The 111,000-nt window shown below is 62.0% G+C and carries 93 protein-coding genes; 57 read left to right on the forward strand and 36 right to left on the reverse strand.

The features are described from left to right. Positions 1 to 282: acylphosphatase (locus P0D71_RS26440; RefSeq protein WP_408482866.1), on the reverse strand; the 282-nt coding region annotated here is incomplete at its 3' end. 223 nt (positions 283 to 505) lie between these two features. Here P0D71_RS26440 and hpnA point away from each other — a divergent pair. Next, entirely contained in the window at positions 506 to 1,516 is a 1,011-nt protein-coding gene (gene hpnA, locus P0D71_RS26445; protein ID WP_091805410.1) for a hopanoid-associated sugar epimerase, read from the forward strand. Positions 1,517 to 1,652: 136 nt separating this feature from the next. Then, positions 1,653 to 2,195: a hypothetical protein gene (locus P0D71_RS26450; RefSeq protein ID WP_091805407.1), complete on the forward strand. Its 543-nt coding sequence runs from the start codon at positions 1,653 to 1,655 to the stop codon at positions 2,193 to 2,195. Between the two features lie 61 nt (positions 2,196 to 2,256). On the opposite strand, the gene P0D71_RS26455 is transcribed toward P0D71_RS26450, so the two are convergent. Together P0D71_RS26455 and hpnC are read right to left on the reverse strand one after the other, a co-directional pair. Further along, the gene (locus P0D71_RS26455; RefSeq protein WP_408187331.1) at positions 2,257 to 3,429 is read right to left on the reverse strand and encodes a glycosyltransferase; all 1,173 of its coding nucleotides are present in this window, start codon (positions 3,427 to 3,429) and stop codon (positions 2,257 to 2,259) included. Then, entirely contained in the window at positions 3,429 to 4,295 is an 867-nt protein-coding gene (gene hpnC / locus P0D71_RS26460) for a squalene synthase HpnC (protein WP_408482868.1), read from the reverse strand. Before hpnC ends, P0D71_RS26455 begins: the two co-directional genes overlap by 1 nt. 341 nt (positions 4,296 to 4,636) lie before the next feature. On the opposite strand from hpnC, the gene ispH reads away from it, so the two are divergent. Both ispH and hpnH read left to right on the forward strand, forming a co-directional pair. Then, positions 4,637 to 5,581, forward strand: a complete 945-nt coding sequence (gene ispH / locus P0D71_RS26465) for a 4-hydroxy-3-methylbut-2-enyl diphosphate reductase (RefSeq protein WP_091805398.1) — start codon at positions 4,637 to 4,639, stop codon at positions 5,579 to 5,581. A gap of 10 nt (positions 5,582 to 5,591) precedes the next feature. After that, positions 5,592 to 6,746: an adenosyl-hopene transferase HpnH gene (gene hpnH / locus P0D71_RS26470; RefSeq protein ID WP_091805395.1), complete on the forward strand. Its 1,155-nt coding sequence runs from the start codon at positions 5,592 to 5,594 to the stop codon at positions 6,744 to 6,746. 149 nt (positions 6,747 to 6,895) lie between these two features. Here the strand turns inward: hpnH and P0D71_RS26475 are convergent, their stop codons facing one another. Continuing rightward, complete coding sequence (locus tag P0D71_RS26475) at positions 6,896 to 7,501, reverse strand: MlaC/ttg2D family ABC transporter substrate-binding protein (protein WP_408187333.1); 606 nt, start codon at positions 7,499 to 7,501, stop codon at positions 6,896 to 6,898. A 212-nt stretch (positions 7,502 to 7,713) separates the two neighbouring features. On the opposite strand from P0D71_RS26475, the gene hpnN reads away from it, so the two are divergent. Together hpnN and P0D71_RS26485 are read left to right on the forward strand one after the other, a co-directional pair. Then, positions 7,714 to 10,329, forward strand: coding sequence for a hopanoid transporter HpnN (gene hpnN, locus P0D71_RS26480; protein WP_408482870.1), 2,616 nt, complete (start codon positions 7,714 to 7,716; stop codon positions 10,327 to 10,329). A 2-nt stretch (positions 10,330 to 10,331) separates the two neighbouring features. Then, positions 10,332 to 11,360 (forward strand): MlaA family lipoprotein, encoded by a 1,029-nt coding sequence (locus P0D71_RS26485; RefSeq protein ID WP_408482872.1) that lies wholly within the window; start codon positions 10,332 to 10,334, stop codon positions 11,358 to 11,360. Between the two features lie 70 nt (positions 11,361 to 11,430). Here the strand turns inward: P0D71_RS26485 and P0D71_RS26490 are convergent, their stop codons facing one another. From P0D71_RS26490 to P0D71_RS26520, 7 genes are all read right to left on the reverse strand, one after another. Continuing rightward, positions 11,431 to 12,162 (reverse strand): phosphorylase, encoded by a 732-nt coding sequence (locus tag P0D71_RS26490; protein ID WP_408352269.1) that lies wholly within the window; start codon positions 12,160 to 12,162, stop codon positions 11,431 to 11,433. A gap of 3 nt (positions 12,163 to 12,165) precedes the next feature. Continuing rightward, positions 12,166 to 14,196, reverse strand: coding sequence for a squalene--hopene cyclase (shc, locus tag P0D71_RS26495; RefSeq protein ID WP_408482874.1), 2,031 nt, complete (start codon positions 14,194 to 14,196; stop codon positions 12,166 to 12,168). Beyond that, positions 14,193 to 15,461, reverse strand: a complete 1,269-nt coding sequence (gene hpnE, locus P0D71_RS26500; protein WP_408294704.1) for a hydroxysqualene dehydroxylase HpnE — start codon at positions 15,459 to 15,461, stop codon at positions 14,193 to 14,195. Before hpnE ends, shc begins: the two co-directional genes overlap by 4 nt. A gap of 4 nt (positions 15,462 to 15,465) precedes the next feature. Further along, positions 15,466 to 16,314, reverse strand: coding sequence for a presqualene diphosphate synthase HpnD (gene hpnD / locus P0D71_RS26505; protein WP_408482964.1), 849 nt, complete (start codon positions 16,312 to 16,314; stop codon positions 15,466 to 15,468). Between the two features lie 264 nt (positions 16,315 to 16,578). Beyond that, complete coding sequence (locus P0D71_RS26510) at positions 16,579 to 17,517, reverse strand: sensor domain-containing diguanylate cyclase (RefSeq protein WP_091805372.1); 939 nt, start codon at positions 17,515 to 17,517, stop codon at positions 16,579 to 16,581. Further along, positions 17,514 to 18,137: a chemotaxis protein CheC gene (locus tag P0D71_RS26515; RefSeq protein ID WP_091805369.1), complete on the reverse strand. Its 624-nt coding sequence runs from the start codon at positions 18,135 to 18,137 to the stop codon at positions 17,514 to 17,516. Before P0D71_RS26515 ends, P0D71_RS26510 begins: the two co-directional genes overlap by 4 nt. Then, positions 18,130 to 18,498, reverse strand: a complete 369-nt coding sequence (locus P0D71_RS26520) for a response regulator (protein WP_408187339.1) — start codon at positions 18,496 to 18,498, stop codon at positions 18,130 to 18,132. Before P0D71_RS26520 ends, P0D71_RS26515 begins: the two co-directional genes overlap by 8 nt. Positions 18,499 to 19,206: 708 nt before the next feature. Between P0D71_RS26520 and P0D71_RS26525 the strand changes: the two genes are divergently transcribed. Next, positions 19,207 to 21,498, forward strand: coding sequence for a hybrid sensor histidine kinase/response regulator family protein (locus tag P0D71_RS26525; RefSeq protein ID WP_408482877.1), 2,292 nt, complete (start codon positions 19,207 to 19,209; stop codon positions 21,496 to 21,498). A 226-nt stretch (positions 21,499 to 21,724) separates the two neighbouring features. Continuing rightward, positions 21,725 to 22,735 (forward strand): hypothetical protein, encoded by a 1,011-nt coding sequence (locus P0D71_RS26530; RefSeq protein WP_408482879.1) that lies wholly within the window; start codon positions 21,725 to 21,727, stop codon positions 22,733 to 22,735. A gap of 97 nt (positions 22,736 to 22,832) precedes the next feature. On the opposite strand, the gene P0D71_RS26535 is transcribed toward P0D71_RS26530, so the two are convergent. Further along, positions 22,833 to 23,387, reverse strand: a complete 555-nt coding sequence (locus P0D71_RS26535) for an NADPH-dependent FMN reductase (RefSeq protein WP_408482881.1) — start codon at positions 23,385 to 23,387, stop codon at positions 22,833 to 22,835. A 366-nt stretch (positions 23,388 to 23,753) separates the two neighbouring features. Between P0D71_RS26535 and P0D71_RS26540 the strand changes: the two genes are divergently transcribed. Beyond that, the gene (locus P0D71_RS26540; RefSeq protein ID WP_091805358.1) at positions 23,754 to 23,960 is read left to right on the forward strand and encodes a hypothetical protein; all 207 of its coding nucleotides are present in this window, start codon (positions 23,754 to 23,756) and stop codon (positions 23,958 to 23,960) included. 168 nt (positions 23,961 to 24,128) lie between these two features. Here P0D71_RS26540 and P0D71_RS26545 read toward each other — a convergent pair whose 3' ends face one another. The 5 genes from P0D71_RS26545 to P0D71_RS26565 form a co-directional block, all read right to left on the reverse strand. Further along, on the reverse strand, positions 24,129 to 24,398 hold the full coding sequence (locus P0D71_RS26545; protein WP_408482883.1) for a DUF6723 family protein: 270 nt from the start codon (positions 24,396 to 24,398) through the stop codon (positions 24,129 to 24,131). A gap of 11 nt (positions 24,399 to 24,409) precedes the next feature. Beyond that, a complete protein-coding gene (locus P0D71_RS26550) occupies positions 24,410 to 24,694 on the reverse strand; it encodes a hypothetical protein (protein WP_091805353.1) in 285 nt (94 codons plus the stop codon). A gap of 455 nt (positions 24,695 to 25,149) precedes the next feature. Further along, positions 25,150 to 25,281 (reverse strand): hypothetical protein, encoded by a 132-nt coding sequence (locus P0D71_RS26555; protein ID WP_408187342.1) that lies wholly within the window; start codon positions 25,279 to 25,281, stop codon positions 25,150 to 25,152. Positions 25,282 to 25,583: 302 nt separating this feature from the next. After that, on the reverse strand, positions 25,584 to 25,874 hold the full coding sequence (locus P0D71_RS26560) for a DUF1272 domain-containing protein (protein ID WP_408187343.1): 291 nt from the start codon (positions 25,872 to 25,874) through the stop codon (positions 25,584 to 25,586). Between the two features lie 134 nt (positions 25,875 to 26,008). Continuing rightward, positions 26,009 to 27,385 (reverse strand): GntT/GntP/DsdX family permease, encoded by a 1,377-nt coding sequence (locus tag P0D71_RS26565; RefSeq protein WP_408482885.1) that lies wholly within the window; start codon positions 27,383 to 27,385, stop codon positions 26,009 to 26,011. Between the two features lie 229 nt (positions 27,386 to 27,614). Here P0D71_RS26565 and P0D71_RS26570 point away from each other — a divergent pair, with 229 nt between their 5' ends. Continuing rightward, positions 27,615 to 28,601 carry a sulfonate ABC transporter substrate-binding protein gene (locus tag P0D71_RS26570; RefSeq protein ID WP_408482887.1) on the forward strand — a complete coding sequence of 329 codons (987 nt, stop codon included), beginning with the start codon at positions 27,615 to 27,617 and terminating at the stop codon, positions 28,599 to 28,601. A 36-nt stretch (positions 28,602 to 28,637) separates the two neighbouring features. Here the strand turns inward: P0D71_RS26570 and arsC are convergent, their stop codons facing one another. Beyond that, complete coding sequence (arsC, locus tag P0D71_RS26575; protein WP_408482889.1) at positions 28,638 to 28,997, reverse strand: arsenate reductase (glutaredoxin); 360 nt, start codon at positions 28,995 to 28,997, stop codon at positions 28,638 to 28,640. A 1,174-nt stretch (positions 28,998 to 30,171) separates the two neighbouring features. Between arsC and parA the strand changes: the two genes are divergently transcribed. Further along, positions 30,172 to 30,834, forward strand: coding sequence for a ParA family partition ATPase (gene parA / locus P0D71_RS26580; protein WP_007178644.1), 663 nt, complete (start codon positions 30,172 to 30,174; stop codon positions 30,832 to 30,834). Positions 30,835 to 30,859: 25 nt separating this feature from the next. Continuing rightward, positions 30,860 to 31,918 (forward strand): ParB/RepB/Spo0J family partition protein, encoded by a 1,059-nt coding sequence (locus P0D71_RS26585; RefSeq protein WP_408294679.1) that lies wholly within the window; start codon positions 30,860 to 30,862, stop codon positions 31,916 to 31,918. Positions 31,919 to 31,975: 57 nt separating this feature from the next. On the opposite strand, the gene P0D71_RS26590 is transcribed toward P0D71_RS26585, so the two are convergent. Beyond that, the gene (locus tag P0D71_RS26590) at positions 31,976 to 33,325 is read right to left on the reverse strand and encodes a replication initiation protein (protein ID WP_408188033.1); all 1,350 of its coding nucleotides are present in this window, start codon (positions 33,323 to 33,325) and stop codon (positions 31,976 to 31,978) included. A gap of 2,090 nt (positions 33,326 to 35,415) precedes the next feature. On the opposite strand from P0D71_RS26590, the gene P0D71_RS26595 reads away from it, so the two are divergent. Beyond that, positions 35,416 to 36,621 (forward strand): DNA-binding protein, encoded by a 1,206-nt coding sequence (locus tag P0D71_RS26595; protein WP_408482891.1) that lies wholly within the window; start codon positions 35,416 to 35,418, stop codon positions 36,619 to 36,621. Between the two features lie 71 nt (positions 36,622 to 36,692). On the opposite strand, the gene P0D71_RS26600 is transcribed toward P0D71_RS26595, so the two are convergent. From P0D71_RS26600 to P0D71_RS26610, 3 genes are all read right to left on the reverse strand, one after another. Further along, on the reverse strand, positions 36,693 to 37,775 hold the full coding sequence (locus tag P0D71_RS26600) for a tyrosine-type recombinase/integrase (RefSeq protein WP_408482893.1): 1,083 nt from the start codon (positions 37,773 to 37,775) through the stop codon (positions 36,693 to 36,695). Positions 37,776 to 37,834: 59 nt separating this feature from the next. Continuing rightward, the gene (locus tag P0D71_RS26605; RefSeq protein ID WP_091805320.1) at positions 37,835 to 38,233 is read right to left on the reverse strand and encodes a DUF2471 family protein; all 399 of its coding nucleotides are present in this window, start codon (positions 38,231 to 38,233) and stop codon (positions 37,835 to 37,837) included. Positions 38,234 to 38,346: 113 nt separating this feature from the next. Continuing rightward, entirely contained in the window at positions 38,347 to 38,985 is a 639-nt protein-coding gene (locus P0D71_RS26610; protein ID WP_408352293.1) for a helix-turn-helix domain-containing protein, read from the reverse strand. 149 nt (positions 38,986 to 39,134) lie between these two features. Here P0D71_RS26610 and P0D71_RS26615 point away from each other — a divergent pair, with 149 nt between their 5' ends. Both P0D71_RS26615 and tdh read left to right on the forward strand, forming a co-directional pair. Continuing rightward, positions 39,135 to 40,334: a glycine C-acetyltransferase gene (locus P0D71_RS26615; protein ID WP_091805315.1), complete on the forward strand. Its 1,200-nt coding sequence runs from the start codon at positions 39,135 to 39,137 to the stop codon at positions 40,332 to 40,334. A gap of 13 nt (positions 40,335 to 40,347) precedes the next feature. Then, positions 40,348 to 41,379 carry an L-threonine 3-dehydrogenase gene (tdh, locus tag P0D71_RS26620; RefSeq protein WP_408187654.1) on the forward strand — a complete coding sequence of 344 codons (1,032 nt, stop codon included), beginning with the start codon at positions 40,348 to 40,350 and terminating at the stop codon, positions 41,377 to 41,379. 75 nt (positions 41,380 to 41,454) lie between these two features. Here the strand turns inward: tdh and P0D71_RS26625 are convergent, their stop codons facing one another. Next, a complete protein-coding gene (locus P0D71_RS26625) occupies positions 41,455 to 42,105 on the reverse strand; it encodes a YceI family protein (RefSeq protein ID WP_091805309.1) in 651 nt (216 codons plus the stop codon). A gap of 108 nt (positions 42,106 to 42,213) precedes the next feature. On the opposite strand from P0D71_RS26625, the gene P0D71_RS26630 reads away from it, so the two are divergent. From P0D71_RS26630 to P0D71_RS26690, 13 genes are all read left to right on the forward strand, one after another. After that, a complete protein-coding gene (locus P0D71_RS26630) occupies positions 42,214 to 42,879 on the forward strand; it encodes a TetR/AcrR family transcriptional regulator (protein WP_408482896.1) in 666 nt (221 codons plus the stop codon). A 13-nt stretch (positions 42,880 to 42,892) separates the two neighbouring features. After that, on the forward strand, positions 42,893 to 43,372 hold the full coding sequence (locus tag P0D71_RS26635; protein WP_408294662.1) for a nuclear transport factor 2 family protein: 480 nt from the start codon (positions 42,893 to 42,895) through the stop codon (positions 43,370 to 43,372). Positions 43,373 to 43,583: 211 nt separating this feature from the next. After that, on the forward strand, positions 43,584 to 44,102 hold the full coding sequence (locus P0D71_RS26640) for a hypothetical protein (RefSeq protein WP_408482898.1): 519 nt from the start codon (positions 43,584 to 43,586) through the stop codon (positions 44,100 to 44,102). Positions 44,103 to 44,704: 602 nt separating this feature from the next. Continuing rightward, the gene (locus tag P0D71_RS26645; RefSeq protein ID WP_408482900.1) at positions 44,705 to 48,055 is read left to right on the forward strand and encodes an enterotoxin A family protein; all 3,351 of its coding nucleotides are present in this window, start codon (positions 44,705 to 44,707) and stop codon (positions 48,053 to 48,055) included. A 491-nt stretch (positions 48,056 to 48,546) separates the two neighbouring features. Further along, positions 48,547 to 49,068, forward strand: coding sequence for a MarR family winged helix-turn-helix transcriptional regulator (locus P0D71_RS26650; protein ID WP_408482902.1), 522 nt, complete (start codon positions 48,547 to 48,549; stop codon positions 49,066 to 49,068). A gap of 24 nt (positions 49,069 to 49,092) precedes the next feature. Further along, positions 49,093 to 49,500: a DUF1398 domain-containing protein gene (locus P0D71_RS26655; protein WP_091805289.1), complete on the forward strand. Its 408-nt coding sequence runs from the start codon at positions 49,093 to 49,095 to the stop codon at positions 49,498 to 49,500. Beyond that, positions 49,497 to 50,192, forward strand: a complete 696-nt coding sequence (locus P0D71_RS26660; RefSeq protein WP_408482904.1) for a DNA alkylation repair protein — start codon at positions 49,497 to 49,499, stop codon at positions 50,190 to 50,192. Before P0D71_RS26655 ends, P0D71_RS26660 begins: the two co-directional genes overlap by 4 nt. Positions 50,193 to 50,439: 247 nt before the next feature. Next, complete coding sequence (locus P0D71_RS26665) at positions 50,440 to 52,830, forward strand: HAMP domain-containing protein (RefSeq protein ID WP_408482906.1); 2,391 nt, start codon at positions 50,440 to 50,442, stop codon at positions 52,828 to 52,830. Between the two features lie 44 nt (positions 52,831 to 52,874). Then, positions 52,875 to 53,609 carry a methyl-accepting chemotaxis protein gene (locus P0D71_RS26670; RefSeq protein ID WP_408482908.1) on the forward strand — a complete coding sequence of 245 codons (735 nt, stop codon included), beginning with the start codon at positions 52,875 to 52,877 and terminating at the stop codon, positions 53,607 to 53,609. Continuing rightward, positions 53,606 to 54,148 carry a hypothetical protein gene (locus P0D71_RS26675; protein WP_408482910.1) on the forward strand — a complete coding sequence of 181 codons (543 nt, stop codon included), beginning with the start codon at positions 53,606 to 53,608 and terminating at the stop codon, positions 54,146 to 54,148. Before P0D71_RS26670 ends, P0D71_RS26675 begins: the two co-directional genes overlap by 4 nt. A 37-nt stretch (positions 54,149 to 54,185) precedes the next feature. Continuing rightward, the gene (locus tag P0D71_RS26680; protein WP_408482912.1) at positions 54,186 to 55,157 is read left to right on the forward strand and encodes a chemotaxis protein CheX; all 972 of its coding nucleotides are present in this window, start codon (positions 54,186 to 54,188) and stop codon (positions 55,155 to 55,157) included. A gap of 20 nt (positions 55,158 to 55,177) precedes the next feature. Next, positions 55,178 to 55,543, forward strand: coding sequence for a response regulator (locus tag P0D71_RS26685; RefSeq protein WP_007178665.1), 366 nt, complete (start codon positions 55,178 to 55,180; stop codon positions 55,541 to 55,543). 855 nt (positions 55,544 to 56,398) lie between these two features. After that, entirely contained in the window at positions 56,399 to 57,145 is a 747-nt protein-coding gene (locus P0D71_RS26690) for a winged helix-turn-helix domain-containing protein (protein ID WP_408482914.1), read from the forward strand. Positions 57,146 to 57,246: 101 nt separating this feature from the next. Here the strand turns inward: P0D71_RS26690 and P0D71_RS26695 are convergent, their stop codons facing one another. Together P0D71_RS26695 and P0D71_RS26700 are read right to left on the reverse strand one after the other, a co-directional pair. After that, entirely contained in the window at positions 57,247 to 58,005 is a 759-nt protein-coding gene (locus P0D71_RS26695; RefSeq protein ID WP_408482916.1) for an SDR family oxidoreductase, read from the reverse strand. 116 nt (positions 58,006 to 58,121) lie between these two features. After that, positions 58,122 to 59,081: a GlxA family transcriptional regulator gene (locus P0D71_RS26700; protein WP_091805267.1), complete on the reverse strand. Its 960-nt coding sequence runs from the start codon at positions 59,079 to 59,081 to the stop codon at positions 58,122 to 58,124. 239 nt (positions 59,082 to 59,320) lie between these two features. On the opposite strand from P0D71_RS26700, the gene P0D71_RS26705 reads away from it, so the two are divergent. Next, on the forward strand, positions 59,321 to 59,959 hold the full coding sequence (locus P0D71_RS26705) for an HD domain-containing protein (protein ID WP_408188026.1): 639 nt from the start codon (positions 59,321 to 59,323) through the stop codon (positions 59,957 to 59,959). A gap of 48 nt (positions 59,960 to 60,007) precedes the next feature. Here the strand turns inward: P0D71_RS26705 and P0D71_RS26710 are convergent, their stop codons facing one another. Continuing rightward, positions 60,008 to 61,594 (reverse strand): Na+/H+ antiporter, encoded by a 1,587-nt coding sequence (locus P0D71_RS26710; protein ID WP_091805261.1) that lies wholly within the window; start codon positions 61,592 to 61,594, stop codon positions 60,008 to 60,010. Between the two features lie 700 nt (positions 61,595 to 62,294). Between P0D71_RS26710 and P0D71_RS26715 the strand changes: the two genes are divergently transcribed. Next, positions 62,295 to 64,649: a DUF6531 domain-containing protein gene (locus P0D71_RS26715; RefSeq protein ID WP_408482919.1), complete on the forward strand. Its 2,355-nt coding sequence runs from the start codon at positions 62,295 to 62,297 to the stop codon at positions 64,647 to 64,649. Next, entirely contained in the window at positions 64,649 to 64,909 is a 261-nt protein-coding gene (locus P0D71_RS26720) for a hypothetical protein (protein ID WP_408185032.1), read from the forward strand. The genes P0D71_RS26715 and P0D71_RS26720 overlap by 1 nt, the downstream gene beginning before the upstream one ends. A 405-nt stretch (positions 64,910 to 65,314) precedes the next feature. Here P0D71_RS26720 and P0D71_RS26725 read toward each other — a convergent pair whose 3' ends face one another. After that, positions 65,315 to 66,037 carry a GntR family transcriptional regulator gene (locus P0D71_RS26725; protein WP_408482921.1) on the reverse strand — a complete coding sequence of 241 codons (723 nt, stop codon included), beginning with the start codon at positions 66,035 to 66,037 and terminating at the stop codon, positions 65,315 to 65,317. Positions 66,038 to 66,198: 161 nt separating this feature from the next. On the opposite strand from P0D71_RS26725, the gene P0D71_RS26730 reads away from it, so the two are divergent. The 4 genes from P0D71_RS26730 to P0D71_RS26745 all read left to right on the forward strand — a co-directional run bounded on the left by P0D71_RS26730 (position 66,199) and on the right by P0D71_RS26745 (position 72,728). Further along, entirely contained in the window at positions 66,199 to 67,419 is a 1,221-nt protein-coding gene (locus tag P0D71_RS26730; RefSeq protein WP_408482923.1) for a pyridoxal-phosphate-dependent aminotransferase family protein, read from the forward strand. Positions 67,420 to 67,599: 180 nt separating this feature from the next. Beyond that, positions 67,600 to 68,886, forward strand: coding sequence for an MFS transporter (locus P0D71_RS26735; RefSeq protein ID WP_091805248.1), 1,287 nt, complete (start codon positions 67,600 to 67,602; stop codon positions 68,884 to 68,886). A gap of 39 nt (positions 68,887 to 68,925) precedes the next feature. Next, positions 68,926 to 69,675 (forward strand): 2-keto-4-pentenoate hydratase, encoded by a 750-nt coding sequence (locus P0D71_RS26740; protein ID WP_408482925.1) that lies wholly within the window; start codon positions 68,926 to 68,928, stop codon positions 69,673 to 69,675. Between the two features lie 32 nt (positions 69,676 to 69,707). After that, a complete protein-coding gene (locus P0D71_RS26745) occupies positions 69,708 to 72,728 on the forward strand; it encodes an FAD-binding and (Fe-S)-binding domain-containing protein (protein ID WP_408482927.1) in 3,021 nt (1,006 codons plus the stop codon). 35 nt (positions 72,729 to 72,763) lie between these two features. Here P0D71_RS26745 and P0D71_RS26750 read toward each other — a convergent pair whose 3' ends face one another. Then, positions 72,764 to 73,681, reverse strand: a complete 918-nt coding sequence (locus P0D71_RS26750; protein ID WP_408185091.1) for a helix-turn-helix domain-containing protein — start codon at positions 73,679 to 73,681, stop codon at positions 72,764 to 72,766. 157 nt (positions 73,682 to 73,838) lie between these two features. On the opposite strand from P0D71_RS26750, the gene P0D71_RS26755 reads away from it, so the two are divergent. The 7 genes from P0D71_RS26755 to P0D71_RS26785 all read left to right on the forward strand — a co-directional run bounded on the left by P0D71_RS26755 (position 73,839) and on the right by P0D71_RS26785 (position 80,128). Further along, positions 73,839 to 74,738, forward strand: coding sequence for a DMT family transporter (locus P0D71_RS26755; protein WP_091805236.1), 900 nt, complete (start codon positions 73,839 to 73,841; stop codon positions 74,736 to 74,738). A 620-nt stretch (positions 74,739 to 75,358) separates the two neighbouring features. Continuing rightward, on the forward strand, positions 75,359 to 76,075 hold the full coding sequence (locus tag P0D71_RS26760; RefSeq protein ID WP_091805232.1) for an ABC transporter permease: 717 nt from the start codon (positions 75,359 to 75,361) through the stop codon (positions 76,073 to 76,075). Then, positions 76,072 to 76,968, forward strand: coding sequence for a glycine betaine ABC transporter substrate-binding protein (locus P0D71_RS26765; protein WP_408482930.1), 897 nt, complete (start codon positions 76,072 to 76,074; stop codon positions 76,966 to 76,968). The genes P0D71_RS26760 and P0D71_RS26765 overlap by 4 nt, the downstream gene beginning before the upstream one ends. A gap of 15 nt (positions 76,969 to 76,983) precedes the next feature. Beyond that, a complete protein-coding gene (locus P0D71_RS26770; protein ID WP_121320045.1) occupies positions 76,984 to 77,637 on the forward strand; it encodes an ABC transporter permease in 654 nt (217 codons plus the stop codon). Further along, positions 77,634 to 78,842 carry an osmoprotectant ABC transporter ATP-binding protein OsmV gene (locus tag P0D71_RS26775; RefSeq protein ID WP_091805223.1) on the forward strand — a complete coding sequence of 403 codons (1,209 nt, stop codon included), beginning with the start codon at positions 77,634 to 77,636 and terminating at the stop codon, positions 78,840 to 78,842. Before P0D71_RS26770 ends, P0D71_RS26775 begins: the two co-directional genes overlap by 4 nt. Positions 78,843 to 79,044: 202 nt before the next feature. Continuing rightward, positions 79,045 to 79,302, forward strand: a complete 258-nt coding sequence (locus tag P0D71_RS26780) for a hypothetical protein (protein WP_091809029.1) — start codon at positions 79,045 to 79,047, stop codon at positions 79,300 to 79,302. 226 nt (positions 79,303 to 79,528) lie between these two features. Then, positions 79,529 to 80,128: a LysE family translocator gene (locus P0D71_RS26785; protein WP_408294606.1), complete on the forward strand. Its 600-nt coding sequence runs from the start codon at positions 79,529 to 79,531 to the stop codon at positions 80,126 to 80,128. A gap of 20 nt (positions 80,129 to 80,148) precedes the next feature. Here P0D71_RS26785 and P0D71_RS26790 read toward each other — a convergent pair whose 3' ends face one another. From P0D71_RS26790 to P0D71_RS26815, 6 genes are all read right to left on the reverse strand, one after another. Continuing rightward, positions 80,149 to 81,402 carry a winged helix-turn-helix domain-containing protein gene (locus tag P0D71_RS26790; protein ID WP_408482932.1) on the reverse strand — a complete coding sequence of 418 codons (1,254 nt, stop codon included), beginning with the start codon at positions 81,400 to 81,402 and terminating at the stop codon, positions 80,149 to 80,151. Between the two features lie 97 nt (positions 81,403 to 81,499). After that, the gene (locus tag P0D71_RS26795) at positions 81,500 to 81,778 is read right to left on the reverse strand and encodes a hypothetical protein (RefSeq protein WP_408294600.1); all 279 of its coding nucleotides are present in this window, start codon (positions 81,776 to 81,778) and stop codon (positions 81,500 to 81,502) included. 169 nt (positions 81,779 to 81,947) lie between these two features. Then, positions 81,948 to 83,681, reverse strand: a complete 1,734-nt coding sequence (locus P0D71_RS26800) for an FAD-dependent oxidoreductase (RefSeq protein ID WP_408482934.1) — start codon at positions 83,679 to 83,681, stop codon at positions 81,948 to 81,950. A 90-nt stretch (positions 83,682 to 83,771) separates the two neighbouring features. Continuing rightward, on the reverse strand, positions 83,772 to 84,764 hold the full coding sequence (locus P0D71_RS26805; RefSeq protein WP_091805204.1) for a DedA family protein/thiosulfate sulfurtransferase GlpE: 993 nt from the start codon (positions 84,762 to 84,764) through the stop codon (positions 83,772 to 83,774). A 339-nt stretch (positions 84,765 to 85,103) separates the two neighbouring features. Continuing rightward, complete coding sequence (locus P0D71_RS26810) at positions 85,104 to 85,355, reverse strand: hypothetical protein (protein WP_007178686.1); 252 nt, start codon at positions 85,353 to 85,355, stop codon at positions 85,104 to 85,106. 549 nt (positions 85,356 to 85,904) lie between these two features. Further along, positions 85,905 to 87,608 carry a methyl-accepting chemotaxis protein gene (locus tag P0D71_RS26815; protein WP_408482936.1) on the reverse strand — a complete coding sequence of 568 codons (1,704 nt, stop codon included), beginning with the start codon at positions 87,606 to 87,608 and terminating at the stop codon, positions 85,905 to 85,907. Between the two features lie 301 nt (positions 87,609 to 87,909). On the opposite strand from P0D71_RS26815, the gene P0D71_RS26820 reads away from it, so the two are divergent. After that, entirely contained in the window at positions 87,910 to 91,431 is a 3,522-nt protein-coding gene (locus P0D71_RS26820) for an ATP-binding protein (RefSeq protein ID WP_408482939.1), read from the forward strand. A gap of 22 nt (positions 91,432 to 91,453) precedes the next feature. Here P0D71_RS26820 and P0D71_RS26825 read toward each other — a convergent pair whose 3' ends face one another. Continuing rightward, positions 91,454 to 91,855: a RidA family protein gene (locus tag P0D71_RS26825; protein WP_091805194.1), complete on the reverse strand. Its 402-nt coding sequence runs from the start codon at positions 91,853 to 91,855 to the stop codon at positions 91,454 to 91,456. 103 nt (positions 91,856 to 91,958) lie between these two features. Further along, on the reverse strand, positions 91,959 to 93,359 hold the full coding sequence (locus P0D71_RS26830) for a GntP family permease (RefSeq protein ID WP_091805191.1): 1,401 nt from the start codon (positions 93,357 to 93,359) through the stop codon (positions 91,959 to 91,961). A 311-nt stretch (positions 93,360 to 93,670) separates the two neighbouring features. Between P0D71_RS26830 and P0D71_RS26835 the strand changes: the two genes are divergently transcribed. The 14 genes from P0D71_RS26835 (at position 93,671) to P0D71_RS26900 (ending at position 110,990) form a co-directional block, all read left to right on the forward strand. After that, positions 93,671 to 95,146: a sigma-54 interaction domain-containing protein gene (locus P0D71_RS26835; RefSeq protein ID WP_408482941.1), complete on the forward strand. Its 1,476-nt coding sequence runs from the start codon at positions 93,671 to 93,673 to the stop codon at positions 95,144 to 95,146. An 87-nt stretch (positions 95,147 to 95,233) separates the two neighbouring features. After that, positions 95,234 to 95,494, forward strand: coding sequence for a hypothetical protein (locus tag P0D71_RS26840; protein ID WP_408482943.1), 261 nt, complete (start codon positions 95,234 to 95,236; stop codon positions 95,492 to 95,494). 499 nt (positions 95,495 to 95,993) lie between these two features. Continuing rightward, positions 95,994 to 96,197, forward strand: a complete 204-nt coding sequence (locus tag P0D71_RS26845; RefSeq protein WP_007178697.1) for a hypothetical protein — start codon at positions 95,994 to 95,996, stop codon at positions 96,195 to 96,197. A 241-nt stretch (positions 96,198 to 96,438) separates the two neighbouring features. Then, positions 96,439 to 97,638 (forward strand): serine hydrolase domain-containing protein, encoded by a 1,200-nt coding sequence (locus tag P0D71_RS26850; protein WP_408482945.1) that lies wholly within the window; start codon positions 96,439 to 96,441, stop codon positions 97,636 to 97,638. 138 nt (positions 97,639 to 97,776) lie between these two features. Then, positions 97,777 to 98,067 (forward strand): H-NS histone family protein, encoded by a 291-nt coding sequence (locus P0D71_RS26855; protein WP_091805180.1) that lies wholly within the window; start codon positions 97,777 to 97,779, stop codon positions 98,065 to 98,067. Between the two features lie 604 nt (positions 98,068 to 98,671). Next, the gene (fae, locus tag P0D71_RS26860; protein WP_408482948.1) at positions 98,672 to 99,196 is read left to right on the forward strand and encodes a formaldehyde-activating enzyme; all 525 of its coding nucleotides are present in this window, start codon (positions 98,672 to 98,674) and stop codon (positions 99,194 to 99,196) included. Positions 99,197 to 99,279: 83 nt separating this feature from the next. Continuing rightward, entirely contained in the window at positions 99,280 to 100,317 is a 1,038-nt protein-coding gene (locus tag P0D71_RS26865; protein WP_408482950.1) for an aldo/keto reductase, read from the forward strand. After that, the gene (locus P0D71_RS26870) at positions 100,314 to 101,753 is read left to right on the forward strand and encodes an NAD-dependent succinate-semialdehyde dehydrogenase (protein WP_408482952.1); all 1,440 of its coding nucleotides are present in this window, start codon (positions 100,314 to 100,316) and stop codon (positions 101,751 to 101,753) included. The genes P0D71_RS26865 and P0D71_RS26870 overlap by 4 nt, the downstream gene beginning before the upstream one ends. 118 nt (positions 101,754 to 101,871) lie before the next feature. Next, positions 101,872 to 103,254: an MFS transporter gene (locus tag P0D71_RS26875; protein WP_408482954.1), complete on the forward strand. Its 1,383-nt coding sequence runs from the start codon at positions 101,872 to 101,874 to the stop codon at positions 103,252 to 103,254. Between the two features lie 418 nt (positions 103,255 to 103,672). After that, positions 103,673 to 104,233 (forward strand): fimbrial protein, encoded by a 561-nt coding sequence (locus P0D71_RS26880; RefSeq protein WP_408482956.1) that lies wholly within the window; start codon positions 103,673 to 103,675, stop codon positions 104,231 to 104,233. Positions 104,234 to 104,510: 277 nt separating this feature from the next. Further along, a complete protein-coding gene (locus P0D71_RS26885; RefSeq protein ID WP_408482958.1) occupies positions 104,511 to 105,068 on the forward strand; it encodes a fimbrial protein in 558 nt (185 codons plus the stop codon). A 74-nt stretch (positions 105,069 to 105,142) separates the two neighbouring features. Then, positions 105,143 to 105,886, forward strand: coding sequence for a fimbria/pilus periplasmic chaperone (locus P0D71_RS26890; RefSeq protein WP_408482960.1), 744 nt, complete (start codon positions 105,143 to 105,145; stop codon positions 105,884 to 105,886). A gap of 184 nt (positions 105,887 to 106,070) precedes the next feature. Then, positions 106,071 to 108,653, forward strand: a complete 2,583-nt coding sequence (locus P0D71_RS26895; protein WP_408482962.1) for a fimbria/pilus outer membrane usher protein — start codon at positions 106,071 to 106,073, stop codon at positions 108,651 to 108,653. Positions 108,654 to 109,388: 735 nt separating this feature from the next. Next, entirely contained in the window at positions 109,389 to 110,990 is a 1,602-nt protein-coding gene (locus tag P0D71_RS26900) for a peptide chain release factor 3 (protein WP_091805156.1), read from the forward strand. Positions 110,991 to 111,000: the final 10 nt, after the last annotated feature.

Raw genomic sequence — 111,000 nt, forward strand, 5'->3', positions numbered from 1 at the left:
GAAACGCTCGTAGCGCTTTTCGGTGGAGCGTTCTTCACCGCTCACCTCGGTCACGCGCGCCGCCGGCGGCCCGTGACGCAGCCACGACAACATGCGGTCGACCTGGTTGGCCGAGCCCTGCAACATGGCTTCGACGGAACCGTCGTCGAGATTCGCCACCCATCCTTTGATTCCAAGCGCGTGGGCCTGCCGCACGGTCGCGTGGCGAAAACCGACGCCCTGCACGGTGCCGCGTACGCGCACATAGTAAGTTTCGATCCGCTGATCCAGATCCGGGGCCATGCCGTCTTCTCCTCTGTCAACCGGAGTGAGCGCTTCAGCTCCCATGCAAAGCACTGACTCCGATCCGATGCACACATTCTTTCAAGCCGGCATTCTAGTCGCGTCGCGGCGAGCTTGCTCGGCAATGCGCGCGTCCCGCCGACCCGTTTGAGGCCGTTCGCGCGACATGCAACACGCGCGCCACGTACAATCCGTCGACTGTCACGCAGGAAATGGAAACAGAATGACCGAACAGAATCGCGATCTCGTGCTCGTGACCGGCGCCTCCGGCTTCGTTGGCTCGTCGGTGGCGCGCATCGCGCAACAGAAAGGTTTCAAGGTGCGCGTGCTGGTGCGCGCGACCAGTCCGCGTCAGAACGTCGAGTCGCTGGACGCGGAAATCGTGGTGGGCGACATGCGCGACGAAGCGTCGATGCGCAACGCACTGCGCGGCGTGCGCTATCTGCTGCATGTGGCCGCCGACTATCGCCTATGGGCGCCGGACCCGAGCGAGATCGAGCGCTCGAACCTGGAAGGCACCGAGGCGACCATGCGCGCGGCGCTGAAGGAAGGTGTCGAGCGGATTGTCTACACGAGCAGTGTGGCGACGCTGAAAGTGACCAGTTCCGGCCAGTCCGCCGATGAAACCTCGCCGCTCAAAGCCGACCAGGCTATCGGCGTCTACAAGCGCAGCAAGGTGCTCGCCGAACGCGCGGTGGAACGAATGATCGCCGAAGACGGTTTGCCCGCGGTGATCGTCAATCCGTCCACGCCGATCGGTCCGCGCGACGTCAAACCGACGCCGACCGGACGCATCATCGTGGAAGCGGCGCTCGGCAAGATTCCCGCGTTCGTCGACACAGGACTTAACCTCGTCCACGTGGACGATGTCGCGGCCGGCCATTTCCTCGCGCTCGAACGCGGCAAGATCGGCGAGCGCTATATTCTCGGCGGCGAAAATCTGCCCCTTCAACAGATGCTCGCGGATATCGCGGCGCTGACCGGCCGCAAGGCGCCGACGCTCAGCCTGCCGCGCTGGCCGCTTTATCCGCTGGCCATGGGCGCGGAGGCAGTCGCCAAGATCACGAAACGCGAACCGTTCGTGACCGTCGACGGCTTGAAAATGTCGAAGAACAAGATGTATTTCACATCGGCGAAAGCGGAGCGCGAACTCGGCTACCGTGCCCGGCCCTATCGCGAGGGTCTGAGCGATGCCCTCGACTGGTTCCGGCAAGCCGGCTATCTGAAGGCCTGAGTGTGCCTGAACACGCGGCGCGCACCGGACGATCCGGCGCGGCCGCAAGCATTTTGTTACAACGTCACCGTGTTAGCGAAAGGTAAAAGCCTACGCGCAGCAGGTAAAATCGTGGGTCTTACCAGAGAAACCTCGCATGAATCTTCACGAACAGCTCGGCGCGCTGGAAGTGGGCGTCGATCAGCTCATTCAGGCTGTCGTGGCCCCGCAGGCCGAAAACATCCCCGAGACACCCGCAGACACCACTGCGCCGCAGGCGCCGGTGGAGCAGGTCGCGTCCGAATCCAGGGCTGAAGCGGTTGCGGCCGACACTGAGGCGGCCGTAGTCGAAGACAAGGCGCCGGCCCCGCAGGTTCAGCCCACGCTCGAAATCAATCGCCCCGCGCAGAACGAGATCACCATGACGATCGGCGGCCAGACGGTCGCGCTGCGCGCGGAGCAGATCGGCCAACTGATCGAAGAGTTGTCGAACGCGCGTGCTTCAATGACGCCGGAACCGCCGCCGGGTATTCCGCCGGGCTGGCGCTTCGTGTCCACGAAGAATCCGGTCATGGCAGTGCAGAAGCAGTCGAACGGCGACCGTCTGCTGGTCATGCGCCATACCGGGCACGGCTGGGTTCCGTTCACGTTTTCGCCGGACATGGTGATTCAGCTCTACATGATGCTTACCAAAGGCTGATGCAAAAAAAGCGGCGCCCGAGAGCGCCGCTTTTGCATTCCACCTGCGTCTGACCGCTGTTTCAGCGCTCCTGCACCGGCGCCTGAACACGCGCCTTCCACTGCCCACCCTTGCCACGCCAGTAGCGCACCGCCGACGCGAACGTCGCGCCGACATAGAACAACGCGACCAGCGGCAAAAACGGCGCCCACAGCGGCGAGCGGCGATAGTAGCTGAGCATCGGCGCATAAGCGCAGCACATGGCCGCCCATGCGAGCCACGCGGGCCAGCCCGTCGGGCCGAGGACCAGTGCGGCTACCGGCGGCATCAGGTAAATGATCGTCATGCCGACCAGCGTGCCTGCCAGCAGCAACGGCGAGTAATGCAGTTGAGTGAAGGCCGTGCGCGCGATCATGTTCCAGATCTCACGCCAGTTGTCGTACGGACGCAGCGACACGCTGCGCGCCGCCACGTCCAGCCGGATCGGATGACGCCCCGTGCCGCGATGCTTGATGCGCGCGGCGAGGCTGCAGTCGTCGATCAGCTCGGCGCGGATCGACTCGATGCCGCCCGCTTCTTCCAACGCGCTCCGGCGCACCAGCATGCAGCCGCCCGCGGCCGCAGCCGTACGATTGCGCGGGTTGTTGACCCATGAGAACGGATACAGCTTGGCAAAGAAGAAGACGAAAGCGGGAATCAGCGCCTTTTCCCAGAACGAATCGCAGCGCAGGCGCACCATCAGCGAGACGAGGTCGCGCTGTTCCGCGTCAGCACGTGCGACGAGTTGCGCGACCGCGTCGGCGGGATGGCCGATGTCGGCGTCGGTAAGCAAAAGAAAGTCCGCGGGCAAGCCGAGCGTGCGCACCGCCTCGATGCCTTGCGACTGCGCCCACACCTTGCCGGACCAGCCCGGCGGCAGCGGCTTCGCGCTCAGCACGGTCAGGCGATCCGGGCACTGCAACTGCAACGCGGCCGCGCGAGCTGCATCGGCGGTGCCGTCGTTGCTGTGGTCGTCCACGACGATCACGTGGAATTCGCCCGGATAGTCCTGCTGAAGCAGGGTGGTGACCGCTTCGGCGATCACGTCGACTTCATTGCGGGCCGGCACCACGGCGGCGACCGCCGGCCACGAAGCGCGCGGCGCGATGGTGAGCGGCGCGGCGGGACGCGCGCGCCAGAAACCGCCGCGTGCGAACAGCAACACGCACCAGATCAGCAGGGAAAGACACGAAAGAAGAAACAGAACCACCGCCATTAAACATTACCCTCGATTGAACGCGCTGCCATACCGACACGCCGCGACAGCCACATCACCACAGTGCGGGCCGCGACAACGCACCAGTCAAATGTATTGAGCACCGGCGGCTCGCGAAACACGTCGTAGCCCGCCGTCTCGATTTTGTCGAGAAAGCGCAGCCCGCCATGAACGGCCCCGCATAACTCGATTCCCAGACGCCCGGGAATGCGCAACGCGAGCGGCGCGCCGCGCACCAGCATGTCCCGGACGAAACACACTTCGTGTGCCATGAGCGCCCGCCAGTCCTGATCGGCAACCCCGTTGGCGATGTGCGCCTCGCTCACGTTGAAGCGCCGCAGGTCCGCCAGCGGCAGATACACGCGGTCCTTTTTCCAGTCGGCGGAGACGTCGAGCCAGAAACTGATCAATTGCGACGCCGTGCAGATCGCGTCGGCGTCGGCGAGATTTTCCGGCGTGGCCGCGCCGATCAGATGCAGCATCAGATGCCCGAGCGGGTTCGCCGAGTGGCGGCAATAATCCAGCAGCGCGGCCCGGTCGGCGTACCGGCTGGTGTCGATGTCCTGAGCGCACGCGTGGAGCAGATCGTAGAACGGCGCGAGCGGTAGTTTATACTGCGCCACAACACCGGCCAGCTTGCCGAACAGCAGTGGATGAACCGGCGCCGCGCGCCGCTGTGCGACCGCGTCGAGACCGGCGCGGAAGTCGGCGAGACGGGCGTGCCGTTCGGCCGCGCTCCAGTCGCCTTCGTCGGCAATGTCGCCCGCCGTGCGGACCACCTGATAGATGATTCCGATAGGCGTGCGCAGCGCTTTTGGCAGCAACACGCTCGCGACCGGAATATCTTCGTATTGATCGACGTCCATCCAGCGAGCCTCGAAACCCTTTTGTAATGTGGGCGCCGGGGCGCCGCAGGACTACGTAGTTTAAGGGTTCCGTTAAACCGCTGCAGCGTGTAATGATTGCCGCATCCGCACTGGCATGGGCCGGCTTGCGGCTTCAACCGTGGGTCCGCCGCTGCGGCGGCCGCCCAACACCGGCCGGGCGCCGCCAAAGCAAAGCCGGCCTGATAGCGTTAGAATGCGCGTTTGGTTTTGCTGTACCGGCAAGCGCCGGGCTCAAGACGTCAACTAAATTAGATGATCGCGGCGATAAAGTCAGATTTACCGACTTCTTCGAACCCGCGTCAGTCGGAGTTCGCCAACTTATGCGAGTCATCCTTGCTCAACCCCGCGGCTTTTGTGCGGGCGTTGTACGTGCAATCGAGATCGTCGACCGCGCGTTACAACAACACGGCGCACCCGTGTATGTCCGCCACGAGATCGTTCACAATCGCCACGTGGTCGACAATCTGCGCCAGAAAGGCGCGCGCTTCGTCGAAGAGCTCGACGAAGTGCCGCAAGGCGCCGTGGCGATTTTCAGCGCCCACGGCGTTGCCCAAACCGTCGAGCGTGACGCCGAAGCGCGCGGTCTCGACGTGCTCGACGCAACCTGCCCGCTGGTCACCAAAGTGCATGTGCAGGGTCGCCAATATGTCGGCGCCGGCCGCACGCTGATCCTGATCGGCCACGCCGGTCATCCGGAAGTGGAAGGCACGATCGGCCAGATTCCGGGCAAAGTGCTGCTGGTGCAGAGCGAGGCCGAGGTCGAAACGCTGGACCTGCCGCTCGACACGCCGCTCGCCTATGTCACGCAAACCACGCTGTCGGTGGACGATACGCGTGGCATCATCGACGCCCTGATGAACCGTTTCTCCGACATCGTCGGTCCGGATACGCGCGACATCTGCTATGCCACCCAAAACCGCCAGGCGGCGGTGCGCGAGTTGAGCAAAGAGGTGGAGGTGCTGCTGGTGGTGGGCGCAACCAATAGTTCGAACTCGAACCGGCTGCGCGAGATCGGCAGCGAAAGCGGCGTGGCGAGTTATCTCGTCGCCGACGGTTCGGAAGTGAAGCCGGAATGGTTTGCGAACGTGCAGACCGTCGGCATCACGGCCGGTGCTTCGGCGCCGGAAGAGATGGTGAAGAACGTAATCGATGCGCTGAGCGCATTGGGGCCTGTCGATGTCACGACGATGGCGGGCCGTGAAGAGAAAGTCGAATTCAAGTTGCCATCGAAACTGATGCAACCACTCGCCGCACGCGAAGTTTAAGGAGGACCTTTTGTCTATTCCGCTGCTACAGAAAGTCCGGGTCGGCGCATACATCATGCGTCAGCATCTCTCCGGCAATAAACGCTATCCGCTCGCCCTGATGCTGGAGCCCCTGTTCCGCTGCAACCTCGCCTGCAATGGCTGCGGCAAGATCGACTATCCGGATCCCATCCTGAATCAGCGCCTGTCGCTGGAAGAATGCCTCGGCGCCGTCGACGAGTGCGGCGCACCGGTGGTGTCGATCGCAGGCGGCGAACCGCTGCTGCACAAGGAAATGCCGCAGATCGTGAAGGGCATCATCGCGCGCAAGAAGTTCGTGTACCTGTGCACGAACGCGCTGCTGATGGAAAAGAAGATGGACGACTACGAGCCGAATCCGTACTTCGTGTGGTCGGTTCACCTCGACGGCGATCAGCAGGCGCACGATCACTCGGTGTCGCAGGAAGGCGTGTACGACAAGGCTGTCGCCGCCATCAAGGAAGCAAAGCGCCGTGGTTTCCGCGTGAACATCAACTGCACGTTGTTCAACGACGCCGTGCCGGAACGGGTTGCCGCATTCTTCGACACGCTGGGCCCGATGGGCGTGGACGGTATCACTGTCTCGCCGGGTTACGCGTATGAGCGCGCGCCGGATCAGCAGCACTTCCTGAACCGCGACAAGACCAAGCAACTGTTCCGCGAGATTTTCAAGCGCGGCAACAATGGCAAGAACTGGTCGTTCAGCCAGTCGGGCATGTTCCTCGACTTCCTGGCCGGCAATCAGACGTACGAGTGCACGCCGTGGGGCAACCCGGCACGTACCGTGTTCGGCTGGCAAAAGCCGTGCTATCTGGTCGGCGAAGGTTACGTAAAGACCTTCAAGGAACTGATGGAAACCACGGAGTGGGAAAAATACGGCACGGGTAACTACGAGAAGTGCGCTGACTGCATGGTTCACTGCGGTTTCGAAGCGACCGCCGTGATGGATACGGTGGCGCATCCGCTGAAGGCGCTGAAGGTCAGCCTGCGCGGACCGAAGACGTCGGGCGCTTTCACGAAGGATATTCCTCTGGATAAGCAACGTCCGGCCGAGTATGTCTTCTCCCGCCATGTCGAGATCAAGCTCGAAGAGATCAAGGTTTCCGGCAAGGGCAAGAAAGTGCAGACGGCTACAGCAGCACACTAAGCGGCCGGTGGCGGCAGTTTCGCGCCACCTGTGATCGCGAATTCAAAAAAAAGCGCGGTGGTTTGATAGCCACCGCGCTTTTTTTACGCCCATACCACTTGCCTTGCGCCGCTTACCTCGTGCGTCATGCCTCACGAGGCAGTCAACCGTCACCCCGCGCTGCGCGCGTTGTGCGCGGTCAGAAACTTGATCAGCCCGTCTATGCCGCCTTTGGCAATCTGATCGGCGAATTGCGTCTGGTACACCTGGATCAGCCAGGCGCCCATCATGTTGATGTCGTAGACCTTCCAGCCAGCGGGATCTTTGGTCATGCGATAGTCGATCGCGTCGTCGCCGCCATTGCTGAGCACGTGCGATTGCACAACGACGTCTTTGGCTCCCGCCGGCACGGTGATCGGCAGGAAATTGAACTTCACGTCCTGATCACGCAGTTGCGAGAGCGACGCAGCATAAGTGCGCGTGAGCAGCAGCGTAAACTGCTCGTAGAGTTGCTTCTGCTGTTCGGGCGTCGCGGTGCTCCACGCCTTGCCCACCGCGATTCGCGTGGTGCGTTGAAAGTCGGTGGCCGGCAGGAAGCGCGACTGGACGAGTTGGGTGATCTTCCCCATGTCGCCGCCGCGCGCCTGCGGGTCAGCCTTCATGGCGGCCACCGTGCCCTCGACGGCACTTTTTACCACCGCATCGGGTGCGCTTTGCGCATAGGCCGCGGTGGAGACGACGGCCGCGGCCAGAAAAGCAGACAGATAACGTTTCATACGCTCGACAGAACCTGAAAGAAGAAAGCGCCGCCGGGCTCGCGAGCACGCGGCGTAAGCAGGATAGACCAGTATACCGACATTGCGTTCCCGCCCCAAAGCACCCGCCGGGAGCCGTACTTGCTAGCGAACACGAGCCTGATCGCTCCGGCTCTGTATACTTGTGCACTTTCGTCAAAAACAACACCCGTGATAAGGCCAAGTTCGCCTACATGCTGAAGTCATCTATTGTCCGTCTCGTCGCCTATTCAGTGCGTCATCCACTGCGGATCGTCGCGGTGTCGTTCGTGCTCGCCGTTTTGAGCGGCTTCTACGTTGCTCATAACTTCAAGATCAACACGGACATCAGCCGTCTCATCGAGACCGACAAGGAATGGTCGGCGCTCGACCACGCCATGGACAAGGCCTTTCCCGATCGCGGCGAAACCGTGCTGGTGGTCGTCGAAGCGCGCGCGCCGGAATTCGCCGACGCCGCCGCGCAGGCTCTGACCGCCGCGCTCAAGGCCGATTCCAAGGAGTTCGTGGCGGTTTCGCAGCCGGCCGGCGGCGCTTTCTTCGAACATAACGGCCTGCTGTTTCCGTCAACCGACGAGGTGATGTCGACCACCTCGCAACTCGTCCAGTCGCGCCCGCTGGTCAACGCCCTCGCGCACGATCCGGGCCTGACCGGCCTCGCCGGCACGCTCACCACGAGCCTGTTGCTGCCGCTTCAGATCGGTCAGGTAAAGCTCGGCGACATGAGCCATCTGCTGACGCAAAGCGCGACCACGCTCGACCGTGTGCTGGCCGGCCAGCCGGCCGCCTTCTCGTGGCGCGCGCTGGTCGACAAGAGCGCGGCCACCGATCCGGCGCGCGCCTTCGTGGTGGTGCAACCGGTCGTGAATTACGACGCACTGGAGCCGGGCGCAACGGCGTCGAAGTCGATCCGCGACACCGCCGCCGCGCTGCACCTCGACGCGCGCTACGGCGCTACGGTTCGTCTGACCGGCGAACAGCCGCTCGCTGACGAAGAATTCGCTTCGGTCCAGGACGGCGCGGTGCTCAACGGCATCGGCACCTTTATCGTCGTGCTGATCATTTTGTGGCTGGCGCTGCGCTCGGGCCGCATGATCATCGCCGTGTTCATCACGCTGTTCGTCGGGCTTGCCATTACCGCGGCGCTCGGCCTGCTGATGGTCGGCGCGCTCAATATGATTTCGGTCGCCTTCATGGTGCTGTTCGTCGGGCTCGGCGTCGATTTCGGTGTGCAGTTCGGCGTCAAGTATCGCGAGGAACGGAATCGCGACGACCGCCTGTCCGCCGCCCTCATGCATACGTCCCACAGCATTGGCGTGCCGCTCACGCTCGCGGCGGTGGCCGTTGCGCTGAGCTTCTTCTCGTTCCTGCCGACGGCTTACCGCGGCGTGTCCGAGTTGGGCGAAATCGCGGGCGTCGGCATGTTCGTCGCGTACTTCACCAACATGACGCTGCTGCCGGCCCTGCTGAAGCTCTTCAATCCGCCGGGCGAAGCCGCTTCGCCGGGCTTCAAGCAACTCGCGCCCGTCGACGACTTCCTCGATCGCCATCGCAAGCCTGTGCTGATCGGCACGCTGATCGTCGTGATCGGCGCCACGCCGTTGCTTACGCATTTGCGCTTCGACTTCAATCCGCTTCATCTGAAGGATCCGCACACGGAGTCGATGGCGACGCTGTTGTCGCTGAAGGATTCCCCGGAAGCCGCGGTCAACAACGTGCATGTGCTGGCGCCCTCGCTCGCCGACGCCGACCGCATGGCCACGCGTCTGCGCGCGTTGCCGGAAGTGGGCCGCGTCAACACGCTCGACACCTTCGTTCCCGCCGACCAGCAGCAGAAGCTGATGCTGATTGCGAGCGCCGCGCAGCAACTGTTGCCCGCGCTGCAGCAACAGCCCGCGCAGCAGGCAACGGACGCGGTGCGCGTCGCCGCGCTCAAGCGCGCGTCGAACCAGCTCTCGCTCGCCGCCGACGATCACCCAGGCCCAGGCGCCGCCGAAGCCAAGCATCTATCGGCCACACTACAGAAGCTGGCCGCCGCCGATGCCGCCACGCGCGACCGCGCCGAAACCGCGATGTCCGGTACCCTGCGCATCGCGCTGAGCCAACTGGCCAACTTGCTGCAGCCAACTGAAATCACCCGCGAGAACCTGCCCAAGGAAATCTCCGCAGGCTGGGTATCCAAGGACGGCCGCGCGCTCGTCGACATCTCACCGAAGGTGAAGCCCGGCACCGATCCGAACGACGACGCCATGCTCGCCCGCTTCGCCCATGCGGTGAAGAAGGCGGAGCCAGGCGCGATCGGCGGGCCGATTTCGATCCTCCATTCGGCCGACACCATCATCAAGGCGTTCCTGCAGGCCGCCGCGTACGCGCTCGCGTCGATTGCGATCCTGCTGTGGATCGCACTGCGGCGCGTCAGCGACATGTTGCGCACGCTGGTGCCGCTGCTGGTCTCTGCGCTCGTGACGCTCGAACTGTGCGTGGTATTCGGCATGCCGCTGAACTTCGCGAATATCATCGCGCTGCCGCTGATGCTCGGGGTCGGCGTGGCGTTCAAGATTTACTTCGTGATGGCGTGGCGCCATGGTCAAACCAGCCTCCTGCAGTCGAGCCTGACGCACGCCGTGCTATTCAGCGCGGCGACCACGGCAACGGCATTCGGCAGCCTGTGGCTGTCGCACCATCCGGGTACATCGAGCATGGGGCGCCTGTTGGCGCTCTCGTTGTTCTGCACGTTAATCGGCGCAGTGGTTTTTCAACCCGTGCTGATGGGTAAGCCGCGCGCACGTCGCGCGAAGCAAAAAGGAATATAAGCATGAAGCTGCGTAACGCCGCGCTGGCACTCGTCGCCACCGGTTTGATTTCAGGCTGCGCCACCGGCCCCGACCGCAAACCCGGCGACCCGTTCGAACCGGTGAACCGCGCGGTATTCAGTTTCAACGATGGCCTGGACCGCTACGTCGCCGTTCCGGTGGCAAAGGGGTATCAGAAGGTGACGCCGCAGCCGTTGCGCACGGCGGTGAGCAACTTCTTCTCGAATCTGGGCGATCTGACCAACGCGGCGAACGCGCTGTTGCAGTTGAAGATCACCGACGCGACCGAGGACATCGTCCGTTTCGCGTTCAACTCGACCTTCGGTCTGGGTGGCCTGCTCGATTGGGCGACGCCTGCCGGCCTGCCCAAGCACCATCAGGATTTCGGGCTGACGCTCGGTCACTGGGGTATTCCGTCGGGCCCGTATCTGGTCCTGCCGCTGTTCGGCCCGAGCTCGGTGCGTGACAGCATGGGGCTGATCGTCGACGTGAAGTTCAACCCGCTGAACTACATGGAGCCGGCGGTGCGCAATCCGCTGTACTTGCTGCAGTTCGTGAGCGTGCGTTCCGACCTGCTGGGCGCGTCGGACCTGCTGCAACAGGCCGCGCTGGACAAGTACTCGTTCGTGCGCGACGCCTATACGCAGCAACGCCGTTCGCGTCTGCGTGGCACGAGCGACAACGGCGCGCCGCTGCCGAACTATGACGATCAGGGGGATTCCGGCGCTTCGTCGGTGCCCGCAGCCGGCGCGCCGGCGGCAGGTGCCCTGCCGAATTACGCCGATCCGGGCGACGCGGCGGAAGCGCCGAACGCAGCCTCAGGCGCCGCTACCGGCGCCCCGGCGGGCGTGCCCAACTACTCCGATCCGGGCGACACGCCTGCGAGCGGCGCAGCAGGCTCCACGCCGAGCGCACCGGCCGCCGCACCTTCCGCCGCACCCACCGGCGCTTCAGACACGGCCGCGCCGACGCCGCCCGCCGCGCCGCCGGCCGGCAGCACGCAGCCGGCGTCGGCACCGGTGACGCAATAGAGACTGGAAGTTCGGAACGGTGCCGCGATTTAGACTGACACTCGCGCGGCACCCAATTGACGGGGCTCTTTCAGGCGATCGCCATCCGCAGCGCCCCGGCCTCGCTCATCGCGCGCCGCGCCTCGACCAGGGAGATGCGCGCCGCCCGGGCATCGATGGCAACCTGGATCAGTGCGCCGAGCTGCGACGGCTGTCGCAGCAACTCCCGCAGAATCGGCGCGAGCGCCGTGCTGCCGTCATCGCGCAGGCCAGCAGTGGCCGCGGATGGCAGCGTGCGCCACGCCGGATCGACAACCGCCCGGCAAACGGCGAACGGCACGCCATGCGCGGCAGCTTTCGCGCCGGCAATATGCGACTCCATGTCCACCGCCAGCGCGCCGTTCGTGCGATGCAGCACGTCCTTGTCGCCCGCGCTCACCAAAGGCGCGGTGACGGCCGCCATGAGGCCGCGGCGCACACGCGCCGCGCGCGGCCCGGCCGCCAGCGCGGCCGCGAGCCTGTCCGCCCATGGACGATCGGTCTGGAGCCGCCCAAACGGCCCCTCGACAGCGTCCGCGACGATCAGTGCGCCCGGCTCCAGATCTGGCGCCAAACCGCCCGCCGTACCGAAACTCACAATGCCCGAACAGCCGCGCGCGACCGCCGCACTCAACGCACGCTCCAGCAGATCGGCGCGCGCCGCGTAGACGACTTCAACACCTTCGCCACGAGCGATTCGCGCCTCGAACGCCATGCCCGTCACCACGATCACCGGCAAGGGGCTGCGGCGGCCATCCGCTGACGGAGTGGTCGAAAGTGGCATCCGTTACATCCCGACCGCTACGCGCGTGAGACCGTTGCGCTTCAGATGACGGAAGCGCGCCAGCGCCCACAACGGGAAGAACTTACGGTAGCCGTGGTAACGCAGATAAAAGACGCGCGGAAAACCGGTCGCGGTGAAACGCGTTTCGTCCCACAAGCCATGCTCGCGCTGTTCTCGCTGCAAATACGCGACGCCGCGCGCCACCGCTTCGTGATTGACCTCGCCTGCCGCCATCAAGCCCATGAGAGCCCACGCGGTTTGCGAAGCCGTGCTCGGCGCGCGCTCGTAGCCGTGGTAGTCGAGCTTGTAGCTCTCACCGCCCTCGCCCCAGCCGCCGTCTTCGTTCTGGATCGACAGGAGCCATTGCGCGGCGCGCTTCATTCGCGGGTCGTCGTGCGGCATGCCGGCTGCGTTCAGCGAGCACAGCGCGGTCCACGTGCCGTAGATGTAGTTCAAGCCCCAGCGGCCATACCAGCTGCCATCCGATTCCTGCTCCTTCAACATGTAGGCGAACGCGCGCTGCGCCGGCTCGCTGCCTTGCGGCAATTCGCCGAGTTGAGCGAGCATCGACAGACAGCGGCCGGAAACGTCCGCGGTGGGCGGATCGAGCAAGGCGCCGTGATCGGAGAACGGAATGTTGTTCAGGTAGTACTGCGTGTTTTCCGGCTCGAACGCACCCCAGCCGCCGTCGCTGCTCTGCATGCCGACCACCCATTCGCGCGCCCGCGCGATGGCTTCGCGATCGACGCCGGATTGCGTAATCCCCGCCGAGCGATGCATCGCCATGACGACCACCGCCGTGTCGTCGACGTCCGGGTAATAGTCGTTGTTGTACTGGAATGCCCAACCGCCCGGCCGCACATTCGGGCGACGCGAAATCCAGTCGCCGCGCACGTCGAGAATCTGCAGCGGACGCAGCCACGCGAGCCCGCGCTCGGCGGCCTGCTCGGCATGCGCCTCGCCAGTTTCGAGCAGCGCGTGCGCCACGAGCGAGGTGTCCCAGACCGGCGACAGACACGGCTGGCAATATGCTTCGTCATCCTTGATGACGAGCAGCTTGTCGATCGATTGGCGAGCAATCGCGCGATTCGGGTGATCGGCGGGATAACCGAGCACGTCGTACATCATCACCGAGTTCGCCATGGCCGGGAAAATCGCGCCGAGCCCGTCTTCGCCGTTCAGGCGTTCATCGACGAAGGCCACCGCCTGGCGCACCGCGCGCTCGCGCGTGGTTTTCGGGAACAGGCCGTCGACCGCGCGCAGCAGCACGTCCACGCCGCTGAAGAAGCGGAACCAGCCGGCATGCTGATGCGGCGCCCGATCGCGCGGGCCGGTGTTGACCGGCGCGCCGCGGAACAACTCGTCGATGCGCACGCGGCGCGGGTTGCGCGCGACCGGCCGCTTCGCGTTGAGCACGAGCAGCGGCACGATCACGGTACGCGCCCAGTACGACACCTTCGACAGATGGAACGGGAACCACACGGGCAGCAGCATGATCTCCACGGGCATCATCGGCACGGCGCGCCACGACACCACGCCGAACAGCGCGAGCAGAATCCGCGTGAAGACGTTCACGGCTTCGGCGCCGCCATGAGCGAGAATCGCCTCGCGTGCGCGGACCATGTGCTCGGCGTCCGCCGGGTCGCCGATCATCTTCAGTGCGAAGTACGCCTTGACGCTCGCGCTGATGTCGAGCGCGCCGTCGGTAAAGAGCGGCCAGCCGCCGTCGGCCAACTGGATGCGGCGCAGATAGCGCCCGATCTTCTGCTCCAGCTCCACGTTCGGCGTTTCGCCGAGATAGTGGACCAACAGCACGTATTCGGCGGGAATCGTCGCGTCGGCTTCGAGTTCGTAGACCCAGTGGCCGTCCGGCTTTTGCGCGGCGAGAATCGCGTCAGTTGCGCGCGTGATGGCGGCGTCGAGCGAGGCGGCGTGCGCTTCGCCCGCTACGGCCGGCGTGGGCGCGTTCGGCGCCGCGTCGGCGACTTCGGACAGGACGGCGTCCAGCGGCTGGGTTTGGGATAAATCGTTCATCGGCGTTCCATCGGTTCATTCAGCAACGTATCCGCGGCCTTCTGGCCGGAGCGGATCGCGCCTTCAATCGTCGCGGGCAGGCCGGTGGCCGTCCAGTCGCCCGCGAGCATCAGGTTGTTCCAGCGAGTGCGCGTGCCGGGCCGCAGCGTTTCCTGATCCGGCAGCGCGGCGAATGTCGCGCGTTTTTCCACGACCACTTGCCAGGCCGGCATTGGTGCGGCAGGCAAATTGGCCGCCTGAGCCACTTCAGCCCAGACGGTGGCCGCGAGTGCTTCATGCGGCGTATCGAGCAGCTGCTCGGCGCCGTTGACGGTCACCGACAGGCGGCCGTCGAAAGCGAACAGCCATTCAGCCGTGCCGTTGAGCAGCCCGGTGACCAGCGGCAAACCAAACGGCGGATCGATCGCGAAATGCACGTTGACGCTCGCCGCAAAGCGCGTCGGCGCGCGCAAACCGGGTACGAGCGCGCGCGCGGTCTCCGGCGGCACCGCGAGAATCACCGCGTGCTTCGCTTCGAGCGCGATGCTTTCGCCGGCGAACTTCAGCGCTTGTACGCGGCGGTTGTCGGCGGCGAAAACCACTTCTTCCAGACGCGAGCCCAGCCGGATTGCCGCGCCGCCATGCTGCAGCAGCCGCAACGCCGGATCCACGAACGCGCTGCCGAGACCGTTGCGCGCGACCAGCGGCCGGCACGCAAGGCCACCGGCCATCACGGTCTGCCGCACCATGGCGCCGGTCAGTTCCGCCGACGCTTCGCGTGGCTCGACGTTCAGCATGGCGTGAAACAGCGGGCGCAGCAGGCGATCCCACAACGGGCCGCTGCAACGCATGGTCTGCGCGACGCTGCGCCCGGGCTTGGCGAACAGCAGCGGCACGAGCGTCAGGTAGTCACCCGGCCCGGTGTTCGGCACGCGCGCGTTCGCGTCGAAGATCCACCACGGCAAGCGTCCCGGCGAGAGGCGCACGGTCCAGCGCGCCCGCGTGGCCAGATCCACGAACGGAAACTCGGGCTGCGCCGGGCCGGCCAGTTCGTCGGCGGCGCCGATCGCCCGCGTGTAGTTGAGCGTCGCGACGTTGCCCGACAGGACCATGTGATTGCCGCTGTCGAGCGTCGCGCCTAGCTTGGAGTCGTAATACGTCCGGCAACGGCCGCCCGCCTGGGCAGCCGCTTCATGCAGCACGACGTGCGCGCCGCGCCGCTGCAGCTGCACTGCGGCGGCGAGGCCGGCAAGGCCTGCGCCGACCACATGTACGAGCTTTTGCATCAGCTCAGAAGAGCGCGTAACGCGCGACGATCCACAGCATGCGGAGCTTCGGCTTGCGGACCTTCGTGCGCGGAATGTCGAAGCCTCGCTCGAGGGTCCGTTCAAGCAGCACGCGATACACGCCCGACATGATGCGCGGCGCGCGCACCTGGTTGCGCGGCTCGCGGTCCATGATCGCGTCGGACGCGGCAAAGTGTTGCTTGGCCCGCTCGGCGAGCGTCGCGCACACGCGCGGCAGCGACGGGTCGTCGGCGATCTGCGTGGGGTTCGTCACCGCAATCCCTTCGCGCGCCAGCAATTCGTGCGGCAGATAGCAGCGGTTGATGCCGGCGTCTTCGTCGATATCGCGCAGGATGTTGGTGAGCTGAAGTGCGCGGCCCAGATGTTGCGCAAGCACTCGGCCCGGCTCTTCGTCCATCCCGAATATCCTCACCGATAGACGGCCCGCCGCACTCGCGACGCGGTCGCAATAGAGGTCGAGCGTGGCTTCATCGGGCGCGCAGATGTCGGCGGCGGCGTCCATCGCCATGCCGTCGATCATGGCGTGAAAATCTTCGCGTTGCAGATGAAACGTATGAATGTGCCGCGTCAGCGCGCGCAACGAAGCACGAGGCGCGCCGGCATAGCACGCGTCGATATCGGCACGCCAGCGCTCGAGCGCGGCGGCGCGCTCGGCGCGCGGCATGTCGCTGTCGGCGATATCGTCGACAGCGCGGCAGAAAGCGTAGACCTGATACATCGCGTCGCGCTGTGCGGCCGGCAGGATGCGCATGGCGAGATAGAACGAGCTGCCGGACGTGGCGGCAGCGGCGTCGATTTCTGTATCGTCCACGACAAGATTGGAAACAGCCAAGACGATCTCCGCTGGAGGCGCCCGCTGAAAGGCGTTCAAGAAGTTTATGCCGGCCCGCAAGGCAGGCGGCACGCGCGCGCGGACACGCGCGAAACACCCGGCTGGGAGGCCGGAAACGGCGAAAAGTATATCAATCTTTGTAAGAGGCCGCAGTGCCGCCAGCGAATACAGGGTCGGAAGCGGGCCTGAAGCCGGCAAGGCGGCGCGCCCGGCGACCTACCGTGGCGCGCCTCTGGCGAGGCGGAATAGCTCCGCCGTGCGGCGTCAGACGAAGGCCACCGACCGATTGCGCCCTTGCCGCTTGGCGCTGTAGAGCGCCGCGTCGGCTTCGTTGATGAGCACGTCGTACGAAGGCACGCCCGCACGCGCCGACGCGCCGCCGACGCTCGCCGTCACCGGCACGCTCGTGCCCTGCACTTCGACCGGCGTGTCGGCGATCGTGCAGCGGATCTTTTCCGCCACGCGCATCGCGTCGTCGAGCGGCGTGCACGGCAGCAGCAAGGCGAACTCCTCGCCGCCGAAGCGCCCGAAGGTGTCCTGCGCGCGCACTACCTCGGCGACGCGTTGCGCCATCACGCGCAAGACCGTGTCGCCGACGCCGTGGCCGAACTGGTCGTTGATCTTCTTGAAGTGGTCGAGATCGAACAGCAGCACCGACATATCGCCGCCGTAGCGCTGCCAGCGCGTGTATTCGTCGCGCAGGCGCGTTTCGAAGAACCGACGGTTGGCGATCCCCGTCAGGCCGTCGCGGTCGGCATATTCCTGCAGCTTCGCGACCGCTTCTTCGCGTTCGCGCTGCACGATGCTCACGTGCGTCACGTCGCTAATGGTCACGCACACGGCCACCACTTCGCGCTCGCGCATGAGCGGCATGAACGTGCAGTCCTGCTGCATGAAATCGACGCCCCCGGTGATTGGCCGGTCGTGGTCGAACTTGAAGAGATACGGGCGTTGCTCCCACGAGCTGAACGCAAAGCTGCCGAGCTGAAAGACGCTCTCGATCTTGCGCGCCAACCACACGCGCGGCAATTCCGGAAAATGCGTGAACAGCGATTTGCCGACCACCTGTTCCGGCAATAGTCCGCTGTGATCCTGCATGAAGCGGTTCCACATGAGCACGTTCATGTCGCGATCCAGCACGAAAATGCCGAACCCGACACGTTCGACCACCAGATCGCTCAACGAGTCCACGGGCACATTCATAGGCTCGACAGCAGCGCGTCGAGCGCTCCGTTCATGTGGCGAATGGATTCTTCGGCCATCAGCATCACGAGGTGGGCGCGAAAGCTCTGGTCCTCGAGCGCGAAGTTCACTTCGACCAGCAACGCGACCTCCCACTGCAGCACGCCCGGCTGGAAGACCGCGTCGAGCGTCATGGCTTCGCCGAGCAGGCCCGGCGCGGAGAACACCGGCGTGCGGCCGAGCTGGTCGAGAATGCACGACACGCATGCGCCGGTCAGCACATTCGCGACGTCGAACACCAGTTCTTTCTGGCTCACCGCCTCGTAGGCCGAGCGCGAGTACGGATCGCTGACGAGCGAACAGAGTTGCTCGATGCTGTCGCTGCGGCAGATCACCAACGCCTCGCCCTTGATGTCGGAGCGAAAGCCCTGGCGCACCGCGCTCACGGTATCCTCGATCCCGGTCATCTCCCGCATCGCCTGCGCCGCTTCGCCGACCGCCACCACCTTCACGCGCGGCACCGACAATTCGATGAACGCATCGAGCAGCCGGGCAAGACGTGTCGCGGCTTGGCCCATCGCCAGATTGGCGACCTCTTGCAGCGCGTCGCGCTGATCTTCGGTGAGGACTGGCTCAGACATACAACCCGTACTCCTTGAGGATAGGTAGTACCGCCTGGGGCGTCACGGGCTTGGCGATGAACGCGGCCGCGCCGAGCGCGCGCACGCGCTGCTGGGCCACCGGTTGAACATCGGCGGAGACGACGATGACGAAGGTGTTCAGATCCTCATGCTGCAATGCTTCCAGCACCTGATAACCGGTCATGTCCGGCATGGTCAGGTCGAGGAACATCACCGACGCTTTGCCTTGGCGATACAGATCGAGCGCTTCGCGCCCGTTCGATGCGTAGGACACGTCGACCTCCCAATCCGGCGGCAATGCCTTGGTGAGCACTTTGCGGGCAAGCAGCGAATCATCGGCGATCACAATAGGCAAAGGCATGGGCGGGTCGGAAAGCGGAATTAGCTCTTTCGCGTTAACGGCGAAGCGAGGTGAGTTCTTTAGCGTGACGTCTGTTGGCTAGCGGCACAGTGCGCTGAGGCTTGCTGAAGTGCGGAATGCGGGCGAACGGGTGGTGCGCCCGGCGAGGCGTAATGGACAGAACCGGTGGGCACGCATGAAAGCGTACGCGCACGGTGGACAACGGCGATGACCGGCATGTTCGAAGCCTACCCCGTAGATGAATCTGCGCGGCCTGCGTGGATGGGCTGGTCTTTGCCGCGCGCGTGACTCCGCGAACGCCTTCCGCCACGCGTGGTACGCATGGTGCGGCTGGGTGCCCCGCGGCAGATGCGTCCGAACGTAGCGGACGCATTTTTATCATGGTGCCGATTCTCGAAGTAAAACGGCGGAAAAGCAACTCGCCAATTTCACTTTCATTAAAGAGATTTTCCCATGAAATACTATTCTTGAAAATATATGTGTAGATTCTGACCGAACTCGATCGTTTTATCCTTTTGTGTACGTTTGCGCTTCTTGTTTCCTCGCTGTTTCAAAAATCAGACGATTGAGTCGTGGCTCGATGCGAAGGACGCCGACCCCGAAGCGGCCCATCCGCCGCGGTAACTTCTACCGCCGCACCGAGTCTATGCTTCTCGTATGATGCCGACTCCCGGCCTCCGCGTTCCGAAAGACCTTCGTACAATCGACATGACACAAGACCGGTTCGACCCGTCATCCGCGAGCCGCCTTCCCCCGGGACGGCAGGATGGGGCGTTATTCCCCGCCGTGCCGGAGCAGAACTTCCAGGTGCGGCGCATTACGCTGATCGCACTGCTGATCGCGGCGATCGTGCTGCCATGTCTGTATGTGGCGGCCATGGCAATCAGCGATCTGCGCACGCGCGAGGCCGAAGCCACCGACATGACCCTGCGCACGGTGCGCGTCGCGGAAGAACACGCGCTGAAAGTGTTCGACATGAATGAGACGCTCAACTCGCGCATCGTCGATCTGACCAGCGGCTTGGACGACAACGGCATTCGCGCCCGCGAAGCGGCTATTCACGAGAAATTGCGCGTGATGGGCGGCGGCTATCCGCAGGTGGCCGCCGTGTCGATTTTCGGGCGCGATGGCGCCTTGCTCGTCAGCAGCCGCTATCTTCCGTCGCCGGCCGTATCGATTGGCGAGCGCGAGGATTTCAAGGGCATTCGCGACGGCAAAAGCCTCGAACATGTCTCAAAGGTCATGACCGGGCATGTCGCCGGCGAACAGGTGTTCAACATGGGCGTCGAACGAACCGGCGCGGACGGCTCGTTCGACGGCGTGGTTTCCGTCGCGCTGCGGCCTAGCTATTTCGACGCGTTCTACCGCGAATTGCTCGGCGGCAACGGCAGCGGCAACGGCACGGCGATGACCATGAGCCTCGTGCGCGTGGATGGATCGATGCTCGCGCACTATCCACGCGCGCCGCGCGAACCTTCCGCCATGGCGTCGCAAACACCTTTAGCCGAAGCCCTCGCGCAAGGACGGCGCGCAGGCGTCGTACGCATGTACTCGAACGTCGACGGCGAAAATCTGATTCTGGCGTTCCGTCACGTTGGTTCGTATCCCGTGTACGTGGTGTGCGGGTATCGTGCTTCGGCGATCTGGGCCGCGTGGTACCGGCACCTCGGCGTGCTGATCCTGTCGATGTTCACGCCCTCCATCGCTTTATGGTGCGTGATCTGGTTGTCGCTGCGCCGGCTTGGCGCCGAGGAGCAAGCGTGGGAGCGCTGGCAGGCCGAAGCGTCGATGCGCCGCTCGATCGAGTCGACGTATCGTCAGTCGCGCAAGATGGAAGCGCTCGGCACCCTGGTCGGCAGCGTCGCGCACGATTTCAACAACCTGCTGATGATCCTCTCGGCCAACGTGCAGATTGCACGGCGACGCGGCGCCACCGGACTCGACCGCGAATTGTCGGCGATGGAACGGGCGCTCAAGAGCGGTCAGTCGCTTACCCGTCAATTGCTCGGCGTAGCGCGCAAGCAGCCGTTGAGCAACGAGACCCTGTCACTCGAACGCTGGCTGCCGGCGTGCCGCGAGTTGCTGCGCGCGTCGCTCGGCGCGAAGGTGTCGCTGGTTATCGATATCGGTGTCGAAATCTGGCCCATGTGCGTCGACGTCGCGGAACTGGAACTCGCACTCATCAACATTGCCGTGAATGCGCGCGACGCCATGCCGAGCGGCGGACGCTTCACGGTACGAGCCACCAATATCCATTTCCGTCCCGCCGATGGCTTTCCGCTCACCGGCGACTTCGTGCAGTTGTCGCTCGAAGACACCGGGGCGGGGATGGCGCCTGAGGTACTTGCGCGCGCCTTCGAGCCGCTTTTCACGACCAAGCCGAACGGCATGGGCACGGGCCTCGGCTTACCGCAGGTTTTCGCGTTCTGCGAGCGTTCCGGCGGCCTCGCCGCGATCGACAGCGCTGTCGGCGCCGGCACTTCGGTGCGGCTCTATCTGCCACGCGCCACGGCGGAACCGGATTCCGAGGTGCCACCTGAAGCCAGCGCGGAGGTCAGCGGCACACCTCAGGGCCTGCGCATTTTGCTGGTCGAGGACAACGAGGAAGTGGCCGCGGGCACCGAAGCCCTGCTGCAGATGATGGGTCATCAGGTCACGTGCGTCTTCAACGCCGACACCGCACTACGCCTGTTCGACGATGCCCACGCACGGCGAGCACGCACGGGCGAACCGCTGCCGTTCGATCTGGTGTTATCCGACATCCATATGCCGGGCACCATGAACGGCATTGATCTGGCCGAGGCGGTACTTGCATTCGACACCAAACTGCCCGTCATTCTGGTCACCGGCTATGCGGAGGAGCTCGATCGCGCGCGCCACGTCAACGTGCGGGTGCTCTCCAAGCCTTTCGATATCGGTTTACTGGAGAAACTCCTGCAAGGCATCCAGCACGATCTGACGCAAACGGGCGCCGATCCGGCAGCGCATCCGGCGCAGTAAGGCTCGCGCTGGCGGGCAATCGACCAGATTTGGCCTTTACCTGATGTTGTAAAAGCGCGGCAGCGGATGTCGCGCTTTTTTGCGTGGCCGACCGCGTGCGAGCAGGCCGCAAAGGGCGCGCGGGTCCGTCGCCTGGACCCGGCATGATCGTTGCGGCGTAACGAGGCAAGGAGGGCGGTGCGTTTGCGCGTCGTCCGTTCCGCCTCACCACGTCGGGAGACAAGCCATGCAACACACAGTGATTGGTTTATTCGACACCTATTCTCAAGCGGAAGCCGCCCGCGACACGCTTGTCCAGACCGGCTTTGCACGCGAAACCATCGAGTTGCAGGCGAATCCGGAACCCTCCGTCGGCTCCGCAACCGACGAAGTCGCTGGTTCGGGCGTGCTGGCGAATATCGAGCGCTTTCTGTCGAGCCTCTTCGCCAGTGGTCCACGCGCACCGGAGACCGCGCGCTACGCCGAGGCTGTGCGCCGCGGCGCGGTGCTGGTATGCGTCAACGCGGCAAGCGAAGCGCATGCGGATCTGGCTCGCACTACGTTCGCGAGACTGGGCGCGGCCGACATCGGCGAACGCGCGCCGGATTGGGAGACGCAGACGGAATCCGGGCGCGAGCACTCTGTCCTCGATGAACTCGGCATCGGCGCGATGACGCCGGGCACGCCGCGTACACCGAATGTGTCGACCCCAGCTGCGGGAATGGCCGACCGGCCTGCCACAACGGCCGATCCCCTGTACACCGTGCCGCCAGGCAGCACAGACGCGGAACCGTTCGTGCCTCCGCCGCTCGGCGAGCGGCCGTTAATCGATCCGGTCAACGAGCCGGTCAGGGATCCGTTGGTCGGCGACGTGGGGCGTAGCGCGGTTGCCGCTGGGTCGATGCCGGGTTCCGGCGCGGTCATGCAACCGTCTGAAGTCGTCTCGGAAGCGGGCCAACCGACCGCGGGATTAGGCGGTCAGATGCCGAACGAATATCTGGAGTATGAGGAAGATTTTCGCGCGCACTATGACGAGCAGTACGCGACCGAAAACGCCCGGTATGAAGACTACGTGCCCGCCTATCGCTACGGCGCGGAAATCGGCAGAGACGCGCGTTTTCGCGACCAGCCGTGGGACGACGTGGAGCCCGAAGCACGACGCCATTGGGAAACGACCTCGCCGGAAAGCACATGGGAGCGCTTCAAGATGGCCGTGCGTCATGGCTGGGAGCGGGTGACGGGGCATCACCAGGTGTGAACGTGGCAGCGCACGTAGCGGCAATGCGGTGCGCTGACCGCAATGCCGCCGTGTTCAGTATGATCCGATCGCTTCGATCATCAGCATCGTGATCGCGTCACGCTGCAGCGTGCAGCTTGACCCACGCAACGTAGCGGTCGACGAAAGTTTGCAAGAATTTACGCGTGCCGTCGTTCAGGATCTCGCCTTTTTCGTTGATGACAGCGGGGTCGTGCTTGATGAACACCTCGGGCTGGCCAAGCGTCGCGACATCGAGATACGCCAGCACATTGCGCAAATGCTGTTGCGCCAGCGCGGAGCCCGTCGCGCCAACCGACGTGCCGATCACCGCGCCCGGTTTATTGCCCCAGGAATTGGTGCCCCACGGACGCGACCCCCAATCGAGCGCGTTTTTCAGCACGCCTGGGATGGACCGGTTGTACTCGGGAGTGACGAATAGCAGGCCGCTGGCGGCTTCCACGCGCTGCTTCAACTGCTTGCCGGCTTCGGGATAGTCGGCGTCGTAGTCCTGGCTGTAGAGAGGCAACGAGCCGATGTCGATGAATTCAAAGGTGAAGTCGGATGGCGCGAGCGAAATCACCGCCTGCGCCAACTGCCGGTTGAACGATTCGCGGCGCAAGCTGCCGACGACGACTGCAATGTGATAGGCCATGATTCGCTTCCTTCTGGTGTGGTGCCCGTGGGCGCAAAGGGTACGAGTTGTCCATCATAGGCAAAAGCGGGGTGGGCCGCGACGGCGGACGCCAAAATGCTTGTCCATGGCTATTGGGGACGGTACAACCGCGTTTTTGCCGGTGGATAACCCAGCAACACAAAAAGTTATCCACAGATTCACTGAATAACCTTGTGGATAAGTGGTACTTTTGCCTTGTCAATCAAGCGCGCTTTCGGTCTAGGAATTTTTGAGGCAAACGACTGTTTGCTGTCGTCGCGCGAGTCTGAAACGCGCAATGTCCGGCACAAATGACCGGTAACGCACGCGGCACATGAGCGAATTTACTTTTTGGAGGGTCGAGCCATGAGTCTGAATTACGCAGGAAAGTCGCACGACGAAGCGGTAGCTGCTCGCAAGAAAGTAAAGCAGAAGGCACAGGAACAGCCGGGCGGCGAGATGGCCGTCGAGGGTACGGAAGCGGACGCCCTTCACAGCAGCGGTGAATTGTCCGAACGCGGCAAGGAAGTATGGCGGCGCGGTAGCGGGATGGACGGCGGGGGGAAGATCTAATCGCCTCCAGCCGCTGATCAGCGGTCGCCACGCGTGGCGCCGGGGCCGATGGCTCTGCCGGCTCGCTTTGCGCCGCAAATTGCCGTCGCAGAGAAATGGCGCGTCAGCGCAGTTGCAAAGCAGTAGTCAGCGCGACGTTTTAATACGGATCGATCGGGTGAAACGCAATTACTCCGGGACCGCGATGTCGCCATCCACCAGTTGCCAGCCGTAAGTCTCGGCAAACTGCTGCGCCGCGTCGGCGTCTTCGAAGAAAGGCATGTCAGCGTGCCCCTGAAATGGGTAGATCACCCGCTCGTCGCTCAAGCGGATCACTTTCAGCGTCGGCACCGTACCGCTCGAGGTACGGCGCGACGACGCCGTCACCTGATAGTTCGCGCGGCCATTAAGGGCCGGAAGAATCGCGCGCTGCGCACGCCTGGAAATCTGACTTGCCATTGGCGCGCGCATCAGAGGCCGGCAATCGACTGACCGGCAACCATGCCGTCGATGACCTGCTCCGCGTAACTGGCCGACGCAATACGCGCGTCGCCTGCCGCGCCGAACGGCGAACGGCTCGGCACGCGGAACACGCGACTGCTGGTCATCGTGTCGTCGGTGCCGCGTCGGCAGATTCGTACGGCGGCGTCGAAGCCGGAGTCGTAGTGGCGGGCACCATCGAGACCGCTAGGCTGATGCGCATAGACCAGCGGATAAATCTCAAGACCTCGGTAACTTCTGATCGTATTGCTCATGGTGCTCGTCTCCGGTGAAGGCTTTCGTCGAACAGGGCGTCTTTGCCGGGCGCAAGGCCCCGCAGATCGCGGCAGATCCACGAAACGTGATATTGATCGACGATGCACGCGAAAAACGACCGTTTCAGTCAGGCCGGGTTGACGACACCGTGGAGCTATGTAGGAGGAAGGGGACCCCATTTGATCGGGGCGCTCTGATGCGAGGCGTTTGCGACAGGGACTGCGCGGTACGCGCAGGAGAACTGCAAGCTGTTGACCTACTGTAACACGTTAGTAGGGTGAGCGTTACACGCATTTGCGCGCCGGGCCCAAGTGTTGCTTCGGAGTGCCGTGTATTGTTTGCTGGTGCTGCTGCTGCTGGTGCTGTTGCACGCTATATGGGTCCAGAGATCTCCAGACGAACAAAGGGCGCCACTGCGGGCGCCCTTTCTCGCGTGCTACGGGGTTTCGACCGATCAGTTGCCGAAAAACACGTTGCAATACGAAGCCGGTCCGTTGCACTGTGCCGGGGCGGCAGCGTGCGCTGCGCCGGAAGCGGCAGCAAACAGGGCAACGGAAGCGATCAGGACGGAAAAAATGCGTTTCATGGTACGACTCCTCTTCAGCGTTTGGTTCGCGATCAAGTGCGATCGATGGAGTGAAGAATATCGATTCAGCGTCCGCTGACAAACAGCGAAGACAGGAAGACAATTTCTTGAATAATGAAATAATCCGGAAGAATTCCGTGGTGAGTTCCACGGAAAGGTGCGCTTAGCCCGTTCGTAATCGGGCGCAGACGCCGTCGAGGAGACCGTCGGTACGGTGAAGCGCGAGAGCTGAAGCGTGGGTCGAGCGGGCGAGCGGCGGATCGCGGTTTGGGCACGGCGGGCGCGTGAGCGCGCCGCGCCGTCTAGCGCTCGCTGGGTGGTGTGTCCCGATAACGATCGAAGAAACGCGCGTGCGACGCTTCATCGATGGAAATGGGATGCGGGGTCGTACCGGCTGGATGCTTTTCGAGTTGAGCCCGGGTGCGAATCGGCCGACGCTGGAAATTGCCGCCGCAATTCGGGCACACGTTACGCAGCCTGGTGAGCGCGCACACCTCGCAGAAGGTGCACTCGTAGGTGCAGATCATGGCGTCGGATGCATGTGGCGGCAGTGACTTGCCGCATCCTTCGCAGGACGGTCTCAGTTCAAGCATGGTGGCTCCGCGTTTTCAGAAAAGCGAGGCGCGTTATGGCACCTCGCCTGCCGGCCAGTGTAAGCGGCGCCGGCAACCCGCAATGGACAGCCGGGCGTCAATTCCTGCCAATGCCGCGAAAGCCAGTTCCACCGTTACGTGAGCACCGTCCATAACGCAAACGTGAGCGCAAGCCCGACGACGGACACGATCGTCTGCAATACCGACCAGACCAGAACGGTCTGCTTCAATTGCAAGCCGAAGTATTCGCGGACCATCCAGAAACCGGCATCATTCACGTGGCAGAAGAACACCGAGCCCGCGCCGATCGCGAGCGCCATCAGCGAATTGTGCGTCGTGCTTAAACCTGCGACTACCGGCGCCACGATACCCGCCGTCGTGGTGGTGGCTACCGTCGCCGAGCCCGTCGCCTGGCGCAGCGCGACGGCGATGAGCCAGGCCAGCAGAATCAGTGGCATGTGCGCGCCGACCGCGATCTTGCCGATCGTCGTGCTGATACCGGCTACCACCAGCGCCTGCTTGAGCCCGCCGCCGGCACCGATGGTCAGCAGCAGCGCGGCAATCGGCGGCAAGCTCTTGCGCAGAATGCCGCCGACCCGGTCGCGCGCCATGCCTCGCGACCAACCTAGCGCCACCACGGCGAACAGCACGGTGAGGCCGAGCGCGACCAACGGCTCACCCAGGAAATTCAGCGTGTTGAACAGGAACGTCTCGGGTTGAAGCAGCAGCTTGGCGACCGTGCGGCCCAGCATCAACACGACCGGCAACAGGATCGTGATGAGTGAGATCGCGAAACTCGGCGGCTCGCCGGTGTCTTGCCTGCCGCTGAAGAGCTTGCCCATTTCTTCCGGCTCGGCGACATGCATCCGCTTGGATAACCAGATGCCATAGAGCGGACCCGCGAGAATCACCGCGGGAATCGCGACGATCAGGCCTAGACCGAGCGTCAGGCCGAGGTCCGCATGCAGCGCGCTCACCGCGATCAGCGGACCCGGATGCGGCGGCAGCAGCGCATGCAGCGTGGTCATGCCGGCCAGCGCCGGAATCGCGATACGCAGGATCGGCTGCTGCGAACGGCGCGCCATGACGAAGATGATCGGCACCATCATGACGAGGCCGACTTCGAAGAAAAGCGGTAAGCCGATGATCAGCGCGACGAGCGCCATCATCCACGGCAGCGTACGCGGCGTGGAGTGCTTGAGAATGGTTGAGACGAGACGGTCGGCGGCGCCGGATTCGGCCATGAGCGCTCCGAGCATGGCGCCGAGCGCAATGATGATGCCGACGTCGCCGAGCAACGCGCCGGCGCCTTTACTGAACGCGCTGGCGACGGCCTCGAGCGGCAGGCCGGCGGAAAAGCCTGCCGCGAACGTGCCGACCAGGATCGACAGAAACGGCGCGAGCTTCAGCACGCTGATGAAAACGATGATCAGTGCGAGCCCGAGCGCGCAAGAGAGGATCAATTGGGTGTCGTGTGATGACCACGGCGCGAGTGTTGTTGTCAGATGCACAGTGTCCCTTTTGGTCGAGAGAGTGACGCAGCCGCAGTTGCGCGCGGATGCCGAATTGTAGCGACGGGCGGTGGTTCAACGCAGGAAGGCGGCGAGATCGAGGTCCGGCAAACTTCGTTCGCTCGCGTGATTTGCTTATGCGAATTTATCGGTTCGTCCAGGCTTGCAGACGAATTATTGTCGGAGCCAACCGGTCCGTTTCGCGTCCGTCCTCATAACGAGCATCTTTATGTCACGTCATCCACTGCTCACGCGCCGCGCGTTTATCGCTGGTGTGGGCGCTTCGCTGGCCGCCGCCACGCTGCCCGTCGTCTCCCCATCCGTCTTTGCCGCCGATGCGCACGCCAAAGAATTCCGCATCGGCTATCAGAAAGCCGCCAATACGCTGGTATTGCTGAAGTCGCACGGCACGCTCGAAAAGCGTCTCGCGCCGCTCGGCATCACTGTCAAATGGACCGAGTTTCCTGCGGGGCCGCAGTTGCTCGAAGGACTGAATGTCGGCGCCATCGACTTCGGCTATGTCGGCGAGGCGCCGCCGGTGTTCGCACAGGCCGCCGGCGCGAACTTCGTCTACGTCGCCTATGAAATTCCGACGCCGCACGCCGAAGGCATCCTGGTGCATCAGGACGCGCCGATCAAAACGTTGGCCGATCTGAAGGGCAAGAAGATCGCCTTCAACAAGGGCTCGGATGTTCACTGGTTTCTGGTTGCGGCCTTGCAGAAAAACGGCGTGAAGTACAGCGACATTCAGCCGGTCACCCTGGCGCCCGCCGATGCCCGCGCGGCCTTCGAGCGCGGCGCGATCGATGCCTGGGCGATCTGGGATCCATTCCTCGAAGCGGCAAAGCGCCAGTCGAATGCGCGCTTGCTTGCGGATGGCGAGGGGATCGTGAGCCATCATCAGTTCTTCCTGAGCGCACGGTCGTTTGCGCAACAGAACGGCGATGTGCTCGCGATCACGATGGACGAAGTCGGTAAAGAGGGAGCGTGGGTGCGGGGACACTACAGCGAGGCCGCCGCACAGCTCGCGCCGATTCAAGGGCTCGACGCCGGCGTGATCGAAGCGGGCTTGCGGCACTACGCGCACGTCTACAAACCCGTCGATGCGAGCGTGCTCGCGGAACAACAACATATCGCTGACACGTTCAGCGAATTGCACATCATCCCGACGAAGATCGTGACTAAGGATGCCACCTTGCCTGCTAGCAAGGTATAGACAGCCGGCGTCCGCTTGCTCGCTCTTTTAGGCCATTCAGGCGAATAGCGCGGCGACGTTTTCGGGCGGGCGGCCGATCACGGCGCGCCCGTTTCGCACGACAATTGGCCGTTGCAGAAGAATGGGATGGTTCGCCAATGCTTCGTATAACTGAGTGTCGGTCAGCGAGACGTCGGAGAGGCGGAGTTCTTTGTACTCGGCTTCGGTGTCGCGGATCATGTCACGGACTGCGCAGCCTAGTTGCGCGTTGAGTTGCTTGAGCTGTTCAACATTAAGGGGATGCTTGAGGTATTCGACGATTTCCGTTGCTTCGTTTGCGTTGTTGTAGGTGGTGGTAATGAGCTCGCACGCGGCGCGCGATTTTGAGCAGCGGGGGTTGTGATAGATCGTGATCATGGGTTGGCTGGGGTAGTGGTGGCCGTCGGTCTCGCGTGCATGGAGGCGATGGCCGGGTGGGTCGGTTGTTGGGTAAGGATTTTAGCGGGCGGGGAGGTGCGCTGCCGCGAAGCATTCGTATTTGCGGGCTCGGGGGGTTATTGCACGCCTCTGATCGGCCGAAGCAGGAGGCTTTGTTCATCTCGCGTGCGAGGGATGATGAGAATGCTCGGCTGGGCTTTTACGTTGAGGGTGTTATTTTTTGGGGTTCGAGTCCAAAGCGAGTTTTTGACGCGGGCGGATTGGCGCCTAGCGCGCTGTACCGAGCTAGGTTTTTAGCGCATGGGCTACTTTTGCATGGGCCCAATCTCGTGAGCTCGCACAGAGTCGTGCACGCTTGAACACCATATAGACTGGCCTCTTTCATTCGCAAATGTCATGGGCACACGGCCTATACCAGGACGCCGTCGAATTCTGAGTGGGCGCTTTTGTTTTTGGTGGTTGGAGTTTTCGATTTATGCGCATAAAGCGCGTGTACCGGTGTTTCGAAACCATCTCTCTCGCGTCGTAGATCGATCTTTGCAGGCATGGCGCTGTTGAGCCTTCTGCAGGCGAGGCCAGGCTCTCGGCTCTCGGCTCTCGGCTCTCGGCTCTCGGCTCTCGGCTCTCGGCTCTCGGCTCTCGGCTACCGGCTGTATGCGCGAGGTCCGGAACTTCGATCGCCGTGCTGACACTTCAAAGCGTAGACACCACTCGCGCGCGCGAGTCGCCATCGGCACAGCTGCCCTGCGGCCACTTTATGCGCATAAATTTTTTTGGCCGGCATACGCGGACCTATCTGTGCGCTCACAACCAACCCAAGTCGCCCGACCATCGATGCACGCGTCGAGCAACCGCAACTCTGCGGCCACTGCCTTGCGCCGAGTTCGCTAAACGGCAAGAGCACCTCCAAGCGCGAAGTGGCTATTAGACCTAGGCCACCGCCCGTCGTTATGACCCAGCGGTATCCGCCGTGCACGCGTAGCGCCCGCAAGCATCCCGTCACTTCGGCAACGTCTGCATCGCTACGCCGCTCCTCCTTTATGCGCATAAACCTATCCCAAACGGCTAATCCTTATCGCGTTTACACAAAAACGATTGAAATACAAAATCATCCAGGTAAAATCCATCTGCGTCTAAAAAGAGGAGGTGAAGATTGGCAGCAGAAATCATCGCGGTAACTCAGCAGAAGGGTGGGGTCGGGAAGAGCACTATCGCGATGCACTTGGGCGCTGCGTTTCATGAGAAGGGCAAACGCGTTCTTGTCGTCGACGCAGACGGCCAAAACACATTGATCCACTGGGCCAGTGCATCATCCGACGGCGATACCGGCATCCCCTTTCCCGTCGTCAATCTCTCCGAAGCCGGGAGCCAGATTCATCGCGAAATCAAGAAGTTCGTGGCTGACTACGACATCATCGTCGTCGATTGCCCACCTTCTATCACTGAGAAAGTCTCCGGTGTGGTTCTGCTCGCCGCGAGCGTTGCCGTGATTCCGACATCGTCATCGCCTGCAGACTATTGGTCGAGTATTGGACTGGTGAAGCTCGTCCAGCAAGCGCAGCTCATGAATGAAGACCTGCGTGCCGTATTCCTCCTCAACAAGACCGAAGAAAAGCGGATGCTGACGCGCGAACTAAAGCGTGCGTTAGAAGAACTTGGGTTTCCGTTGCTCAAGACACAGATTCCGACTCGCGAGGCCTATAAGCAGGCCATGGCTTTAGGGCAGACAGTGCTTCAGATGAACGATCGCGGCGCCAAGCTTGCCGCCATTGAAGTACGGGCGTGCGCGAATGAGATCGCCGCTTTGCTCCCGTAAAATTTATGCGCATAAAGGACCCTGAATGAAACCCTCCCAATTCGCCAAAGGCTTTCAAGCACGTCCTGATTCGACCAGCAGCGAAAAGCGAACCGCGCTCGATCGGCTGAATGCAATCGACGGTCTGGTTAAGAATGACCCCAGGAATAGCGAAGCAGCGGCGCGCATCGGCGCGCCCGTTGCGCCGTCGCAGAGCGTTGCCGAAGTCGACGCCGTCGATGTTGCCAATGAATCCGCAGCCTACCGCGCATGGCGGATTGAGCACGGCTACCGGCCGGGACAGATCATCGAGCTGGCGCTCAAAACGATCAAGCCTAGCCCGTTCAATCCGCGGCATTTCTATCTGAAGTCGTCGATTGCCGAACTCGCTGTCAACCTGGCAAAGCAGGGGCAGCAGCAGGCAATCCACGTCATTCCGGATTACGACAATCCCGGCACCTATTTCGTCAGCGATGGCGGACGGCGGGTGCGCGCATTGAAGGAAGCGAACAAGGAATCGGTGAAGGCGACCGTCATCGATCTGCCCATTGGTATCCAGAGCTACAAGCTCGGCTACGACCTCAACGTCCAACGCGATTCGCAGACCGTGTTCGACAATGCGGTTGTATGGAGGCGCTTTCTCGACGATCGGCATTTTCAAAGTCAGAAGGAACTCGCCGAACACCTCGGGTTGGACGAATCGACGGTGGCCGTCGCCTTGTCGATCTCCAAATTGCCCGAGGTCGTCATGCATGAGATGGTCGCGCGACCGGACCGCTTCGGCTCGAACATGGCCTATCAGGTGGGTCGTTACCATGCAGCTCGTGGAGCCGACGCAACCCTGCGTCTGATCAACAAGATCCTCTCGGACGATCTGAGCACGCGGCAAGTCGCTGACATCGTCAAAGGAAGAGCCAGCGCACAGGAAAGCACTAAACCGGCAGGCCGCCAACGCTACGCGCAACGTCTGGAAATCAAACTCGACGGTGTATCGGTCGGTGATCTCAAATCGTACGGGGATGATCGAATCGAACTGCGCTTGAAAGGGCTCACGCGCGAGAAGCGTGACGACATCCTTCGCCAGATTGAGAAGATGCTGAAGTAAGAAGGGCTGATACAGAGGTGGGGTGGGGCGACATCGACAGCCCCACACTCCGCTCGATTACGCCGCGCGCGATTGGCTCAGCGTGAAGGCAAGCAAGTCCCCGTCGGTAGGTTCACCCCAAGTCTTGCGAGCCAGCCAATCGAAGAATGCCGTCTCGACAATCTTCGAATCCAACCCGCGACGGCGCCAGTCGTCGCGCATATGTGTGCCGAGTCCCGGCAGTTCATCTTCCTCAAACGACTGCCGCGCGATCTCCCGCTCGGACTCACCTTGCTCGTCGTACAACTCGCGCGCTTCCTTGCGGCGATATGCCGAATACTCGCCAAGCAGTCGGGCCTTGAGGTCGTCGGCCGGCGCAGCCACCGCGGCCTTGCCACCGCTACCGGACGGCAGCGCTTCGACCGGCGGCGCATAACCCTTCTTCAACGCGTCCTTGAACAGCGCCGGCGCGCTGCGCACTGGCGGCAACGACGTGCTGCGCATGCGTTGCTCGGTCATCTGAAGCGCGGCGCGAATGCGATTTTCTTCGCTATCGGCGTACAGCGTTTGCGCCTCTTTCAGCGGGATGCCGATCTTCACCATACGGTCGACCAGCGTGCTGTCGAACACGTTCGGATGTTCGTCGAGTGCGAGCATGGGTTGCTTGCGCTCGGTCACGCGAAACTGGATTTCGGCGACGCGGCGTCCTTCGCGATGTTCGATCAGTTCGACGAAAATATTGGTGACGGCGTTGACCTCGGCAATAGCCGGGCGCAAATAGTCACGCTTGAAATACTTGTACTCGCGCTTCGCCTCATCTCCCGCTTCCGTGTCCGGCGTGCCGGAGAGGATAGGGCGCCACCATTCCCACGTCTCGCGCATCGTCAGGTGACTCGGGTTGGTCAGGTAGCGCACGCAAATCTCGTAAAGCGCGAGACCCGCGCTACTACGAAGTTGACTCTGGAACTGGAGACTCAGACGCGCGTACTGAACCGGATCGAGCAGCTTCTTCTTGATCTTCGGCGCAAACGAGAATTCCACCCAGACGCGACGGGTGGTGGGATCTTCGAGAATTTCAGCGTCGGCGATCAGCGTGGAAATACCCCATTTCCGACCCGGCTTCTGGCTGGACGTGCCAGTGCTCCATTCGACCTGCACCGAAACCATACGCCGCAAGTGCTCCTTGACGAGCGCTGTGTCGTTGGAATCAAACGCCGAGTTCGCGACGATGTCGGACAGCAAGGCCCGATAGGTGTCCCCCGATTCGTCTGCTTGCTGGGCCACCGCGAGAAGCACGTTGAACAGCTTGCGGGTGAGGAGCGTGATTTTGCCGCTCTTGGGCTGAATCGCGATCGCCTCGACGGCTTTGCGCAATTCGGCCGAACTCGGGCTGACTACATCGGTCTTCTTGGCGCGCTTCGTGGCCATGCGTCTGGTCGAGGAGGGATTTGGCGAGAGCATACCGGCTGCGGTGATACCCGTCTATAGCGTAGGTCTCACCGTTCGCGGTGAAGTGAGTTTACGAGGTGCGACTCACCTCCAGCAACTCCCGAAAACCCTCACCTCAGCTATTTCGCGCCAGGTTCGGGGCATCCTTGCAGGTCGCGGACTTGGCAATTTCGGGCCATTTGTGCGCCGCGGACGAACGCATGCGATTCCCTCCCGAATCTTCTCACCTCAAAAATTTTCGCGAATTTCGATGCGTGGCGCGCTCGCGGACCGGGTGCAATCTCGCACCGCTCAAACTGATGAACAAGACTCGACCATCGTTGGCAGCAGGGGAGGGGAGCGCCGGCGCAAAACGTGTGAAGCCCGCAAGCGAAGCGTTGAATCGGCGTCACCTGGGCTAGCCCGTACGCCGGGACGTGCACCGCGCAACAACAGGCGTCAGACCGGCTACAAGCCTCTCGCAGCCCTAATACGGCCCCGCCCTCTAGCCTCTGGCGTCCACGCGACGCAATCCCCGGTCGAGAGAGGCCCCGCACAGCCAACGCAAGCATGGCACTGGATCGCCTAGTCGGGACACCGGCGCAATTGCCTTTCGCGCATCGCTACAACTACCACTTGTGCACGCCATATTGGCGGTACCTAACCAGAGCGCCCAACTCGACGGGTTCGCTCGATCGTCTCAAATCCCCCGAAAAAGCTCACCTTAACGCTGGTGGAGCGCTTGGAACGACGCGGCCTCCAGAGGTGATGGGCCCCCAAACCATCGAAAAACCGTCCCGAAAAGCCTCACCTCAGAGGCATCCGGAGGGATCATCCCACCTGCAAATAGAGCCCCCGAAAAACCTCACCTTTGCGAAACACGCACAAATTAATCAATTATTTCAATGACTTAAGTTTTATGTATTCGCGATGCTATCTGGGACAGCTCCCGTAAAGTCTCACCTTAAAGCGCATTTCGGTGAAATGCGGCATTGCCGATCGCCGCCACGACGGTCCCGAAAAACCTCACCATTCGAATTCTTCGACCACAAAACAGAATCGGATTCGGTGCCGTCAGCAGAGCCTTTCCGGCCTATAACAGGCATTTTGATCCCGTATTTACTCACCTCACGGATCACGCGCCCGTAAAAAGACTCCTGAAAACTCTCACCTTTACCGCGATTCGAGCACATTTCGTAGGCGGCTCCTCACGCAGAAGCCTGCCTCCCGAATTTCCTCACCTTAGTCATCCCGGGGATCGACGAACCTCATCAACAACACACCGAAGGTCAGGTCGAAACACAGCCTCAGTCCCGAAAACCCTCACCTCAAGTGCCGGAATGCACAGAAATAAGGCAAAAACGCCACCCGTGCCCCGTAAAACCTCACCTTCGGTTCCCGTTTTCTCCCGACTTGACTCACCAATGGGGTAAACGAGCTCAAAATAAGGCCAGAATTGAGCCTCGGCGCGCATCCCGAAAGCGCTCACCTTACCTGTTACCAAACCTCGAACTGACTTTTACGCATGGCCGGGCGATCCAGGGGATTCAGGTCCCGCAAACCCTCACCTTTGCCTCTACTGCACTTTGGGGGTGGTTCCTGAACCCGCTCACGTTCTGTCCCGGACCCGCTCACCGAGGCCCCCGAACCTCATCACTCGAGAATCCCGCAAGACCTCACCACCTCTCCCGCAAAGCTTCACCTTACCAGGCTGGAAGCCTTGCCAGATAAGGCTTTGCCGTGGCGTTAACGTTTTTAACATGGGTTCAAAGGTGTTTACTTTTATTACTCTCTAGAATTTCACCCCGCGTGTCCTTCGGACAAAGCCTTCCAACCGAAGTAGACTCCACGACATGTTCGTGAAACAGTACGCGATCGCTGGAAAAGCTTTAAAAGCTCTTTCTTTACAAGAGCTTATTGGCTATTCTTCGTTTTGTTTCACGGAAATATCCCGGTAGTACTAATCCGTCACTGCACATCGGCCACCCAAGCACGCCTTTTTGCCGATTCATGATCGACCAAGACAAATACGTAGCAAACAATACGTAAATTGTTATGATCTATCCAATTCGAGCGACATCGAGGTATTCATGAATCTGGATCAGGAACGGCAAACCATTCGGAGAGAGCTTGAAGCGCTGCGCGCCAACGGGGCTCGTCGGCAAGATCTTTCGCTACATGCGTGCAAGCGACTCTTTTTCGATCTGGGCATTCGCCCATCCATGGCAGCGGTTCGCGATCTGACCCAGACCGGCAGCGCGAGCGATATCCCAAAAGACATCGACCACTTCTGGGAGCGCATCCGAAATGTGTCGCGCGTGAAAGTTGGCGCCGGCGCTATCCCCAAAGCATTGGAAGACCGTGCCGGTGAATTACTCGGCGCACTTTTCGAAGAAGCCGTCACACACGCCCGTGCGACGCTCGCTGAAGAACGTGAGGAAATGCACGCGCAAATCGCCGCGGCCGATCAGCGTGCTCGAGAAGCGGAAATTCGCCAGCAAGCATCCGAAGACGCGATCAAGCGCAGCGAACTTCGAGCGGAGGCAGGCTGGGAGCGCGCTCGCGCCCTCGAGACCGAGTTATCGAGCGCGACCACGCACGGCAACGCTCACCAAGAGGGGTTACAGGCAACAGTGCGCCGGCTTGATCAAGAAAACGAAGCGCTTCGTCAACGTCTCGACAACGAATTCGCGACCAATGCGACGCTGCGGGACCGGATCGACGCATTGCACGTCGAACTACGCCAAAGCACGGAACACTATGCGCAGCAGATCAAGGATGCAGTGGCTGAAGCCGAGCGGCGCGTCAAACCGATGTTGGTCGAACTCGATTCGTTGCGCAGCATGGCGGCCACCTACCAGTCCGGTCTCCGCGACGCGAGTCGCAAAGAATTTGAATTTATTCAGCAGATCGCGTCGGCCAAGGCGCGCGGCGACCGACTCGACGCCCAACTGCGCGAGCAATCCGACGAAGTCGATGCGTTGACAAAAGAGGTAGAAGTTTTACGCGGCCAGCAAGGTATTGATCCCGCAATCGCCGGCCTACTCTGCTCACTGGTCGAAGCTGGCCGGCTCACGGACGACGAATTGAGAATGATCGGCACCGCGGCGGACGGTCATGTGGCCCTGCCGCTGCGATGCCCCAAATGCGAAGAAGGTGAGCCGGAGTTGTCGCAAGTGGATCACCGTTTCGAGCTGCAATGTCCCGAGTGCGATCACTCGTCGGGCCTCGGCGAATCAAGGCTAGAGGCCGTTCGCCGGTTTCAGTCGAGCGGAGCGATTCCGGCCTCCGCATGACGTTTGACGCGCCGCAATAGCGGATAAAGTGGCAAAGGTGAGGAAATTCGGGACTCGAAAGGTGAGGAACTTCAGGACTCGCCAGCTCCCCTTTTCCTCATCAAACGCCCGTCACGCCTAGGTGCGGCCAACGGAGGAACGGCCGGATCCGGAATATCCGCCGCAGGAGAATCCTGCTGATCCACCCAGTTTTGCCAGGCGCGATACAGCCGGTTTGCTGACACCGCCTGCACAAATCCCAGCCATTGCCCGACCAGTTCCGCCTCGACCCCGCTCTCGAAGAGATCCGCCGCAAAAGTGTTGCGCAATGTCTGCGGACTGGCTCGCGACGCCCTCGATGCGGCAATTCCCGCGCCATCGATCAAGGCGTCCACCGCGCGCAGCATGGTGGCTTTATGCATGGGCCTTCCAGAGGGCGATGCCGGAAAAACCAGATTGCCGGCCAAATCCGAAAGACGCCTTTCGGCGAGCCATGCATCGAGAATCGCTGCGGCGAACGGTGCGAGCCGTGTGCGCCGCGTGAGCATGGGATTCGGGGACTCGATCGTCACCCAGGGCGAGCCGACGATCACGCAACTAACCGTAAGCGAAGCGGCTTCACCGGTTTTCAATCCACCACCTAAGAACACGGCGATCAACGCACGGTCGCGCCGCTCTCGCCAACGCTGCGCCACGGACAGATTCGGCAATGGTGAAAACAGATGTGCAATCAACGCGGTTCGTTCGGCGTGGCTGAGAAAGCCAGTCGGCTCGTTATCGCGCGCGTTGCGCCACGCTGCTTCGCCATCCTGAGCAATGAAGCGCGCCGGATTGGTCGAAGCCGATTCGATTTCCCGCACATGATCGAGTACGCGTTCGATCAGTCGCAAATAGCGTACGCGCTGAGTCTTTCGTACGTCGAGCCCGGCGGCGAATTCGGCAATCGTGTGAGCATCGACCGTGGCCAGACTCTTCTGGCGCATGCCCAGCCAATCGAGAAAAAGCCCCCACTGCGCCTGATAGACTTCAGCGGAAGAACGCCGAAAATGCTGCTTGGCAAGCCATGCGTCGAAAGCGATTTGCGGGTCACGTCGCCAGTCTTCACGTTGTTGATCGAAGAGGTCCGTGGAAGGCGCCGGGCGAGGCACGGGGTCAGTCAGATGAGGGGGAGACATGAGCTCATATTTCCGTTAGTTGCACCTATTGTAGGTGGCAACGGACGGAAATGCAGCCTTTAGTCGCCCCAGGCGCGTGCGCGCTTGAGAGGCGCATTCTGCGGTGACGGTTGTGCAGCGCGGCGTGCCGCCTCTTCATAGGCGCTCACTGCGAACGCGAAAACCGCCGGCAATGCCGTGGAGGTACCAAAGTCGACTGCCTCATCCGTTTCCGGATAAGGCAGATCGGATGGCCGCTGAAAGAGTCCCAGCATCAACGCGTCGTGCCGGCTGGCGAACCCGAGATCGGCGAGCGCTTCGGCTTCGATGGCATGCAGCAACCGCCATGTGAGCGGCACCTCCTGCACGATGTAGCGCGCGGCAATGTTGCGCACGATGCGTTCGAGATCGCGCGCTGCGGTTTGATAGCGCAGCGCGGCCAGAGCATGGTCGGTCGAGTCGGTTATCAGGTTGTTCATTATCGGCTCCAATCGATACCCTGTACTGTACAAATATACAGTGCTCGATGCAACCTTGTCTGAAGTCCCGATTCCGCCAACTGCTAGTCACGGCGCGCCTGACTGCCTGACGATCAGCCGTGTATCACGACGAGCAGCGCCTTCGCCTCGCCCTTGCCGGCGTTGCGGATAGCATGCGGTTCGTCGGCGACATAGCGCGCGGTGTCCGCCGCCTTGAGCCGTTTCGTCGTGCCGGCCGCCTCTATCTCGATCGATCCGTGCAGCACGGTCAGATGCTCGCGCGTGCCAGGCTCGTGCGCGTTCGAAGCCAACGCCCCGCCCGGCTGCAGCGTCAATTCATACCACTCGAACTTGCCGGCGAGATCGATCGGCCCCCACACGCGCAACTGATACTTGGCATCGTGCCCGCTCAAGGTGGGAATCTCGTGCGGACCGGAGACGGCGATCGCTTCCGGCGTCTTTTGCGGCGCGAACAGCGAATCGAGGCTGACGCCGAGCGCGTTAGTCAGGCGCCAGGCGACCGCAATGGTTGGATTGGCCTTATCGCGTTCGATCTCCGAGAGCATCGATTTCGACACACCGGCAGCGCGCGACAGGTCGTCGAGCGTCATGCGCCGTTCGGCGCGTAAGCGCTGAATCTGCTCGCCGACGCGCGGCGGCGCCGCGATTGCGGGGACCGCGGTTGCGCCTGAGGCGGGTGCCGCGTTGGCCGCGGCGCGGCGGATACCCGAACTTGCCATTTCCTGACCCATCGTTTAGAGTTGTTCGACATACCGGATTTTAGTTCGGAAAAACGAAAATATCCGATAAAACTGACAGCCGACTATAACAGGCCGCTCCGTGGTCGCACATGCCGAACACGCTGACACGGGCGCTTTCACCCATTTCAGGAGTCTGGTTCATGCGTGACCTTTACCTCGCCCATTTGCGCGACACCCTCGAGCAGATTCGCGCTGACGGTTTTTACAAGAACGAGCGCGTGATTGCCAGCCCGCAATCGGCTGACATCCGTCTTGCCAACGGCACGTCCGTGCTGAACTTCTGCGCGAACAACTATCTGGGCCTCGCCGACGACGCACGATTGATCGACGCCGCCAAGCAAGGTTTGGATACCGACGGCTTCGGCATGGCGTCGGTGCGCTTCATTTGCGGCACGCAAACCGTGCACAAGGATCTGGAAAAAGCGCTTGCCGCGTTTCTGCAAACCGACGACTGCATTCTTTACTCCAGTTGCTTCGATGCGAATGGCGGCCTGTTCGAAACCTTGCTCGACGAAAACGACGCGATCATCAGCGACGAACTGAATCACGCGAGCATCATCGACGGTGTGCGGCTTTCCAAGGCGAAGCGCTTTCGCTACAAGAACAACGATCTTGCCGATCTCGAAGCGAAACTGATCGAAGCGGACGCTGCTGGCGCGCGCTTCAAGCTGATCGCCACCGACGGCGTGTTCTCCATGGACGGCATCATCGCCGACCTCGCCGGCATCTGCGATCTGGCCGACCGTTACGGCGCGCTCGTGATGGTCGACGACTCGCACGCGGTGGGTTTTGTCGGTGAACACGGACGGGGCACGCCGGAACATTGCGGCGTGCTGTCGCGCGTCGATATCATCACCGGTACGCTGGGCAAGGCATTGGGCGGCGCTTCGGGCGGCTATGTAGCCGCGCGCAAAGAGATCGTCGAGTTGCTCCGGCAGCGCTCACGTCCTTATCTGTTTTCGAACACGCTGACGCCGAGCATTGCCGCCGCATCGCTCAAGGTGCTCGAACTGCTGGCCAGCGAGGAAGGCGCGCAACTGCGCGCACGCGTGCGCGAAAACGGCGCCCACTTCCGCGGCAAGATGAGCGCGCTCGGCTTCACGCTCGTGCCCGGCGAACATCCGATCATTCCGGTCATGCTCGGCGACGCGCAACTGGCTTCGAAAATGGCCGATGCACTTCTGAAGGAAGGCGTCTACGTGATCGGCTTCTCGTTCCCGGTGGTGCCGAAAGGCCGCGCGCGCATTCGCACGCAGATGAGCGCCGCGCATACGCGCGAGCAGATCGACCGGGCGGTGGATGCATTCGCGCGCGTCGGCCGTGAACTCGGTGTGATCTGATACGGAGGCGCACATGAAAGCATTGGCAAAACTCGAACGCGCTCCGGGCCTCACGCTCACGGACGTCAAGAAACCCGAAGTCGGCCATAACGACGTGATGATCCGCATCACGCGCACTGCGATTTGCGGCACGGACATTCACATCTGGAAGTGGGACGACTGGGCGCAGAAAACGATTCCTGTGCCGATGCATGTCGGCCACGAATATGTCGGTGAAATCGTCGAGATGGGCCAGGAAGTGCGCGGCTTTGCGATTGGCGATCGCGTGTCGGGCGAAGGACATATCACGTGTGGCTTCTGCCGTAATTGTCGAGCAGGCCGCCGACATTTGTGCCGCAATACGGTGGGCGTGGGCGTGAATCGTGAAGGCGCGTTCGCCGAGTATCTGGTGATTCCGGCTTTCAACGCGTTCAAGATTCCGCCCGAGATTTCCGACGACCTCGCCGCCATTTTCGATCCGTTCGGCAATGCTACGCACACAGCTCTGTCGTTCAATCTGGTCGGCGAAGATGTGTTGATTACCGGCGCCGGACCCATTGGAATCATGGCGGTGGCGATCGCCAAACATGTCGGCGCGCGCAATGTCGTGATTACCGACGTCAACGATTATCGCCTCGAACTCGCGCGCAAGATGGGCGCGACGCGTGCAGTCAACGTTTCGCGCGAATCGTTGCGCGACGTGATGGCGGACCTGCACATGACGGAAGGTTTCGACGTCGGGCTGGAAATGTCCGGTGTGCCTAGCGCGTTTACCGGCATGCTCGAAGCGATGAACCACGGCGGCAAGATCGCGCTGCTCGGCATTCCGCCCGCGCAGACCGCGATCGACTGGACTCAGGTGATCTTTAAAGGCCTCGAAATCAAGGGCATTTATGGGCGCGAGATGTTCGAGACCTGGTACAAGATGGTCGCCATGCTGCAAAGCGGTCTGGATCTCTCGCCAATCCTCACGCACCATTTCAAGGTCGACGACTATCGGGAAGCGTTCGCCACGATGCTCTCAGGTGAGAGCGGCAAGGTGATTCTCGATTGGACTGCCGCGTGAGTTAGCACGCCGACACGCGTCAGCGCGCAATCGCTGCTAGCAGCAAAAACGTCCCGCCCAACGCCCGCACCGCGCTCACCCGCCTGCGGGCGTTTTAACGAATTCGGCCTGAATGCGCACGTGAACATCGTCGCCAACAGCCGGATACCACGTCGCCAGACCGAACTTGGCGCGGCTGAAATGGCCCTCGGCGGAAAAACCGAGCGTGTCCTTTTTCGTGAGCGGATCCGGCGCAAAACCGTTGAAGGTGACGTCGAGCGTGACTGTTTGCGTGACGCCGTGAATCGTCAGATCACCGGTCAACGTGCCGCGCGATTCGCCGGTGCGCTCAAATCGCGTGCTGACGAAACGGATCTCCGGGTAGCGCTCCACGTCGAGCAAGCTGGCGCTCTTCACCATTTTGTCGAGCAGAGGCACATTCGTATCGATGCTCGCGGCGTCGATCGTGACCGACGTCGTGCTCTTGTCCAGACCGCCTTCGTTCCAGTCGAGCTCCCCCTTCTTGCGATCGAACCGCGCCGTAAAGCGTGAATACTTGAAGTGATCGATGTCGAAGGTAATGCTGCAGTGATCCGGATCGATTTCATAACGGCCGGGCGGCACACGCGCTTCGTTCTGGCTGACCGAATGCGTGAGTACTTGCACAGGCGTGCAGGCCATTGCCGTTAACAACGTTGCGCTCAGCAACGCGCGCACGAACGCGGCGCGCAGACTCAGTGTGCTCATGAAGTTCGTTCCCGTTGACCGATCCCGCTCACGATAGCAGTTCGCGCTCTCACGCCGCAAAAACACAAAAGTCTTGACGAAGGAGAATGATCGTTCTACCCTTCGTTCATGGCTACTGACACTCACACTGAATCAATCTCACCCGGCAGCGCGCGCGAGCGGCTGCTGGATGCGGCTGAAGCGTTGATCTACGCCGGCGGGATTCATGCCACCGGCGTGGACGCGATCGTCAAACAGTCCGGTACGGCGCGTAAAAGCTTTTACACGCATTTCGAATCGAAAGACGCGCTCGTGGCGGCCGCGCTCGACCGGCGCGACGAACGCTGGATGAACTGGTTTATCACCGGCACGCAGCAGCACGGCAAGACGGCACGCAAACGCCTGCTCGGCATGTTCGAGGTGCTGCGCGAATGGTTTGCATCGGAGAATTTTCACGGTTGCGCTTTCTTGAATGCGTCGGGTGAAATCGCCTCCGCGGAGGACCCGATCCGGATCGTCGCGCGCCATCACAAAGAACGCCTGCTGGCGTTCGTGCGAACCGAATGCGACGAATTCGCGGCGGAGTCGGGCATGGACGCCCGCCGCGTCGCGCGCCTGTCGCGTCAATGGTTGATCCTGCTCGACGGCGCAATCGCCGTCGCGCTGGTAAGCGGCGAGCCCGACGCGGCGCTCGACGCACAAACCGCAGCCGAAGTCCTGCTCGACGCGCAATGTGCGAGCGAGCCAGTTACACCGCCACGCAAACGACCGCCATCCCGGCGAACCGCAACCTGACTGAGGAACCATCATGGCCGACCCGATCGAAACCCGCCCGCCGCTGCCACCGTTCACACGTGAAACCGCGATCCAGAAAGTGCGCGGCGCGGAAGACGGCTGGAACACCCGCGATCCCGAGCGTGTGTCGCTCGTCTACACGCAGGACAGCGTATGGCGCAACCGCGCGGAGTTCACGCATGGCCGCGCGGAGATTGTCGCTTTACTGCGCCGCAAATGGGCGAAGGAACTCGACTACCGGTTGATCAAGGAATTGTGGGCGTTTACCGATAACCGCATTGCCGTGCGCTTTGCCTATGAATGGCACGACGATTCGAACAACTGGTTCCGTTCGTACGGTAACGAGAACTGGGAGTTCAACGAGCATGGGCTGATGGCCCGCCGTCATGCCAGCATCAACGATATGCCGATCCGCGAAGCGGACCGTCTTTTTCATTGGCCGCTTGGCCGCCGTCCTGACGATCACCCGGGTCTGTCCGATCTCGGTCTTTGACCCGACAGGCGAACGCCCAATGCGCGTTCACCGCTCCGACATCGGTTCTCGGCTATGGTTGCGTCTGCGCTAACGGGCACGTCTCGTGCCCGGGCGCCCGAGCGTGTCCTCAACATCGTGCTGAAGGGTTGAGGTACAGTGCGCGACGGACGGCAAGCAACCCTACCCAGAACACAGATGACGCCGGCGCTCGACCGGTGGCGGAGAGGACATGCATTTTCGGCAGATCAAGAAGAACATCCGACGCGCGGCCATTGCGCTTGTAGCGACCCTTGCCGCGGCGTCCGCCGCGCATGCGGGCAACTGGTGCGAGGGTGGCGTGTGGGTCGATGCCATGCTGGGTTCGTATCACATCAACCCTGACCCGAACACCCATTTCGAACAGTTCAATCCGGGCCTCGGTGTCGAATGCTGGCTCAATAATCAATGGGCGTTGACTGCCGGCGGCTTTCGCAATTCGCTGCGCCGGCCTTCTTATTACGGCGGCGGTGTGTGGGCGCCGGAGTTCGCGCATTGGGGCATCGTGCGGATCGCGGCGATCGGCGGGATCATCTCGGGCTATAACTACGGCAATTGGGGTTTGGGCCGCGATCATACGATCGGACCGGTCGTCGCACCGATCGTCATGCTCGAATACAAGCGCGTGGGCGCGAACTTCATTGTGATTCCGCCCATCCCGTCGGACAATCTTCCGTTTACGATCGGGTTTCAGTTGAAGGTGAAGTTCTGACACGGAACGTCACCTGGACAAATAACGAGCGACCGCACTTTTGGGCAATCCGGAAAATCGCCGAACAGAGCACGCCGGAATAAGCCTTTGTCAATCCGGCAAAGGTGAGACGTTCCAGGAGATCGCCAGCAAAAAGGCGAGAAACACCAGCAGGTGAGTTCACCACGACACAGGCAGAGCCACCCTGACAGTCGATGCTTCAGACGGCCACGATGAACGCGGTAAGCCATATCCGCGTACCACAAGGTGGAAACCGTCGTTGCTACGATCAGCCGCAGGGTTCTCGTATTCCGCGAGATAGCCCGTTTGGTATTCCACCTCCTGGAGCATCAATCATGCGCGTCTCCGGTTCAAGCCCGAATTGCGTCCCCTGTCGCTGCTGCGAGCTTCCGAACGAGGAGCAGGACGCTACTCGACATAGCAGCACGCAACCGGCTACCCAGCCCGCGAGCGCAAATGCCGCAGTCGCCAATGCCTGCAAATCCTTGCAGGAAAAGCCACGTAACACAGGTAGCCATCCGCAGCCCTCTTCGAAAAGTCCAGGCGGGCCTCGCAATGCGCGGCCGGACTGTTGGCCCGGCGACATTCCTCGAGCGGACCTCATGACGAAACACCGCATGAATCGCCACGCTCGGCAGCAAGCGTCAGCCTTTCACGATGCGAGGACATGGTTCACTGGCAGCGAGCGCTCAATTGGGAATGACGAAGCCAGAAACGGCTACCGCGCGGGGCGCGCCGCGCCTGCCGCACCCAATCTCGCAGTCCCAAACGACGACGGCGGCCCGCGGGTCAAACGCGGCCCGGTTCTCAGCAAATGCATCAGGGATCTTGGCGGCGACGCATTGAAGGAAGGCAGCATTGCCTCCGAAGGCTTCGCGCAGCCCGAATATAAAGAAAGTCGAAATCAGGCGAGCGGCGGCCTATGTGATGGCATGGTCCGGGAAGCCATCCGCCGGCTCGATCGCGGCACGAGCGATCAACCGACGACATCCGGATCGCCCGGTCAGCGTGAATCCACGCTCCTCTCAGCGGTGCGAGACATGCGCGCGGACACCCGTAACGCCGTCTCGCGAAGGGAGATGTTCGGTCGCATCACAAACTTCCAGACCGGTGGCGCCAAACTTGGCCTAAGCCGCTATGCGCCGCAGCCACCCATTACGTTCGCCGGCGTTAGAGACCGCAATTACCGCATCGATTTATTCAATCACCAGACACAGAATTTGCTGCGCCATCCCAACGATATCGCGTACGTCCAGCTGAGTCTGGAGTCGCCAACGGATAGAAGGGACTATGGGCACGCCATTCTCATCCAGAGAGGAGTCGGCAATCGCTATACGATTTTCGATCCCAACAATGGCGCATTCGAATATGCAAACTGGGGTAATACAGAGCAAGCGTTGAACCGCTTCATGGCAACCGCCTTCAGGACGCGCTCCTCTTTCGACGAGCTGGAAGGCGACTATCGAGTCACGCCGTTCAAACTGCAGGTGTATTCGACGACACCGTCTGAAAATCGAACGCCTACGCCAGTCCTCGGCCCGCGACCGGGAGCTGCCGGTAAGGGGCCGCCCATCCCCGAATGTGAAAACCTCATCTACCAGCGACATGCAGCCTCTTCGAATGCCCTATCACTCGATACGCTTTTTCCGGGCGGTGCGGCGCGTTCCGGCTTGCGCAGCCCAGACGAAAGCCTGGCAACCTCCGCGTTACGGGCCGTTGCCGACGGGAGAGCACAATCGCTCGGCATTTTCATCGGAAGCCTACGCAGCTTGCGGAACGATCCAGATGCACGTCAGCGGTTCATCAACAGTTCGAATTACGTTCACGAGCATTTCCAGTCGGCCTCTACCAGCGTTCTGGCGAACTACATCCGGCACAGCGGCATGCATCGCGTCACGACAGCAGACGATCTCCTGAGTGAACTGAGAACACACTTCGCCGAAGCGTATAACAGCGACAGCGGCCCCGTGGCTCTGCGCAACGACTTCGCGGTTATCGATCTTTCGTTAAGCGCTGAAGCGGGAGGAACGTCGAGACGAGAGCCTAGCCGGCCGGTCGTCGTACAGCGGCTCAACCACAGTCCGGATGTCGCGCGCGATCACTACGAGCTTTACGATCCTAACTTCGGTGCCTATACGTATAACAACTTTGACGATTTGTCGGCTGCAATACGTGGCGTCTATGACGGGGGATACAGCGCCGAAGGCGGAGTCATTGGCGCTACGACGGCATGGTTCGCCCGTGAAGCCGATTTCGCGGCTGCCGGCGTGCGCAGAGCAGACATCAGTCTGGACAACGCAGAACGAAGAGCGTGGTCAGCGCCAACCGTTCAGCTCGTCACCCCGCGCCTGGACCTGCCAACCGCACCGCCGGACAGTCGTCCTTCGATCCAGACCTATGTGGACAAGCGCTTGGAATTCAAACGTTCAACCGACTCGACATTGACCGCCGATCCGTGGGTGCTACTTCGCCCATCAACGGACAAACCCGCCGAAGTCGCGAAGAGAGGCGGGTTCGACGCTGCAATTACACCGCTGCGCGATGTCAATTTGTCCCTGCACAATTTCGACATTGCCTCCCACGAGGGGGAAACAGACAGTGGCGGCTATCTCGGGACGTTCGAAACATCGGCGGTTGCCATCGACCGCCAGCGCCATCAATCGGAGAATGGGTATATCTATGCTATCGCGCCGTCCCCTAACATGGTCAATGTGAACGCGAGCCTCGGCGCACATACTCTCGGCGCGGAAAACCATGAATTTGCCGCTATGGGCCACATCGACAACACGCAGATATTGGGTTGGTGGGAGACGAAGGACGTGAAACAAGGGCACTTATGGCACTACCACGAAAATCCTGCCTTCCGTTGGGACGTGTACAGGCGGACGTGGACTGCGGGAGCGCAACCTCAGCTTGCCCGCTTTCCGATCGATAGCGCCGCCTGGCATGAACCCGAATACAAGCGGTTTTCTGCCCCGAGGCAAGAGCCTAATCTCGCGCAGGCCGAGTTCTATCTCAATACCCGCTTGCAAGTCCATCAGTTGGCGGCCCGCCAGTCAGCCGGGAAAGACTATCTGGGGCCGATGACCTTGCAGGCGTATGGCGGCGACTATCCGTACATCCTGTATGCCGACGCAGGCAAGAACGTTTGGGTCTACAACAAGACTTACGCCTCCAATCGACCCAACAGCACTACGCAATTCGTCATGGGCGAGGACGGTCGTTTCCACTTTGCGAATAACTACAGTAAGGTCCTGAGTGTAGAAAGTGATGATTCGCTCTCGGTCGGCACCATCCCCAAAGATCCGCGCAACCTGAACGGTGTTTTTCGCCTCGCTGGAAGCAATCCGTTCCATCTCGTTCATGAAGAGAATCTGAAATACCTGACTGTGGGCCTTAGCTGGGCTACGCCGTTTCTGACAGACTACGATGCCGGAGACCGGTCACGGTGGAAACTGACGGATCAGCGCGGCGCTGAGGTCACACCGCCCGCCGTCAACAAGAACTCCTATCTGCATAGCACGACCGGCACGCCCGAACAGCTGTATGCGTTCAATCAAAACCCGGATTCCCTGTTGCCGCCTGGTGCGACTCATTTCGTGACGGAAAGATTGTTTGATCCATTCAACGGTTTCAACTTTCTTGACTATGCGAACCTTGCACGTTCAACCGGCGGACTGGGTATGACCATCTCGTTGCTGAAGTCGGAAAATGCCGCGTGGCTCTTCCGAGATGGCTTTTACGCAGTCCCAATCGGTAAGAACCAGCTGGAAGTGCGAACGCTAGGCGGTAAGCCTGTGTGGCGCGCAACGGTCGATCCGATGACGGATCACGAGTCGTATGAGAGTCTCGGTCCAGTCTCGAGCGGTTTCAAAATTAGCGACGATGTCTGGAACGACCTTCGGTTTCGGGAAGACGCACGCTTGCGGCTGGAAGAGACGCTGCCGGCGTAGTTAATACATTGCCGCAAGCGCATCCTGTTCACTTTCATCAATGGTGAAGCTTTCCAGGAGACCGTTCGAATCCGCTCAAAGGTGAGTCGTTCCAGGAGCAGATCAGCACCTCAACGCTCCGCAAACTTGCGTCAAGGTGAGGAGTTCCAGGAGATCGCGTTGAAAGGTGAGTGATTCCAGGAGGTGAGCAACCGGCGCACCGAATCCGCACCTAAGAAAAGGTGAGGATTTCCAGGGAGTTGCGGTCATACGCGCTGACTGCGAGCAAGGCGGCCCGGCGGCAGGTCGCTAAATCGCCAACCGATAGGTGAGAAGATTCGGGATGCGTCGAGGTGAGAATATGGCAACCTGTCCGCGCACTTCAACCCCGAAGGTGAGGGAATTCGGGAGTGCAATGACAGGCCTTCGCCAACCTCGGTATCCGCGAATATTGACATTGGTTTCCTAGGAAACTAATATGCCGTCAATGCTCCTGGAGATGGCGTTACCCCATGCAAGGTCCTCGTCAAAAGAACAGCACCCGCGCGCCGGCTCGAAAGCAATCCACGGCGTCGGATCGAAAGAAACCTGTTAGCGGACTTGAAGCGCATGTCGGTTACTGGCTGCGCTTCGTGTCGAATCACGTGTCGCATGGCTTCCAGATGAAGGTCGAAGCCCATGGCGTGACTGTGTCCGAATGGGTATTGCTGCGCGAGATCTACGACTCGGGCCCGACATCCGCCACGGCGCTCGCGGCACGCACCGGCATGAGCAAGGGTGCGGTGTCGAAGCTGCTCACACGGATCGAAGCCAAGGCACTGCTCGAACGCGAGACGGTCGAAGAAGACCGCCGCAATCACGTCGTTGCACTGAGTACGGAAGGACTAAAACTCGTGCCTGAACTCGCGCGACTGGCCGATCAGAACGACGAAGAGTTCTTCGGCCACCTGCCCGCTGGTGTAAAAACGGCGATCGTCGACGCAATGAAAAACGTGGTCGCCGTCCACGGCCTGAAGGCGGTTCCCATCGAGTAAACGCTCTCCCTGCTGGAGATAGACATGTCCGCGAAGTTCAATGAAGCCAGCCGCCTCGTGGCTGAAGACTGTGCGAAGCGCTCGCACGAAGGCACGATCGATTTCGCCTCGGTGGTGCGCGCGCTCGGTGAGGCCGGCGTCGAATCGTACTTCACCGATTACCGTCGCGGCGAGCATACGTACTATGCGCCCGGCGGCGAGACGCACGCAATCGTATTGCCGCTACCGGACATCGCGATTGCGAATGCCTTCGACGCCGACGCGGTCAACCAGGCCGTGCGCGGCGCGCAAAGCGGCGCGGTCAAGTACGCGGAGTTCGTGAGCCGAACCATGGCTGCGGGATGCATCGGTTATTTCGTCTGGATCGCGGGACGCCAGGTGCAGTATTTCGGTCGGCGCGGCGAAGTGCACGTGGAGCGCTTTCCTCAATGACGCCTGACGCTTTCGCGAGGGACATTCAGGCGGCGCTCGCGCCGCACGCCGACGCGGAGCGCGCGCTCGCGATGCGCGCGTACATGCGCCACCAGTTCGAATTCATCGGCGTGCCGACGCCGCAGCGGCGGCAAGCGGTATTGCCGGTTTTCAAGCGGCTGCAGGTGGAGAACGCCGATCATCTGCTGGCGTGTGCGCATGTTTTGTGGACCCTTCCGGCGCGCGAATTCCAGTATGTCGCGACGGATCTGCTGGCGCGTAAATGGAAGGCGCTGGGGATCAACGACATCGCGCATCTGCTGACTATCGCGCAGCAAGCTTCGTGGTGGGATTCGGTCGATCCGCTCGCGGGCGTAGTCGGCGACGTGCTGAAAGCGGCGCGAGTCGAGACGCCACAGGCGCAGGCCGTCATGGACGCGGCGCTTCAGCACGAATCACTATGGGTGCGGCGCATTGCGATGATTCATCAACTCGGCTGGCGCGAGCATACCGACGAAGATCGTCTGTTCGGGTACGCGCGTGCGCTGGCCGCGGAAAGCGACTTCTTTATACGCAAAGCGATCGGCTGGGCCTTGCGAGATTACGCGTGGCACGCGCCCGACGCGGTGAGCGGCTTTCTGTCGGCTTCACGCAACCTTATTTCACCGCTCAGTCTGCGCGAAGCGTCCAAGCATCTGCCTTCGATTAGCTGACGCTTTGAACGCTCGGACTTTTGCAGCGGTGACAAAAACGCAAATGAAAAGCCGCTTGTTAACGGCGCTTTATCCGAAAACTTGAGAATTATATTTGACGCGTTAAATGCGGTTTAAAAGTCTGTAGTCATCGCTTAGTAACATGCGTGGGCAATACTCCGCAGCGCTGCAAGTCAGACCATATTTCGCATAAAACGCGCTGCTCCCATTGAGGGCTGACGCGAAGGCCAGACCCCGGGGGGTTCACATGACTATTCGTCATCGCATCACGCTATTGGTTGTTCTGATGTTCGTCGCCTTGTCGGCGATTGGCGGCTACGCTGTCTACCAGACGCGCGGCAGCGCGGCCGAGGTGCGCAAGGTAACCGAAGGCGTCGTTCCGAGCGCGCTCGCTTCCGCCGACCTCGTGTCGCAAGTCAAAGACGTGCAACTCGCCACGATGACACTGGTCTACGCGCCCGACGCCAATATGGTCGCCCAGGCTCAGGACGAACTGAAAAAGAAGCGCGCTTCGTTGCAACAGGCGCTTGCGTTGCAGGATAAAGACGCCGCGAGCCACGCCCAGAAGGGCCTGGTTTCGCAAGCTAAAGACAGTCTCGAGAACTATTTCTCCGCGATCGCCGAGACGGCCAAAATGAAGGCCGACGGCAAGAACGAACTCGCGCAGGCCTATCTGTTCGCCAATGTCGCGCAGTATCGCGACGAACTCGAAGGAATCGTCGAGACCTTGCGCGTCGAGAAGAATCGCGAGAAAGACGAGGCGATTACCGCGCTGAACGCCACACTCGCCACGACCACCACAGCGATCGCGGCGGTCACGGGTATAGCGATCATTCTGCTGACTTCGATCGGCTCGCTGCTCTACCGTCAGATCACGCGCCCGCTGAGCCGCATGCAGGCCATGATGAGCGAGATCGCCTCCAGCCAGGATTTCACGCGGCGCGTGCCGGTAGGCCGGCTCGATGAAATCGGCCATTCGATCGTCGCCTTCAACGGCATGATCGAGAAGATTCAGGAGAGTTCGGCGCAACTCAAGCAGAAAACCGCGGACATTCAGGCGATGTTGCAGAACATGCAGCAGGGCATTCTGACGGTGATCGACGGCGCCGTGATCCACGCGGAGTACTCGGCCTATCTGGAAGACATCTTCGAAACGAAGGACATTGCCGGGCGCGGTTTGATGGATCTCGTCTTTGCCGACACGGACCTCGGTTCGGACGCGCTTTCGCAAGTCGATGCGGCCGCGCATGCCTGCCTCGGCGAAGACTGCATCAACTTCGCGTTCAATCAGCATCTGCTGGTCGGCGAGATTTCCCGACGCATGCCCGATGGCCGCGTGAAGATTCTCGACCTGAGCTGGTCGGCGATCACCGATGAAAACGACGTGATCGTGCGCCTGATGCTCTGCGTGCGCGACGTCACCGAATTGCGCAAGCTGGCTGCCGAGGCCAGCGAACAGCGCCGCCGACTCGACATGATCGGCGAAATTCTCGCGGTCAGTGAAGAGAAGTTCCACCATTTCATCGAGAGTTCGGCCGGCTTTATCAGCGAGAACGAGCGGATCATTCGCAAGCATTCGGCGGCGGATCACGCGGCGATTGCCGAGTTGTTCCGCAATATGCACACCATCAAGGGTAATGCCCGCACTTATAACCTGCAGCATCTGACCAACGTCGTTCACGAAACGGAACAGAGCTATCACGAGCTGCGCCAGCCGGACGCGGGCCGCTCGTGGGATCAGGAGCATCTGATGCGCGAACTGACGCGCGTGCGCGAAGCGATCGAGAGCTACGCGAAAATCAACGAACAGAGCCTTGGCCGCAAGGGCAAAGGCCAGCTTAACGACGCGGGCAACTCGGCTCACTACGTGATGGTCGCGAAAGAGCATATCCAGCACACGCTGAGCATGCTGGAGCAGACCGACGCCGGCGAACTGCGCGAACTTCAGTCCATGCGCGAAGCGCTGCGCCGCACGCTGCGGGCACTGGGCAGCGAAAGCGTGCGCGACGCGCTGTCCGGCGTGCTGGACTCGCTGCCGTCGCTTGCGAGCGAGTTGGGCAAGCCCGCGCCGAACGTGCATATCGACGACAACGGTTACCGTCTGCGTGGCGAGGCCGGTGGCACGTTGAACAATGTGTTCATGCATCTGTTGCGCAACTCGATGGATCACGGCATCGAAACCGCCGAGACACGCAGCGAGCACGGCAAGAAGCCGGCCGGCACGATCCACATTGAAGTGGGCGTGGACAGCGGCGCGTTGCAGATCACGCTGAGCGATGACGGCCGCGGCCTCGCGCTCCATCGCATTCGCGGTATCGCAATGGAACGCGGCTGGATTGGTAGCAACGACACGCTGAGCGATGAAGCGATCGCCGATTTCATTTTCCGGCCGGGCTTCTCGACTGCGGAAACGGTCACGGAGTTGTCCGGCCGCGGAGTCGGCATGGACGCCGTGCGCGATTTCCTCAAGCGCGCGAACGGCAGCATCGAGCTGCGCTTTACCGACGATCAGAAGGGCGCGGCGTTCCGTCAGTTCCAGACGATTGTTTGCCTGCCGGATAGCGTCGCCGTCGATACGCTCGGCGTGGAAGCACGCGGCGAAGCCGGCGCACTGCAACTCGACGCGATGGCGGACTGAGCGCCGCATCGGCGTACGGCGCGACGGAATTCGAAGGAACGGTTGTGATTCAACAGTACGTATTGGCGGCGGCAGCAGGCAGCGCGGTGACCGCGTTGCTGGCATTTGCCGCCCACAAGCTGCACAGCGCGAAGCTGACGGCACAGTTGCGCGCCGAAGCGCGAGCGCGGATCGACACGCTCGAAGCCGGGCAGGCCCAGCATAGCGCCGCCATTCGCGAGTGCGAGCAGGCCGAGCAGGCATTGCATTCGTTGACCACGCAGCTACGCGAGGAACTCGCGCTCCAATCGGCACGCGCGGACGAACTGCGTGACGCGCTGAAAGCGGCCACCGAGGACAAAGAACAGTTGGCGCATCAGGCCCGGCAGATTGCCGGCGAGGCCGAGCGCCTGAAGAGTCTCGGCGCGACATTCGAGCGCTGGCACGAACAGATGATTTCGCTCATGACGCAAAACCACGACATGCACGCGAAGAATCAGGAGCTGTCCTCGATTGTGCGGCACGTGGTGATCGTGTCGCTGAACGCGTCGATCGAAGCGGCGCGAGCGGGTCCGGCGGGCCGCGGCTTCGCGGTGGTGGCGAGCGAAGTGCGCGCCCTCGCCGCGCGTTCCGAAGAGTTGTCGAAGAGCTATCGCGACAGCCTGCATCGCAATGACTTGACCACGACGTCGACGTTTCAGGACATTCAGGCCGGCGGCAAGATGATCGCGGCGTCGCTCGCCAGCGTCGAGTCGCTGGCCAATCAGTTTCATTCGAAGCTGCACGAGGTGGCGGTGTGATTTCGGCCCACGCCAGGGACAGCTTCGAGCGCATTTTCCGCCAGGCCGCCGAGGCGCGCTTGCCGCTGGATGCCGGCGATCTGTGCGAGATTGCGCCGCTTGCCGAGGCCGGCCTTGGCGCATCCAAAGACTCGCAAGTGGTCGTGCTGACCATTTCGTCGATCGTGTTCAGGCTGCTGCTGATCCTTCGTTTCGACGAAGACGACAGCACGCGAGCCTACTACCTGAAAGACACCGCCGACGAACGGCACTTCCAGGAGGTCTTTCTGGAAATCTGCAATCTGTGTTGCGGGGCGATGAATCAGGCGTTGTTGCGCTACTTTCCAGACCTCGGCATGTCGACGCCTTACGTGCTGAACGCGCGTTGCCTGCCGCATCTGCATGAATTGAAGCCGAGTCTGCTGTCGTCGTATTCGGTCACGCTGAACGGTACCGTGCGGCTCGCCGCGACGGTATGCGTGTGTGCGCATGCGCCGATCGACTTCATCGCCGACACTGGCGCGCTCGAAGAAACCAGCGGCGAGCTGGAGTTGTTTTGATCAGGCGGCGAATCCCCGCTGCGAGCAGGAACGCAACATGAACATGAACAAGCCGGTCAGCAAGGTGCTGGTGCTGGACGATTGCCCGGCTCACAAAGAGGCGCTGAAGCGCTTTTGCGACGAGAACAACCTGGTCGGCGTCAAGGTCGGCAAGAACCGCTTGCAGTCGGTGCTGCGCTCGAATATCGATCTGGGCGCGGTGTTGTTTGCCGAGCATTACGGTGGCTCGCCGGAAGCTAGCGCCGAGATCGCGATCAGGATCAACGCGGTGCGTCCCGAGTTGCCGATCATCATGAGGCGGGACGACGGTCCTGGCATGGACGGCTTGCCGGAGAGCTTGCGGCGCGTGGTCTGCGCGGCGTACGTTGCGCACGATATGGCGCCGCTGCGGCAGGTGATCGACGAGTACATCTTCAGCCTGGATTATCCGAACGCACTGGTGCGCGGCATCGCCGACATGACACAGGCCATTCTCGGCGACGTGTTCAAGGATCTGACCATCACGTGCGACACGCCGCATATCGTGCGCGACCGCATCATCTTCGGCGAGGTGTTCAGTCTGATTCCGCTCGAAAGCGCATGGTGCCGCGGTTACATGATGATGCAGGCCGAAGAGACACCGATTCTCGACCTGCTGGATCGTTACCGGATGATCGACGACGCGCAACACGGCGAAGCCGATTTCCGCGACCTGAACAGCGTGCTCGGCGAAGTGACGAACCTGATCTGGGGTTCCTTCAAGAACCGCTATGTCGGCGATGCGGACGCCTGGGCGCGCAGCCAGGTGCAGGTGCCGCTGCTGGTGAATCACAAGCACAAGTACATCTCGTTCGGCAGCGGTAATCCGCAATTGTGCTTCACGTATTGGTTGAAGGACCCGCAGTCGAGCCGGGCGGTCAAGTTGCATCAACGTTTTGTGTTCAGCCTGAGCTGGTCGCCGGAGGATTTCAAGGAAGTCACGGACGACGTCGGCGCAATGGTCGAGGCAGGCGAACTGGATCTGTTCTGAGTGTGATCATAGGAAAAAACATGTCGAAAATTCTGGTGGTGGATGATTCGAGCACGGTGCGCGACGAAGTGGCCGGCTTTCTGAAGAAGAACGGTCTTGACGTCGACACGGCTGTGGACGGCAAGGACGGCCTCGCCAAGCTGAAGGCCAGCCCCGGCATCAAGCTGGTGATCAGCGACGTCAACATGCCGAATATGGACGGCCTCACGATGGTCGAGAAGATTCGCGGCGAGCTCGCGAACAAGACCGTCAACGTCATCATGCTGACCACCGAGAGCAGCCCGGCGATGAAGGAGCGGGGCAAGGCGGCCGGCGTCAAGGGATGGATCGTCAAGCCGTTCAAAGGCGATGCCGTGCTGGAAACGTTCCGCAAACTGGCAAGCTAGACGCTGCTACGCGGGAGTCGCACGTAAAGGTGAGTGTTTTCGGGAGCCGCGTGCGAACGCGTCTTTGAGTCGGTTTCCGCATTCGCTGCGGCGGTCGAAACACGCTGAATACGCGAACAAACCGATCCGCGCGGTGATTGAGGCCGCGCATTCGGACACGCTCGCTCGTTCAAAGGTGAGGATATTCGGGACCTTTCCTGTATCGCGTGAAGGCGGTCAGAAAGCATGGTTCGTTGAGGTGCGCGGCCCGTGCGCATGCTCCGCTCAGGGACCTCGGATCGAACACGGTGAGTGGCGGAATCGATCGGCACTCACCCGGCCCCTGTTTCAGCACGATGGTGTCGAGGGCCGGACCACATCGTTCAAAACACCCATTCTCTCGCGCAAATCGCGCATTTCCATCTTGAGGCAAGGCCCGCACACGCACGGCCGCTTACCTGGGTATGCAAATTACTCAGCCGGTTCTAAAGGTGAGGGTTTGCGGGAGTGGCCTGTTCTCAAGCATCCGGGCCACGCCCAGCTTGCCCTTGCGGCCTGCCCCCAAGCTCGAAAGGTGAGCGTTTTCGGGAGCAGTTCAACGCGCGCCTCGTGCCAAACCCAAAGCGCTCCATGCCAAAGGTGAGCCTTTTCGGGAGCGAGACGGCAACGCTTACGGGGCGGCACATGCGGCGTGCCATATCACGTTCCGAGTTGAAAGAGTTGGGAAGAAATTGGCAACCTTGGGGGCTGTTCCGCGTTTTGAGAACACCCGCATGCAGGGATGATGGCGACGCGGACGACAGCGGGCGCGGATTGACTATATCCGCACGCCAGGTGCCTGTCTCTGAACAACGATCGTCTCCTGGAATCAGTTGGATGAGTCAGCATATTCTTTTCGTGGGCGCCGATGCCGGCTTGACTGCCGTGGTGGGCGAATCATTGCGCGGCCAGGGCTGCGGTGTGTCCGCACGTCCGCCGGGCGCCGGGCTCAAGCATGTGGTCGAGATGGAACGGCCTTCGCTGCTGGTGCTCGACATTTCGGCGCCGCATGGCGATGGTCTCGCCGTCTTGCACGACCTGCGCATGGGCGGCAACGATGTGCCCGTGATTCTGCTCTCGGCGAGCAACAAGGCGATTGATCGTGTGATCGGTCTCGAACTCGGGGCCGACGACTTCATGAGCAAGCCCGCCGACCCTGCCGAACTGCTCGCCCGCATTCGCGTGCTGCTACGGCGGCGCGGCACGGTCGCTCCGGGTGCGCCGGAGACGCGGCCGCCGTATCGCTTTGGCCGCTGCGAACTGAACTTCTCCGCGCGCGAATTGCGCCGCGACAACGAGCACTTCGCGTTGCGCAGTTCCGAGTTCGCGTTGCTCAAGATCTTCGTCAATCACGCGATGACCGTGCTCACGCGCGTGCAGCTCAACGAGAAGCTGCGCGGCAATAGCGTGTTGCATCAAGGGCGTAGCCTCGATGTGTCGATCTGGCGGCTGCGTCGTCTGATCGAAATCGATCCTTCCGAGCCGCGTTACGTGCAAACCGTGTGGGGACGCGGCTATGTGTTCGTGCCGCACGGCGAGCTGGGTGCGGCCGAGCGCGGCGCGCTGGTCGCGCCCGGCGTGTAGATCAGCGGCGAGCGACCCAAAAGGTGAGACTTTTCGGGAGCGCTCGACGCGATCCAATGTCGCGCCGTTTTTCGCTCCGTGTTTTGCGCCGTTTTTGCTGGTTACGCCGGCTTCGCGATCTCGCGAATGTCGGCGACCGGCGTTTGACCGAAAGCATCGCTCAATGCGTAGTCGAGCAACTGGGTAGCGCACTGTTCAGGCGACGATAGTTGGCCGCTGCGCTTGAGGTCTTCGAATTTCTCGCGCATTGGAAACTGTTCGGCCCCGCTTCCGCGAATCTCGGCCTGCATATTCGTATCGATCACGCCCGGCGCCAGACTGCAGATACGCAGCGCGCGATTCGCATCGAGCGAGACGGCGCGCGCGTGATGATCGAGCGCGGCCTTCGTCGCACAGTAGATGCTCCATCCGGCATACGCGTTGCGCGCCGCGCCGCTGGAGATGTGCACGATGCGCCGGTCGGTTGCGTCGGCGGCGGCTGCGGCGAGCGCGCTGGCGAGCATCAACGGCGTGGCGACATTGAGGCTCACCGCGTTTGCGATGGCCGCCGCGTCTTGTCCTTCAATCGGGCCGATCGGCTGCACCATCCCCGCGTTGTTGATCAGCAGCACGGTTTGCGCGCCGCTGACGAATTCGCGCAGCGCATGAGTCGCGATCCATTGCGAGACGCGGGCGGTGTCGGCGAGTTCGAGTTCGATTTCTTCGAGCAGCGCCGGGAAATGGTTTTTGAGCGTGGCATGATGCGAGCGGGACAAACCCAGCACCGCGATTCCGCGAGCAAGAAGTTGTTCGGCGAGCGCCGCGCCCAGGCCACGGTTGTGGCCGGTGACGATCGCACGGATCGGAGAAGAGGTGGTCATGTCGGTCCTTGAAATCGTTGGCGTGAGCAAGGCCGCTATTTTCTCACGCAATATTTTCCTGCGTCTTGCGCCCTGTGCCGACCGTCAGACGCGTTCATGTCCGCGTACGCTCAGGTTCAAGGCGAGCGAAAGCGTTCCCGATACTGCATGGGCGTCGCGCCGATCCGCTTGGTGAAGACAATGCGCATGCGATCTGCTGTGCCGAAGCCGCAGTCGTACGCGATCGCCTTGAGCGCCGCGCCACTGCTCTCGAGCAGCTTGCGCGCGGCATCGACACGAGCACGCTCGACGAATTCATGCGGCGTCACGCCGGTCTCCTGCACGAACACTCGCGCGAAGTTGCGCGCGCTCATCCCTGCGACGTCGGCCAGTTGCTTCACCGTGAAGCTCTCGCGAATCCGTTCCATGACGTGCGCCTGGACTTTGGCAACGGGCGACGTCTCGTCGACGGGCGCGGTCAGGTAGGGGCTGAACTGCGACTGGCCGCCTTGCCGCTGCGCGAACACCACCAGGCGTTTGGCGACCGCGAGCGCGATGTGCGGCCCATGATCTTCAGCAACCAGGGCGAGCGACAGATCGATGCCGGCCGTCACGCCGGCTGATGTGACGAGTGGTCCGTCGCGCAGGTAAATACGGTCGAAATCGACGCGCGCGTTGGGAAATTGCGCCGCCAGTTGTGCTGCATGCTGCCAGTGCGTGGTGACGTGGCGGGCATCGAGCAGGCCCGCGTGGCCGAGCGCGAATGCGCCGGTGCAGATGGAACCGTAACGGCCGCCCTGCGTGGCGACATTGGCGAGCCATTCCAGCACACGCGCGTCGGGCGCGCGATCGGGCAGCGCGGGCCCGCCCGCGACAAGGGCAAGATCGAACGGACGACGCGCTTCGCTGAAGGTGGCGTCGGCGACCAGCGTCATGCCGTTGGACGCTCGCAATGGTGCGGATCCCGCGCCGATCAGCTTCACCTCGTAGTGATCTTCGGGCGCGGTGAAACGGTTGGCTTCGGAAAACACGTCGACGGGGCCGGCGACGTCGAGCGCCTGCACGCCGGGAAAGATGGCGATCGCAACGGTGGGCATCGAAAACTTCCTGTGACGATGGACGGACTCCGCATGCCGCGGCAGTCAACGCGGTGCGTTTGGCAGTGTTCAACGGTCCACGACGATTGTTCGCGGCGGCGCGTTGACCAATACTGGACTTCACCGGACGCGTTGCTTGAATCGCTGAAAAAAGCGCCGCGGACCAGCATACCAAACGCGCTTTCAAGTCACAAAGACCGCGCGTTCCGTTCATTCGAATCCATTACGGAGTTCATTGCATGACCACGATCGCAGGCATTCAGATTCCCGACAGCATGATGGCGCGCGAAGCCACCCAACTCGTGCGCGATACCGAAACCGACTTGCTGTATCACCATTCACGGCGCGTTTTTCTGTTCGGCTCGCTGGCTGGCGCGCGCAAGCAGCTGAAGTACGATCCCGAACTGCTGTACATCGGCGCGATGTTTCATGACATGGGACTGGTTGCGCCGTATAGCAGCGAGCACGACCGCTTCGAGGTGGACGGCGCGAACGCGGCGCGTGATTTCCTGCGCCGTCACGGCATTGGCGAGGACGACATCGATCAGGTGTGGAACTCGATCGCACTGCACACGACGCCTGGCATTCCGCAGCATATGAAGCCGGTGGTCGCGCTGGTCACGGCGGGCGTGGAGATGGACGTGCTGGGACTCGCCTACGATGAATTTACCGAGCACCAGCGCCACGAGGTCACGCACGCGCATCCGCGAGGCGCGCATTTCAAGGAAGGCATTATCGACGCGTTCGCGCACGGCACCATTCACAAACCGGAGACCACCTTCGGGAACGTGAAAGCGGACGTGCTGGCGCTGAAGGACCCGCATTACCATCGCGAGAATTTCTGCACGATGATTTTGGGTTCGGCGTGGAAGGAGTGAGTTGCCGGTGAGCGTTACGAGCCAATTCGGAGCAGATGACATAGGCGCTCAGCCCCTGCCATGCAACGCGGCGATCTCCTGCAGATCGAGATCGTGTTCGAGAATGGTCAACAGTTCATCGTGAAGCAAGCCCGTTCGATGCAGATGCAATAGCTCGATGCGAGCCGCGGAGACGGCTGCCAGCACAACGTCGTAATGGGCAGCGCGTTCTGCGGCGGGGAAGGCTGCTTCGTTCTGATAGCCCTGCGTGATGCGCGCGCGGTAACTGTACTGTTCCAGCAAACGTGGATGAATCACGCTGCCATCCGGCCCGTGCACCAGCGGCTGGATCGCGGCGAGTTGCGCGGCTTCGAGCCGTGCCCACGCCTGCGGCTCGGTCAGATGCCGTGCGTTTCGTTCGGCCGCGTGGTCCGGATTGATCCATTGAATCAGTGGTCCGATCGTCGTGCCCTGCCCGAGCACCGTTACCAGAATCACGGCAAATGAGGCGACCAGAATCAGATCGCGGCCGGGCATGGTCTCCGGCAAGGAGAGCGCGATAGCCAATGTGACCACGCCACGCATGCCCGCCCAACTCGTGACAGTAGCCGAGCGCCAGTCGGCCGTGCCGCCCTCGCGACGCGTCAATTTGCACACGAGCGCTTTCAACCATTCCGTCACGAAGACCCACACGAAGCGTGACAGCACGACCGCCGCGAGCACCGCGCCGACGGCCGGCGCGAATGCGGTCAACGTATCGCCGACGCCGCCCAGCCGCACGATCACGCCGCGCAGCGATAGCCCGATCAGCATGAACACCAGCGCTTCCATCAGGAAGATCAGGACCTGCCAGAAGGCGGTGCCGCGCATTCTTACCGCGGCCGAGAAGACTTCGTGCTGATGCCAGCCGAGCACCATCCCGCAGCTCACCGTCGCGATCACACCCGATACATCCAGCACGTCCCCGACGATGTAGCTGATCCAGGCAGAAAGCGTCGATGCGACGATGACAAGGTACGCGTCGTCGAGATAGCGCAGCAGCTTGACGACCAGGAAGCCGACCGCTACGCCTACCGTCACGCCGCCCAACGCGAGCACGGCGAAGCGTCCAATCGCATGCTGTGCGCTGAAGGTACCGGTTAGCGCGGCCGCGACGGCGAAGCGGAACAGCACGAGGCCGGCGGCGTCGTTGAGGAGGCTTTCGCCTTCGAGGATCACCATCAGGCGGCGCGGTAGCGCGACGCGTTCGAGCACTGCCTTCGCGGCGACGGCATCTGGCGGCGAGACGATCGCACCCAACGCGAAGCAGGCGGCCCATGGCAACGCGGGCACGACCCAATGCACGACCAGACCGACGGCGAGCGTAGTGAACGCGACGGCGCCGATCGCGAGCAGCAGGATGCCGCCGAGATTGCGCTTGAACTCGTCCCAAACGGAGAAGTAGGCGCCGTCCATGAGGAGCGGCGGCAGGAACACGATCAGGACCAGCTCGGGGTCGAGATTGAAGCGCGGGAGTCCGGGCACGAAGGCCATCGCCGCACCGCCGACCAGCAGTGCGGCGGCTGGCGGCAGCCGCAGCCGCTTGGCGAGCAGTTCCAAACCGATGATCGCGACGAGCGACAGCAGAACGACTTTGAAGCCCATGACGGACGACATGCGCGGCCTCGCTGGGTGGCAGGAGAACTACTTTTTATCACACGGTGGGTGGGGTGCCTGTGGTTGCGCCGACACAGGATAGGTGTGTGGTATCAATCACTTGGGTGGACTCTACGCAGGTTGTCCACAGCCTTGCGAACAATTTGTGGGGATAACTGACGCGCGCCTGCTAGGAGGATGCGGGTTGCCGCCAGTTGCATTCCTCCGCACCGTCGGTGACAAAACCATTCGCTTCAAGCACTTAAGCGTGCAGCCCCCGAGTTATCAACAGCCCTGTCAACACAAACTGGGGATAACGTGTCCTGCGATGCACAAGGTCTCCAAATATCTACTCCACTTGAATCGACAACCTGGTAGTTGGCACACGACCTCCGGTTGTCCGTGTCATCGGCACACGGCCGGTCTTTTGTGGGGAATATCGTTCACCAAAGAGTCTGATATCTGCGCTTGATCTCCACGGCGAGAATGCGGAGCTTATTTTCTGAAGTGAAGGCGGTGCGCCAGTTCTTGAGCCTTGGCTCAACCCCATCTGACGATTTTTGTTAAAGGTTCCTACAGCTTGCGTTGGCATTCCCTGGTCTGGGTTTGTGTGAACGCAAGTCACGCGTAATTTTAAGAGTTGTCGGATTTTCGGGTCATCTTGGTCCCTATAGGTTGCTTGTGCGTCAAACAAATACAAAGCAAGCCAATAGGGATAAAAATGAAAAAACACAGACTGTACGGAGAGGCGGCCGGATTTTCGGGCCGCCTGATGGCTGCGTTCATGTTGCTGATACTTGCGGTCAGCGCAAATGCAGACGACTGCTTCTCGCTATACGCGAAGTCCGGCGCCACGCCGGGCTCCAAGACCTGCAAGCTCGACGTTACGAGCAACACGCCGGGTGGTATGGGCAACTACGCGTGTATTAATGACCTTGTGCAGATTGAGCAGTGGTGTAATTCAACCGGCACGCCGCCGGACGATACCTGCCCGGTGGCTGACCCGGTGTTTCCCGCGAACGGGATTGTGACTCTCTCTGAAACTGACTTTGCAAGCGGCGACACGTCGCCGCTTGTGTTCAGTCGTAGCTACCTGTCGAAGCCGTTCGATAAAGCGCAGATAGCGATGGGTGGGTACTGGGCAAGTAACTGGCAGCGACGGCTTGATCTGACCTCGGTCAATGCAAGCACGCCGAAAATCACCGCGTATCGGAGTAATGGGCAGCCTCTGATATTCAAATGGGTTAATGGCGGCTGGGCGGTGCCGGGTACGTCGGGTCTTTCGCTCATGAAAGCTGGCGACGGATACTTCTACCTGAAGGACGAACGGCTTGGCACGACCGAAACCTACTCCGCCAGCACAGGTCTGTTTCACTCCGAGACAACACGCACGGGTATGTACCGTGAAGTTGGATACGTCGGACAACGGATGGATTGGATCGCTCAGTGGCCCGTTGATCGGATCGGGCAGGCGGCATCGCGGCTTACGCTTAGTCTGACCTATGACAGTAATGGTCGCATTCTGAGTGTAGTGCCGCCGTCGGGCAACGCGACACATTATGCGTACGATGCGAAAGGCAACCTTGTTTCCGTAACCGCGCCGATTGGATACGTTCGTCAGTACCTTTATGAGGATGCCCGCTTCCCCAATGCTTTGACAGGGGTAAAGGACGAATCCGGTTCACGGATAGCAACATGGACCTACGACTCCAGCGGACGCGCAATCTCAGTCACCCATCCGGACACGACGCGTAATGTGTCACTAAGCTATGGCTCCGGAACGACCAGCCTCAGCGATGTATCCGGCACCACCACGTACTCCTTTAACGTTGGAGAAACGTCCCGCCCTGGTTCAATTGTTACGCCTCGTGGCGCGGTCTCACGCACGTGGGATATGTCAGGGAACCTGAAGCAGACAGTTACGCCGGATGGGACTACACAGTACACCTGGGACGGCGCCGACCGGCCGACGAAAGCAGTTGCAACAGTCTCTGGCAACAGGACGGTAACGACGATTGAGTATAGCGACAGTACCTCGTTGCGTCCGCATCTGGTTGCCACGCCGGGCAAGCTCCGCGCGTTTGTCTATGACCAGGGCGGTAACGTCACTGGCTACGCCGAGACGGAGACGACCGATCTGACGGGCGAACAGGGGATGCAAGCCACTGGGACCGGTAACCAGTGGACAGTTGGTGCACGCTACGATTCGGCGAGCCGCCTTCTGTCGGCTGCCATCACACGGAATGGCTCGAAGCGTGAAGACTGGACCTACACATACGATGTACGGGGCAATGTCGAGTCAGTGCAGGATGCCGTATCTGGCTGGTCGATGCGAACGCTCTCTCGCAATGCTGAGAATCGTGCAACGCAGATAGCGGGTAATAGCGGTCAGGCGAGCATCGGGTACGACGAGCGCGGTCGCGTAAAGTCCTTTCAGTATAACGAACCGGCAAGTTCGTTAAATGGTGGACTTGCCCGTGTACTTGCAGTCGATTACCGGTACGGTCCAGATGGTACGGTGTCCTCGCGCACGGCACAGGTGTCAACAAATGGCGGCTGGTGGAAACCGATCAGTGATGCCGAACTGGGTGTCTGGCTGACGAACTGGGAACTCGGGAACGACCCGGTTGCGCCGCCTGCGAACCTGACAGGACTCCAGTCGGATGCTCCAGCATTTGTGCCTGATATGTGCGTCGAATGCTACATGGCCTGGAAGGCGTTGCCGACAGGTAAGCTATTCGGCCAGGAACTGGGCGAAACACTGCCGGCATGGCGCGAAACCACCGAGTTGATGCTGAGCGATCAGGCGCAGGTTCCCTATCCTTCGCTCGTGCCGGATTTGACGAGTTCTGCGAAGCGGTCAACGCTTTACGGCGCTCTTTTCAAATCTGGAACCGGCGACGGCGGATTAGTGAAGTGCGGTGGCCGGGAAGATCACGAAACAGCATGCTTCGCACAGTATGATGCTCAGATGACTATGTGCAATTCGGTTGCTCGTCATATGGGCGGCGCGCGGGCATTCGCGCTGTGTAAAGAGAAGGCATTTCAAATCTATCAAAAATGCAGAGGATATTAATGGAAAAAAATAGACCGTTTTCCATAGTCCTGACCTACATCGAAGATCGTCAAGAGTTTGCAGTGCAAGCGGTTGAGCGAAGCAGATTGGCACCGGTCGTGGCCGGGACGTTCGAGGTGCCGATTCTGCTGGACGAGCATAGGTTCAAGCTTGACGATGCGTTCGCGCGAAGGCTTGGGGCAGCGATGCTTACGCTGATTGCATTGGGGCAGCCTGAGCTTAACCAATACATGAGTCTTACAGAGGATCCGATCGACTAACTTGATGGAGACAATGAGAACCGAGCCTTAGAGAAATAGACTCGGCTCTGCACCTGAAAAGAGCGGGGACGCGGTTACTGCGCTGCAGGCTGCCAAGGATAGGGGCGATACAGAACGCATGGTCGCCGCGCTGGTTGACTACAACAATTGGCGCGAAGGAGGTGATTCGCGTGCCGAACTGCACGCGACTGGCGGTGTGGTGAATTGGTTGCCTTGGCAGCCGCAGTGCGTTCAGCACGATTGGCGGCGCTGCCGGTGCGGGTATGTCTTCGCTCCTTGCGCCGCAGACAAAGAACTTAGCGACGCCGTTGCAGGTGCGACGGGCTCGTCGCTGATCGGCCACCTGACCGGGAACATCGCATCGGCCAAACACCGCTTAGGTGCCTTAGCTCAACCCGCCCCGCCTCAAAACTTCAACCCCCCCGCCGCCGCTTCCTGCGATTGCACCTGCAAAACCGCATCGCGCTTATCAAGCAGATGCTGCCGGAGAATCGCGCTCAGCTTCTTCCCGTCACGCGCCTCGAGCGCCTTGAGCATTTCGTCGTGGTCGTGAATCGCCCGGTCCCATTTCGGAACCTGAAAATTCGACCTGAACCTGAGTGCCTGCAAGCGTCGATTCACCGAGACATAAGTCTGCCGCAGTGCTGAATTCCTGGCCGCCTCGTTAATCTTGTCGTGAATCGCCTGATTTCTGCTGTAGTACCCCGCCAGATCATTTTGCGTTCGGCACGCGAGCATCGCGTAATGCAGCGCCTTGATCTCGGCGAGTTCGGCCGCCGTCATCCGCTCAGCCGCCAACTCGCCCGAAAAAGCCTCGAGACCACTCATCAACTCGAAGGTCTCGCGCAACTCGGCCTCCGACATCTTCGACACGGACGCGCCGCGATTCGGCGAAATATCGATCAGCCCTTCGGCGGCCAACACCTTCAGCGCCTCGCGCAACGGCGTGCGCGAAATGCCGAGCGTTTCGCACAGCTCGCGCTCGTTCAGTTTCTTTCCCGGCTCCAGCACGCCTTCGACGATAAAGCCGCGAATGTGCTCCACCACCGTATCGTGCAAGCGCTGCCGCTCGACCTTCGGCATGAGCGGCGACGGGGAGACGCCCGCCTCGAAATCCGAATTTTGCATACAAAAGCCCTCCACATCTCATTAGGCGGGATTCTATAGGAAGCTGAAAGATTAGTTAACGGCGCGGGTAAACACCGGTGTCGACGGCCAACTTTCACCTTGGGTCGCTGAAGATCGTCTGATATAGTTTTTTGAATGCAAAATTCAATCGGAGGAGCCCAATGCTCAAATTAGACTTTCACCCCGCTGGCCGTCACTTTTTGCAGATCCCAGGTCCGAGCCCGGTGCCCGACCGTATCCTCCGGGCGATGAGCTATCCGACCATCGACCATCGCGGCCCGGAGTTCGGCGAATTGGGTCTCGCGGTGCTCGACGGCATCAAGAAAATCTTCAAGACGCAGCAGCCCGTGGTGATTTACCCGGCCTCGGGCACGGGCGCCTGGGAAGCGGCGCTGTCGAACACGTTGAGCCCCGGCGATCACGTACTGATGTTCGAGACTGGCCACTTCGCCACGCTGTGGAAAAAGATGGCGGAAAGCCTTGGGCTGAAGCCGGAGTTCCTCGGCCTGCCGGGCATTGAAGGTTGGCGTCGCGGCGTACAGCCGCAAACGATCGAGGAGCGCCTGCGCGCCGACACGCAACACACGATCAAAGCGGTGTGCGTGGTGCACAACGAAACGTCGACCGGCGTGACCTCCGACATCGCCGCCGTGCGTCGCGCAATCGACGCTGCGGGTCACCCGGCCTTGCTGCTGGTCGACACGATCTCGGGCCTCGCCTGCGCCGACTACCGTCACGACGAATGGGGCGTCGACGTTACCGTCTCGGGCTCGCAAAAGGGTTTGATGCTGCCGCCGGGCATCAGCTTCAACGCGATCTCGCCGAAGGCCATGGCCGCCAGCAAGCAGGCAAAACTGCCGCGCAGCTTCTGGGACTGGAGCGACATCGTCGAGATGAACAAGACGGGCTATTGGCCGTACACGCCCAACACGAACCTGCTTTACGGCCTTAACGAAGCGCTCGAAATGATTCTCGGCGAAGGGCTCGACAACGTGTTCGCCCGTCACGAACGTCTCGCCGAAGCGACGCGTCGCGCGGTGCGCGCATGGGGCCTGGAGATTCAGTGCGCCGATCCGTCGGTGTATAGCCCAGTGCTCACGGGCGTGATGATGCCCGACGGCATCGATGCCGATGCGGTGCGCAAGCTCATCTATGAACGCTTCGACATGTCGCTCGGCACCGGTCTCGGCAAGATGAAAGGACGCATGTTCCGCATCGGCCATCTCGGCGACTGCAATGACCTGATGCTGCTGGCCACGCTTGCCGGTTGCGAGATGGGACTGCGGCTCGCGGGCGTGCCCCTCAAGGAAAGTGGCTTGCCTGCCGCTATGGAGTGGTTGAGCCAGCCGATCAAGACGCAAGGCCTGAAAGCCGCGGCCTGAGTATTGCGCGCGACTAGCGACTCGCGGAGATAGGGAAGGCACGCGGCCCTTCCCTCGAGAAGCCGCGCTTAGAAAGCGGTCCGAACAACATGCGACGGACCCGCGGGGCAAGACGCCGACGGGCCGAGACGCAGCGCGCCATATCAGGCCCGCCGTCAACACATGCAATGGAGAGAGACGATGAAGCGGTTTCGTGTGACCAGTGCGACCAGTATCGTTCTAGTGATGCTATGCATCATGTACTTCATCACCTACCTCGACCGCGTCAACGTCAGCACCGCGGCGGCGGGTTTCGGCAAGGAATTCCATCTCTCGCATACGGAAGTCGGCCTGGTGTTCTCGGCCTTCGCATATCCGTATCTGATCTTTCAGATCATCGGCGGATGGGTCAGCGATCGTTTCGGCGCGAAACGCACGCTGATTTTTTGCGGGGCCATCTGGGGCGTCGCGACCTTGCTGACCGGCTTTGCCGGCGGTCTGGTTTCGCTGCTGGCTGCACGCGTGCTGCTCGGCTTCGGCGAAGGCGCGACGTTTCCGGCCGCCACCTCCGCGATGGCCCGCTGGGTTGCCAAGGAAAAACGCGGCTTCGCGCAGGGCATCACGCATGCGGCGTCGCGAATCGGCAATGCGGTAGCGCCTGGCCTGATCGTGCTCGTGATGGCGACCTGGGGCTGGCGTGAATCGTTTTATATCTGCGGCGTGTTCAGCCTGTTGTGGGTCGCCGTGTGGGCCATTACCTTTACCGAGCATCCGAAAGACCACCCGCGTATCACGACCGACGAACTCGCCGTGCTGCCCGCGCCAAAGCCGAAAGCCGCTGGTGTGCCGTGGGGCAAACTGTTTCGCCGCATGTGGCCGGTCACGATCGTGTACTTCTGCTACGGCTGGACGCTCTGGCTGTTCCTGAGCTGGATTCCCCAATACTTTCTGCACAGCTATCACCTGCAATTGCAGAAGTCGGCCATCTTCGCTTCGGTGGTGTTCTTCGCCGGCGTGATCGGCGACACGCTCGGCGGCATCGTGACCGACTGGATCTTCACGCGCACCGGCAGCCTGAAACGCGCACGCAGCTGGATGGTGTCGGTCTGCATGTTCTTCTGCCTGCTCTCGCTGATTCCGCTGATGTTCACGCACAGCCTGTATCTGTCGATGGCGTGTCTCGCGTCCGGCTTCTTCTTCGCGGAGATGACAATCGGTCCGATGTGGGCGATTCCGATGGACATCGCGCCGGAATTCTCGGGCACGGCGAGCGGCATGATGAATACCGGCTCGGCGTTGGCCGCGATTATCTCGCCAGTGGTCGGCGGCTTTCTGATCGACTACTTCGGCAGTTGGGAATTGCCGTTCGTCGGCAGCATGCTGTTGATGGCGATCGGCGTGGTTCTGGCGTTCCGCATGCAGCCGGAAAGCAAGTTCGCGCTCAACGCAGGCGACAAGGCTCAAGTTCCCACCAGCATGGGCGTTTGAGCACACCGTACCGTTCCCTCTCTCTTTGCCTTTGACGACATGACGACAGCACTCAGCCGGCTTCTTGCCGACGCACGCCGCAATCACGCCACGCTCGACACGTTGTCGCCGGAGCACACGCCCGCCGATGCCGCGGCAGCCTACGCAATCCAGCACGAAATCCTGGACGCATGCGGCGCGCGGATTGGCGGCTGGAAGATCGGCGCGAAGTCCGACAGCGGTCCGATCCAGGGCGCGCCGTTGCCCGACCTCGACTTGCTTGCCGACGGTGCGCGTCTGCCCCGTGAAGTTTTCGCGCCGCTGGGGCTCGAACTGGAAATCGCGTTTCGCTTCGGACGCAGCTTCGAACCGTCCACCACGCCGTATAGCGAGGACGAGGTGCGGGCTGGCATTGGTTCGATCGGCGCGACCATTGAAATCGTCTCGAGCCGCTACGCGGCGTGGCCTTCGGTGGACAAGCTCGCACAACTCGCGGATCTGCAGAACCATGGCGCGTTGATCGTGGGCGAATTCACACCGTATCGCGAGGACTTTCCGTTCGTGGCGCCGTCGGTGCGTTTCAGTTTCGACGGGCACGATGTGGTGCAAAGCACGCCTGCCAATCCGGCCGGCGATCCGCGGCGTCTGCTGACGTGGCTCGTCAATCACGCCACGTCGCGCGGCATTGCCGTGACGCCGGCCATGGTCGTCACGACTGGTTCGTATACCGGCATGTTCTTCCCGAAGAACGCGGGCACGGCAAGCGGGCGCATTGAAGGGCTCGCGCCGGTCAGCCTCACGCTCTACTAGCCGTTTCCCCTGTTATAGCCATAGGCGACGAAATGCCGAATCCCACTTCCGCTCTACTCGTCAAGCCGATCCATCTGGTCCCTTCCGCCGCGCGTCTGACGAGTCCGCTCGCGCAGCATCTGCGCAAATCGCTGCGCGGCGACGTGTTGTTCGATGCGGCGAGCCGCGGCCGTTACTCGACCGACGCGTCGATCTATCAGATCACGCCGATCGGCGTGGTGGTGCCGCGCGACCAGGACGATTTGCGCATCGCGCTGGAAATCGCGCGCAGCGAGAAGGTGCCGCTCCTCGCGCGCGGCGCGGGCACGAGCCAATGCGGCCAGACGGTCGGCGAAGCGCTGGTGATCGATACGAGCAAGTGGTTGAACAATATCGTCGCATTCGACGCCGAAGCGCGCACGGTGACGGTCGAACCGGGCGTCGTGCTGGACCACCTGAACGCCTGGCTCAAGCCGCACGGTCTATGGTTTCCGGTGGATGTGTCGACGGCCGCGCAATGCACGATCGGCGGCATGGCCGGCAACAACTCGTGCGGCTCGCGCTCGATCGAATACGGCAACATGGTGCACAACGTCGACGCGATCGACGCGATTCTCGCGGACGGCAGCGAAGCCCATTTCGGCTCGTTGCGCGACGCGCCGCAAGGTGCGCGCTTGCAGCAGATACTCGCGGGCGTGAAGCAGATCGCCGAGCGCGAGCACGACGAAATCGTGGCGCGCGTGCCGAAGGTTTTGCGACGCGTGGCGGGCTACAACATCGACGTGTTCGATTGCCAGAACCCACGCGCTTATACCGACGACGGCATCGCGAATCTCGCGCATCTGCTGGTCGGCTCGGAGGGTACGCTCGCGTTCAGCCGGCAACTCACGCTCAGGCTTGCGCCGCTGCCAGTGCATAAAACACTCGGCGTGGTCAACTTCCCGACCTTCTGGCAGTCGATGGATCTGACGCAGCACATCGTCAAGCTGAAGCCGGTGGCGGTGGAACTGGTCGATCGCACGATGATCGATCTGGCGATGAGCAATCCGGCGTTTCGTCCGGTGATCGGCAAGGCGCTGGTCGGCGAGCCGCAGGCCATTCTACTGGTCGAGTTCGCGGGCGAGGACCGCGAAGCGCAACTCGCGTCGCTCAAACAACTCACGGAACTGATGGCCGACCTCGGCCTGCCCAATTCGGTCGTCGAGATGCCGGACGCGAACGAACAGAAAGCGTTGTGGGAAGTCCGCAAGGCCGGGCTCAATATCATGATGAGCATGAAGGGCGACGGCAAGCCGGTGTCCTTCATTGAAGATTGCGCGGTGCCGCTCGAACATCTTGCCGAATACACGAGCCGTTTGACCGAGGTGTTCCATCGGCACGGCACGGAGGGCACCTGGTACGCGCACGCGAGCGTCGGCACGCTGCACGTGCGGCCGATTCTCGACATGCGGCGCGACGGCGCGCAGAAAATGCGCGCCATCGCCGACGAAGCCGCGGCGCTCGTGCGCGAGTACAAGGGCGCGTATTCCGGTGAACATGGCGACGGATTGTGCCGCGGCGAATGGGTCGCATGGCAATACGGGCCGCGCCTGAATCAGGCGTTCACCGAAATCAAGATGCTGTTCGATCCGGATAACCGCTTCAATCCCGACAAGATCGTGCGTCCGCCGAAAATGGACGACGCTGGCAATTTCCGCTTCGCGCCAGGCTACAAGGAACAGCGTATCGACACGGCGCTCGACTGGTCGGCATGGAATGTCGAACGCGACCCGCTGACCGGACGGGAGACGCTGCCCGGCACCGGTAACGATCTGTCCGGCGGGCTCGCGAAGGCCGTGGAGATGTGCAACAACAACGGCCACTGCCGCAAGTTCGACGCGGGCACCATGTGCCCGAGCTATCGCGTGACGAAAGACGAACAGCACCTCACACGCGGCCGCGCAAACACCTTGCGTCTCGCGATTTCCGGTCAACTCGGCGAAGCGGGCCTCGCCAGCGACGACGTCAAGGACACGCTCGATCTGTGCGTGTCCTGCAAGGGCTGCAAGCGCGATTGTCCGACGGGCGTCGATATGGCGAAGTTCAAGATCGAGGCGCGGGCCGCGCGCGTCAAGCATCACGGACTGCGTTTGCGTGACAGGCTGGTGGCTTTCATGCCGCGTTACGCGTCGGCGGCGAGCCGCTTTCCGGGGTTGATGGCGCTGGCCGACAACGTGCCGGTGCTGTCGGCGTGGTTCAAGCGATCCGTGGGCTTCGCGCCCGAGCGGAGCTTGCCGCGCTTTCAGAAGTCGTTTCTGGCTAGTGCGGTGCCGGCCAAGGCGACTCGCGGCGCCGCGCTGAAAGAGGTGCTGCTCTTTGTCGATACGTTCAACAACAACATGGAGCCGGACAACGCGCGCGCTGCGCAGCAAGTGCTGGAAGCCGCGGGCTACACGGTGCACTTCAATCAGCGCCAGGGCGAGCGGCCCGTATGTTGCGGCCGCACGTTCCTCGCGGCGGGTCTCGTCGATGAAGCGAAGCAGGAAGCGCGACGCATGCTCGATCTGTTCAAGCCGTTCGTGGAGCGCGGTGTGCCGATCGTCGGACTGGAGCCGTCATGCTTGCTGTCGTTGCGCGACGAGTTTCTGCACTACGGTTTCGGCGACGAAGCGCGCAGGCTCTCGCAACAGGCGTTTCTGTTCGAAGAGTTTCTGGTGCGCGAGAACGAAGCCGGACGTTTGCAGCTTGCGCTGAAGCCGTTGGCCAAACAGCAGGCGCTGGTGCATGGCCACTGCCACCAAAAGGCCTTCGACGCCTTTACGCCCGTGCAGACGGTATTGAAATGGATTCCTGAGTTGAAGGTGTCGACGGTGGAATCGTCGTGCTGCGGCATGGCGGGCAGTTTCGGCTATGAAGCCGAGCACTACACGACGTCTCAGGCGATGGCGGAGCTATCGCTGCTGCCGGCGGTGCGCAAGATGGACGACAACACGCTCATGGTCGCGGACGGCACGAGTTGCCGGCATCAGATTCACGACGGTGCGGGCGTCGAGGCGATCCACGTGGCACGCTTGCTGGCAATGGCGTTGCAATAACGGCGCGTAGCGCGGGACATGCCGTCTTTCCGCATTCAGCCGGCAACCGCCTGCCGATACGCGGTCGGCGCCACGCCTACACTCTCGCGGAACCGGTGGCTGAAATGGCTGGCATTCGCATAGCCGCATTGTTCGGCGACCTGCGCGAGCGGCAGCGTCGTAGTCCGTAATAAAGTACGCGCGCGTTCGAGCCGCTGCTGCGCGATCCACGCGGCGGGTGGCAGTCCGAACGAAGTGCGGAACATGCGCGCAAGATGAAATTCCGACAACGCCGCGACGCCGGCAAGCTCGCCGAGCGTGAGCGTCTGCGCCAGATGGCTTTCAATATAGTCGCGCAGCCGCCGGCGAGTCGCAACCGACAGCCCGCCTTTGAGCGACGCATCCGTGCGGCGCACGCCTTGGGCGCGCAACAGCAGACTGAGCACCTGATGGGCGGTCTCATTGGTGCGCAGCAAGCCGTCAGGATCTTGCCAGTCCTCATTCGCCAGCGATTGACACAGACTGGCGATGCGCGCGTCTTCGAAATACGTGCGGTCGGCGAGGGTCAGTTCGCGCGGCTCGCGATCGAGCTCCTGAACGGCGCGCTGGGTGAAATGCTCCGGCAGGAAGTACAGATGCATGAAATGCATGTGGCCACGTACCCACCAGCGTGACTCGTGGTCACCGGGCAGTGCGCAGAGTCGCGACGGCGCGCCGTAATGCCCGGGCATTTTCTGGCGCTCGGTGCGATAACCGCCATCCAGGTAGCACGACAGCGTGTGATGGCCGGGGCGTTCGTAGATGGTTTCGGCTTCTTCCGTGTCGCGCGTCCAGACGGCGATGGCCAGCCGGTCGCCGAGCCACGCGAAACGGTCCAGATTGGCGTTGGCGCTGCTCAGCGTGTGACACACCGACTGAAGGCCAAACGGCGTTTCGGCGGAGTGGGTCGCGGTGGCGGGCGGTCTGGCGTTCACGAAACGGGCGGAAACTTGTCTTGACTGAATGAGCGTCAGTATACGGCGACCCGCGCGAGGCGGCTTGCCGCTGCCGGAAAATGCGCAATTTTGGACAAGTGCAACCGACGGGGCTGCGGCATAGTGAGTTCCCGTATTCGCTGTTGCAGGCTTGGCCATGAATCTTTCGCTGTATGTCGCCACCGTTCTGATCTGGGGCACCACGTGGATCGCAATCAAATGGCAACTGGGGGCCGTACCGCCGCCGGTGTCGATTGCCTGGCGTTTCTGGATCGCCGCACTGGTGCTGTTCGCTTTGCTGCGTATCATGCGCCGGCCGATCTGGCCGCCGCGCGCCGCGTGGCGATTTCTGGTCGCGCAAGGGTTGGCGCTCTTCTGCCTTAACTTTCTGTGCTTTTACTACGCCGAACAGGTCGTGCCGAGCGGCCTCGTGGCGGTGGTGTTTTCCACCGCGCCGCTGCTGAATTCGATCAACGGTCGGCTGTTCATGGGCCGGCCTTTGCAACCCACTGCAATTGCCGGGGCGTTGCTCGGGCTCGTTGGCATCGTGTGTCTGTTCGTGCAGCAGATGGCGGGACATCTCGGCGATCACGCCGCGTGGTTGGGTCTGGGAATCGCGTTTCTCGGCACGCTGTGCTTTTCGGCCGGCAACCTGCTGTCAAGCCGCATGCAATCGATGGGCTTGCACCCTTTCGCCACCAATAGCTGGGCGATGATGATCGGCGCCAGCGTCTTGACGGTGGGAAGCGTATTGGCAGGTTTCTCGTTCGCGGTCGAACCGTCAGCGCGTTATCTCGGCGCGCTCGCCTATCTCGCCATTTTTGGCTCGGTGATCGGCTTTACGGCTTACCTGATGCTGGTCGGGCGCATTGGACCCGAGCGTGCGGCTTACTGCACGGTGTTGTTCCCGATCGTGGCGCTGGCGGTATCGACGGTATTCGAAGGTTATCAGTGGTCGGCGCTAGCCGTGGTCGGCCTGTTGCTGGTGGTCGCCGGCAATCTGGTGGCATTCGATCTTACGCGGCGCATCTTCGTGCGACGGGTGCGAACCTCCTGACGGGCATCCTGGCAGGGGGCCGGCGTCGCATTGATCCGTTCGCTCAAAGGTGAAATTCCCAACGGTCGTCTGCGCACCCGCCGGCGTTTGAGGTGAGCGTTTTCGGGAGCTAATGACGCGGTCGGTCAGCGCATTGGTGAGCTTATTCGGGACCCCGAGTACAGCCGGAAATGGAGGCGTGCGAACGCCGCCAGCGCCTCCGCATTAACCACATGGGTAGACGGATCCGCCCAACGCACTTATAATCGTTGCATCCTAATCGCGAGATAGCAGCCAAATAGGCTAAGTTAGAAGGGGTTGAGTGCAAACTGGCAACACTTTGCAAACGCCCTAGCGCCGGTGCGAACCGGCACTCAAAGGAGGCCCCAAACCTCCATCGGACAAGCGGCTCGACGCTGCTGTCCAAATCATCGATGGATCTGGCACCAGTTTTGCTGACTGGTTCGCCACCGAAGGCGAATTCACCCCGCCCTCGCGCCGGGCAAACACAAACGCCTTGGCACCCCTCGGTTCACCTCGCGGCATGTGCCGCGTCCCGAACTTCCCATTCGCAGCGTCGTCACGACGCCTGTGCGGCGTGGCTGTTTGCGCGCGTCGCTCGAACAAGGAGGCGCATCTTCATGATTCATCGTCCTGCCAGACTGATCGGCAGTCTTGTAGCCATCGGTATTGTCATCGCGTTGCTGGGTCGCGCGATCGACCCCGCTGCGCTGCATCAGTACGCACCTGATCTGGTCTATTACACGAAGCGGCATCTGCTGCTCGTCGGCTATTCCATGGTTCTTGCGCTGCTGGTCGGCATCCCCGCCGGTGTGTTGCTCAGCCGCCCGTCGTTCGCGCGTCACGCCGAACGCTTCATGCAGATTTTCAACATCGGCAACACGATTCCCTCGCTGGCCGTGCTGGCCATCGCGCTCGGCATCTTCGGCATTGGCGATATACCGGCGCTGGTCGCGCTGTTTCTCGCGTCGTTGCTGCCTATCACACGCAATGCCTACGAAGGCATGAAGAACGTGTCGCCCGCGCTGCGCGAGGCGGCGCGCGGGCTCGGCATGACAGGCTGGCAATCGCTGTTGCGCGTGGAGTTGCCCAACGCGATGCCGATTATCGTCGGCGGCGTGCGCACTGCGCTGGCGATCAACGTAGGCAGCGCGCCGCTCGCCTATCTGATCGGCGCGGATAGTCTCGGCACGCTGATTTTCCCGGGCATCTACCTGAACAACCAGCAGCAGCTTCTGCTCGGCGCGGCGGCCACCGCGATTCTCGCGCTGGTGCTGGACGGCATCGTCTCGGCCGGCAGCCGCTACCTGCTCGCACGGCGCGGGGTGACGGCATGATCGATCTGTTCAAACGCGGCCGCTGGATCGCGGCCGGTGCTTTGCTCTTCACGAGCCTTCACGCTAGCGCGGCAACGCTCGTGCTCGGTGGAAAAAACTTCACTGAGCAATACGTTCTTACCGAGATCACGTCGCAATACCTGCGCGCGAAGGGCTACACGATCGATGCGCGCACCGGTCTCGGCAGCACGCTGTTGCGCAGCGCGCAGGAGAACGGACAGGTCGATATCACGTGGGAATACACGGGCACGGCCGCGATCGTCTACAACAAGATCACCGAAAAGCTCGATCCGAAGACCATGTATGAACGCGTGAAAGCGCTGGACGCGAAACGTGGCCTCGTCTGGCTCGATTGCTCGCCGTTGAACAACACGTACGCGCTCGGCTTGCCGCAACAGGTGGCGCAGCAAACCGGTATCCGCACGATTTCGCAACTCGCCGCGAAGATGGCGGCGGAGCCGAAAAAGAAGCACGTGTTCGCCATGGACGCGGAGTTCGCCAATCGTCCGGACGGCCTGAAGCCGCTCGAAGTCGCGTACGGCATGCAGTTCAACCGCGAGGAAACGCGTCAGATGGATCCGGGCCTCGTCTACACGGCACTGCATAACAACCAGGTGCCGATCGGACTCATCTACACGACGGACGGCCGGGTGAAGGGCTTCAACATCGTGCCGCTCGAAGACGATCGCCACTACTTTCCCGCGTACAACGCCACGCCGGTGGTGCGCAAGGCGACGCTCGACCAGAACCCGCAACTCGCGCCGCAGTTGAACGCGTTGTCCGACGCGCTGAACAACGACACCATGCTTGAGATGAACAAGCAGGTCGACGTCGACGGCAAACCGGTGCGCGAGGTCGCGGCGGAATTCCTGCGCACGCACAAGCTGCCCTGAGCGGAGAACCTCACGATGACTGTATTCGACTATCTATCGGCCAACTGGCCTGAATTACTGCAACTCACGGCGCAACACGTGTGGCTGGTGGGGATCGCGGTGGGTTGCGCGATTGTTGTCGGCGTACCCCTGGGTATCCTGATCAATCGGCACGAATGGCTCGCCGCGCCGCTGCTGAGCATTGCGACGGTGGTGCTGACCTTGCCGTCCATCGCGCTCTTCGGCTTGATGATTCCCGTGTTCTCGCGCTTCGGCCAGGGCATCGGCGCGGTGCCGGCGATTACCGCCGTGTTCCTCTATTCGCTGCTGCCGATCATGCGCAACACCTACCTCGCGCTACGCAACGTCGACGCCGGCATCAAGGAAGCGGGTATCGGCATCGGCATGACGGTGTGGCAGCGGCTGCGCCTCGTCGATTTGCCGCTCGCCGTGCCGGTGATTCTCGGCGGTGTGCGCACGGCGGTGGTGATGAACATCGGCGTGATGACGATTGCCGCGGTGATCGGCGCGGGCGGTCTCGGCACGCTGATCATCCGCGCGATTGGCCAAAGCAACATGATGAAACTGTTGGTGGGCGCCGTGCTCGTGAGCTTGCTCGCGATCGTCGCCGACCTGCTGCTGCAGGCGCTGCAACGCTTGCTGACCCCGAAGGGAGTACAAAAGACATGATCGAACTCGACAAACTGACCAAGACGTTTACGCAGAAGGACGGCCAGCAGGTGAAGGCGGTCGACTCGGTGAGCCTGACTGTCGGCGAAGGCGAAATCTGCGTGTTTCTCGGCCCGTCGGGCTGCGGCAAGACCACCACGCTGAAGATGATCAACCGTCTGATCGCGCCGACCTCAGGGCGCGTGCTGATCAACGGTGAAGACACTTCGGGTCTGAACGAAGTCGAATTGCGCCGCCACATCGGCTACGTGATCCAGCAGATCGGCCTGTTCCCCAACATGACGATCGAAGAGAACATCACCGTCGTGCCGCGCTTGCTCGGTTGGGACAAGAAGCGTTGCCGCGAGCGGGCCACGGAGTTGATGTCGATGGTGGCGCTCGATCCGAAGCAGTATCTGAAGCGTTATCCGCGCGAGCTGTCGGGTGGTCAGCAGCAGCGCATCGGCGTGATTCGCGCATTGGCCGCCGATCCGCCCGTGCTGCTAATGGACGAGCCGTTCGGCGCAGTCGACCCGATCAATCGCGAGTCGATTCAGAACGAGTTCTTCCAGATGCAGCGCCAACTGAACAAGACGGTGATCATGGTGAGCCACGACATCGACGAGGCGATCAAGCTCGGCGACCGCGTCGCCGTGTTCCGCCGTGGCCAACTGGTGCAGTACGACCATCCGGATACGCTGCTCGCGCATCCACGCGACGAGTTCGTCGGTGCGTTCGTCGGTCAGGACAGCACGTTGAAGCGCCTCTTGCTGGTGAAAGCCGGCGACGCCGCCACCCAGCCGGAGACCGCGCGCGCCGATACGCCGGTCTCGCGTGCGTTCCAGATGATGGATGACAACGACAGCCGCTATCTGACCATCGTCGACGGAAACCAGCAGGCGCTCGGTTATGTGACGCGCCGCGCGGCGCGTGCGGGCGAAGGCGTGTGCGGCGACCACCTGAGCGCGTTCAAGGCGACGGTCGGCGCGGACGAGCATCTGCGCATCGTGCTGTCGAAGATGTACCAGTTCAATTCGTCATGGATGCCGGTGCTGGACGGCGACGGCCGTTACGTCGGCGAAGTCACACAGGATTCGATTGCGGACTACCTCAGTTCGGGCCGCTCGCGCCGGCAGACGGGGCAGCCGTCGATCGTGTCGCCTGCCGTCGCCGTGGCGGAGGCGGCCGCGGCGGCCGCGCAGGCTGCCGCGACTCAACACGCGTGAAATCGGCGAATAGGTCAAGCTGAGCGTGCGCCGTCCTCCTCGAACACGACAGCATCCGCGCGAAATTTCTGATTTATCGATCGACGCCTTAACGTCAGTCGCATTCGCTCTGATCACGAATAGACGGCAGCGCACGATCGGTATATAACAACGTGAAAAGATGGCTTGTTCACCGATGCATCAACAGGAGCGAAGTTTCATCATGACGCAAGACGTAACGCCCAAACCGCCCACGGGCGACCGGCCGGACCTGGAGCACCTCGACGCAGCGCTCACTCACGTGGATCAGCAGGTATCTTCGGGCAGCATTGCATCGGGTGCCGCGAAGGGCATTCTGTATAGCCTGATCGAAACGCTCGGTACGTTTGTCGGCGACCCCGATTTGCCGGAGCACGCACGTTCGGGTTACGAAGGATTGCTGGAAGCCGCGCGCGAATTACGCGCGAAGCTGGATCACTAAAGGCAATGGCGCGGCGTCTGCGGGCGGCGCGATTCGCATCGGCATGCTGGCCGATCTGGCGCGGGCGTTGCCATTGTCAGGTGATTTCCAAGTGATTGCCCGGTGTGGCGGAATAACGCGGCGGCGAATCGCCGTTCGATTCCCACCGCATCGAGCCGCTACATTTCGGCGGCACGGCTGTCTATGATAAAAAGGGCGCACTGTTTCCAACACTGCGTCCTTTTTTATGCTCTCTGCGTCTGCTATCGCGCTACTGGCCGTCGGCATTGTCGTCGTGCTGATTACGCCTGGCCCCACCAATACGCTGCTTGCGGCAGCCGGCTTGCGCCAGGGCGTGCAGCGCTCGCTGCCGCTGATCGCAGCCGAACTGGGCGGCTATTTCATCTCGATCTCCGTCTGGGGACATTTCCTCGCCCAGGCCGCCCATGCGCTGCCGTGGTTGCCCTCGCTGCTGCGCGTGGCGGCTGGCTTGTACATTGCCTACCTCGCCGTCGACATGTGGCGTGCGGCGGTGGCGTTGCCCGATTCGGCGCAGCGCGCGAACGGCATGCGCACGCTGTTCGTGGCGACGCTGCTTAATCCTAAGGGCTTGTTGTTCGCCGGCACGATCTTTCCGGCTATCGCCTTCGCGCAGCTGCCGGCCTACGCGTTTGCGATGCTGATGTTCGCGTGCCTGTTGGTGCCGATCGCGCTCGCCTGGATCGCGTTCGGTGCCGCGCTTGGCAGCGGCAAGCTCACCTGGCTGAATCCGGTGAAGGTACAGCGCGGCGCTTCGATCGTGCTCGGCGTGTTTTCCTTGTCGCTGGCATGGGCGGCGCTGCATTGAGCGCGGCGCTGATCTCGCATTCAGGCGACCGCGCCGGCTCGCGAGCGGACTTCTTCTTGCGGGGCGTCGTCGACGCTTAGCGCTTCGAGCCATTCCGGCGGCGCGGCAGTGATTTCCAGTTGCGGCGTGCCGTGCCAATCCGCGCAGCGTTGCAAGGCGCGGCGCAGATCGCCGGCAAGACGGGCGCTCAGCCGCACACCCGGTTCGATGTGCAACGACTTCAGTTCGAACACGCCTTGGGTCCGATGCGCTTTCGCATCCACGCGGCCGACCAGACGCCCGCGGCTCAGCAGCGGCAACACGAAGTAACCATATTTGCGCTTCGCGGCGGGCGTATAGCATTCGATCGCATAGTCGAAGTCGAACAGCGCAGCGGCGCGCTTGCGGTCCCACACCACCGGATCGAACGGCGACAACACCGTGGTGACAGTCGACGCGAGCTTGCCGCTCGCGGCGTCGTCGAGTATCGCGGCGAAGTCGTGATGAACGAACGTGTCCTGCTTCCAGCCTTCCACGCGCACCGGAATCAGCTCGCCCTGCTCGGCGAGCGCATGCAGTTCGTCGCGGTAGGGGCGGCGCGGCAAGCGGTAGTAATCGGCGACCCAATCGGCGCGCGCCACGCCGAGCGCACGGCAGGTGCGGCGCAACACTTCTTCGGTCACGATGTGCGCCGGCGGCAGATCGCGTGCGTCGTCCCAGTCGGGCAGCACGCGTTCGGCCAGATCGTAGACGCGATGGAAATTGCGCCGCTCGGCCACCATCAGTTGGCCGATCGCGAACAGCACTTCCAGATGGCGTTTCTCCGGCTTCCAGTCCCACCAGCCGTTGCCCTTGTCCGCCTCGCGGGCGAAATCCGCGGAGCGGACCGGACCGGTCGCGCGAATATGGGCGAGCAGCTTCTCAATGTCCTTGCGATGCTTCTTGTGCCACTCGGCCGCGTATTTCCAACCCATGCCGCTCGGATCGAGCATGCGATGGCGCAGCAGGCCGTAGTCTTCGGTCGGCACGAAACAGGCTTCATGCGACCAGTACTCGAACAGCTTGCCTTCGGCGAGATGCTCGTCGAGCCATTGCTGCGGATAGGTGCCGAGCCGGCTGAACAACACCAGATAAGGGCTGCGCGCGACGACGTGGATCGTGTCGATCTGCAATTGCGCCATGCGGCGAATCGCGTCGAGCACGTCGGCTTTGACGGCCTTGCGGCGCGGCGGCGTCAGCAAACCTTGCGCGGCCAGATGCAAGGTGCGGGCGGCGGAAAGCGGAAGGGTCTTCACGCGGGCTTCGATCAGTGAGTGAGTGCGATGGTGGCGGACATCCGGTCCGGCCTGAATCAGCAGCCGCTACTGTAGCGTGAAGCGCCCAACCATGTTGTCACCAGCCGCGGCCGTGATGCCGGTCCCAGCCGCGGTGCCGGCCATGATCGTGATGCCAGCGGCGGCCGCGGTAGTCGTCGTCCCGGTAGCCGTAGCCGTAGCCATAGGCCGGTTGCGGCGCGTACACGACCGGCGGTGGCGCATAGACCGGCGGCGCTGCATACACGGGTCCCGGCGTGTTGACGAAGACGCCGACGTCCACCCTGGCCGAGGCGGCAGTCGAGGCGCAGGCGGCGGCAAGGCCGAAGGCGGCGAAAAGGATCGCGCGTTGGATCATGCTTGTCTCCTGTCGTGTCGAAAGAGCCGGCCATTCGCTGTCGAATGGCTGACGGCAATATTACGAGACAGAAAGCAAGGCAGGTGCAACCAGTTGAAGGGGTGTGTAACAGCAGGTTACCCGCCGGCCGGCGGTTGCGAGGCCAGCGGGCGGTTCAGGAGAGATTGTTTCAGGCGCCCAGCGCAACCGCGTCGCCCGCTGTCACTGCCAGTAGTTGATGGATTTGAGCGACTACGGCGGCGCCTTCTCCGACCGCCGCCGCCACCCGTTTCGTCGAGCCGGCGCGAGCGTCGCCGATCGCGTACACGCCTTCGACCGTGGTGGCGAGATCGCAGACCGACGCTCCTTCAACGCTCGTGCCCGTCAGCACGAAGCCCTTGTCGTCGAGTTCCACGCCGCAGGTGCGCAGCCAGTCGGTATTCGGGTCCGCGCCGGTGAACAGGAACAGATGGCGCGTATCGAAATGATCGGTGCCATCGGGCAACGGTTTTTTCAGGCGGACTGACGACAAGCCGCTTTCGTCGGCATCCAGCTTGCCGATTTCCGAATTCGGATGCACGAACACATTCGGCAACGAGCGGATCCGGTCGATCAGATAGCGCGACATGGTGGCTTCAAAACCACTGCGCCGGATCAGCACGTGGACTTTGGCCGCATGCGTGGCCAGATACACGATCGCCTGGCCGGCGGAGTTGCCGCCGCCCACCAGCACGACTTCCTGGCGCTTGCACAGCTTCGCCTCGACGGGCGACGCCCAGTAGTAGACCCCGCGCCCTTCGAAGCGTTCTAGCCCTTCGAGCGCCGGGCGCCGGTAAACCGCGCCGCTCGCAATCACAATGGCGCGCGCCGTGATATGCCCGCCGCACTTCAGTTCCAGCCGATGTGGCCGCTCTGCGCAATGCAGCGCCTTCACGTTGACCGGAATCGCGACGTGCGCGCCGAATTTCTGCGCTTGCACGAATGCGCGGCCGGCCAACGCCTGGCCGGAAATACCGGTCGGAAAGCCGAGATAGTTTTCGATTCGTGAACTTGCGCCGGCCTGGCCGCCTGGCGCGCGGCTGTCCAGCACGATCACCGACAGGCCTTCGGAGGCCGCGTACACCGCGGTGGCGAGCCCAGCCGGGCCCGCGCCGACAATCGCGACGTCGTACACATGCGCATCGTCGAGATCGGGCAGCAAGCCCAGGCACGTGGCAAGTTCCGGCATGCTCGGATGACGCAGCACCGAGCCGTCCGGGCAGATCACCAGCGGCATGTCTTCTTTTTGCGCGGCGAATTGCTCGATGAGACGCAACGCGTCTTCGTCGCGTTCGTCGATCACGGAATGGGGATGGCCGTTGCGCGACAGAAAGCCTTGCAGCATGACAAGCCGCGCGTCGTTACTGCTGCCGATCAGGATCGGCCCGCCGGCGCCTTTTTCGATCAGCGACACGCGCCGCAGAATCAACGCGCGCATGATGCGCTCGCCGAGTTCCGCTTCTGCGACGATCAATGCGCGCAGCCCCTCCGGTGGAATCAGCAATGCCTCCACCGAACTGAGCGCCATGCCGTTGACCAGCGCGGGCCGTCCCGACAATTGACCGACTTCGGCAAGAAAATGCCCTGCGCCGTGCTCGCCGATCAGGACTTCACGCCCGATGCCATCGCGCTGATAGACTTTCACGCGTCCTTCGAGCAGCACGAACATGCCGGGACCGGTGTGGCCGGTCTCGAACAGCAGCTCACCCGCCTTCCAGTGACCGATCTCGCCGAACCGCCGCAGGCGACCGATTTCCGCGCAGGTGAGCGCGGGGAACATCTGATGCATGCGCGTCGAGAGAGACGAAAACGGCGCGTCGGCGATGACGGCCTGCTGTTGCCCTTCCGCTTGTTGTTGTGCTTCAGTTTCTTGAGTCGAAAGCATTGAACCGCTCCTTCGTGTTCATTGACGGATCGAACGGGAGGCGAAGCGGCGCGGCGCCGAATGGCGCAGATGCAAGTTGCGCTGCTTGCGCTACACGGCCTTCGGCGCGACGTCCTCGACCGCCACTTCCGGCGGCGGCATGTCGGGCAGCGAATCTACCGGCTTGCCCGAGTCGCGCCAGGCTTCCATGCCACCGCGCAGCGGCAGCACGTCGGAGAAGCCGGCTTCGTTCAATTGTTTGGCCATCCATGCCGCGGAAATCTCATTCGGGCATGAACAGTAGATCACCAACTTTTGATCGCGCGGATAGGTCGCGACGATCTCGTCGAGCTGCCGCTCGTCGGCGAATTGCGAGCCCGGAATCACGAACGGATCGAGCTTGCGCTTCTCATGCGAACGGATGTCGAACAGCACCGGCGTCTTGCCGGCCTTCACCAGCGCCGCCAGTTCGTCGACTTCGATGCGCGCCGACGCGAGCTTCGCAATCAGCTGGCGCCGGCGGATCCAGCGATACGCGGCATACGCCAGCAGCAACGCGACCGCGACCAGCGCGGCGGTGCGGCCGAGCCGCCCGGCCAGGGCGAACAGCATATCGATCTGCTTCGCGAACAACGCACCGATGATCAGGCCCGTGCCGGACCACAACGCGGCGCCGATGCTGTCGTAAGTGAGAAACGTGCGGTAGCGCGTGCCCATGGCGCCCGCCATCGGAATCGAGACGATTGACAGGCCCGGCACGAATTTGGCCACGGCCAGCACGCGCACGCCCCAGCGGCCGAAAAACCGTTCGGTCTTTTTCACGCAGGTGTCACGCGAGAGCGACAGCCGGCAAATCGCTTTCAGCGTGTTGCCGCCGTACATCCGGCCGGCGAAATACCACGCGCTGTCACCGATCAGCGTGGCGAATATCGACAGGATGAGCACCGGCGCCAACTGCGTGCCCACTGAGCCGGGATGCATGGCCGCCATCGCCCCGAACAGCACGAGCGAGGGCATGGCCGGAACCGGCAGCCCGATCGAGGCGGCGAGCACGTTCACGAACACGAGCGCCGGCCCATACTGCTCGACGAGATCATGTAGCATCGGCTTACATCCGCAGCCCTTTCGGGCGCGGCGCAGGTAGGGAATGCGAAGGAGAATGCAAGGATTATGGACGCATTTTCGAGACGAGGAAACGCCCCGAAAAGACGTCCGTTATTCGTGCGCTCAAAGCGTTATCGCAAGCACACTGAACCGTTCGAAAGGCGCATTAGGAGCGCAATTCGAACAAAGCGAAAAGGCTTGAATGACACGCCGCATGTCGAAGCGGAAATAATGCCCGATTGACATGCCGTAGGCGTCGTATCGGTAAGCAATTTAAGAGCGGCGCCGCGTAAGCGTCACGCGGCAATTGCACCCGAGTGCAATGCCGCGTGACGTATTTCATTGACGATGATTGTGCTGTTCGCCCGGCAGTTCGGCGCCATGCGCGCGAATCGCGGCAATCAGTTCGGCTGGCGTGATTTCGTAGCGCACTTCGCGGTGAATGCCTGGCTTGCGCTCATCGACTTCGATCAAAAGAATGCCTTTGCCGTCTTCTGTCGATTCGAGGCGCAGCGAGCGGAGTTCGCGCGCCGTTGCGTCGTCGTATTCGGTGAGCAGGGCCATTGACCCGGAGGACCCGGTAGTGCGCATCGAAGTTGTCCTTGTTCCGTTGTTGATCGAGCCATTGTACGGGCAGGATAGTGCGACGTCTGTCGCGCCACGGTCACGCTCTACGGATTTGCCCGTTCACCGGCCTGTGTGCCGCGTACCGCCAGGCGTGTTGACTGGCGCGGCCCGCCGGGCAACGCGTGTCGTGACGTCCCGTCGTGATAACCAGTTTAACGCGACTCCCGGCAACGACGAATGCATTTTTCGTGCCCCGAGGCGGTGCGCTTCTTCTCCATGACTGTCACGCTGTTGACGCGCGCATTGGTTAGGCGGATGCGGCGACCCACCGCCGGTCGGTCGCTCCGCGCTAGTGCATCGCGCAGACCAGCTGCGCGCGAATAGGGCGGTGCGATGTCGAAAGTGGTGAGAGGTGGTGGGAGCCGGCAAAAAAATAGCCCGTCCATGAGTGGGACGGGCCGCTAAACGCCGTTGTTACTTGGGTCAGCCTGCCCTTACAACCAACTGGGCGCTGACGGGATTCATCCTGCTGCGCCAATACTGGGCTGTCGAGGTGGGAGTAACGCCGATCTATCAGACCATTGTGGCTTCGTCCTGTTCGAGATCGCGTGCGACGCCCGGCGCGCTGCGTCGCTCGATGTCGGCGGCAACGGTTTGCGCGGCATCGGGCGTGAAGCCCTGATGACGCTTCGTGCTGGTGACGTGTGGCGCGGGCGTGGCTTGCGCAACGGTGAACAGACGCACCGCCTCATCCAGCACGTCGGCCTGTTCCGCGAGACGCTGTGCGGTCGCCGCCGCCTGCTCGACGAGCGCCGCGTTCTGCTGCGTGGCGCCATCCAGATGCGAGACCGCCTGATTGACCTGGCGAATCCCTTCCGCCTGTTCGCTGCTGGCATTCGCCACTTCGACGATGATCGACGACACGCGGCCCACCGCTTCGTCGATCACGCGCATTTGCGAGGTGGTGCGCGCAACCAGTTCGGTGCCCGCCGCGACTTCGGTCGTACTCGCTTCGACCACCGACTTGATTTCCTTCGACGACGCCGCGCAGCGTTGCGCCAGCATTCGCACTTCGCTCGCGACCACGGCGAACGAACGGCCTGCTTCGCCTGCCCGCGCGGCTTCGACGGCCGCATTGAGCGCGAGAATGTTGGTCTGGAATGCAATGCCGTCGATCACGCTCGTAATGTCGGCGATACGCTGCGACGCCGCCGTGATGCCGGCCATGGTCTGCTCGACCTGGCCCGCGATCTTGCCGCCGACTGCTGCGGCTGCCTGCGCGTCCCGCGCCAGATCGAGCGCGCGCACGGTGGCGTCGGCGTTGGCCTGCACCGTGGTGGTTAGCTCTTCCATGGTGGCGGCGGTTTCCTGGAGCGACGCCGCCTGCAACTCCGTGCGCCGCGCAAGATCCACATTGCCGCTGGAAATCTCGCGGGCGTTGTCGAGCATGCCGGTGATCTGCGCGCGCACGTCGTAGACGATTGCGGCGAGATTCGCCTTCAACTGATTCAGTGCCTGGAGCACTTCGCCAAGATCGTCGTGGCGCGCGATTTGCAGATCCGCGGTCAGATCGCCCGCGGCGAGCCGTGTGGCGAATCCCGACATATCGCTGATCGGTGCGGCGAGTTGCCGCTTCAACATCTGCCACGACACGATGCTGACGACCGCGGTCACGCCGAACGCAATCCAGAACGGCACAGGCGGCGTGCCTTCCCAAGCCACGAGGCCGGTCAGCAACAGCGCCAGCAACGTGATCGCGTAGCCGGCCGCCGCGCGCGTGGCGACAGGCAGGCGCATCAGCGCCTGCAGACGCCCGAGCAGGCCAGTGCGCACCACCACGCCGCGGCGCAACCGGATGCCGCGCGCCTCGCCTGCGCGCATGCGCGCGTACAGCGTCTCGGCGGCGCGCACCGCGTCACGTTCCGGTTTCACGCGCACGCTCAAATAGCCGACCACAGTGCCTTTTTCGACCACCGGCGTGACGTTGGCCTGCACCCAGTAGTGATCGCCATTCTTGCGGCGGTTCTTCACGAGCGCCGTCCATGGGCGACCGTCGCGGATCGTCGCCCACATGTCGGCGAAGGCCTCGCGCGGCATGTCCGGATGACGGATCAGGTTGTGCGGCTGGCCGATCAGCTCGTCGCGCGTAAAGCCCGAGACGGCGATGAAAGCGGGGTTGCAGTACTGGATGCGGCCGGTCAGGTCGGTCGCGGAGACAAGCATATTCGACGAAGGGTACTCGTACTCGTGCCCGGTGACAGGCTGGTTATTGCGCATGGCTTTCCTTGCTGGTGCTGACGCGCATGTGCGCGCGCTGCTTACTGGGTCGCAAGGATTAACGGCAATTAACCCCGTGCGCTTTAGGGTTTCCCAGTAAACCACTCAGGTTTAGCCAAGGTCGAGCCGTTAATGCAAGGTTGTCTGATGTGTGTCCGGATGCCGCCGGAAACGGTGCCGGATGCGTCGCGCGATACCTTCAAAAGGGCTACACTGCGCCCGTATATAAGGCCTGCAGACGTAGTTCGTCCCTCGATTTCGCAGTGGTCTGCCTGCACGAATCCGCTATTCCAGCGAGCTGATGCAGAAGATCCTCGACCGCACACAAGAGTCATTGGCGCTGGCTTTCGCCACGCTCGCGCAGAACGCGAAGCGCCAACAACGGGTTTATCTGGCGACGATCGGTTCCCTCATGCTGATCGTGGCGATTTTCGCGCTCGTGCTGGCTGTCGTTGCCGGGCTCGCGCAACTCGACTATCGCCGCACTTTCGCGTCGCAGAATGCAACCGACATCTCCCTTCTGCTGCACCAGGAGGAGTCGTTCTCGCGACGCGTCGAGCTCACATTCGACTATTACTACACCGCTGCCCAGGTGCGCAGCGCGCCGGATGCCATTCAGCAATCGGTTCGCCGGACCGGCATGGTGAGCGGCAAGGTGGACAGGATCGACGCCGGCTTCGACATGCTGGTCGGCGAAGCCACCGCCACCGCGTGGGGCGCACAACTCGGCGAGAAGCTTGGCCGCCTCTACGAAGCGTCGCAGTCGACACTTGCGACGCAGCAGGCCTTCGAGTTGCAGCAACGGGCAACGCTGGTCGGGCTGAAGGAAGACTATGCGGTGATCCTGCCTTCGCTCTCACAACCGGTGGCGGGACAAGCCGCCGCAGCGGACCTGTCCGCCATGCCCCAGCAGCGGCTGGCAGTCATAAGGACGCTGCGCGACACGCTCGAACGCCAACTCGAGGTGCAAACCGGCAAGCGCCTGCCCGGCAAAGGCGAGCGTGTCTGGCTCGGCCCGTATGTCGATCCGCTGGAGAACGTGCCGGTGATCTCGGCGGTGAGCGTCTACTACGACGGCGACACGCCCACTACGTTGATCAGCATGACGATCCGGCTCGATGTGCTCGCGAGGCGCATTGCGCCACCCGGCAACGAGGGCACGATACTGCTCATGACCGCGGATCACCGCATTGTCGTTTCCTCGGAGCCGATCAGCGCGCCGACCGGCAAAATGTTGCAACAGACGGTGGCGGCAACGCCGTCGCATGTATTTCATTACGGGCGTGAAGGCGTGATCTTTCATGAGCCGCTGAAGCCTGGGTTTGGCTTCCTGGTCGGCTATATGTCGTGGGGCGCGCTTGCTGTCGCGCTTGGCTGGCAACTCGCTGTGATCGGCGGCCTCGCGGCGCTGATCCTTCTGGCGGTTGCGCTGACGGCGCGTTATTTCGGACTTCGGCTGTTGCGCAATGCATTTGCCGAGACCTCCCGCTCACTGGAAAGTGAAACCATCAATCACGTTCTGGTGAGTGCGACGCCGGTCGGTCTGTGCGTCGTCCGTCAAAGCGACTATTCCATTCTGACCGTCAACGCGCTGGCAGCGGTGTTGCTGCCGATCGAACCAGGCAGCAACCGGTTGCCGCCGCATATCGTGAGCGAATTCCGCGCGCAGACGTCTGATAAACCTTCGGCCGCGGCAATCGCACGGATCGCCGCTTTCGTCGTGGTCGCTCAGCCGCACCCGCAGGCGCTGGCGTCACCGCCTTCAGACGAAGGCGCTACGCCCGCGCGGTTCTTGCAGTTTACCTATGCGCCCGCGCGGTACGCCGGTGAGAACGTGCTGTTTTGCGCGATTCTCGACGTCACCGCTCAGACCCTGCTCGAACAACAATTGCGGCACGCGCAGCAGGCTTCGGACGCCATGATGCGTGCGAGGACGAATTTCTTTGCGGCGATGAGCCACGAAATCCGCACGCCGTTGAATGCGCTGCTCGGCAATCTCGAACTGCTCGCACGCACACCCGGCCTCGAGGCGCATGCGCAGCGGCTTGCAACGTTGGGCGTGGCGTCCGATGCGCTGCGCCGCGTCGTCAACGACATACTCGACTTCGCGAAGATGGATGCCGGCGAGATGCTGCTCGCGAACGACGCCTTCCGCCCCATCGACGACTTTGAAAACATCGCGTTTTCTCACGCGCCGATGCGCGGAGACCGCCCGATCCGTTTCTATGCACTCCTTTCGCCGACACTCGACTGCACCCTGATCGGCGATCGCATGCGAATCGCGCAAGTCGTCAACAACCTGTTGAGCAACGCGTTCAAATTCACGTCCTCCGGCAAGATTACGCTGTACGCGGAAGTGAAGGACGACTCGCTGGGCCGCCCGACGCTACGCTGCCGGGTTTCGGACACTGGCGCCGGCATGAGCGAGGCGCTTCTGGCCCGACTGTTCAAGCCATTCGTGCAAGGGGAGCTGGGTACGTCGCGCGGCACTGGCGGCACCGGTCTGGGGCTCGTGATCTGCGCGCGCCTGTGCGAATTGATGGGCGGTCGGATCTCCGCCGAAAGCGTGCCTGGCGCGGGCAGCGTATTTCACGTATCGATCCCGCTCGTGGCTGTGCCCGACGAGCAGCGCGCGTCGGCGGGTCTCCCGGCGCCACGCGGGACGGCGCTCGTGTTGTGCACCGAGCAGCAAGCCGGCGAGTTTCTGGATGGCTGGCTTCAGCGAGCGGGCTGGTCGAGCCACGCAGTGGTGTCGCTCGCCGACGCGCAGGCATGGTTGAAAGCGAATCGGCCGGTAGTGTTGATCGTGTCCGGTGAATACGATCTCGAAGCGATTACCACGTTGCGCGCGTTGCAGGCGGTCGGCGCGGTGTGGATGACGAGCGGCGGCCCGACCCGGCCGGAGGCGCGCGGTCAGGGTGTGCTCGAAGTGAGCGAGTTCAGCCGGACCGCGTGTTTGACCGCAGTCGAGCTGGCCGTCGAAGGCACGGCCGCCGCGCTGGACGAAGGGACCGCGCGCGTCTGCGCTGTGCCTGCTGCTGAGATCGATCCCGCGTTGTTGGGTCTTGCAGTCCTCGTCGCCGAAGACAATCCTCTGATTCAGAACCTGATCGCCGAGCAACTGGCGGCGCTCGGCTGCGTGCCCACGATCGCCGCGGATGGGCAGCAGGCGCTGAGGTTGTTCGAACAGGCGCCCTTCGAGGTGGTGCTGACCGACATCCATATGCCGGTCATGGATGGCCACCAACTGCTGGCGGCATTGCGCGAGCGGCACGCGGAACTGCCGGTGCTGGCCTTCAGTGCCGTCGCCGAAGAGCAGCAGGCCCAAAGCTGGCACGAGAGCGGCTTTAGCGGGTATGTCTCCAAGCCGGCGTCGTTGAGCGAACTGCAAGCGGCTTTGCTGGCGGCGGTGCCCGCGCAGGCTGAGGTGGCTTCGGCATCGGCATCGGCATCGGCATCGGCATCGGCATCGGCTTCCGCTCCCGCGGACTCCACGCCTCCCGTCGCCAACGCAACCAGCACGCTCAGCGCGGACGACAAGGCGCGTTACACGGCCATGCTCAGAGACCACTTGCAGAAAGATCTGCCGAGGCTGCTCGCGATTGTCGAAGAAGAGGACGTGCAAGCGTTGGCCGGCTGGGCGCACAGCGCGAGCGGTGCATTCGTGGTCGTGCAGGAACCGCGGTTTTTCGAAGAATGCCGGCAGTTGCAAAGGCTATGCGCCGACTCCAGCCATTGGACAACCGAGATGGACGAACGGGCCATCTCGCTGCACGAAGCCTTATCAGATCACTACGGAGTCGACGAGCAACCCGCGCGTTGAGTTGCCGTTCAACCCTGCGAAATCAACCCGGCCGTTTGACGACGAAATCGATTTCGACCAGCGCATCGCGCGCCAGCGCGGTCACGCCGATACAGGTTCGCGCGGGTAGCGCGTCCGCCGGAAAGTAGGCGCGGTAGATTTCGTTCATCGGCGCGTAGTCGCGCTTGAACTCGGTCAGGAAGATACGTGTGGCAACCACGTTATGCAGGCCGAGGCCCAGCCCCTGAAGAACCAGCACGAGATTGTCCATCACGCGCTTGGTCTGGGCGACGACACCCTCGGGCAGCGGTGCAGCGTCGTCGGTGGGGGAGGTCGGCATCTGGCCGGTCAGGAAGACCCAGCCGTCGGCCTCGGCAGCATGCGAGAACGGGCCGACCGGTGTGGGTGCTGAGGGAATCATCCAGAAGGAGGGGGTTGAGCTCATGGGCGGGTGCGCTGGGTCGGATCGAATGTCGGGATGACAAGGTAACCGATCAAAACTCAGGATGCCGGCGCGGTGCGCGGCATCCTGCCCAACTCCCGCCCGATCAGACCAAACCGGTCGCATAGTAGACCGCGATCACAAAGAAGACCGCCATGGTCTTGATCACGGTCACCGCGAAAATGTCGCGATACGACTGTCGATGCGTCAAGCCCGTGACCGCCAGCAGCGTAATCACCGCGCCGTTGTGCGGCAGCGTGTCCATACCGCCGCTCGCCATCGCGACGACACGGTGCAGCACTTCCATCGGGATATGCGCGGCTTCCGCGCCCTTGATGAACGTGTCCGACATGGCCGCGAGCGCGATGCTCATGCCGCCCGACGCCGAACCCGTGATACCGGCCAGCGAGCTCACCGAAACAGCTGCATTGACGAGCGGATTGGGAATGCTCTTCAGCGCGTTGCTGACCACCAGGAAGCCCGGCAACGCTGCGATCACACCACCAAAACCGTATTCCGACGCCGTATTCAACGAAGCAAGCAGCGCGCCGGCCACGGCGGCCTTGGTGCCGATTGCGAAGCGTTCGCGCACGCGGTTGAACGCCGTGACGACGACCATGATGATGCCGAGAAGCAGCGCGCCTTCCACGGCCCAGATGGCGACCACGGCCTTGATCGTCGTGGTGACCGGTGCGTGGATGCCCGGCAGGATGTCCGGTGCAACCGTGTACGACGCGCCGTACCAGTTCGGGATCCAGCGGGTCAGGAGGAAGTTCGCGACACCGACCAGAACCAGCGGCGCGACTGCCAGCAACGGATGCGGCAGTTGCTTCGATTCGACGCGGTCTGGCTCGTTGACCAGATCCGTGCCGTAACCCTCGCCGGTTGCCATTGCTGCGCGGCGGCGCCATTCAAGATACGTGAGGCCGACCACGATGATGAACAGCGAGCCGATCACGCCCAATGCGGGCGCGGCCCACGAGGTGGTCTTGAAGAACGTGGTCGGGATGATGTTCTGGATCTGCGGCGTGCCGGGCAGCGAATCCATGGTGAACGAGAACGCACCCAGGGCGATCGCGCCGGGCATCAGGCGCTTCGGAATGTTGCTCTGCCGGTACAGCTCGGCGGCGAACGGATAGACCGCGAACACCACCACGAATAGCGAGACGCCGCCGTAGGTGAGCAGCGCGCACACCGCAACGATCACCGCATTGGCGCGCGAACGGCCAATATAGCGAATGGCAGCGGCCACGATCGATTCCGAGAAGCCCGACAATTCGATGACCTTGCCGAACACGGCGCCTAACAGGAACACCGGGAAGTAGAGCTTCACGAAGCCGACCATCTTCTCCATGAAGATGCCGGTGAAAACCGGCGCGACGGCGGCCGGATCGGTCAACAGAACGGCGCCTAGCGCGGCGATCGGCGCAAATAGAATGACGCTGTAGCCGCGGTAGGCGGCAAACATCAGGAACGCCAGCGCGGCGAGGACGATAACAAAGGACATTGAGTCTCCAAAGCTTGGTTGTTCTACATGGTCGCCGTCCCGAAGGTGCGACGGCACGGCGCCGGCAAACGCAGGTTTCGTGCCACGCGCACGCTAGCGGCCAGCCGCCTGATAGCGCGGGCCGAAGCTCGAGACGTGGTGCGGCCGATTGTACCCAAACGTCTCCAAAACGGGACGTAAATCCGCTGAACATAGGCCAAACCAAGGTTAAACCCTTATGCCGCAGGCTTGCTGGCGATCTCTTCGATGAGATAAGCTTGTCTACGAAATGAGACAATCATAAAAAGATGTTAGCCGGAGACAGCGACAGCATGATGAACGACTGGGCAGGCCTGCCTGCCACTTACGGCGACGTATTGCGCCGGGCGATGGATTCGCTCTTTCGCACATTCGAAAATTTCAGCGAAGGCACCTTTATCGTCGACGCGGACGCGCGCGTGGTCTGGATCAACAAGCGCTATGCGGCCCGTTTCGGTTTTTCGGACCCCGAGCAGGCGATTGGCCGCGATTGCGAGGCGGTGATTCCCAATAGCCTGATGCGCGAGGTCGTCAACACCGGCAAACCGATTCTGCTCGATATTCTGGAAACGGACCGCGAACCGCTCGTCGTGACGCGTCTGCCGCTGAAGGACGACGCGGGCGTCACTGTCGGCGCCGTCGGCTTTGCGCTTTTCGATGAGCTAAAGGCACTGACGCCGCTCTTTTCCCACTACTCGCGCGTGCAGGAAGAGTTGATCGCAACGCGCCGGTCGCTCGCCCAGGCGCGTCGCGCGAAATATACGTTCGGCAGTTTCGTCGGCACCAGCGCGGCCAGTCTCGAAGTGAAGCGGCAGGCGCGCCGCGCGGCGCAACTAGAATCGCCCGTGCTGCTGCTCGGTGAAACCGGCACCGGCAAGGAGTTGCTGGCGCATGCCATCCACGGCGGCTCGGCGCGCGCGAATCAGCCGCTCGTGACGGTCAACGTCGCGGCGATTCCCGACACTTTGCTCGAAGTCGAATTCTTCGGCGCCGCGCCCGGCGCGTACACAGGCGCGGACCGCAAGGGGCGCGTCGGCAAGTTCGAGCTCGCGAACGGCGGCACGCTGTTTCTCGACGAAATCGGCGATATGCCGCTGCCGTTGCAGGGCAAGCTGCTGCGCGTGTTGCAGGACAAGGAGTTCGAACCGCTGGGCTCGAACCGGATCGTGCGCGCGGATGTCCGGATCATCGCGGCGACTTCGGCCGATTTGCCGGCGCTGGTCGCGGCGGGGCGCTTTCGCGCCGACCTGTTCTATCGGCTGAATGTGCTGACCATCCACGCGGCGCCTTTGCGCGAGCGGGTCTCCGATATCGAAGCGCTCGCCTACGCCATGCTCGAAGACCTGTCGACGCAGGCAAGTGGCGGCAGTCACTTCGAATTGCAGGACGACGCGCTGCGGCTGCTGTGTTCCTACGACTGGCCGGGCAACGTGCGCGAATTGCGCAATACGTTGGAGCGCGCCGTGATGCTTTCCGACAGCGAGCGGATCGATGCGCGGGCGCTGGCGCCGTTTATCGGCTCGGCGCAGGGCGGCGGGCATCGTCGTTTGGCGGCCACCGAGGCGCTGTCCGCGGCGCACGCTCCGGGCGCGCAAGCCGGCGCGCCCGAACCGGCGTCGTGGAGCGACGCGATGGCGGCCTTCGAAAAGCGTTTCCTGATCGACGCCTTGCGCGCCAACGGTGGCCGCGTGATCGAGACGGCCAATCAGATCGGCATGGGCCGCGCGACGCTCTACAAGAAGATCGCCGCTTACGGCATCGGCGTATGACCACGTTCGGCGACGTCGAGTGACGCAGCGTAATTGCCGCGTGGCACAATCGCGTGATCGAAAAACAAGATGTGATCGGGGTTTCAGATGAAACGCAGTCTCTCCTCCTTTGCGAGCCGGGCCAGCGCCACGCTGGCGGTCGGCGCCGTGGTCGTGCTGAGCGGTTGCAGCAGTAGCGCGCCGCTGTTTCTGTCGGATGGTCGCGCAACGACGCAGGTGCAGTGCCCGGCCGGTTCCGATTCGTGCTCGCAGCAGGCCAGCGCGGGATGCGGCGGCGCGTTCGACGTGGTGCGCCAGTCGACCGAGAATGGCACGCTCAATCTGATTTACGCCTGCCGGGCGAAGTAACGGCGCGGGCGCGATAAGCGTCTCTGGCATTCTCTTCCTTCGGCCCGCCGCTCGATCGTGACGGCGGGCGCCTCTATCGCAGCGCCGATTTCATCTGCACCCGGCAAATCGGTTCATTCGATTCCTCGAGATCGGGACGACAAGTGCATGGCGGTCGTAAAGACCTGCGTCTAATGCAGCTTCGCCCTGCGGCACTTATGCGTAATGGTTTTTAATGCCGCGCTTCATATTATTTCCAACCGCCGGCCGAAATTAAATCCGCGAATTTTTTGCCGTTAAGCTAAGTCGGTGCGGAACCTAACGGAACGCGAAGTTTAGCGGCGCTATTCTTTTCTGACAGTCTTGGAAATCAGGCAGCAAGCAGGTTTTGCCGCTTCAATCCTTGCGTGGAGGGTGCTCAGGAAGGATTTTCCGTTTCGAATAAAAAGAACCAAAACGGCACGCTTTATGCTTTTATTTACGCAGTGAAAATAGTTCAACGAGTAATCCGGGGAAAGCAATGAATCACCACCAACTCGAAAAAGATATTGAACATCTTGAACACGTAATCTCGCATATCTCCGCTGAGGACCGCATCCCGCTATCGTATTGGCGCAGCCGCATCGATTCCGTATCGGGCGCGGTTCGGGTGCCGGCGCAAGCGAGCCGCGTGAAACGGCTCAACGCCGCGCTCTCGGCGCTGGAAGAGCGGCAAAAAGGCTGAACTACCGCAACGGTGGGCGGCTTCGACGTTCCCTTTCATCGGGTAACATCGTCTGCAAAAATTAAGGAACGTAACGGCCGGGCAGGTTGCCGCGTAGCGGACGGCTGTCTCGATGCAAGCCGCGCATTTGCTGCGTACGCGCCAGACGGACGGATGCGGGCATTAGACCAACTGCGGACGGACGGCGCCCCCAAGCCATAACGAGCAGGCCGGCATTCCTACCCACTGACTCAGGACGAACATGCAACGAGCAGGACTCTCTGCGTCTCGATTGACGGCGTTGACCAACGCCATGCAAGGCTATGTGGAACGCGGTGAAGTGGCGGGCGTGGTTTCAATGGTCTGGCGGCGCGGCGAGATCGGCTACTTCGAGCCGCTCGGCATGCGGGACGAAGCCGCGCTATTGCCCATGGAGCGCGATACGCTGTTCCGCATTGCCTCAATGACCAAGCCGGTCACCAGCGCCGCGATCCTGATGCTGATCGAAGAGGACCGGCTCGCCCTCGACACGCCGATCTCCCTCTGGTTGCCTGAACTGGCCGCGCCGCGCGTGCTGCGCGACCCCACCGGTCCGCTCGACGAAACCGACCCGGCCAGAGCGTCGCTCACCGTGCTGGATCTGCTGACGCATCGCGCGGGCTTCGCCTATGCCTTCACCGCAACCGGGCCGCTGTCCAAAGCCTACGCAGCCGCATTCAACGGTTTCGAAGCGCGCATGGACGCCAACACGTGGCTTGCCCGCATCGCGGATTTGCCGCTGATGTTTCAGCCCGGCTCACGCTGGCACTACGGCATCGCGACCGACGTGCTCGGCGTGCTGATCGAACGCGTGAGCGGCATGCCGCTCGGCGAGTTTTTCCGGACGCGGATTTTCGAGCCGCTCGGCATGCGCGATACGGCGTTCTGGGTGCCCGACGCACAACTCGCACGGCTGGCCACCGCCTATGGCGTCGAAGCGGGCTCGGGACGGCGTGTGGTCGAGGATCATCCTGCTTCGAGCCGATGGGCGAATCGGGATCGATTCCAGAGCGGCGGCGGTGGCCTGATTTCGACAGCGCAGGACTATCTGCAATTCGCGCAACTCCTGCTCGGACGTGGGCGGGTCGGTACGACGCGTTTGCTGTCGCATCGCTCAGTCGATCTGATGCGCTCGAACTTCCTGACGCGCGACCAACGCCGCGTGCCGGCCTTCGGACATGTGCTGTGGGCAGGCCAGGGGTTCGGCCTCGGCGTGTCGGTCGTCGATGATCCTGCGCAGCAGTTGCCGCTCGGCTATCGCTCGATGGGGTCGTTCGGCTGGCCGGGTGCCTATGGCACGAGCTGGTTCGCCGATCCGGTCGAGGACCTGATTGGGCTGATGCTGATTCAACGGCGGTCGATCGAACCGTTTTCTATGGCAGTCGATTTCGAACGCCGCGTGTACGATGCGATTGACGATTGAGAGACCGGGCTGCGGCGGGCAGGCCGACGGCTGCTGGCCGCGTCAACGGCGCCTGGCTTTACGCCTCTCTATCCGGTAATTTATTCGTCTGATAGTGTCCGCACTTCAGTACTCGTCAAAACGATCGGAGCACCCGCCATGGCCTCGTACAAGCAGTTGACTGCCCAACTCGAAAAACTCCACAAGGAAGTCGCGGCGGCCCGCGAGAAGGAAATTGCGCAGGCGATCGCCGACATCAAGCAGAAGGTGGCCGAATACGATCTGACGGCCGAAGAGTTGGGTTTTACGAGCAAGCGCACTACGGCCCGTAAAACCGCGTCGGTTGCCAAGTATCGCAACCCGAAGACCGGCGAAACCTGGAGCGGCCGTGGGCGCTCGCCCGCGTGGCTTGCCGGCAAGAATCGCGAGCGCTTTCTGATCGAAGTCTGAAGCGCGTCGGCGCATGGCGTGTCTGCTCGTCGTGCGCCGGATTGTCTGAAGTGATGTCGCGAGCGGAGTTTCTCGCACCGTCACGCAGGTCCCGAAAACGCTCACCTTTCGCGTGAACCTGAAGCCGGAGTCGTTCGACAGGCTGTGCTGTTTGCGCCTCGGCTCTCTGCTTCGGTGAGCCAGGTTTTGGCGAGTGACGCACCTTGCGTCCACCTTGACGCCGCGTCTCGCGGCAACTCATCCTGTTTCGCGGAAACCCGCGCCAGCCATTGCTGGCGCGCGTTCCCAGGCTCTGCGAAGAATCGCGGCGGCCCCAGCCCCATTCCCTTTCCAGTTGTCGCGTTGGCCTCGACACGCCGCAGTTCGCGTTCGTGCAGGTGCGAGAACGAGCTTCGGCATGCTCACCTTTCATCGCCAATCGAGGGTGCGTCGGCGAGAGTCCCGAAAACCCTCACCTTTGCGCTCACCGATACGCGCACACCACTGCGCTCGGGACTAACCCGGAGTTGAGTTCCTCTCATACCCCGCATCAAAACTCATCGATACAGGGTCGCGGATGCCGAACGTCACAATCGGCCATCCACTCAACCTCGACGGAACGACCATGAGCGTATCGACGGACAAACAACTCTTTATCGGCGAAGGATTCGAAGGCCCCGGCGTCAACCTCGCGCACATCAACATACTGGTCGGCCCGCGTAACGGCCCGGCAGGGCAGGCCTTCGCCACCGCACTGGCGACGCCGTCCGCGGGCCACGCGCCTTTCGTCGTCATCGCGCGTCCGGGCGTGCCGACCAAGCCGCTGACGCTCTATGTGAACAAGGCGCAGATCGGCAGCGACTTCCACGGCAATGCGACGTGGGGCGCCTCGCAAGCCGGCATTGCGAAGGCGGTGGCGGAGTCGTTGGAGAACGGCACGCTGCCGCCCGAAGCAGAAAACGATTGGGTGGTGGTGTCCGCGAACTGGGTCAACCCGAGTACGGACGATCTCGATGCCGTCTTCGAAAACAACTATCGCGCGTGCAGGAACGCGATCCTCGCGGCGATGAAAGGCCTGCCGCATCGCGAAGAAGTATTCGCCGCGGCACGCGACGTATCGAACCCGTTCTACACACCGAAACAACGTTAATCGCATGCCGCGCGGTTCGGTGAGCGCGGATGCGCCACTCACCGTCCGCGCCGCTGGATGCGACCAGGAAGGAGACAAGCACAATGGAATATATTCGCCTCGGCCAATCCGGCCTGAAGGTTTCGCGTCTGTGCCTCGGCACGATGAATATGGGCACGCCGCAATGGAAGCCGTGGATTTTCGATGAAGCCCAAAGCGAGCCGATTGTCCGTCATGCGTTGGAAGCGGGCGTCAATTTCATCGACCTCGCCGATTTCTATTCGACCGGCGTGGGCGAAGAAGTGGTGGGACGCATTCTGAAGCGTATTGCGCGCCGCGAGGAAATCGTCGTGACGACCAAGGTCGGTTACGACATGGGGGCGTATCAGAACGCCGGCGGCCATTCGCGTAAGCACATCATGGATGGCATCGACGCCTCGCTCACGCGTCTCGGCATGGATTACGTCGACATCTACATGCTGCATTTCTTCGACGTGAACACGCCGGTCGAGGAAACCATGGGTGCGCTCAACGATATCGTGCGCGCCGGCAAGGCCCGCTACATTGGCGTATCGACCATGTACACGTGGCAGTTCGCAAAGATCATGCAGGTCTGCGAGCGCAACGGCTGGCACAAGCCGATCAACATGCAGTTGCAGTTGAACCTGGCGTACCGCGAGGAAGAGCGCGAAATGATTCCGTATTGCCAGGATCAGGGCGTCGGCGTCTCGGTGTTCAGTCCGCTGGCGCGTGGGCTGCTGACGTGCGATCCGGGTTCGACGCGCAATCAGACCGACTTCTTCACCGCGCAAATGTATGGCGATGTGGCTTCGCGTGAGATTGCCGCTTCGGTGGCGCGCGTGGCCGCACGGCGCGGGGTGTCGGCCGCGCAAATCGCGCAGGCGTGGGTGCTGAACCATGGCGGCGTCGCAAGCATGCTGGTCGGCGCGGATACGGCGGCGCAGTTCGATAGCGCGCTCGCGGCGCTCGGCACGACGCTCTCGGCGGACGAACTGTTCGAACTCGAACGCAACTACACGCCGTGCGATCTGATCAACGATTACACCGCCGGCAAGCGTGTTGCCCGCGAACCGCGGCTCGCACAAGGTGTGTTCGTCGAAACGCTGGAGAAGGCGGCATGAACGAATTTCTCCGCACAGCGCATTACATCGGCGGCGAGTGGTACGAAAGCGCCGGCACATACGCCGTATTGAATCCCGCAACCGGCGAGGTGGTTGCGCAAGTGGCCAAAGGTGGCGCGGCGGAAACCGCGCAAGCCATCGCGGCTGCCGAGCGCGCGTTTCCCGCATGGCGTTCGCTGACCGCAAAAGAGCGCAGCGTGCGCGTCAAACGCTGGGGCGAGTTGATGCTCGAGAATCGCGACGCGCTTGCAGAACTGCTGACGCTCGAACAAGGCAAGCCGCTTGCCGAAGCCCGCGGCGAAGTCGGCTATGCGGCCAGCTTCTTCGAATGGTTCGCTGAGGAAGCGAAGCGCGCGTATGGCGACGTAATCCCGAGCCCCAATCCGAACGCGAAGATCATTGTGACGCGCGAACCGGTGGGCGTGGTGGCGGCGATTACGCCGTGGAATTTTCCGCTCGCCATGATTACGCGCAAGGCCGGTCCCGCGCTCGCGGCCGGCTGCACGATGGTGCTCAAGCCATCGGAGGAAACGCCGTTATCCGCGTTCGCTCTGGCGGTGCTCGCGGAGAAGGCGGGCATTCCGCCGGGCGTGTTCAACATCGTCTCCGGCGATGCCGTCGCGATCGGCAGCGTGCTCACCGAATCCGACGTGGTGCGCAAGCTGTCGTTCACCGGCTCGACGCGCGTCGGCAAGCTGCTGGCGAAGCAATCGGCGGACACGTTGAAAAAGCTCTCGCTCGAACTCGGCGGCAACGCACCCTTCATCGTATTCGACGACGCGGATCTCGACGCCGCCGTGCAGGGCGCGATGGCTTCGAAATTCCGCAACACCGGGCAGACGTGTGTGTGCGTGAATCGCTTCTACGTGCAGAACGGCATCTACGAAGCATTCACGTCGGCGCTGACGCAAGCCGTGTGCAAGATGCGCGTAGGCAACGCGTTGCAAGGCGAGGTCGAACAAGGTCCGCTGATCAATCAGGCGGCGCTGAAGAAGGTCGAAACGCACGTTGCCGACGCATTGCAAAAGGGCGCGAAGATTTTGACGGGCGGCAAACCGCATGCGCTCGGCGGCACGTTCTATGAACCGACCGTTCTTGCCGACGCCTCCAGTTCGATGCTGATCGCCGGGGAAGAAACCTTCGGCCCGGTGGCCGCATGCTTTCGTTTCAAGACCGAAGAGGAAGCCATTGCCGCGGCTAACGACACGCCGCTCGGCTTGTCGGCGTATTTCTATACACGCGACCTGGCCCGCGCCTGGCGCGTCGGCGAAGCGCTGGAGAGCGGCATGGTCGGCATCAACGAAGGGATTCTGTCCACGGAAGTCGCGCCGTTCGGCGGCGTCAAGCAGTCAGGGCTCGGTCGCGAAGGCTCGAAGTACGGGCTCGATGAATACACGGAACTGAAATACATGATGATGGGCGGCCTCGGGCGCTGATCTTCAGACCGCGGGCCGCTGCGGCATGCACAAGCGTGCCGCACTGGCGGACCACGCAATCGGGCAACCGGCAGCACGCCAGCCACGCCCGACGACTCATATCAACGAAGGAGACAGCGTGAGCAATCAGGACATGCAGGCGGCCACTCTCGGCCTCGCCCCCACTTTGCCGGCGGCGGCAGCACCCGCGCACGGCCCCATTCCTCTCGACGATGTTCCGCTCAATGCCTTTCACGTCAAGATCGCCGGCTTGACGTTCGGCGCGCACTTTACCGAAGGCTTCGCGCTCGGCACGATCGGTTACGCGCTCGCATCGATGAATCGGCAGATGCCGCTCGACGCTTTCTGGATGGGCATGATCGGCAGTTCCGCATTGATGGGCATTTTCTTCGGCAGTCTGGTTTTCGGCTGGTTGTCCGATCGCCTGGGACGACAAAAGATTTTTCTGCTGAGCTTTCTGATCATTACCGCAGCCGCGTTTGCGCAGTTCTATGTGCGCTCACCGCTCGAATTGTGTCTGCTGCGGGTGGTGATCGGTTTCGGCATGGGCGGCGATTTTGCGGTGGGGCACGCCATTCTCGCGGAATTCTCGCCGCGCAAGCACCGTGGCACGTTGCTCGGGTCGTTCAGCGTGGTGTGGACGATCGGTTACGTGGCGGCGAACGTGCTGGGCATGCATTACGCCGATGCTTCGCCAGATGCATGGCGCTGGTTGCTTGCGTCGGCGGGCGTGCCGGCGTTGGTCGTGCTCGTGTTGCGCGTAGGCACGCCGGAGTCGCCGCGCTGGTTGCATGGCAAAGGCCGGGTCGCGGAGGCCAAATCGGTCATGCTCAAGCATTTTGGCGCGAACGTGACCCTCGACGGCGCTCATGATGAGCACGCGCAAACGGCGGGCGGCTTTATGCGGTTGTTCAAACCGGATCTGATTCGACGCACGATTTTCAATTGCGCGTTCTTTGTGTGTCTCGTCATTCCGTATTTCGCGGTCTATACGTTTCTGCCGACCATTCTGAAAGCGATTCATTTGAACAACGATTCCAGCGCGGATTTTCTGCTCAATGGGTTTCTCGTGCTCGGCGCGCTGATTGGTATCTGGCTGACGATCAAGCTGCCGCGTCGTGTCTTCCTGATCGGTTCGTTCGCGGTGACGTGTGTTTCGCTGATCGCATTGAGTGTGCTGCCGGAGTCGGCGGCATTGGGGATGATTGTCGCATTCGCGATTTTCACGCTGACCATGTCGGCGTTTTCCAATCTGGTTGGCGTGTTTCCGCCGGAGTGTTTTCCCACTGAGGTGCGTGCTTGCGGCGTTGGTCTCGCGATTGCGTGCAGCCGTCTTGGCTCGGCGGTCGGCACGTTTTTGCTGCCGCTCGGCATCGTGCATCTGGGTTTCCACATCACGATGATGGTGCTTGCCGCAGTATTGCTGATCGGGATGGTGGTGTCGATTGCGTGGGCGCCCGAGACGAAGCATTTGACGTTGAACGAGGCGAGCGGCGCGTAGCGCTTTTCTCTGTTCGAAAATAACCCGCCGCATTGGCAACGATGCGGCGGGTTTTTGTTTTTGACACGCTGAGCAGCTTGCTGCCCGCCACCAATTTTGCGCGGCGGATTGCCGCGTCCAGCCTATTCACGAAGAGCCAGTTCGACCGATTCTTCGTGCATTGATGCATCACTCTGCCGGACACACAGCCAGCCACTTGGTGCCTGATATCCCCGTCGAAATCTCAGGAAAGGCAATTTGCCTCATGTATTTCTTATCCAGTAAAACTTACGATTGACTTTTTTTGCGCGAAATCAAGTTATTCGGCATTTATTTTGCCTGTTTGCCTTGCGAAATCAGCGTGATCGAGGTGGGCAACGGTACGACGTATCTCTGCGACTGCCGTTGAGTTTTCTGTCTAATCTTTAGGAATACAGCAATGAAATCGATGATCTCCGCATTCGTGATCGCTACTGGCGGTGTGTTGAGTCTCGCGCCGGCTGGCGCCAATGCGGCGGACGGTACGATCACCATAAGTGGCACTGTGACAGACACCACTTGCTCGATCAACGGCTCGGCGAGTGGCACGCCCGCCAACCTGTTAGTCACGCTGCCATCGGTTCCGGCCAGTGCGCTTACGACATCAGGTGCCGTGGCTGGTACGTCGAACGCGGCAGATCTGAGATTCGTTTTGACGGGTTGCACTGGCGCGGCTACCAAGGCGATTGCCAACTTCGAAAACGGCCAGACAATCGACCAGTCAACGGGCCTTCTGGCGAACCAGGGCGGCACCGCGAAAAACGTGGAAGTTCAACTGCTCAACGCGCAAATGCAGCCGATCAATGTGCTGACGGGCAGGAACAACGATATCAGTACGAGCGGGGTGGCTATCACCGGCGGCGCGGCAACGTTGCAGTATTTCGCACAGTATTACGCGCTCGATGCAGCCCAGGCGGGTACGGTCTACACGTCGGTTCAATACACGATGCAATATCAGTAAACCCCAGATAGAGACACTCCTTACCGGCGTGCATTGATTCAATCAATCCATTGACTGAAATCACGGAAAGAGGCGATTTGTCTCATGTAATTTTGATGTGGGACAACTTAACATCGCATTCTCCTATCTCGGAAGGATAGGTCAGGCGTTTAGAGCAGGAACTGTCGTATTCCTGAACTGAATGATTGGCATGCTTGACGCATGTGGCGATCCTTGAGCAAAACAAGGATCGCGTTTTGATTTGATCAGCTTTTCTTAGTTTATTGGACTGAACGTTATGAAGTTATCCCTCCCCGCAATCGCGATCGCCGCCGGCAGTCTGCTCGGTCTCGCACCCCTTGGCGCCCATGCGGCGGATGGCACGATCTCCATCTCCGGCACCGTGACCGATAGCACGTGTTCGATCAACGGCAGCGCAAGCGGTACCCCGGCCGACAAGGCAGTCACGCTGGCGCCGGTCCCGACCGGTTCGCTTTCGTCGTCAGGCGAAGTGGCCGGTACGTCGAACCCTGCAGATCTGCAACTGAAACTGAGCGGCTGCAGCGGCACGGCCACCAAAGCAGTTGCGCGTTTCGAGAACGGCCCGACGGTCGACCAGACGAATGGCTATCTGTCGAACAGCGGCACCGCGCAAAACGTGGAGGTTCGTCTCCTCAACGCGCAGATGCAACCGATCAACGTCACGACGGGCGCGAACAACGATGTCTCCACGGACGGGGCAACCATCACGGGCGGCGCGGCAACCCTGCAGTATTTCGCGCAGTACTACGCGACAGGCGTTGCGGCTCCCGGTACGGTCACCTCGTCGGTTCAATACTCGATGGAATACCAGTAAGCGAAGGTCCGAAGCGCTCGCCGGGCGGGCGCTTCTTTGCGACCTTCCTCTGGATTATTGAAAGACAGACTGCAATGAAGCTGCTCAAAAATATGCCGATAGTAATCGGCTTTGCCTGTGCGCTATTGGCCGGCAGCACACAGGCAAGCGTGACTATTGGCGGTACGCGTGTGGTGTATCCACTCGAGCAGCGTGAAGTCTCGGTCAAACTGGATAACGACAGCCACAAACCCTCCCTCGTGCAGGTCTGGATCGACGACGGCAATGCCGATGCCAAACCCGGCGAAATCAAAGTGCCGTTCGTGATTACGCCGCCGATTTTCCGCATGGACGCGAAAAAGGCGCAGACGTTACGCGTGATGTACACGGGCGAATCATTACCTCAGGACCGCGAGTCGGTCTATTGGCTCAATGTGCTGGACATCCCACCAAAGGCAAGTGCTGCTTCGGACGCCAATACTTTGAGCCTCGCTTATCGCACCCGCATCAAGGTTCTCGCGCGGCCGGACAAGCTACCCGGCAAACCTGAAGATGCGGCCGCGCAACTGCGTTGGAGCATCGCGGCGTCGGCGGATGGCAAAGGGCAGGCGCTCAGCGTCTCGAATCCGACGCCTTACTACGTCTCGTTCAGCGAGATCGACGTCGAGAGCAATGGCCACACCTTCAGGAACGAGCAAGGTGGCATGGTTGCACCGCGCACATCAGCGGTCCTGCCGATGGCGAAGATGAATGGTGTCGCCGCGGGCGCGAAGGTGCACTACATCGCGATCAGCGACTACGGCGGCCCGATCACCGGCGACGCGGCGCTCGGCGACTAGACCGCCACAGCCCGGCCGGGGGCGGCAGCGTGCCGCCTTTGGCCAACCCTTTCTCCTGCACGGCGCGCGTTGCGCCGGCAACGCATGGATGACGCACGCCTGCGGCGGGACATTCAATTCCGATCACATCATGAAGGACCTACGCTGTCGCAGGGCGGCCGGTCGTGGCACTGAACGCGCGGGTGTGTTCAATCTCAACCCGGTCGCCGCCGTTGTCACGTTGGCATTCGCGGCGCTGGGTGGCGTTCAGCCGACAGGCGCACAGGCGTCCGAACCCGCTCAAGCGGGCGCAGCCGTGGAGTTCGATACGACATTTCTGCGCGTCGATCCGAATGCGACGGTGGACGTCTCGCGCTTCGCGCGTGGCAACCCGGTATCTGAAGGCATTTATTCCGTCGATGTGTACCTCAACGGTATTCGTGTCGCGCGTCATGACGTGCGGTTTGTCGCCGCGAGCGGAACGACTGCGGCGCGTCCTTGCCTTAGCCGCCAAATGCTGGAGAAGCTTGGCGTCGACTTCGCCAAGGTCGCGGCGAGCAGCGAGGCGAAGGTGAAGGCGGAACCGGGGGCCGACACCGGCGTTACCGGCGAATGCGTCGACCTCACGGCGGCCGTGCCCGACGCGACCGTTGACTTCGATTTCGCGGAACAGAAGATCAGCCTCAGCGTGCCGCAAAAGTACATGCGAAACACCGCGCGCGGTTACGTGCCGCCCGAGATGTGGCAGAACGGAGTCAACGCAGGTTTCTTGAGCTACAACGCGAACGCGTACCACAGCGCTGGATCGGCTGTTGAATCGACTCAAAGCTATGTCGGTTTGAATGCCGGCGTGAACATCGGCGCGTGGCACTTCCGCCATCAGTCCTCGGTGACCCAGCAAGCCGGTGCCGCCACGCAGTTCGACAACATTGCGACCTACCTTCAGCGTGATATCACCGCGATGAAGTCGCAGTTGACGGTCGGTGACGGCTACACGACCGGCGATGTGTTCGACAGCGTGCAATTTCGCGGCGCGCAGATCGCCACCGACGACCGCATGCTGCCAGAATCCCTGCGCGGCTATGCGCCGGTCGTGCGTGGCACGGCTGAATCGAATGCGCGCGTGACGGTTCGGCAGAACGGGCAGGTGATTGATGAAACCACCGTGTCGCCGGGCCCGTTCGAAATCAATGACCTGTACGCGACCGGCTATGGCGGCAACCTGGATGTCACCGTCACCGAAGCCAATGGCCGCACGAAGAGCTTTACCGTGCCTTACGCCTCGGTCGCCCAATCGTTGCGGCCCGGCACCACACGGTTTTCGGTCACTGCCGGTGAGCTTCGTTATGCCACGCTCGAAACCAACCCGATTTTCGCGCAGTTCACATTGCAGCGCGGGCTGACCAATCTGATCACGCTCTATGGCGGCGGTGTCGCTGCGGACGGCTATCTGGCGGCCGACCTGGGCACCGCACTGAACACGCGGCTGGGTGCTTTCTCCGTCGACGTGACGGCCGCCGAGACGCAGATTCCGAATCAGGCCACCTCGCGTGGCACGAGCTTGCGCGTTGGTTATAGCAAGTTCATCAATCCGACCAACACCAACATTGCGATCGCGGCGTATCGCTATTCGACGGCTGGGTACATGAACTTGTGGGATGCCGCGTCCGCGCGTGACCTCGCAATGCGCGGCGGCGATCCGAATTCGGTGTATCGCCAGCGCAATCGTTTCCAGGCCACGCTCAATCAGAATTTCAAGGAATACGGCACGGTCTACTTGAACGCTTCCGCACAGCAATACTGGAATCGCAGCGGCAGCGATCTGTTCTATCAGGCCGGCTACTCCAATCGTTTCAGGTACGGTACGTACAGCGTCAGCGCAGGGCGCACGCGCAGTTCGAACGGATCGATGTCGGACCAGATCATGCTGAGCACCACGTTGCCGCTCGGCCATGATCCGCATTCGCCGCTCATGTCGACGAACCTCAGCAGTTCCGGCGGCAACACCAGTTTGCAGGCCAACGTGAGTGGTTCGTTGGGCGAGCGTAACCAGTACTCATACAACGCGTATGGGACGTACGGCGGCGGCTCCGGCGCCAGCACGGCGAGCGCGGGCGCGAGCGGTACCTATCGCGCACCGTACGCGCAGTTGACGGGATCGGCGAGCGGGGGAACCGGATCGAGCCAGGTGTCGGCAGGGGTGAGCGGGTCGATCGTCGCGCATCCGGGCGGCGTCACCTTCTCGCAGACGGTGGGCGACACGTTCGGCGTTATTGAAGCGCCGGGCGCCGCAGGCGCGAGCGTCACCAGTTCACCCGGCGTGAAGCTCAACGGAGGCGGCTTTGCGGTGGTTCCGTATTTGACGCCGTATGGCATGAACACGGTGGATATCGATCCGAAGGGCACCTCGACCGATGTCGAGTTTGAATCGACGTCGGAGCAGGCGGTGCCGCGGCTGGGCTCAGTGGTGATGATCAGGTACAAGACGGTGACCGGACGCGCCGCGCTGATTCGCGCGCCGCAACTCGGCGGCAAGGCGTTGCCGTTCGGCGCGGATGTCGTCGATGCAAGTGGACGCACGGTAGGCGTCGTTGCGCAGGACAGCCGGATTTTCGCGCGCGGGCTCGAAGACAAAGGCTCGCTGTTCGTGAAATGGGGTGCGACGGCTTCCGAGCAATGCCACATTGACTATGTGCTGCCGGCGCAGACGCGTAACGCGGGGGCGGTCTACATGTCTGTGGAAGGGCACTGCGTGGATGGGGCGCCAACCGGAAAAGGCGAACCTTGATTGCCGTAGTACTCAGCAACTGAATTCGAAGGGTGATTGAATCTCAGCGTTCAAATCTTGTCTGCAACTTTGCAGTCGAAAAGCGACAGTCTATGAGGCATTGTACTGTGCGACCGTTGCGCGGCGCGACCGCCGTTCGCGCATTCGGATAGTCGGGTGCCTCATGTTATTACTGGTTTTCAATTTGTTCGCGGCCAGGGCTGCTCACGCAGCGCTTATCTGTAATGCAAGCGGAGCAGACAACATAATCAGCGCGGGATCGATCTCCGTGCCCGCCAATCCAACGGTTGGTGCGACGATTGCCACGCTCGCGCCAACACAGTTTCAGATGCCCTGCAGATTTGACGATTCAGCACCGGTAGAGACGACTGCTACGCTTTGGCCGAACGGGAGATGTGGAGGCAGGCTCGATCAGAGCGCTGGCCACTTTCACGATGTCCTATCAGTAGGCCTCCTGGGGCAGACCCGCCTGCCGCTTCTCCGCCGCACCTGCCCCTTTTCGATACGCCGGTCCCCATGACGTGTATCATTCGTTCCCTGCGCTGTTCTGCGCTGGCGATTCCCGTATTGTCGAACGCTCGTTCGTGACCTGTTTCCGACGCGGTCGAGTTGCCATTGTGACGCGGGCCGCCGGCCCAACTCCCGCAGCTCGACGCCGCCGCGCAAGGCGTGGCACACCGGCAGCCACAAGCCGCCGGGAACCGCCCGAACCCCTATCCGTGACCGCCAGACCCGATGTCAGTCTCCGAACTCAAACGCCGCCGCACGTTCGCGGTCATTTCCCACCCGGACGCGGGTAAGACCACGCTCACGGAAAAGCTGCTGCTGTTCTCGGGCGCGATTCAGATCGCCGGTACCGTGAAGGGCCGCAAGAGCAACCGTTACGCGACGTCCGACTGGATGGAGATCGAAAAGCAGCGGGGCATTTCGGTGGCGAGCTCGGTGATGCAGTTCGAGTACGGCGACGCCGTTATCAATCTGCTCGACACGCCGGGCCACGAAGACTTCTCTGAAGACACCTACCGCGTGCTGACCGCGGTCGACGCCGCCGTGATGGTGATCGACGGCGCGAACGGCGTCGAAGCGCAAACGCTCAAGCTGCTCGAAGTCTGCCGCAGCCGCAAGACGCCGATCGTCACCTTCATCAACAAGCTCGACCGCGAAGTGCGCGAGCCGCTCGAACTGCTCGACGAAATCGAGCAGCATCTGGGCGTCGCAGCCGTGCCGTTTACATGGCCGATCGGCATGGGCAAGGACTTCCAGGGTGTCTACGACATTCAGCGCGATCAGGTGCGCATTTTCCGCGCGGGACAGGACAAGGCTGGCGGCGAAGTGGAAACGCTGCAAGCGCCGAGCGACGAAGAAGGCGAACGCCGCTTCGGCCATGCCTGGATCAAGGCGAAGGAAGAGATCGATCTGATCACCGGTGCTTCGCCGGATTTCGATCGCGAGCAGTTCCTCGCCGGTCAGCAATCGCCCGTGCTGTTCGGCTCGGCGATCAACAACTTCGGCGTGAAGGAAATTCTCGACGCGCTGGTCGATCTGGCGCCGCCGCCCTCCATGCGCATGACCGTGCAGCGTCCGGTCATGCCGGACGAGCCCAAGTTCACCGGTGTCGTGTTCAAGGTGCAGGCGAACATGGACCTGGCGCACCGCGACCGTGTGGCATTCATCCGCGTGTGCTCGGGGCATTTCGAACGCGGCATGGCTGTGAAGGTGACGCGCACGAACAAGACGTTCCGTGCGAACAACGTGGTGACGTTCCTGTCGCAGCGCCGTGAGACGGTGAGCGAGGCGTATCCGGGCGACATCATCGGTATTCCGAATCACGGCACGCTGAGTCTCGGCGACACGCTGACCGAAGGCGAGCAGTTGCAGTTCGTCGGCCTGCCGTTCTTCGCGCCGGAAATTTTCCAGACGGTGGAAGTGGTCGACCCGATGCGCGCCAAGCAGCTCGGCGAGGCGCTCAAGCAACTCGGCGAGGAAGGTGCGATTCAGGTGTTCCGCCCGGAAGTGGGCGGCTTGATGATTCTCGGCGCGGTCGGCCAACTGCAATTTGAAGTGGTGTCGCACCGTTTGTCGACCGAATACAAGGTCGACGTGCGTATGGCGCCGGCGCGCTACCGCATGTCGCGCTGGGTAACCTGCGACGATCCGGCCGAACTGCGCCGCTTCACCGATTCGTACGCGGCGCGCATTGCGCTCGACGCGTCGGATGCGCCGACTTATCTTGCTTCGCACGTGTCCGAGATCGAAGTCGCGCAGAAGGCGTGGCCGAAGATCGTGTTCAACGAATTGCGCGAGCACTCGGGCGCGCCGTTCAAGAAGGCGATGTAAGTCCGCAGCG

The organism is Paraburkholderia sp. RL17-383-BIF-A (assembly GCF_046028015.1).
Lineage (GTDB): Bacteria > Pseudomonadota > Gammaproteobacteria > Burkholderiales > Burkholderiaceae > Paraburkholderia.

What these genes read in the sequence shown, in the direction of transcription:
- P0D71_RS26800 (WP_408482934.1), bottom strand. Translation starts at nt 83,681, where the DNA reads ATGCTTTCGACTCAAGAAACTGAAGCACAACAACAAGCGGAAGGGCAA.
- hpnA (WP_091805410.1), top strand. Translation starts at nt 506, where the DNA reads ATGACCGAACAGAATCGCGATCTCGTGCTCGTGACCGGCGCCTCCGGC.
- tdh (WP_408187654.1), top strand. Translation starts at nt 40,348, where the DNA reads ATGAAAGCATTGGCAAAACTCGAACGCGCTCCGGGCCTCACGCTCACG.
- P0D71_RS26695 (WP_408482916.1), bottom strand. Translation starts at nt 58,005, where the DNA reads ATGACCACCTCTTCTCCGATCCGTGCGATCGTCACCGGCCACAACCGT.
- P0D71_RS26635 (WP_408294662.1), top strand. Translation starts at nt 42,893, where the DNA reads ATGGCCGACCCGATCGAAACCCGCCCGCCGCTGCCACCGTTCACACGT.
- P0D71_RS26795 (WP_408294600.1), bottom strand. Translation starts at nt 81,778, where the DNA reads ATGATCCAACGCGCGATCCTTTTCGCCGCCTTCGGCCTTGCCGCCGCC.
- P0D71_RS26885 (WP_408482958.1), top strand. Translation starts at nt 104,511, where the DNA reads ATGAAGTTATCCCTCCCCGCAATCGCGATCGCCGCCGGCAGTCTGCTC.
- P0D71_RS26870 (WP_408482952.1), top strand. Translation starts at nt 100,314, where the DNA reads ATGAACGAATTTCTCCGCACAGCGCATTACATCGGCGGCGAGTGGTAC.
- P0D71_RS26785 (WP_408294606.1), top strand. Translation starts at nt 79,529, where the DNA reads ATGCTCTCTGCGTCTGCTATCGCGCTACTGGCCGTCGGCATTGTCGTC.
- P0D71_RS26825 (WP_091805194.1), bottom strand. Translation starts at nt 91,855, where the DNA reads ATGAGCTCAACCCCCTCCTTCTGGATGATTCCCTCAGCACCCACACCG.
- P0D71_RS26520 (WP_408187339.1), bottom strand. Translation starts at nt 18,498, where the DNA reads ATGCCTTTGCCTATTGTGATCGCCGATGATTCGCTGCTTGCCCGCAAA.
- P0D71_RS26535 (WP_408482881.1), bottom strand. Translation starts at nt 23,387, where the DNA reads ATGGCCTATCACATTGCAGTCGTCGTCGGCAGCTTGCGCCGCGAATCG.
- P0D71_RS26630 (WP_408482896.1), top strand. Translation starts at nt 42,214, where the DNA reads ATGGCTACTGACACTCACACTGAATCAATCTCACCCGGCAGCGCGCGC.
- P0D71_RS26510 (WP_091805372.1), bottom strand. Translation starts at nt 17,517, where the DNA reads ATGAATGTGCCCGTGGACTCGTTGAGCGATCTGGTGGTCGAACGTGTC.
- P0D71_RS26710 (WP_091805261.1), bottom strand. Translation starts at nt 61,594, where the DNA reads ATGTCGTCCGTCATGGGCTTCAAAGTCGTTCTGCTGTCGCTCGTCGCG.
- P0D71_RS26560 (WP_408187343.1), bottom strand. Translation starts at nt 25,874, where the DNA reads ATGCTTGAACTGAGACCGTCCTGCGAAGGATGCGGCAAGTCACTGCCG.
- P0D71_RS26780 (WP_091809029.1), top strand. Translation starts at nt 79,045, where the DNA reads ATGACGCAAGACGTAACGCCCAAACCGCCCACGGGCGACCGGCCGGAC.
- arsC (WP_408482889.1), bottom strand. Translation starts at nt 28,997, where the DNA reads ATGATCACGATCTATCACAACCCCCGCTGCTCAAAATCGCGCGCCGCG.
- P0D71_RS26690 (WP_408482914.1), top strand. Translation starts at nt 56,399, where the DNA reads ATGAGTCAGCATATTCTTTTCGTGGGCGCCGATGCCGGCTTGACTGCC.
- P0D71_RS26720 (WP_408185032.1), top strand. Translation starts at nt 64,649, where the DNA reads ATGGAAAAAAATAGACCGTTTTCCATAGTCCTGACCTACATCGAAGAT.
- P0D71_RS26610 (WP_408352293.1), bottom strand. Translation starts at nt 38,985, where the DNA reads ATGGGTCAGGAAATGGCAAGTTCGGGTATCCGCCGCGCCGCGGCCAAC.
- P0D71_RS26475 (WP_408187333.1), bottom strand. Translation starts at nt 7,501, where the DNA reads ATGAAACGTTATCTGTCTGCTTTTCTGGCCGCGGCCGTCGTCTCCACC.
- P0D71_RS26660 (WP_408482904.1), top strand. Translation starts at nt 49,497, where the DNA reads ATGACGCCTGACGCTTTCGCGAGGGACATTCAGGCGGCGCTCGCGCCG.
- shc (WP_408482874.1), bottom strand. Translation starts at nt 14,196, where the DNA reads ATGAACGATTTATCCCAAACCCAGCCGCTGGACGCCGTCCTGTCCGAA.
- P0D71_RS26760 (WP_091805232.1), top strand. Translation starts at nt 75,359, where the DNA reads ATGATTCATCGTCCTGCCAGACTGATCGGCAGTCTTGTAGCCATCGGT.
- P0D71_RS26715 (WP_408482919.1), top strand. Translation starts at nt 62,295, where the DNA reads ATGAAAAAACACAGACTGTACGGAGAGGCGGCCGGATTTTCGGGCCGC.
- P0D71_RS26605 (WP_091805320.1), bottom strand. Translation starts at nt 38,233, where the DNA reads ATGAACAACCTGATAACCGACTCGACCGACCATGCTCTGGCCGCGCTG.
- P0D71_RS26685 (WP_007178665.1), top strand. Translation starts at nt 55,178, where the DNA reads ATGTCGAAAATTCTGGTGGTGGATGATTCGAGCACGGTGCGCGACGAA.
- P0D71_RS26745 (WP_408482927.1), top strand. Translation starts at nt 69,708, where the DNA reads ATGCCGAATCCCACTTCCGCTCTACTCGTCAAGCCGATCCATCTGGTC.
- P0D71_RS26730 (WP_408482923.1), top strand. Translation starts at nt 66,199, where the DNA reads ATGCTCAAATTAGACTTTCACCCCGCTGGCCGTCACTTTTTGCAGATC.
- hpnC (WP_408482868.1), bottom strand. Translation starts at nt 4,295, where the DNA reads ATGGACGTCGATCAATACGAAGATATTCCGGTCGCGAGCGTGTTGCTG.
- P0D71_RS26725 (WP_408482921.1), bottom strand. Translation starts at nt 66,037, where the DNA reads ATGCAAAATTCGGATTTCGAGGCGGGCGTCTCCCCGTCGCCGCTCATG.
- P0D71_RS26640 (WP_408482898.1), top strand. Translation starts at nt 43,584, where the DNA reads ATGCATTTTCGGCAGATCAAGAAGAACATCCGACGCGCGGCCATTGCG.
- P0D71_RS26650 (WP_408482902.1), top strand. Translation starts at nt 48,547, where the DNA reads ATGCAAGGTCCTCGTCAAAAGAACAGCACCCGCGCGCCGGCTCGAAAG.
- P0D71_RS26840 (WP_408482943.1), top strand. Translation starts at nt 95,234, where the DNA reads ATGAAACGCAGTCTCTCCTCCTTTGCGAGCCGGGCCAGCGCCACGCTG.
- P0D71_RS26700 (WP_091805267.1), bottom strand. Translation starts at nt 59,081, where the DNA reads ATGCCCACCGTTGCGATCGCCATCTTTCCCGGCGTGCAGGCGCTCGAC.
- P0D71_RS26555 (WP_408187342.1), bottom strand. Translation starts at nt 25,281, where the DNA reads ATGAAACGCATTTTTTCCGTCCTGATCGCTTCCGTTGCCCTGTTTGCT.
- P0D71_RS26805 (WP_091805204.1), bottom strand. Translation starts at nt 84,764, where the DNA reads ATGCTACATGATCTCGTCGAGCAGTATGGGCCGGCGCTCGTGTTCGTG.
- P0D71_RS26890 (WP_408482960.1), top strand. Translation starts at nt 105,143, where the DNA reads ATGAAGCTGCTCAAAAATATGCCGATAGTAATCGGCTTTGCCTGTGCG.
- P0D71_RS26665 (WP_408482906.1), top strand. Translation starts at nt 50,440, where the DNA reads ATGACTATTCGTCATCGCATCACGCTATTGGTTGTTCTGATGTTCGTC.
- P0D71_RS26755 (WP_091805236.1), top strand. Translation starts at nt 73,839, where the DNA reads ATGAATCTTTCGCTGTATGTCGCCACCGTTCTGATCTGGGGCACCACG.
- P0D71_RS26530 (WP_408482879.1), top strand. Translation starts at nt 21,725, where the DNA reads ATGCAACACACAGTGATTGGTTTATTCGACACCTATTCTCAAGCGGAA.
- P0D71_RS26865 (WP_408482950.1), top strand. Translation starts at nt 99,280, where the DNA reads ATGGAATATATTCGCCTCGGCCAATCCGGCCTGAAGGTTTCGCGTCTG.
- P0D71_RS26740 (WP_408482925.1), top strand. Translation starts at nt 68,926, where the DNA reads ATGACGACAGCACTCAGCCGGCTTCTTGCCGACGCACGCCGCAATCAC.
- P0D71_RS26550 (WP_091805353.1), bottom strand. Translation starts at nt 24,694, where the DNA reads ATGAGCAATACGATCAGAAGTTACCGAGGTCTTGAGATTTATCCGCTG.
- P0D71_RS26615 (WP_091805315.1), top strand. Translation starts at nt 39,135, where the DNA reads ATGCGTGACCTTTACCTCGCCCATTTGCGCGACACCCTCGAGCAGATT.
- P0D71_RS26775 (WP_091805223.1), top strand. Translation starts at nt 77,634, where the DNA reads ATGATCGAACTCGACAAACTGACCAAGACGTTTACGCAGAAGGACGGC.
- P0D71_RS26830 (WP_091805191.1), bottom strand. Translation starts at nt 93,359, where the DNA reads ATGTCCTTTGTTATCGTCCTCGCCGCGCTGGCGTTCCTGATGTTTGCC.
- P0D71_RS26625 (WP_091805309.1), bottom strand. Translation starts at nt 42,105, where the DNA reads ATGAGCACACTGAGTCTGCGCGCCGCGTTCGTGCGCGCGTTGCTGAGC.
- P0D71_RS26590 (WP_408188033.1), bottom strand. Translation starts at nt 33,325, where the DNA reads ATGGCCACGAAGCGCGCCAAGAAGACCGATGTAGTCAGCCCGAGTTCG.
- P0D71_RS26545 (WP_408482883.1), bottom strand. Translation starts at nt 24,398, where the DNA reads ATGGCAAGTCAGATTTCCAGGCGTGCGCAGCGCGCGATTCTTCCGGCC.
- P0D71_RS26770 (WP_121320045.1), top strand. Translation starts at nt 76,984, where the DNA reads ATGACTGTATTCGACTATCTATCGGCCAACTGGCCTGAATTACTGCAA.
- ispH (WP_091805398.1), top strand. Translation starts at nt 4,637, where the DNA reads ATGCGAGTCATCCTTGCTCAACCCCGCGGCTTTTGTGCGGGCGTTGTA.
- P0D71_RS26765 (WP_408482930.1), top strand. Translation starts at nt 76,072, where the DNA reads ATGATCGATCTGTTCAAACGCGGCCGCTGGATCGCGGCCGGTGCTTTG.
- hpnN (WP_408482870.1), top strand. Translation starts at nt 7,714, where the DNA reads ATGCTGAAGTCATCTATTGTCCGTCTCGTCGCCTATTCAGTGCGTCAT.
- P0D71_RS26845 (WP_007178697.1), top strand. Translation starts at nt 95,994, where the DNA reads ATGAATCACCACCAACTCGAAAAAGATATTGAACATCTTGAACACGTA.
- P0D71_RS26485 (WP_408482872.1), top strand. Translation starts at nt 10,332, where the DNA reads ATGAAGCTGCGTAACGCCGCGCTGGCACTCGTCGCCACCGGTTTGATT.
- fae (WP_408482948.1), top strand. Translation starts at nt 98,672, where the DNA reads ATGAGCGTATCGACGGACAAACAACTCTTTATCGGCGAAGGATTCGAA.
- P0D71_RS26525 (WP_408482877.1), top strand. Translation starts at nt 19,207, where the DNA reads ATGACACAAGACCGGTTCGACCCGTCATCCGCGAGCCGCCTTCCCCCG.
- P0D71_RS26585 (WP_408294679.1), top strand. Translation starts at nt 30,860, where the DNA reads ATGAAACCCTCCCAATTCGCCAAAGGCTTTCAAGCACGTCCTGATTCG.
- P0D71_RS26820 (WP_408482939.1), top strand. Translation starts at nt 87,910, where the DNA reads ATGCAGAAGATCCTCGACCGCACACAAGAGTCATTGGCGCTGGCTTTC.
- P0D71_RS26645 (WP_408482900.1), top strand. Translation starts at nt 44,705, where the DNA reads ATGACGAAACACCGCATGAATCGCCACGCTCGGCAGCAAGCGTCAGCC.
- P0D71_RS26900 (WP_091805156.1), top strand. Translation starts at nt 109,389, where the DNA reads ATGTCAGTCTCCGAACTCAAACGCCGCCGCACGTTCGCGGTCATTTCC.
- hpnE (WP_408294704.1), bottom strand. Translation starts at nt 15,461, where the DNA reads ATGCAAAAGCTCGTACATGTGGTCGGCGCAGGCCTTGCCGGCCTCGCC.
- P0D71_RS26490 (WP_408352269.1), bottom strand. Translation starts at nt 12,162, where the DNA reads ATGCCACTTTCGACCACTCCGTCAGCGGATGGCCGCCGCAGCCCCTTG.
- P0D71_RS26600 (WP_408482893.1), bottom strand. Translation starts at nt 37,775, where the DNA reads ATGTCTCCCCCTCATCTGACTGACCCCGTGCCTCGCCCGGCGCCTTCC.
- P0D71_RS26880 (WP_408482956.1), top strand. Translation starts at nt 103,673, where the DNA reads ATGAAATCGATGATCTCCGCATTCGTGATCGCTACTGGCGGTGTGTTG.
- P0D71_RS26855 (WP_091805180.1), top strand. Translation starts at nt 97,777, where the DNA reads ATGGCCTCGTACAAGCAGTTGACTGCCCAACTCGAAAAACTCCACAAG.
- P0D71_RS26540 (WP_091805358.1), top strand. Translation starts at nt 23,754, where the DNA reads ATGAGTCTGAATTACGCAGGAAAGTCGCACGACGAAGCGGTAGCTGCT.
- P0D71_RS26680 (WP_408482912.1), top strand. Translation starts at nt 54,186, where the DNA reads ATGAACATGAACAAGCCGGTCAGCAAGGTGCTGGTGCTGGACGATTGC.
- P0D71_RS26835 (WP_408482941.1), top strand. Translation starts at nt 93,671, where the DNA reads ATGATGAACGACTGGGCAGGCCTGCCTGCCACTTACGGCGACGTATTG.
- P0D71_RS26455 (WP_408187331.1), bottom strand. Translation starts at nt 3,429, where the DNA reads ATGGCGGTGGTTCTGTTTCTTCTTTCGTGTCTTTCCCTGCTGATCTGG.
- P0D71_RS26655 (WP_091805289.1), top strand. Translation starts at nt 49,093, where the DNA reads ATGTCCGCGAAGTTCAATGAAGCCAGCCGCCTCGTGGCTGAAGACTGT.
- P0D71_RS26810 (WP_007178686.1), bottom strand. Translation starts at nt 85,355, where the DNA reads ATGCGCACTACCGGGTCCTCCGGGTCAATGGCCCTGCTCACCGAATAC.
- P0D71_RS26595 (WP_408482891.1), top strand. Translation starts at nt 35,416, where the DNA reads ATGAATCTGGATCAGGAACGGCAAACCATTCGGAGAGAGCTTGAAGCG.
- P0D71_RS26705 (WP_408188026.1), top strand. Translation starts at nt 59,321, where the DNA reads ATGACCACGATCGCAGGCATTCAGATTCCCGACAGCATGATGGCGCGC.
- P0D71_RS26850 (WP_408482945.1), top strand. Translation starts at nt 96,439, where the DNA reads ATGCAACGAGCAGGACTCTCTGCGTCTCGATTGACGGCGTTGACCAAC.
- P0D71_RS26570 (WP_408482887.1), top strand. Translation starts at nt 27,615, where the DNA reads ATGTCACGTCATCCACTGCTCACGCGCCGCGCGTTTATCGCTGGTGTG.
- P0D71_RS26450 (WP_091805407.1), top strand. Translation starts at nt 1,653, where the DNA reads ATGAATCTTCACGAACAGCTCGGCGCGCTGGAAGTGGGCGTCGATCAG.
- P0D71_RS26735 (WP_091805248.1), top strand. Translation starts at nt 67,600, where the DNA reads ATGAAGCGGTTTCGTGTGACCAGTGCGACCAGTATCGTTCTAGTGATG.
- P0D71_RS26815 (WP_408482936.1), bottom strand. Translation starts at nt 87,608, where the DNA reads ATGCGCAATAACCAGCCTGTCACCGGGCACGAGTACGAGTACCCTTCG.
- P0D71_RS26515 (WP_091805369.1), bottom strand. Translation starts at nt 18,137, where the DNA reads ATGTCTGAGCCAGTCCTCACCGAAGATCAGCGCGACGCGCTGCAAGAG.